The sequence below is a fragment of the Qiania dongpingensis genome (assembly GCF_014337195.1).
Lineage (GTDB): Bacteria > Bacillota > Clostridia > Lachnospirales > Lachnospiraceae > Lientehia > Lientehia dongpingensis.
Genome location: NZ_CP060634.1, coordinates 461,374 through 576,716, shown reverse-complemented (window position 1 = coordinate 576,716; position 115,343 = coordinate 461,374). Strand labels below are relative to the sequence as shown.

106 protein-coding genes, 8 tRNA genes, 1 other RNA gene, 1 riboswitch and 3 other annotated features (2 of these 119 only partly in view) are annotated in these 115,343 nt (G+C 47.2%); of the genes, 76 read left to right on the top strand and 39 right to left on the bottom strand.

Features of this window, described 5'->3' with window-relative positions:
- Window positions 1–292, top strand: the 3' portion of a protein-coding gene (locus tag H9Q78_RS02805; RefSeq protein ID WP_249303484.1) for an NUDIX hydrolase. It extends 278 nt beyond the left edge of the window; only the last 292 of its 570 coding nucleotides appear in the window; its start codon lies off the left edge, out of view; the stop codon is at window positions 290–292.
- 132 nt (window positions 293–424) lie between these two features.
- Window positions 425–673, top strand: a complete 249-nt coding sequence (locus H9Q78_RS02800; RefSeq protein WP_147596662.1) for a hypothetical protein — start codon at window positions 425–427, stop codon at window positions 671–673.
- A 260-nt stretch (window positions 674–933) separates the two neighbouring features.
- On the opposite strand, the gene H9Q78_RS02795 is transcribed toward H9Q78_RS02800, so the two are convergent.
- Together H9Q78_RS02795 and H9Q78_RS02790 are read right to left on the bottom strand one after the other, a co-directional pair.
- The gene (locus H9Q78_RS02795; protein ID WP_249303481.1) at window positions 934–1,197 is read right to left on the bottom strand and encodes a helix-turn-helix transcriptional regulator; all 264 of its coding nucleotides are present in this window, start codon (window positions 1,195–1,197) and stop codon (window positions 934–936) included.
- A gap of 166 nt (window positions 1,198–1,363) precedes the next feature.
- Window positions 1,364–1,448 (bottom strand) — tRNA-Leu (locus H9Q78_RS02790).
- 208 nt (window positions 1,449–1,656) lie between these two features.
- On the opposite strand from H9Q78_RS02790, the gene H9Q78_RS02785 reads away from it, so the two are divergent.
- From H9Q78_RS02785 to H9Q78_RS02750, 9 genes are all read left to right on the top strand, one after another.
- Window positions 1,657–1,741 (top strand) — tRNA-Leu (locus tag H9Q78_RS02785).
- Between the two features lie 219 nt (window positions 1,742–1,960).
- The gene (locus H9Q78_RS02780) at window positions 1,961–2,332 is read left to right on the top strand and encodes a CidA/LrgA family protein (protein WP_249304709.1); all 372 of its coding nucleotides are present in this window, start codon (window positions 1,961–1,963) and stop codon (window positions 2,330–2,332) included.
- On the top strand, window positions 2,325–3,020 hold the full coding sequence (locus tag H9Q78_RS02775; protein ID WP_249303480.1) for an LrgB family protein: 696 nt from the start codon (window positions 2,325–2,327) through the stop codon (window positions 3,018–3,020). Before H9Q78_RS02780 ends, H9Q78_RS02775 begins: the two co-directional genes overlap by 8 nt.
- Before the next feature lie 132 nt (window positions 3,021–3,152).
- Window positions 3,153–3,887: an ABC transporter ATP-binding protein gene (locus tag H9Q78_RS02770; protein WP_249303478.1), complete on the top strand. Its 735-nt coding sequence runs from the start codon at window positions 3,153–3,155 to the stop codon at window positions 3,885–3,887.
- Window positions 3,887–4,804: a SufB/SufD family protein gene (locus tag H9Q78_RS02765; protein WP_231062349.1), complete on the top strand. Its 918-nt coding sequence runs from the start codon at window positions 3,887–3,889 to the stop codon at window positions 4,802–4,804. The genes H9Q78_RS02770 and H9Q78_RS02765 overlap by 1 nt, the downstream gene beginning before the upstream one ends.
- Before the next feature lie 149 nt (window positions 4,805–4,953).
- Window positions 4,954–6,021 carry a sporulation integral membrane protein YtvI gene (gene ytvI / locus H9Q78_RS02760; protein ID WP_249303477.1) on the top strand — a complete coding sequence of 356 codons (1,068 nt, stop codon included), beginning with the start codon at window positions 4,954–4,956 and terminating at the stop codon, window positions 6,019–6,021.
- Window positions 6,022–6,324: 303 nt separating this feature from the next.
- Complete coding sequence (locus H9Q78_RS02755; RefSeq protein ID WP_231062351.1) at window positions 6,325–7,461, top strand: sodium ion-translocating decarboxylase subunit beta; 1,137 nt, start codon at window positions 6,325–6,327, stop codon at window positions 7,459–7,461.
- 37 nt (window positions 7,462–7,498) lie between these two features.
- The gene (locus H9Q78_RS14465; protein WP_283245075.1) at window positions 7,499–7,627 is read left to right on the top strand and encodes a hypothetical protein; all 129 of its coding nucleotides are present in this window, start codon (window positions 7,499–7,501) and stop codon (window positions 7,625–7,627) included.
- Between the two features lie 193 nt (window positions 7,628–7,820).
- Window positions 7,821–8,492, top strand: coding sequence for an LbetaH domain-containing protein (locus tag H9Q78_RS02750; protein WP_249303476.1), 672 nt, complete (start codon window positions 7,821–7,823; stop codon window positions 8,490–8,492).
- A 93-nt stretch (window positions 8,493–8,585) separates the two neighbouring features.
- On the opposite strand, the gene H9Q78_RS02745 is transcribed toward H9Q78_RS02750, so the two are convergent.
- Window positions 8,586–9,470: a YihY/virulence factor BrkB family protein gene (locus H9Q78_RS02745; RefSeq protein WP_249303475.1), complete on the bottom strand. Its 885-nt coding sequence runs from the start codon at window positions 9,468–9,470 to the stop codon at window positions 8,586–8,588.
- A 173-nt stretch (window positions 9,471–9,643) separates the two neighbouring features.
- Window positions 9,644–9,874, top strand: a binding site (T-box leader).
- A 65-nt stretch (window positions 9,875–9,939) separates the two neighbouring features.
- Between H9Q78_RS02745 and pheS the strand changes: the two genes are divergently transcribed.
- Together pheS and pheT are read left to right on the top strand one after the other, a co-directional pair.
- Window positions 9,940–10,959, top strand: coding sequence for a phenylalanine--tRNA ligase subunit alpha (gene pheS / locus H9Q78_RS02740; protein ID WP_249303473.1), 1,020 nt, complete (start codon window positions 9,940–9,942; stop codon window positions 10,957–10,959).
- A 23-nt stretch (window positions 10,960–10,982) separates the two neighbouring features.
- Window positions 10,983–13,409, top strand: a complete 2,427-nt coding sequence (gene pheT / locus H9Q78_RS02735; RefSeq protein ID WP_249303472.1) for a phenylalanine--tRNA ligase subunit beta — start codon at window positions 10,983–10,985, stop codon at window positions 13,407–13,409.
- A 318-nt stretch (window positions 13,410–13,727) separates the two neighbouring features.
- Here pheT and H9Q78_RS02730 read toward each other — a convergent pair whose 3' ends face one another.
- Window positions 13,728–13,949, bottom strand: coding sequence for a hypothetical protein (locus tag H9Q78_RS02730; RefSeq protein WP_249303469.1), 222 nt, complete (start codon window positions 13,947–13,949; stop codon window positions 13,728–13,730).
- A gap of 471 nt (window positions 13,950–14,420) precedes the next feature.
- On the opposite strand from H9Q78_RS02730, the gene eno reads away from it, so the two are divergent.
- The 6 genes from eno (at window position 14,421) to ssrA (ending at window position 19,738) form a co-directional block, all read left to right on the top strand.
- Window positions 14,421–15,725, top strand: a complete 1,305-nt coding sequence (eno, locus tag H9Q78_RS02725) for a phosphopyruvate hydratase (RefSeq protein WP_249303468.1) — start codon at window positions 14,421–14,423, stop codon at window positions 15,723–15,725.
- 65 nt (window positions 15,726–15,790) lie between these two features.
- The gene (gene secG / locus H9Q78_RS02720; protein ID WP_249303467.1) at window positions 15,791–16,027 is read left to right on the top strand and encodes a preprotein translocase subunit SecG; all 237 of its coding nucleotides are present in this window, start codon (window positions 15,791–15,793) and stop codon (window positions 16,025–16,027) included.
- 349 nt (window positions 16,028–16,376) lie between these two features.
- The gene (rnr, locus tag H9Q78_RS02715) at window positions 16,377–18,572 is read left to right on the top strand and encodes a ribonuclease R (protein ID WP_334298677.1); all 2,196 of its coding nucleotides are present in this window, start codon (window positions 16,377–16,379) and stop codon (window positions 18,570–18,572) included.
- Complete coding sequence (smpB, locus tag H9Q78_RS02710) at window positions 18,572–19,039, top strand: SsrA-binding protein SmpB (protein WP_147596648.1); 468 nt, start codon at window positions 18,572–18,574, stop codon at window positions 19,037–19,039. The genes rnr and smpB overlap by 1 nt, the downstream gene beginning before the upstream one ends.
- Window positions 19,040–19,052: 13 nt before the next feature.
- A complete protein-coding gene (locus H9Q78_RS02705) occupies window positions 19,053–19,334 on the top strand; it encodes a hypothetical protein (protein ID WP_249303466.1) in 282 nt (93 codons plus the stop codon).
- A 54-nt stretch (window positions 19,335–19,388) separates the two neighbouring features.
- Window positions 19,389–19,738, top strand: a transfer-messenger RNA (tmRNA) gene (gene ssrA / locus H9Q78_RS02700).
- Window positions 19,739–19,778: 40 nt separating this feature from the next.
- On the opposite strand, the gene H9Q78_RS02695 is transcribed toward ssrA, so the two are convergent.
- The 20 genes from H9Q78_RS02695 to H9Q78_RS02600 form a co-directional block, all read right to left on the bottom strand.
- Window positions 19,779–20,306, bottom strand: a complete 528-nt coding sequence (locus H9Q78_RS02695; protein ID WP_249303464.1) for a hypothetical protein — start codon at window positions 20,304–20,306, stop codon at window positions 19,779–19,781.
- Between the two features lie 33 nt (window positions 20,307–20,339).
- Complete coding sequence (locus H9Q78_RS02690; protein ID WP_249303462.1) at window positions 20,340–21,380, bottom strand: SH3 domain-containing protein; 1,041 nt, start codon at window positions 21,378–21,380, stop codon at window positions 20,340–20,342.
- Window positions 21,381–21,415: 35 nt separating this feature from the next.
- Entirely contained in the window at window positions 21,416–22,483 is a 1,068-nt protein-coding gene (locus H9Q78_RS02685) for a pectinesterase family protein (RefSeq protein ID WP_249303461.1), read from the bottom strand.
- Window positions 22,484–22,537: 54 nt separating this feature from the next.
- On the bottom strand, window positions 22,538–22,768 hold the full coding sequence (locus H9Q78_RS02680; RefSeq protein WP_249303459.1) for a hypothetical protein: 231 nt from the start codon (window positions 22,766–22,768) through the stop codon (window positions 22,538–22,540).
- Window positions 22,769–22,771: 3 nt separating this feature from the next.
- Window positions 22,772–25,822 (bottom strand): DUF859 family phage minor structural protein, encoded by a 3,051-nt coding sequence (locus tag H9Q78_RS02675; RefSeq protein WP_249303458.1) that lies wholly within the window; start codon window positions 25,820–25,822, stop codon window positions 22,772–22,774.
- A gap of 13 nt (window positions 25,823–25,835) precedes the next feature.
- Complete coding sequence (locus H9Q78_RS02670; protein ID WP_249303457.1) at window positions 25,836–29,702, bottom strand: hypothetical protein; 3,867 nt, start codon at window positions 29,700–29,702, stop codon at window positions 25,836–25,838.
- A gap of 13 nt (window positions 29,703–29,715) precedes the next feature.
- Window positions 29,716–30,492 carry a phage tail domain-containing protein gene (locus tag H9Q78_RS02665; RefSeq protein ID WP_249303456.1) on the bottom strand — a complete coding sequence of 259 codons (777 nt, stop codon included), beginning with the start codon at window positions 30,490–30,492 and terminating at the stop codon, window positions 29,716–29,718.
- An 83-nt stretch (window positions 30,493–30,575) separates the two neighbouring features.
- Entirely contained in the window at window positions 30,576–34,265 is a 3,690-nt protein-coding gene (locus H9Q78_RS02660; RefSeq protein WP_249303455.1) for a hypothetical protein, read from the bottom strand.
- 5 nt (window positions 34,266–34,270) lie between these two features.
- Window positions 34,271–35,038 carry a hypothetical protein gene (locus tag H9Q78_RS02655; RefSeq protein ID WP_249303453.1) on the bottom strand — a complete coding sequence of 256 codons (768 nt, stop codon included), beginning with the start codon at window positions 35,036–35,038 and terminating at the stop codon, window positions 34,271–34,273.
- A gap of 770 nt (window positions 35,039–35,808) precedes the next feature.
- Window positions 35,809–36,168 carry a hypothetical protein gene (locus H9Q78_RS02650; RefSeq protein WP_249303452.1) on the bottom strand — a complete coding sequence of 120 codons (360 nt, stop codon included), beginning with the start codon at window positions 36,166–36,168 and terminating at the stop codon, window positions 35,809–35,811.
- Between the two features lie 26 nt (window positions 36,169–36,194).
- Window positions 36,195–36,848, bottom strand: a complete 654-nt coding sequence (locus tag H9Q78_RS02645; RefSeq protein WP_249303451.1) for a hypothetical protein — start codon at window positions 36,846–36,848, stop codon at window positions 36,195–36,197.
- Window positions 36,849–36,963: 115 nt separating this feature from the next.
- Window positions 36,964–37,158, bottom strand: a complete 195-nt coding sequence (locus tag H9Q78_RS02640) for a helix-turn-helix transcriptional regulator (RefSeq protein WP_249303450.1) — start codon at window positions 37,156–37,158, stop codon at window positions 36,964–36,966.
- Between the two features lie 172 nt (window positions 37,159–37,330).
- Window positions 37,331–37,576, bottom strand: coding sequence for a hypothetical protein (locus H9Q78_RS02635; RefSeq protein ID WP_249303449.1), 246 nt, complete (start codon window positions 37,574–37,576; stop codon window positions 37,331–37,333).
- Window positions 37,577–38,066: 490 nt separating this feature from the next.
- Window positions 38,067–38,876 (bottom strand): hypothetical protein, encoded by an 810-nt coding sequence (locus H9Q78_RS02630; protein ID WP_249303448.1) that lies wholly within the window; start codon window positions 38,874–38,876, stop codon window positions 38,067–38,069.
- 52 nt (window positions 38,877–38,928) lie between these two features.
- Complete coding sequence (locus tag H9Q78_RS02625; RefSeq protein WP_249303447.1) at window positions 38,929–39,720, bottom strand: hypothetical protein; 792 nt, start codon at window positions 39,718–39,720, stop codon at window positions 38,929–38,931.
- On the bottom strand, window positions 39,717–40,211 hold the full coding sequence (locus H9Q78_RS02620) for a hypothetical protein (protein ID WP_249303446.1): 495 nt from the start codon (window positions 40,209–40,211) through the stop codon (window positions 39,717–39,719). The genes H9Q78_RS02625 and H9Q78_RS02620 overlap by 4 nt, the downstream gene beginning before the upstream one ends.
- Window position 40,212: 1 nt before the next feature.
- Window positions 40,213–40,488: a phage holin family protein gene (locus tag H9Q78_RS02615; protein WP_249303445.1), complete on the bottom strand. Its 276-nt coding sequence runs from the start codon at window positions 40,486–40,488 to the stop codon at window positions 40,213–40,215.
- A gap of 211 nt (window positions 40,489–40,699) precedes the next feature.
- Complete coding sequence (locus H9Q78_RS02610; protein WP_249303444.1) at window positions 40,700–41,044, bottom strand: hypothetical protein; 345 nt, start codon at window positions 41,042–41,044, stop codon at window positions 40,700–40,702.
- Window positions 41,045–41,211: 167 nt separating this feature from the next.
- Window positions 41,212–43,938: a hypothetical protein gene (locus H9Q78_RS02605; RefSeq protein ID WP_249303442.1), complete on the bottom strand. Its 2,727-nt coding sequence runs from the start codon at window positions 43,936–43,938 to the stop codon at window positions 41,212–41,214.
- Window positions 43,939–43,941: 3 nt separating this feature from the next.
- Complete coding sequence (locus H9Q78_RS02600; protein ID WP_249303441.1) at window positions 43,942–44,295, bottom strand: hypothetical protein; 354 nt, start codon at window positions 44,293–44,295, stop codon at window positions 43,942–43,944.
- 581 nt (window positions 44,296–44,876) lie between these two features.
- Here H9Q78_RS02600 and H9Q78_RS02595 point away from each other — a divergent pair.
- The 8 genes from H9Q78_RS02595 to H9Q78_RS02560 all read left to right on the top strand — a co-directional run bounded on the left by H9Q78_RS02595 (window position 44,877) and on the right by H9Q78_RS02560 (window position 51,405).
- Window positions 44,877–45,833, top strand: a complete 957-nt coding sequence (locus H9Q78_RS02595; RefSeq protein WP_249303440.1) for a phage lytic cycle repressor MrpR family protein — start codon at window positions 44,877–44,879, stop codon at window positions 45,831–45,833.
- A 66-nt stretch (window positions 45,834–45,899) separates the two neighbouring features.
- Complete coding sequence (locus H9Q78_RS02590) at window positions 45,900–46,178, top strand: DoxX family protein (RefSeq protein WP_249303439.1); 279 nt, start codon at window positions 45,900–45,902, stop codon at window positions 46,176–46,178.
- A gap of 10 nt (window positions 46,179–46,188) precedes the next feature.
- Window positions 46,189–46,260: transfer RNA gene (locus tag H9Q78_RS02585), tRNA-Gln, on the top strand.
- A 317-nt stretch (window positions 46,261–46,577) separates the two neighbouring features.
- A complete protein-coding gene (locus tag H9Q78_RS02580; protein ID WP_249303438.1) occupies window positions 46,578–47,051 on the top strand; it encodes a dCTP deaminase/dUTPase family protein in 474 nt (157 codons plus the stop codon).
- Between the two features lie 240 nt (window positions 47,052–47,291).
- On the top strand, window positions 47,292–48,362 hold the full coding sequence (gene recA, locus H9Q78_RS02575) for a recombinase RecA (RefSeq protein WP_249303436.1): 1,071 nt from the start codon (window positions 47,292–47,294) through the stop codon (window positions 48,360–48,362).
- Window positions 48,363–48,523: 161 nt separating this feature from the next.
- Window positions 48,524–50,071 (top strand): ribonuclease Y, encoded by a 1,548-nt coding sequence (rny, locus tag H9Q78_RS02570; protein WP_147596621.1) that lies wholly within the window; start codon window positions 48,524–48,526, stop codon window positions 50,069–50,071.
- 111 nt (window positions 50,072–50,182) lie between these two features.
- Window positions 50,183–50,716: an NUDIX hydrolase gene (locus H9Q78_RS02565; RefSeq protein ID WP_249303435.1), complete on the top strand. Its 534-nt coding sequence runs from the start codon at window positions 50,183–50,185 to the stop codon at window positions 50,714–50,716.
- Between the two features lie 110 nt (window positions 50,717–50,826).
- Window positions 50,827–51,405, top strand: a complete 579-nt coding sequence (locus H9Q78_RS02560; protein ID WP_249303434.1) for a stage II sporulation protein M — start codon at window positions 50,827–50,829, stop codon at window positions 51,403–51,405.
- A gap of 63 nt (window positions 51,406–51,468) precedes the next feature.
- Here H9Q78_RS02560 and H9Q78_RS02555 read toward each other — a convergent pair whose 3' ends face one another.
- The gene (locus tag H9Q78_RS02555) at window positions 51,469–52,497 is read right to left on the bottom strand and encodes a 3-deoxy-7-phosphoheptulonate synthase (RefSeq protein ID WP_147596618.1); all 1,029 of its coding nucleotides are present in this window, start codon (window positions 52,495–52,497) and stop codon (window positions 51,469–51,471) included.
- A gap of 18 nt (window positions 52,498–52,515) precedes the next feature.
- Complete coding sequence (locus tag H9Q78_RS02550; RefSeq protein WP_249303433.1) at window positions 52,516–53,400, bottom strand: DUF368 domain-containing protein; 885 nt, start codon at window positions 53,398–53,400, stop codon at window positions 52,516–52,518.
- Window positions 53,401–53,615: 215 nt separating this feature from the next.
- Here H9Q78_RS02550 and H9Q78_RS02545 point away from each other — a divergent pair, with 215 nt between their 5' ends.
- From H9Q78_RS02545 to H9Q78_RS02500, 10 genes are all read left to right on the top strand, one after another.
- On the top strand, window positions 53,616–55,703 hold the full coding sequence (locus H9Q78_RS02545) for a sulfatase-like hydrolase/transferase (protein WP_249303432.1): 2,088 nt from the start codon (window positions 53,616–53,618) through the stop codon (window positions 55,701–55,703).
- A gap of 76 nt (window positions 55,704–55,779) precedes the next feature.
- Window positions 55,780–55,967: riboswitch (cobalamin riboswitch) on the top strand.
- Window positions 55,968–56,266: 299 nt separating this feature from the next.
- Complete coding sequence (gene galE, locus H9Q78_RS02540) at window positions 56,267–57,307, top strand: UDP-glucose 4-epimerase GalE (RefSeq protein WP_249303431.1); 1,041 nt, start codon at window positions 56,267–56,269, stop codon at window positions 57,305–57,307.
- Between the two features lie 55 nt (window positions 57,308–57,362).
- Entirely contained in the window at window positions 57,363–58,832 is a 1,470-nt protein-coding gene (locus tag H9Q78_RS02535; protein ID WP_249303430.1) for a D-alanyl-D-alanine carboxypeptidase family protein, read from the top strand.
- Between the two features lie 183 nt (window positions 58,833–59,015).
- Entirely contained in the window at window positions 59,016–59,960 is a 945-nt protein-coding gene (gene pstC, locus H9Q78_RS02530; RefSeq protein WP_249303428.1) for a phosphate ABC transporter permease subunit PstC, read from the top strand.
- Window positions 59,941–60,867: a phosphate ABC transporter permease PstA gene (gene pstA, locus H9Q78_RS02525; protein WP_249303427.1), complete on the top strand. Its 927-nt coding sequence runs from the start codon at window positions 59,941–59,943 to the stop codon at window positions 60,865–60,867. Before pstC ends, pstA begins: the two co-directional genes overlap by 20 nt.
- A 21-nt stretch (window positions 60,868–60,888) precedes the next feature.
- The gene (gene pstB / locus H9Q78_RS02520; RefSeq protein WP_249303426.1) at window positions 60,889–61,647 is read left to right on the top strand and encodes a phosphate ABC transporter ATP-binding protein PstB; all 759 of its coding nucleotides are present in this window, start codon (window positions 60,889–60,891) and stop codon (window positions 61,645–61,647) included.
- A 45-nt stretch (window positions 61,648–61,692) separates the two neighbouring features.
- Window positions 61,693–62,358: a phosphate signaling complex protein PhoU gene (phoU, locus tag H9Q78_RS02515; RefSeq protein ID WP_249303425.1), complete on the top strand. Its 666-nt coding sequence runs from the start codon at window positions 61,693–61,695 to the stop codon at window positions 62,356–62,358.
- Between the two features lie 146 nt (window positions 62,359–62,504).
- Window positions 62,505–63,434 (top strand): phosphate ABC transporter substrate-binding protein, encoded by a 930-nt coding sequence (locus tag H9Q78_RS02510; RefSeq protein WP_249303424.1) that lies wholly within the window; start codon window positions 62,505–62,507, stop codon window positions 63,432–63,434.
- 166 nt (window positions 63,435–63,600) lie between these two features.
- The gene (locus H9Q78_RS02505) at window positions 63,601–64,299 is read left to right on the top strand and encodes a response regulator transcription factor (RefSeq protein WP_249303422.1); all 699 of its coding nucleotides are present in this window, start codon (window positions 63,601–63,603) and stop codon (window positions 64,297–64,299) included.
- Window positions 64,296–65,699, top strand: coding sequence for a sensor histidine kinase (locus H9Q78_RS02500; protein ID WP_249303421.1), 1,404 nt, complete (start codon window positions 64,296–64,298; stop codon window positions 65,697–65,699). The genes H9Q78_RS02505 and H9Q78_RS02500 overlap by 4 nt, the downstream gene beginning before the upstream one ends.
- An 8-nt stretch (window positions 65,700–65,707) precedes the next feature.
- Here the strand turns inward: H9Q78_RS02500 and H9Q78_RS02495 are convergent, their stop codons facing one another.
- Together H9Q78_RS02495 and H9Q78_RS02490 are read right to left on the bottom strand one after the other, a co-directional pair.
- Window positions 65,708–66,322, bottom strand: a complete 615-nt coding sequence (locus H9Q78_RS02495) for an ImmA/IrrE family metallo-endopeptidase (protein ID WP_249303420.1) — start codon at window positions 66,320–66,322, stop codon at window positions 65,708–65,710.
- A gap of 17 nt (window positions 66,323–66,339) precedes the next feature.
- On the bottom strand, window positions 66,340–66,663 hold the full coding sequence (locus tag H9Q78_RS02490; protein WP_249303419.1) for a helix-turn-helix domain-containing protein: 324 nt from the start codon (window positions 66,661–66,663) through the stop codon (window positions 66,340–66,342).
- 157 nt (window positions 66,664–66,820) lie between these two features.
- On the opposite strand from H9Q78_RS02490, the gene H9Q78_RS02485 reads away from it, so the two are divergent.
- On the top strand, window positions 66,821–67,021 hold the full coding sequence (locus tag H9Q78_RS02485; protein ID WP_249303418.1) for a hypothetical protein: 201 nt from the start codon (window positions 66,821–66,823) through the stop codon (window positions 67,019–67,021).
- A gap of 120 nt (window positions 67,022–67,141) precedes the next feature.
- Window positions 67,142–67,294 carry a hypothetical protein gene (locus tag H9Q78_RS02480; RefSeq protein ID WP_249303417.1) on the top strand — a complete coding sequence of 51 codons (153 nt, stop codon included), beginning with the start codon at window positions 67,142–67,144 and terminating at the stop codon, window positions 67,292–67,294.
- Window positions 67,295–67,661: 367 nt separating this feature from the next.
- Here the strand turns inward: H9Q78_RS02480 and H9Q78_RS02475 are convergent.
- Window positions 67,662–67,734, bottom strand: a tRNA-Ala gene (locus tag H9Q78_RS02475).
- Window positions 67,735–67,811: 77 nt separating this feature from the next.
- Here H9Q78_RS02475 and H9Q78_RS02470 point away from each other — a divergent pair.
- The 3 genes from H9Q78_RS02470 to H9Q78_RS02460 all read left to right on the top strand — a co-directional run bounded on the left by H9Q78_RS02470 (window position 67,812) and on the right by H9Q78_RS02460 (window position 69,636).
- The gene (locus tag H9Q78_RS02470) at window positions 67,812–68,138 is read left to right on the top strand and encodes a hypothetical protein (protein WP_249303416.1); all 327 of its coding nucleotides are present in this window, start codon (window positions 67,812–67,814) and stop codon (window positions 68,136–68,138) included.
- Between the two features lie 113 nt (window positions 68,139–68,251).
- Window positions 68,252–68,587, top strand: a complete 336-nt coding sequence (locus H9Q78_RS02465) for a phage holin family protein (protein WP_330595219.1) — start codon at window positions 68,252–68,254, stop codon at window positions 68,585–68,587.
- A 17-nt stretch (window positions 68,588–68,604) separates the two neighbouring features.
- Window positions 68,605–69,636, top strand: coding sequence for an SH3 domain-containing protein (locus H9Q78_RS02460; RefSeq protein ID WP_249303415.1), 1,032 nt, complete (start codon window positions 68,605–68,607; stop codon window positions 69,634–69,636).
- Window positions 69,637–69,711: 75 nt separating this feature from the next.
- Here H9Q78_RS02460 and H9Q78_RS02455 read toward each other — a convergent pair whose 3' ends face one another.
- Window positions 69,712–70,956 carry a peptidoglycan-binding protein gene (locus H9Q78_RS02455; protein ID WP_249304705.1) on the bottom strand — a complete coding sequence of 415 codons (1,245 nt, stop codon included), beginning with the start codon at window positions 70,954–70,956 and terminating at the stop codon, window positions 69,712–69,714.
- Between the two features lie 217 nt (window positions 70,957–71,173).
- Here H9Q78_RS02455 and H9Q78_RS02450 point away from each other — a divergent pair, with 217 nt between their 5' ends.
- Genes H9Q78_RS02450 through H9Q78_RS02440 form a run of 3 tightly spaced genes read left to right on the top strand, consistent with a single transcriptional unit; the run spans window position 71,174 to window position 76,377 of the window.
- Window positions 71,174–72,247, top strand: a complete 1,074-nt coding sequence (locus tag H9Q78_RS02450; protein ID WP_249303413.1) for a carbamoyl phosphate synthase small subunit — start codon at window positions 71,174–71,176, stop codon at window positions 72,245–72,247.
- A complete protein-coding gene (gene carB / locus H9Q78_RS02445) occupies window positions 72,247–75,459 on the top strand; it encodes a carbamoyl-phosphate synthase large subunit (protein WP_249303411.1) in 3,213 nt (1,070 codons plus the stop codon). Before H9Q78_RS02450 ends, carB begins: the two co-directional genes overlap by 1 nt.
- 3 nt (window positions 75,460–75,462) lie before the next feature.
- Complete coding sequence (locus H9Q78_RS02440; protein ID WP_249303410.1) at window positions 75,463–76,377, top strand: CPBP family intramembrane glutamic endopeptidase; 915 nt, start codon at window positions 75,463–75,465, stop codon at window positions 76,375–76,377.
- A gap of 90 nt (window positions 76,378–76,467) precedes the next feature.
- Here H9Q78_RS02440 and H9Q78_RS02435 read toward each other — a convergent pair whose 3' ends face one another.
- On the bottom strand, window positions 76,468–77,175 hold the full coding sequence (locus H9Q78_RS02435; RefSeq protein WP_147596589.1) for a phosphatase PAP2 family protein: 708 nt from the start codon (window positions 77,173–77,175) through the stop codon (window positions 76,468–76,470).
- A 138-nt stretch (window positions 77,176–77,313) separates the two neighbouring features.
- The gene (locus tag H9Q78_RS02430) at window positions 77,314–78,249 is read right to left on the bottom strand and encodes a diacylglycerol/lipid kinase family protein (RefSeq protein ID WP_249303409.1); all 936 of its coding nucleotides are present in this window, start codon (window positions 78,247–78,249) and stop codon (window positions 77,314–77,316) included.
- A gap of 191 nt (window positions 78,250–78,440) precedes the next feature.
- On the opposite strand from H9Q78_RS02430, the gene H9Q78_RS02425 reads away from it, so the two are divergent.
- From H9Q78_RS02425 to H9Q78_RS02415, 3 genes are all read left to right on the top strand, one after another.
- Window positions 78,441–78,513, top strand: a tRNA-Val gene (locus tag H9Q78_RS02425).
- A 4-nt stretch (window positions 78,514–78,517) separates the two neighbouring features.
- A tRNA-Met gene (locus tag H9Q78_RS02420) sits at window positions 78,518–78,591 on the top strand.
- A gap of 156 nt (window positions 78,592–78,747) precedes the next feature.
- Window positions 78,748–79,158, top strand: coding sequence for a zinc-ribbon domain-containing protein (locus H9Q78_RS02415; RefSeq protein ID WP_249303408.1), 411 nt, complete (start codon window positions 78,748–78,750; stop codon window positions 79,156–79,158).
- A 96-nt stretch (window positions 79,159–79,254) separates the two neighbouring features.
- Here H9Q78_RS02415 and H9Q78_RS02410 read toward each other — a convergent pair whose 3' ends face one another.
- The gene (locus H9Q78_RS02410; RefSeq protein ID WP_249303407.1) at window positions 79,255–79,845 is read right to left on the bottom strand and encodes a hypothetical protein; all 591 of its coding nucleotides are present in this window, start codon (window positions 79,843–79,845) and stop codon (window positions 79,255–79,257) included.
- Window positions 79,846–79,958: 113 nt separating this feature from the next.
- Window positions 79,959–80,603, bottom strand: coding sequence for a DUF3298 and DUF4163 domain-containing protein (locus H9Q78_RS02405; protein ID WP_249303406.1), 645 nt, complete (start codon window positions 80,601–80,603; stop codon window positions 79,959–79,961).
- A 510-nt stretch (window positions 80,604–81,113) separates the two neighbouring features.
- Here H9Q78_RS02405 and H9Q78_RS02400 point away from each other — a divergent pair.
- The 4 genes from H9Q78_RS02400 (at window position 81,114) to H9Q78_RS02385 (ending at window position 83,561) form a co-directional block, all read left to right on the top strand.
- Entirely contained in the window at window positions 81,114–81,749 is a 636-nt protein-coding gene (locus tag H9Q78_RS02400; RefSeq protein ID WP_249303404.1) for a GNAT family N-acetyltransferase, read from the top strand.
- 19 nt (window positions 81,750–81,768) lie between these two features.
- Window positions 81,769–82,194 (top strand): VOC family protein, encoded by a 426-nt coding sequence (locus tag H9Q78_RS02395; RefSeq protein WP_249303403.1) that lies wholly within the window; start codon window positions 81,769–81,771, stop codon window positions 82,192–82,194.
- Window positions 82,195–82,268: 74 nt separating this feature from the next.
- A complete protein-coding gene (locus H9Q78_RS02390; protein WP_249304857.1) occupies window positions 82,269–82,925 on the top strand; it encodes a hypothetical protein in 657 nt (218 codons plus the stop codon).
- Window positions 82,926–82,964: 39 nt separating this feature from the next.
- Window positions 82,965–83,561 carry a hypothetical protein gene (locus H9Q78_RS02385; RefSeq protein WP_249303402.1) on the top strand — a complete coding sequence of 199 codons (597 nt, stop codon included), beginning with the start codon at window positions 82,965–82,967 and terminating at the stop codon, window positions 83,559–83,561.
- 146 nt (window positions 83,562–83,707) lie between these two features.
- Here H9Q78_RS02385 and H9Q78_RS02380 read toward each other — a convergent pair.
- The 3 genes from H9Q78_RS02380 to H9Q78_RS02370 form a co-directional block, all read right to left on the bottom strand.
- Window positions 83,708–83,778: transfer RNA gene (locus tag H9Q78_RS02380), tRNA-Gly, on the bottom strand.
- Window positions 83,779–83,860: 82 nt separating this feature from the next.
- Window positions 83,861–85,438, bottom strand: coding sequence for an ABC transporter permease/substrate-binding protein (locus H9Q78_RS02375; protein WP_249303401.1), 1,578 nt, complete (start codon window positions 85,436–85,438; stop codon window positions 83,861–83,863).
- Window positions 85,435–86,568 carry an ABC transporter ATP-binding protein gene (locus H9Q78_RS02370; RefSeq protein ID WP_249303400.1) on the bottom strand — a complete coding sequence of 378 codons (1,134 nt, stop codon included), beginning with the start codon at window positions 86,566–86,568 and terminating at the stop codon, window positions 85,435–85,437. The genes H9Q78_RS02375 and H9Q78_RS02370 overlap by 4 nt, the downstream gene beginning before the upstream one ends.
- Before the next feature lie 410 nt (window positions 86,569–86,978).
- On the opposite strand from H9Q78_RS02370, the gene ispF reads away from it, so the two are divergent.
- From ispF to H9Q78_RS02340, 6 genes are all read left to right on the top strand, one after another.
- Window positions 86,979–87,557: a 2-C-methyl-D-erythritol 2,4-cyclodiphosphate synthase gene (gene ispF / locus H9Q78_RS02365; protein ID WP_249303399.1), complete on the top strand. Its 579-nt coding sequence runs from the start codon at window positions 86,979–86,981 to the stop codon at window positions 87,555–87,557.
- 73 nt (window positions 87,558–87,630) lie between these two features.
- Window positions 87,631–87,861: a binding site (T-box leader), on the top strand.
- An 83-nt stretch (window positions 87,862–87,944) separates the two neighbouring features.
- Window positions 87,945–88,655: a serine O-acetyltransferase EpsC gene (gene epsC / locus H9Q78_RS02360; RefSeq protein ID WP_249303398.1), complete on the top strand. Its 711-nt coding sequence runs from the start codon at window positions 87,945–87,947 to the stop codon at window positions 88,653–88,655.
- 77 nt (window positions 88,656–88,732) lie between these two features.
- A complete protein-coding gene (cysS, locus tag H9Q78_RS02355) occupies window positions 88,733–90,136 on the top strand; it encodes a cysteine--tRNA ligase (RefSeq protein WP_249303397.1) in 1,404 nt (467 codons plus the stop codon).
- Window positions 90,121–90,585: a Mini-ribonuclease 3 gene (locus H9Q78_RS02350; RefSeq protein ID WP_330595216.1), complete on the top strand. Its 465-nt coding sequence runs from the start codon at window positions 90,121–90,123 to the stop codon at window positions 90,583–90,585. Before cysS ends, H9Q78_RS02350 begins: the two co-directional genes overlap by 16 nt.
- The gene (rlmB, locus tag H9Q78_RS02345) at window positions 90,586–91,329 is read left to right on the top strand and encodes a 23S rRNA (guanosine(2251)-2'-O)-methyltransferase RlmB (protein WP_249303396.1); all 744 of its coding nucleotides are present in this window, start codon (window positions 90,586–90,588) and stop codon (window positions 91,327–91,329) included.
- A 257-nt stretch (window positions 91,330–91,586) separates the two neighbouring features.
- Complete coding sequence (locus tag H9Q78_RS02340) at window positions 91,587–92,912, top strand: hemolysin family protein (protein ID WP_249303395.1); 1,326 nt, start codon at window positions 91,587–91,589, stop codon at window positions 92,910–92,912.
- A 58-nt stretch (window positions 92,913–92,970) separates the two neighbouring features.
- Here H9Q78_RS02340 and H9Q78_RS02335 read toward each other — a convergent pair.
- Window positions 92,971–93,043: transfer RNA gene (locus H9Q78_RS02335), tRNA-Thr, on the bottom strand.
- A 267-nt stretch (window positions 93,044–93,310) separates the two neighbouring features.
- On the opposite strand from H9Q78_RS02335, the gene H9Q78_RS02330 reads away from it, so the two are divergent.
- From H9Q78_RS02330 to H9Q78_RS02320, 3 genes are all read left to right on the top strand, one after another.
- Window positions 93,311–94,594, top strand: a complete 1,284-nt coding sequence (locus H9Q78_RS02330) for a galactokinase (RefSeq protein WP_249303393.1) — start codon at window positions 93,311–93,313, stop codon at window positions 94,592–94,594.
- 96 nt (window positions 94,595–94,690) lie between these two features.
- Window positions 94,691–94,926 (top strand) — a binding site (T-box leader).
- A 52-nt stretch (window positions 94,927–94,978) separates the two neighbouring features.
- On the top strand, window positions 94,979–97,396 hold the full coding sequence (gene leuS / locus H9Q78_RS02325; RefSeq protein ID WP_249303392.1) for a leucine--tRNA ligase: 2,418 nt from the start codon (window positions 94,979–94,981) through the stop codon (window positions 97,394–97,396).
- 205 nt (window positions 97,397–97,601) lie between these two features.
- Window positions 97,602–99,299, top strand: a complete 1,698-nt coding sequence (locus H9Q78_RS02320; protein WP_249303391.1) for a phosphoenolpyruvate carboxykinase (ATP) — start codon at window positions 97,602–97,604, stop codon at window positions 99,297–99,299.
- A gap of 108 nt (window positions 99,300–99,407) precedes the next feature.
- Here H9Q78_RS02320 and H9Q78_RS02315 read toward each other — a convergent pair whose 3' ends face one another.
- Window positions 99,408–100,295, bottom strand: a complete 888-nt coding sequence (locus H9Q78_RS02315; protein WP_249303390.1) for a LysR family transcriptional regulator — start codon at window positions 100,293–100,295, stop codon at window positions 99,408–99,410.
- Window positions 100,296–100,465: 170 nt separating this feature from the next.
- Between H9Q78_RS02315 and H9Q78_RS02310 the strand changes: the two genes are divergently transcribed.
- The 15 genes from H9Q78_RS02310 to H9Q78_RS02240 form a co-directional block, all read left to right on the top strand.
- Window positions 100,466–101,725: a cation:proton antiporter gene (locus H9Q78_RS02310; RefSeq protein WP_249303389.1), complete on the top strand. Its 1,260-nt coding sequence runs from the start codon at window positions 100,466–100,468 to the stop codon at window positions 101,723–101,725.
- A 410-nt stretch (window positions 101,726–102,135) separates the two neighbouring features.
- Window positions 102,136–103,290 carry a 2-oxoacid:acceptor oxidoreductase subunit alpha gene (locus H9Q78_RS02305; RefSeq protein WP_249303388.1) on the top strand — a complete coding sequence of 385 codons (1,155 nt, stop codon included), beginning with the start codon at window positions 102,136–102,138 and terminating at the stop codon, window positions 103,288–103,290.
- 1 nt (window position 103,291) lies between these two features.
- Window positions 103,292–104,101 (top strand): thiamine pyrophosphate-dependent enzyme, encoded by an 810-nt coding sequence (locus H9Q78_RS02300; protein WP_147596568.1) that lies wholly within the window; start codon window positions 103,292–103,294, stop codon window positions 104,099–104,101.
- A 12-nt stretch (window positions 104,102–104,113) separates the two neighbouring features.
- Complete coding sequence (locus tag H9Q78_RS02295) at window positions 104,114–104,671, top strand: 2-oxoacid:acceptor oxidoreductase family protein (protein ID WP_249303386.1); 558 nt, start codon at window positions 104,114–104,116, stop codon at window positions 104,669–104,671.
- Window positions 104,672–104,680: 9 nt separating this feature from the next.
- Window positions 104,681–105,802: an ATP-grasp domain-containing protein gene (locus tag H9Q78_RS02290; RefSeq protein ID WP_249303385.1), complete on the top strand. Its 1,122-nt coding sequence runs from the start codon at window positions 104,681–104,683 to the stop codon at window positions 105,800–105,802.
- Between the two features lie 3 nt (window positions 105,803–105,805).
- Window positions 105,806–106,687 (top strand): succinate--CoA ligase subunit alpha, encoded by an 882-nt coding sequence (gene sucD / locus H9Q78_RS02285; protein WP_147596565.1) that lies wholly within the window; start codon window positions 105,806–105,808, stop codon window positions 106,685–106,687.
- A gap of 40 nt (window positions 106,688–106,727) precedes the next feature.
- Complete coding sequence (locus H9Q78_RS02280; RefSeq protein ID WP_147596564.1) at window positions 106,728–106,937, top strand: 4Fe-4S dicluster domain-containing protein; 210 nt, start codon at window positions 106,728–106,730, stop codon at window positions 106,935–106,937.
- Window positions 106,938–106,994: 57 nt separating this feature from the next.
- Window positions 106,995–107,705 carry a cysteate racemase gene (gene cuyB, locus H9Q78_RS02275; protein WP_249303383.1) on the top strand — a complete coding sequence of 237 codons (711 nt, stop codon included), beginning with the start codon at window positions 106,995–106,997 and terminating at the stop codon, window positions 107,703–107,705.
- Between the two features lie 26 nt (window positions 107,706–107,731).
- Entirely contained in the window at window positions 107,732–108,916 is a 1,185-nt protein-coding gene (locus H9Q78_RS02270) for a pyridoxal phosphate-dependent aminotransferase (protein ID WP_249303382.1), read from the top strand.
- Window positions 108,917–108,919: 3 nt separating this feature from the next.
- Complete coding sequence (locus tag H9Q78_RS02265; protein WP_249303381.1) at window positions 108,920–110,035, top strand: M20/M25/M40 family metallo-hydrolase; 1,116 nt, start codon at window positions 108,920–108,922, stop codon at window positions 110,033–110,035.
- A 435-nt stretch (window positions 110,036–110,470) separates the two neighbouring features.
- Window positions 110,471–111,151 carry a GntR family transcriptional regulator gene (locus H9Q78_RS02260; protein WP_249303380.1) on the top strand — a complete coding sequence of 227 codons (681 nt, stop codon included), beginning with the start codon at window positions 110,471–110,473 and terminating at the stop codon, window positions 111,149–111,151.
- A gap of 323 nt (window positions 111,152–111,474) precedes the next feature.
- Window positions 111,475–112,719 (top strand): Nramp family divalent metal transporter, encoded by a 1,245-nt coding sequence (locus H9Q78_RS02255; RefSeq protein ID WP_249303379.1) that lies wholly within the window; start codon window positions 111,475–111,477, stop codon window positions 112,717–112,719.
- Window positions 112,720–112,791: 72 nt separating this feature from the next.
- Window positions 112,792–113,943, top strand: a complete 1,152-nt coding sequence (locus H9Q78_RS02250) for a M20 family metallopeptidase (protein ID WP_249303378.1) — start codon at window positions 112,792–112,794, stop codon at window positions 113,941–113,943.
- A gap of 69 nt (window positions 113,944–114,012) precedes the next feature.
- On the top strand, window positions 114,013–115,122 hold the full coding sequence (locus tag H9Q78_RS02245) for an aminotransferase class I/II-fold pyridoxal phosphate-dependent enzyme (protein ID WP_249303377.1): 1,110 nt from the start codon (window positions 114,013–114,015) through the stop codon (window positions 115,120–115,122).
- Between the two features lie 2 nt (window positions 115,123–115,124).
- Window positions 115,125–115,343: the 5' portion of an aminopeptidase gene (locus H9Q78_RS02240; protein ID WP_249303376.1), read on the top strand. 741 nt of this gene lie beyond the right edge of the window; 219 of the gene's 960 nt are visible here — the first part of the coding sequence; the start codon lies at window positions 115,125–115,127; the stop codon falls past the right edge of the window.

The following is a 115,343-nucleotide window of genomic DNA, read 5'->3' as shown; positions in this document are numbered from 1 at the left end:
AATGGGGATATCCCTGGAATCTGGAGAGCTGCAGTTTTTGTTTTGTCTCAAGTCGGAAAGCAGCTGGGAATATCAGGGAATCAGCCATATAGACCGGGAGTTCCACTATGTGTTTTTAGCAGAGAAGGATGCCGGTATTTCCTCATTCTGCCTTCAGAAAGAAGAGGTGGCAGAGGTGCGCTGGATGGATGCCAAAGAGCTGTATCACAGGCTTAAGGACGGAAGTATCCCGTCCTGTATCCACTGGGAAGAATATGAAAAGCTGTACGCTGTTCTGGCGGAGAAGAAATAAGTGGCAACCCTGAGAAACTTGGAAGACATCGGAAAAAGGTAAGTTTAGGGTTGCAATTTGACGGAATTGCATTTAGAATAGAACCCGTAACCGGAAAAGGGTGTCCGGTTTTCTGAAAGGGCGAATGAATTGATGAAATACGGGTTTGAGGTGGAAGCCATCCAGGCGAAGAAAGGAAAGCTTCCGAGAGAAGAGAGAAACGATATAGCAGCATATATTACCACCGTGGTCGTGGAAGCAGAAGAGGGAAGGAAGGCTTTCAGGAGGCTGGCCAGCCAGGTGAACGGCAGGCTTTCCAGGGACTGTACGGATAAGTCGGCCACCATAACTCTTCCCGATTACAGCAGCTGCCAGGTCATGGTGCGTCTTAAATCGTGCTGACGCGGATACATGGATACATAAAAAGGACTACTGAAAGGCCGGAGGGCCGCAGTAGTCCTTTGTTGTTTTGTACCCAAGGGCACCCCTTAATTCATGCCCTCTGGGCAGGCGCACTTCGTGCGGCAAGGTATGATACAAAATACTTTTTGGAATCATTTTTCGTTAGCTCCAACCAGAATCCAGACTGACACCAGCAGAAGTTCCGGGCCGTCACGATTTCGGTTCGCTGGCGATGCAGGTAGTAATGTTCTTAGACATGGTCACGGAAGCGGCAGAAACAACTGGACCGGTTCGATCTTCAAAGCATGGCAGATTTTAAAGACGGTGTCGAGAGAGCATTTCTGAAAAGCGTTGGGAGCTTCGATATGGCTCAGATAAGAACGGGATATTCCCACTCTTTTTGCAAGCTGCTCCTGAGTGAGCTTGGCCTTTTTCCGGTAATAGGAAATATGGTTGCCAAGGTCCAGATAATAATCAACGTTTTCAAATTGTACATAATAATCAGTCGGATGTTTTTCTCCCATGTAATCACCTCTACTCAGCACAAGTATACGATATAGCATTACTCTGTGCCTAGAAGTGCGCTTTTATACAACGTCTATGCGCTTATAAAAAGCGCGTTATTATCTCATAAAGCGAAAAAGAGAAAAATAAAAACAGCCATTTCTTATGAAATGACTGTAAGAATCGTGCAGTTGGAGGGACTTGAACCCTCACGAGCGTAATGCTCACATGAACCTGAATCATGCGCGTATGCCAATTCCGCCACAACTGCATATTTAGTTTTGTCTGGTCCTCATCGCCTCAAATGCTGGCTTTTATTTCCGAACGCTAGTGTAGTATAACCCAAATTTTCTCATATGTCAACACAATTGGATAAAAAAAATTGTAAAAAAATTTGAGCAATTTTTTCACCTAAAAACCATTGACTTTTTGGTGCCGCAATGCTATCATAATATTCGCGTCAGTTAAACTGACGGCACGCAGTTGTGGCGGAATTGGCATACGCGCTAGACTAAGGATCTAGTGAGCATTGCGCTCGTGCGGGTTCAAGTCCCGCCAACTGCATCGACAGGCCTTTCTGAAAAGAAAGGCCTGTTTTTGTATCAAGGATAATTTATTTCACTTTGTTTTTCAAGAAGAGTCCCTTTGAGACAAAAGCACTTGCAACTCAGGCAAAAAAGCCGTATAATTTATAGCGGTGTACGGGGATGAGGTATATCTGGGCAACTATAGCAGAGACTTGATATTAAAGATATACGACTAGGAGTGATGATTTTGAATTATATGAAATATGTAAAGCAGCTGTCTGTTATCATGGCAGTCTCCTTTGCCGGTGAATTTCTGAACCGCGTCCTGCCCCTGCCGGTCCCGGCCAGCGTGTATGGCCTGGTCCTCCTGTTTCTGCTCCTGATGACAAAGGTCGTCAAATTGGAGCAGGTGGAAGAGACCGGAAGCTTTTTGGTGAAGATCATGCCGGTCCTGTTTATCGGTCCCTGTGTCAGTCTGATGACGGTCATGGGAAGCGTGGCGGACAAGCTGGTATCGATTCTTGCGGTCATCGGTATCAGCACGGTAGTAGTTATGGCTGTGACAGGAATCGTAGCTCAGGCCATCCTTGACAAAAAAGCGGACAAGGAGGAAAAAGCCCATGAATGACCTGTTCAGAGAAAGCGTTTATTTCGGCTTTTTCCTTGCGCTTGCGGCGTACTGGATCGGTCTTAGGATTCAAAAGAGATTTCCGTATACGATATGCAATCCGCTGCTTCTGTGCACGATTCTGATCGTGATCGTGCTGACGGCGTTTCATATTGATTACGATACTTTTGATCAAGGCGCCAAGTATATCACCTACTTTTTAACGCCGTCGACGGTCTGCCTGGCGATTCCCATGTATAAGCAGATACTGGTCCTGAAGAAAAATCTGGCGGCTATCCTCATCAGTCTGGTGAGCGGCTGTATTGCGGCGGCATTTACCATTTGGGCGCTCTGCGCGGTTTTTGGACTGGATGCTATGATCTACCATTCCCTTCAGCCCAAATCCATTACCACGGCCATTGCCATGGGAGTATCGGAGGAGCTGGGAGGGAATCCCACTCTGACAGTGGCGGCCGTTATCATCACCGGCCTTTTTGGGGGAATCGCAGCAAAGACAGTGTGCAGGCTGTTTCGGATCACCAATCCTATCGCAGTCGGGCTGGCCTGCGGCAATTCGGCGCATGCCATCGGCACCAGCAAGGCGTTGGAATTCGGTGAGGTAGAAGGAGCCATGTCCAGTCTGGCGGTCGTGACGGCCGGAGTGATAACCGTGGTCCTGGCACCTATGTTCTCGGGACTTATATCGTAAGAGAACAGGATTGGAAGCGATTGGAAGAAATATAGAACCGATGTCTTGAGGCATACAGGTGATTTTGGAATACCCAGGAAAAATCCGGGGAAAATGAAAATACCCGTGAGGAAGAAAGAGAGGGCAAAGCCTATGCTGGAATTACAGAATATCTCCTTTCAGGTGGAGGAAGAAAACAGCCAGAAGGAGATTTTGAGAAATGTGAATTTGAAGATCGAGGATGATCAGTTCATCGCGATCACGGGGCCGAACGGCGGTGGCAAATCTACTTTGGCCCGTGTGATCGCAGGGATAGAGAAGCCCGTGGAAGGGCGTATTTTGTTTGATGGTGTGGATGTCACCCATAAGAGCATCACAGAACGGGCTAACATGGGGATCAGTTATGCGTTTCAGCAGCCCGTGCGCTTCAAGGGCGTGACGGTGTTAGATTTGATCCGTCTGGCGGCGGGTGAAAAGATCAGCACCGCCGGAGCATGTGATTATCTTTCGGAAGTAGGGCTTTGCGCCAGGGATTATATCAACAGAGAAGTAAATGCCAGCCTTTCCGGCGGCGAGCTAAAAAGGATTGAGATTGCCACGATCATCGCCAGGGGTACGAAAATGTCGGTATTTGACGAGCCGGAGGCCGGAATTGATCTTTGGAGCTTTAACAACCTGATCAAGGTCTTTGAAAAAATGCATGAGCGGATCGCGGGAGCTTCCATCCTGATCATTTCCCATCAAGAGCGAATCTTGAACATAGCGGACAGGATCATCGTGATTGCCGACGGCCGCGTGACGGCGGAGGGGAAGAAAGAAGACATCCTTCCCGGCCTTTTGAACGACGAGAATGATATGAACTGCAGATTTTATAAGGAGGGATATTGATGGACGCAATCGAACAGACATTGCTGGAGCAGATCGCGGGGCTTCATGAGATACCCACGGGCGCATATAATATCAGGGCTAACGGGCAGACTGAGAGCAGAAATACCACGGCCAACATCGATATCATTTCCAAGCCGGACGGAACCGGAATAGATATCAGGATAAAGCCGGGAACGAAGCATGAGAGCGTGCATATTCCCGTGATCTTAAGCCAGACGGGCCTTCAGGAGGTGGTCTACAACGACTTTTACGTGGGAGAGGGCGCGGATGTGGTGATCGTCGCAGGCTGCGGCATCCATAACAGCGGGTGCGATACATCAAAGCATGACGGCATCCACCGGTTTTTCCTGGAAAAGGGAGCCAGGGTCCGGTATGTGGAAAAGCATTATGGAGAGGGCGACGGAAACGGAAAGCGCATCATGAATCCAAAGACTGTCGTGGAGCTGGGGCAGGACGCCTATATGGAAATGGACAGCGTTCAGATCAAAGGTGTGGATTCTACCATCCGGACGACGGAGGCAGTGCTGGCGGACGGAGCCAGGTTCGTGGTTACGGAAAAGCTGATGACCCATGGGTCGCAGGACGCTAAGAGTGAGTTTGTCGTAGATTTGGACGGGAAGGGTTCCAGCGCCAATGTGGTATCCCGCTCTGTGGCCAGAGAGGATTCCCGTCAGCTTTTTGTTTCCAAAATCCATGGGAACAACAAATGCAGCGGCCATTCTGAGTGTGATTCCATTATCATGGACGATGCCAAGATCAGCGCGGTACCGGAAATAACGGCGAATCATCCGGACGCAGCTCTGATCCATGAGGCCGCCATCGGCAAGATAGCCGGGGAACAGATCACAAAGCTGATGACACTTGGGCTCACGGAGCAGGAAGCGGAAGAGCAGATCGTGAATGGTTTCCTGAAATGACAGCATAAACGGTGTTTCCGTTAAAACTTTGTAAAAGTTGTCTTCATATGCTTGAGCCCCATGAAATAATATGATAGAGTAAAGACAAGCGGCAGGCTTAGGCCTGCCGCAAAGTGTATACAACAATCGGCGTTTTGCGGGGGATAGCCATGAATGGGAAGCTGGAAAAAAGAAAAGCATTTATCATAAATTTTCTGTATTTTATCATTGTGGTCGGCGTTCTCTATTTTATCTTGAAAAAGCTGTTTCCCATCTTCCTTCCGTTTGTGATCGGCCTTTTGGTGGCTGTCATCCTGAATCCCGTGATCCGGTTTCTGTCGAAAAAAATCAGACTTGACCGGAAATACTTCGCCCCAGTTGCGGTAGTCCTGTTTTATGTACTGCTTGGGGTGTTGATCTACTTCTTTGGCGCGCGGATCTTTGCTTTCATCCAGGAGATGGCCAAAAAGCTTCCGGCGTATTATGAAACTCATATTGAACCTCAGCTCAGTATGCTGATGGATAAGATCGCGGGGAGCTTCCCCGGAAACCAGGATCGTGTGATGGCTGTAGCGGATTCTCTGGAAAATACGATGCAGGAGGTCGTCCTGAAAGCTTCCGGCAGCATCATAAGTCTGGGGGCTTCCTATGTGGTCGCGTTTCCCGGCCTTTTGATTCAGCTTTTGTTTGCCGTGATCTCCTCTTTTTTCTTTACGGCGGATCTGGAAAATGTCAAAAATTTTGTGTTGCGCCAAATGCCGGACAAAAAACGGGACATGATCGTGGATGTGGCGAAGAATGCTAAGGTGATGGTGGGCAAGATTCTGAAGGTCTATCTGTTTTTGATGTGTGTGACCTTTGTGGAGCTGTATGTGGGCTTCCTGATTCTTAGGGTGGATATGCCGCTTCTGTATGCCTTCCTGATAGCGATTGTAGATATCCTTCCGGTGCTCGGCACGGGGACGGTCTTGATTCCATGGGGTCTGGTTTCCTGCGTTCTGGGAAATATGGGTTTTGGAGTGGGAATTTTAATCCTGTATTTATTCATTACGATGGTGCGCCAGATCCTGGAGCCGAAGATCATCGGACAGCAGGTGGGACTTCATCCGATCGTTACGCTGATCTGTATTTTTGCCGGAGCCAAGGTGATGGGGATATGGGGGATCTTCCTGTTTCCGATCACGGCTACGGTGCTGAAAAAGATGAATGACGAAGGGACGATCCATCTGTGGAGATAGAGGGTAAAACGTCATATTTTTGAAAAATCCAGGAAATAGCTCTGTACAAACTGGAAAAAATATGTATAATAAAAGAGGTATCAATAAAGGGGAGTAGCCGGCATGATTATGGATTCTTCGGCGTCAGTACGATTGTAAAATCCGCTGGGAATTGAAATGGCGAGACTTTTATTGCAGCTTGTGTTAGTTGCGATAGGAGTCTCTTTTTGATTTATGATATCCGGATGTCAGAGCTTGACCGTAATCTGGAATAAAAACCGCACTTACAGGCAACTGTTATATAATGTGATAAGGAGAATGAATATGGACTTTTTATTGGAAGGAATCACATCAATAACCTGGCAGCAGGCTGTCATGTACTTGGTCGGCATCGCCCTCATCTGGCTGGCGGTCAAGAAAAAGTATGAGCCGGCCCTGCTTCTTCCCATGGGATTTGGAGCAATCCTGGTGAATCTCCCGATGAGCGGAGTCATCAACCAGGTATTATCCGGGGTGGGGGAAACCAACGGAATTATCCAGTGGCTGTTTGAGGTAGGGATTGAAGCATCAGAGGCTTTGCCTATTCTGCTGTTCATCGGCATTGGAGCCATGATCGATTTTGGGCCTCTGCTTCAGAAGCCGGTGATGTTTTTCTTTGGAGCTGCTGCCCAGTTCGGCATCTTTTTTGCTCTGTCGGCGGCTTGCCTGATGGGATTCCCTCTTCAGGACGCGGCATCCATCGGTATCATCGGCGCGGCGGACGGACCGACCTCAATCCTGGTGTCGCAGATCCTGCATTCCAATTATATCGGTCCCATTGCGGTGGCCGCTTATTCCTATATGGCGCTGGTGCCCATTGTCCAGCCTTTTGCCATTAAGCTGGTCACGACCAAAAAGGAACGTCAGATCACGATGGATTATCAGCCGAATTCCGTTTCAAAAAGCATGAGGATTGTCTTCCCCATTGCTGTTACTTTCATTGTTGGCCTGCTGGCGCCTTCCGCAGTGGCTCTTGTCGGATTCCTGATGTTCGGCAACCTGCTCCGTGAATGCGGCGTACTTGGAAATCTTTCTGAGACGGCCCAGACAACTTTGGCCAACCTGATCACGCTGCTGCTCGGCATCACCATTTCCTTTAGTATGAGGGCAAACGCGTTTGTGAATGTAAATACGCTGATGATCATGGGAATCGGCCTGCTGGCGTTTGTGTTTGATACGATCGGCGGGGTCTTGTTTGCGAAATTCATCAATCTGTTCTTAAAGAAAAAGATCAATCCGATGATCGGGGCGGCGGGAATCTCAGCATTCCCCATGTCCTCCCGAGTCGTACAGAAGCTGGCCATGGAGGAAAAGCCGGGCAATGTTCTGATCATGCAGGCGGCAGGCGCCAACGTTTCCGGCCAGATCGCATCGGTTATCGCCGGAGGCCTGGTGGTAAGCCTTGTGACACAGTTCCTGTAAAGACACAGTTTCACGGAAGTGGAAAGGAGATATGGATATGTGGGAAAATTTTTTGATTTCTCTTGAAATCATGGGAAAAGGAATGGGCGGTATCTTCGTTGCGATCCTGATAATCGTTGCACTGGTCTGGATCATGAACCGGTTCGGAAAGGAAAAGGATAAATGATACCCGGCCCTTTCCGATAAAAGTTAAAACAAGTACAGGCAGAACAGGCGGCCCCGATGAGGAGCCGCTTGTTTTGTTTTCTTGCGCCGAACATAAAAAGATGGATAGATTTTTACTCTGATGAAAAAATACTGGTAATGAAAAGCATCCGCTGTTATAATAAAAGCAACAAAATATGAGGAGCATTAATGACATGAAAGAATTAGAGATCACGGAATTGTTTGATTTGAACCACACTCTGGCGGCACCGTATTTATCAGGCTTTACGTATCCCTGGGAAGCGCTGGGGGGCCTGAGTGATTTTATCATAGAGCTGGGGAGGAGCCTTCCCAAGGAAGAATACGAGGAAATTGGAGAGATGATCTGGGCGGCGAAGTCGGCGGTGATCGCTCCTACGGCGTCCTTGACGGGACCTGCTGTCATCGGTAAAAATTCGCAGGTCCGCCACTGCGCGTTCCTGAGAGGAAGCATTCTGGTGGGAGAGAATGTGGTGGTGGGAAATTCCACAGAACTTAAGAATGTGATTCTTTTTGATAATGTGCAGGTTCCCCATTACAATTATGTGGGAGATTCGATTTTAGGCTACCGTTCTCATATGGGAGCAGGTTCGATCACTTCCAATGTGAAATCCGATAAAAAACTGGTGGTCATTAAAGCGGGAGAAGTGCGGATAGAAACAGGAAGGAAAAAAGTAGGCGGAATGCTGGGAGATTTCGTGGAAGTAGGATGCGGCACTGTCATCAATCCAGGATCTGTCATCGGGCGGAATACCAGTATATATCCGCTTTCCATGATCAGGGGATATGTACCTGCCGGTTCTGTTTACAAAAGACAAGGCGAGGTGGCCGAGAAGTCAGAAGATTGAAAGTATCCCTTGGATATTCATGGCATATAGGCCGTTGGAAAAAAGTGATCCGGGGAAACATGCCGGGCTCAAAGAACAGGAAATAAAGCCGTTTCAGCGGTCCGGCTTTGCTGTGGTGGAATGGGGCGGCTGCGAGGACGAATCTAACTGACGTCTGCTGGAGCGGTCTTCCAGCATTTTGTTGAGCTCCGCTCCCAAAAGCACGATATTCATGCAGATATAGAGCCACAGCATCAGCAGGATGATGGCCGTCAGGCTTCCGTAAATATAGGAGAAATTCGCCACATGGTCGATATATAACGAATAGACATAGGAAAATATCAGCCATCCGAAAGTGGTGAACGCGGCTCCCGGGATCTGCTTCCAGAAAGAGAGCTTTTTATTTGGCAGTATCGTATAGATCAGCACGAAGAACAGCATGAAAAGCGTAATGGAAAGACCGGTCCGGAATAAGATGATCACGCTGGAAAAATAAGCCAGCGACGGAATCCAGGATTCCAGGAGGAGCTGAAGCTTGTTGCCGAAGAGCAGTACGCCCAGTGTGAAGATCAGTACGAAAATAAATCCCAGGGTGTAGACAATGGATAACAGTCTCTGAATGACGATGTTCCTTGTCTCTTTTGTGTATGCAATACTGTTGAGGCCCTGCTGGAGGGAATAAATGCCTTTGGAGGCGGCCCAGAGAGTCGTGATGGCGGAGACGGAGATGATCGTGCTGGCAGAATTTGTATAAACGTCGTTTAACAGGCTGGTGACAAAGCGCTGCGTCTCTTCAGAACTGGGCAGCACGGCCAGGATTGCCTTTGTGACGGTGTCCTGAGAAAGAGGAATCAAAAACTGTATGAGAGGGATCAAGAGCATAACAAGCGGTATCGCGGATATGATCACAAAAAAAGAAACCTGCGCCGCATATACGGAAACTCTATCGTCCAGCATATAGTCGATGAGCTTTCCCAAAAATAACTTGATGTGTTTCATCTATAAACTCCTATTGAGGAAAACAATTCCTGAACGCATTTAATGTCTTTGAAATCATAGCATGATACGAATGAGAATTCAAGAGAGGAATCGGGGGCGCGGCAAAATAAACCTTGACAAGAGAAGGTTTTATGTTAAAATATGTCATAGGTTATCAATTAATATGATACTTTGAAAAGGCGTAGAAGGTGTCAGTAGACGCTTGTTTTCTTTCAGAGAGAGGAGGCCACCGGCTGAAAGCCCCCTTAGGTTCAGACAAGTGTTGAGTTTCCCACCGGAGCCGCGTTTCCCAATTACAGGTTTTTTCCTGTATAGTAGGAGATGACGTGACCGCGCGTTAGGCGGAAAATGAGAGCCTGTGTGATGCAGGAATCAGGGTGGTACCGCGAGAATTCGTCCCTTTGCCGTAGTGGCAAGAGGGATTTTTTTTCATTTACAGATAATCGCAGGCAAAGCAAAGGAGATAATTATGAAAGAAAAGCTGGAAAAGATCAGACAGGCAGCATTGGAAAAGATTGCCGGATCTGACGCATTGGAGACTCTCAACGAGATCCGGGTAGCTTATCTGGGGAAAAAGGGCGAGCTGACCAGTGTCTTGAAAGGAATGAAAGATGTGAGCGCCGAAGAGCGCCCGAGGGTGGGTCAGATGGTGAATGAGACCCGCGCCGTCATCGAAGCGAAGCTGGAGGAGACCAGGGCTGCTCTGGCAAAAAAGGCCAGAGAGGAAAAATTAAGGAAAGAGGTCATTGACGTAACCCTTCCGGCTAAAAAGAATAACGTCGGGCACAAGCATCCGAATATGATCGCGTTGGAAGAAGTAGAGCGTATTTTCGTCGGCATGGGTTATGAAGTCGTAGAAGGACCCGAAGTGGAATACGATTACTATAATTTTGAAGCGCTCAATATCCCAAAGGGACATCCGGCCAGAGACGAACAGGACACCTTTTATATCAATGATAAGATCGTCCTCAGGAGCCAGACTTCTCCTGTACAGGTTCGTACCATGGAAAAAGGAAAGCTGCCGATCCGCGTGATCGCACCGGGAAGGGTGTTCCGTTCCGATGAAGTGGATGCCACTCATTCTCCGTCCTTCCATCAAATAGAAGGGCTTGTGATTGACAAGGGAATCACATTTGCCGACCTTAAGGGAACCTTGGCTGAATTTGCCAGGGAATTGTTTGGAGAGGATACCAAGGTGAAATTCCGTCCGCATCATTTTCCATTCACAGAGCCCAGCGCCGAAGTGGACGTCACCTGCTTCAAATGCCATGGAGAGGGCTGCCGTTTCTGTAAAGGGAGCGGATGGATAGAAATTCTGGGCTGCGGTATGGTGCATCCCAATGTACTGCGTATGAGCGGCATTGATCCGGAGGAGTATTCTGGCTTCGCGTTTGGCGTCGGCCTGGAACGTATTGCCCTTCTGAAATATGAGATAGATGACATGCGCCTTTTATATGAAAATGATATCCGTTTCCTGAAGCAATTCTAATATAATAAGAAAGGACAACAATTATGAATACAGCATTATCCTGGATCAAAGCCTATGTTCCTGACCTTGATGTGACGGCTCAGGAATATACGGACGCCATGACTCTTTCCGGTACGAAGGTGGAGGGATACGAGTGCCTGGACAAGAACCTGGAGAAAATCGTCGTGGGCCAGATATTATCCATAGAAAAGCATCCGGATGCCGACAAGCTGATCATCTGTCAGGTAGACATCGGGACAAAGACCATACAGATCGTGACGGGCGCCCCCAATGTAAAGACAGGGGATAAAGTGCCGGTTGTTTTAGACGGCGGCAAGGTGGCAGGCGGCCATGACGGAGGTCCGATGCCGGAGAATGGGATTCGGATTAAAAAGGGAAAACTGAGGGGAGTGGAATCCGATGGCATGATGTGTTCCATCGAAGAGCTCGGCTCCTCCAGAGACATGTATCCGGATGCGCCGGAGTCGGGAATATACATTTTGAAAGAGGATGCGCCTGTCGGCGCCGATGCCATAGAGCTTTTAGGACTCCACGATATCATATTTGAATATGAGATCACCTCGAACCGTGTGGACTGCTACAGCGTCCTGGGAATCGCGAGGGAAGCGGCCGCTACCTTCCGGAAGAAGTTTGAAGCTCCGGTTCCGGAAGCTAAAGGAAACGGAGAGGATGTCCATGATTATGCGTCTGTGGAAGTGGAGGACAGTGACCTGTGTTCGAGATACTGCGGCCGGGTGGTGAAAAATATTAAGATCGGCCCTTCTCCAGAGTGGATGCAGAGACGTCTTGCCGCCAGCGGCATCCGTCCCATTAACAATCTGGTGGATATCACCAATTACGTCATGGAGGAATATGGACAGCCGATGCACGCGTTTGATCTGGATACCATTGCCGGACATAAGATTATCGTAAAGCGTGCAAAGGATGGAGATGAGTTCCAGACCCTGGACGGACAGATGAGAAAGCTGGATAACAATATTCTCATGATCAATGACGCGGAAAAGGAAATTGGCATAGCCGGAATCATGGGCGGTGAAAATTCCAAGATTACCGATGAAGTGAAAACGGTGCTTTTCGAGTCCGCCTGTTTTAACGGCACGAATATCCGGCTGTCCGCGAAGCGTCTTGGGCTTCGAACCGATGCGTCAGGAAAGTATGAAAAAGGACTGGATCCCAATAACGCAGAGGCGGCTATCAATCGTGCCTGCCAGCTGATCGAAGAGCTCGGATGCGGCGAGGTGGTCGGCGGAATGATCGATGTCTGTGCAGGAAAGCCGGAACCCAGGCGCATACCCTTTGATCCCGATAAGATCAACCGGCTTCTGGGGACGGATATTTCCAGAGAGGATATGATTTCTTATTTCGGACCGCTGGAGCTTTTGGTGGATGAGGCGGCCGGAGAGATCGTCGCGCCGACCTTCCGCCAGGATCTGGTATGTGAGGCGGACATTGCGGAAGAGGTGGCCAGATTTTTTGGATATGACAACATACCGACTTCTCTTCCGGCCGGAGAGGCGACCACAGGGAAGCTGTCCTTTAAGCTTCGGGTGGAAGAGGCAGTCAGAGAAGTGGCGGAATTCTGCGGGTTCAGCCAGGGCATGACCTATTCCTTTGAGAGCCCGAAGGTATTTGACAAGCTTCTCCTTCCAGCAGATTCCCCTCTCCGGAGTACGGTGGATATTTCGAATCCCCTCGGCGAGGATTTCAGTATCATGAGGACCATATCTTTAAATGGGATGCTCACTTCACTGGCTTTTAACTATAACAGGAGAAATAAAGATGTAAAGCTCTATGAGCTGGGAAATATCTATCTGCCGAAGGCGCTGCCCCTTACGGAGCTGCCGGATGAGAGGATGCAGATGACCCTTGGATTTTACGGGGACGGGGATTTCTTTACACTCAAGGGAGTCATAGAGGAAATATTTGACAGGCTGGGAATGAGAGATAAGATAACCTACAGTCCGGAGGCCGGAAAACCGTTCCTCCATCCCGGGCGCCAGGCAGTGATTTCCTATCATCAGAAGGTAATGGGATATCTGGGAGAGATTCATCCTGAGGTCCTGGACAATTATGATATCGGAGACCGGGCTTATGTGGCTGTCCTGGATATGCCGGTGGTGACAGAATGTGCCTCCTTTGACCGGAAATACGAGGGAATTGCGAAGTTCCCGGCAGTGACCAGAGACATCAGCATGGTAATGGACAAGGACATTCTGGTTGGACAGGTGGAAGAGGCCATTGAAAGGAAAGGCGGCCGGCTTCTGGAAACCTATCATATGTTTGATCTGTACGAAGGCAGCCAGATCGCGGAAGGTTATAAATCCGTGGCTTATTCCATTACTTTCCGGGCGAAGGACAGGACGCTGGAGGATAAAGATGTAAATGAGATTATGGAAAAAATCCTGAAAGAATTAAAAGGAATGGGAATTGAGCTTCGAGGTATGAAATAACAGCAGCTTAAAGAAAAGGAAACTGCGGCAGAGAAGTCTGCTGCAGTTTCTTTTTTTATACTTTGTCGTACGAAGTGCGCCTGCCCGGAGGGCATGTATTAAGGGGTGCCCTTGGGTATACTTTGCCGCACGAGGTGCGCCTGCCCGGAGGGCATGTATTAAGGGATGCCCTTGGGTATGATACAAAATACTTTTTGGAATCATTTTTAGTAAGCTCCGATTAGTTTCCAGTTTAGCACCGGCAGAAGTTCCGGGCCGTCACGATTTCGGTTCGCTGGCGATGCAGGGGCCGCTTTATCCCCGCTCCGGCAGTACCGCTCACATGTCGACGGAAAATCCGGATGATTTTCCGTCTCCGGTTCGCTCAGAAACGGAATCGGTATATTTCGTTTCTGCCTCCCTCCGCCTGGGGAACACCGGCCTATGCCCTGCGGCGCTCACCTTTAGGCCGGCCCGGAATCTTTCTGCCGGTGTCCTGCCCTCCGCACCTTTTCGGATAATCTCGGTTCCCTTGATTCCAGAAAAGAATCGGATATCCACATGGCCCGCGCGCCTTATGGCAGCGGGCCGCGGTGGACTGCCCCAATGGCTTTTGAGGCAAATGAGTGCTTATTTCGGTGCGGAAGAAAGAGCAAGAGGAAGGATCCGATTCCATCGTAAGGCGAGCACCGCAAAGGCGTTAGCAGAATCTTCCCGGCCGCAGGGAGGTAAAAACCGAATCTCATGCAGGTTTTTATTGGAATCTGACATGGAAAAATATCGATTTATCCATGTCAGTTGGAAAGGACCGACTGGAGGCCGCAAAGATGCTGGTTACGGCTGCCAGCGAGCCGCCTGGATGGAAGCGGATTTCTTCTTGCCTTGCAAATCAGACAAAAAACTTGTTTGAAAGGTATTCAAAGGTATACTTGAAAAATTCTGAGATTTTATAAATTTTACGGAGATTTACGAATAGGAATGTACGGATTTCTTATACTAATTCATAAAGATTATGGAAAAAAGGAGAATGAAATGGATAAATTTTTAAAGATCGTGGGCGTCAAGGGAAGAGAAATCCTGGATTCCCGGGGGAATCCTACCGTAGAAGCAGAAATTACTTTAGAAGGCGGGGTCAAGGGGCGGGCCAGCGTTCCTTCAGGCGCATCAACGGGAAAATTTGAAGCAGTCGAACTCCGGGACGGCGGGGAACGTTACTCCGGCCTGGGAGTTAAAAAAGCGGTAGATCATATTGATACAGTACTGGCTCATGCCATCCTTTCTGAAAACGCCATGTGCCAGGGGCGGATCGACAAGCTTCTGACAGATGCCGACGGCACAGAGAATAAGGGGAATTTGGGAGCAAACGCGATTCTTGGTGTGTCCATGGCTGCGGCGAGGGCTTCTGCCGCCGCGCTCGGCATGCCCCTTTATTCCTATTTGGGAGGGATTTACACGAGGAATCTTCCGGTTCCGATGATGAATGTACTGAATGGCGGAAAACATGCAGATAATACAGTGGACCTGCAGGAATTCATGATCATGCCGGTGGGCGCATCCGATTTTTCTTCCGGCCTGCAGTCCTGCGTGGAGGTATATCACACCCTGAAAGGGATTTTGAAAGGAAAGGGCCTGTCCACAGCCGTTGGAGATGAGGGCGGGTTTGCGCCGGACCTTCCCGATACGGAAGCGGTGCTGTCCCTTTTGGTGGAGGCGATTGAAAAATGCCGGCTGAGACCGGGCGTGGATATGGGAATCGCCATTGACGCGGCGTCCAGTGAACTTTATGATCCGGACAGAGACGTGTACTATTTCCCCGGCGAAAGCAGGATGGGAGGAAAAGAGATCCTGAGACTGCGGGAAGAAATGGTGGATTATTACGAAAATCTGGTGAACCGTTATCCCATCGTATCCATTGAGGATGGGCTGAATGAAGAGGACTGGTGCGGCTGGAAGCTTCTCACAAGCCGTTTGGGAGATAAGATCCAGCTTGTGGGAGACGATCTGTTTGTGACGAATACGGAACGGCTGAAGCGCGGAATCGAACAGAAGATTGCCAATTCCATTCTGGTCAAGGTAAATCAGATTGGAACGTTGACAGAAGCGTTTGCGGCCATTGAAATGGCACAGAAGGCCGGTTATCATGCCGTTATTTCCCACCGTTCCGGGGAAACAGAGGACGCGATTATCGCGGATATAGCTGTGGCGGTCAATGCGGGCCAGATCAAGACGGGAGCGCCCTGCCGTTCGGACCGGAACGCCAAATACAATCAGCTTCTGCGGATTGAAGAGTCTTTGGGAAGCCAGGCCGTATATGAACATCCTTTTGCCGCGTTTTAAAAAATAGTTGCCAATCCTGTCCTTTTATGGTAAGATAACTATGTTTGACCATAGGAGGTGTGAAGATGACTGTTTTGAAAGTGATTTTAACCGTGGTTTTCTTGATGGTGTGTTTGGCATTGGTTGTGATAGTATTGCTGCAGGAAGGAAAATCAGCAGGACTGACCGGCTCCATAAGCGGCGCTGCCGAGACTTTCTGGGGAAAGAATAAAGGTCGTTCGATCGAGGGAAAGCTGGAAAAGGTTACGAAGTATGCGGCGATTTTATTTCTGCTGCTTGCCCTTGTGCTGAACATACTTTAAGCGGGACCTGTATAGCGGAGAAGATGGGATTCATTGCTTGCCAAGGCATTCACGACACGCCTTTGGCGGGATGAATCCCTTTTTGTTATGATACAAGGAAATTTTCCGTCATGGTTGCAGCATTCCGGCGTGCAGGACAAAAAACAGAAGCCGGATGAATAGGAGAGAAATGGATAACGGAAATGAAAAAAGGAGCGGCGGAAGAGAAAATCAGCCCGGAATAGGCGGAACGTATAAAAAGAAAAAAGAGAAAAAGTGGGAAACCGGAGGAACACGAAAAGGAAAAGGGCGCGGCCGGCGGGAGGAGTTTCGGAAAGAATATGAAAGAACCGTGCAGTCAAAGCCTAAAATGAAAGCAGAGGAATCCTTTTCCGATGACAGGCCGGCGGCCGAAAGGATGGAAGAACGAAAAGAGCGGCTTTTAAAGCTTTTTGGCCATAAAAATTATGTCCCTCTTAAGATCAAGGAGCTGGCGATCCTGCTGGGAATATCCAAAGAAGAGCGTCCGGAACTTCAAGAGGTTTTGGATGCCCTTCTTTCAGAGGGAAAGATAGGTCTCTCAAAGAGAGGGAAGTATGCTTTGGCGGAGAATTTTCTGATCACCGGCACATTTTTGGGGAACCGAAAAGGATTTGGTTTTGTCGTTGTGGAAAAAGCAGAAGGAGAGGAGCCGGAACCGGATATTTTTATCTCAGAGGATGAAGTGGGAAATGCCATGGACGGAGATACAGTCCAGGTAGCACTTTGCAGCGGAAAGAAAAGCGGAAGAAGAAAGAACCCGGAGGGCCGTGTGGTCAAGGTACTTGTAAGGGCCCATGAAGAAATCATCGCCACTTATGAAAAATGCAAGAATTTCGGATTTGCCGTACCGGTGAACCAGAAGCTCTGCAGTGATGTGTTCATTCCTGAAGAACACTCCATGGAAGCATCCACCGGCGAACGCGTCGCAGTGAAGATCACAGATTATGGAAACGGCAGGAAAAATCCGGAGGGCCGTGTTACGGAGATCCTGGGCCGGGTGGGAGATCCCGGAGTGGATATCCTTTCCATTGCCAAGGCCTACGGATTTGAAAGTGAATTTCCCGACGAGGTTTTGGCTGAAGTGAAGCGGATTCCTGCTTCAGTCCTTCCGGAAGAACTGGAAGGCAGGAAGGATTTCCGGAGTCTCCAGACAGTGACCATAGACGGAGAAGACGCAAAGGATCTGGACGATGCGATCTCCATTTCCATGGAAGATGGAATTTATAAGCTGGGAGTCCATATTGCCGATGTATCCCACTATGTAAAGGAAGGGAGCGCGCTGGACAGAGAAGCGCTTAAGCGCGGCACCAGTGTTTATCTGACGGACCGCGTCATTCCCATGCTCCCGAAGGAGCTCAGCAATGGTATTTGTTCATTGAACGCGGGGGTTGACCGGCTGGCATTCAGCTGTATAATGGAAATTGACGGAAAGGGCCGCGTGCTCGGACACGAAATCATGAAGTCTGTGATCTGCGTGGACAGGAGGATGACCTATACTGCTGTGAAGGGAATCCTGGAAGACCGTGATGAAAAACTGCGCCGGGAATATGAAGAGCTTGTGCCTATGTTCCGGCTGATGGCAGATTTATCTTCCATCCTTCGGGCGAAGAGAAAAAAGCGCGGGTCCATTGACTTCGATTTCCCGGAAAGTAAGATACTTCTGGATGAAGAAGGAAGACCGGTGGAAATAAAGCCTTATGACAGAAATGTGGCTACGATGCTCATAGAGGATTTTATGCTGCTGGCGAATGAGACGGTAGCGGAGGATTATTATTGGCAGGGGCAGCCGTTTGTTTACAGGACCCATGAAAATCCGGATCCGGATAAGATTCGGGAGCTGGCGCTCCTCATCAGCAACTTTGGATTTCATCTGAGGATGGGACAGGAGGAGGTACACCCCAAGGAGCTTCAGAAGCTTTTGGCGGGCATCCAGGATTCACCGGAGGAAGCGCTCATAAGCAGACTGACCCTGCGTTCCATGAAGCGGGCCAAGTATCAGCCGGAATGTATCGGGCATTTTGGTCTGGCGGCGAAATACTACTGCCATTTCACCTCGCCGATCAGGCGGTATCCAGATCTGCAGATACACAGGATAATGGGCGAATGTCTGTCAGGAAAGATGACGGAGAAGCGTAAGGAGCACTACGCCGGAATCCTGCCTGAGGTATGCGCCGGATGCTCTTCCATGGAAAGAAAAGCGGATGACGCGGAAAGAGAAGCGGAAAAACTCAAGAAATGCCAGTATATGGCGGGTCACATCGGAGAAGTGTTTGACGGAGTGATATCAGGCGTTACAGGATGGGGAATGTATGTGGAGCTTCCCAATACCGTGGAGGGGATGATTTCCCTGTCGGCTCTTGACGGGGATTATTATCAATTTGATGAAGCGCAGTACCGGCTGGTAGGGACCGCCACAGAACAGGTCTATAAGCTGGGCCAGAGAATCCGCGTGCGAGTGGCCGCAGTGGATAAAGTGGGAGGTACCATCGACTTTGTGCCGGAGCGCTCCTGGGAGGAAGAATAGTGTCAAAGGATAGCTATAAGCTGGTCGCGAATAATAAAAAGGCATATCACGATTATTTTATTGATGATACGTATGAAGCGGGGATTTCCCTGTCGGGAACAGAAGTCAAGTCCATTCGGATGGGAAAATGCAGCATCAAAGAATCTTTTGTGAAGATTGAACGGGGAGAAGTCTACATCTTTGGAATGCATGTCAGCCCGTATGAAAAGGGTAATATTTTCAATAAAGATCCTTTGAGGGTGAGGAAGCTGCTGCTTCACGGCTATGAGATCAATAAGCTGGTGGGAAAAATCCAGCAGAAGGGTTTTACGGTCGTACCTCTTAAGGTATATTTCAAGGGAAGCCTGGTCAAGGTGGAAATCGGACTGGCCAGAGGAAAGAAGCTGTATGACAAACGGCAGGATATAGCCAAGAAGGACCAGAAAAGAGAAGCGGAAAAAGAATTTAAGATCCGAAATCTGGGTTGAGGAGGAGCTTTAAATGAAGCCGGATACGAGAGAAGAGTTGCGCCGTCTGGTGACGGGCGTTACGCTGGAGACCTATGAAGAGCTGGCGCCGCAGCTTGTCATGATGCTGGATCAGCTGAAAAAGCGGGAGGATCTGAGCCAGGACCAGATGAATGATGAGATTCTGCTCAACATGATGGGATATATAAAATCCTGTACCAATGAGATCATGATTCAGGTGCTGGGCGAGATACTGGAGCTCCCAGCGGAAGAGCGTCATGACCATGACCACGATCATATGCATGACGAGACTTGACAACCGCCGTTTTTGGGCATATAATAGCACTACACTGAGAGTCATATGTAACCAGGGCTTGTACTGGTTTCGACGGGGGTTTAGAAGTTTGGGAAGCCATCCGCAGACCGTGACTGCGTCATCAACATGGAAAACCTAAATATAAACGCAGACGATCAGTTAGCGTACGCTGCTTAATTGCAGCTGTCGACCCTAGGCCGCTCACAGCTTAGGACCTCGGCATCGTGAAAGTGGGGAACTTCGTCTCTTAAGCTTTGCGGAGATGGAAGAAACGATGAAGCTACTAAGCACATAAGCCTGTCTTTGGGCGTTTGTGTAAGGGAATGTTAAAACAAGGACTATGATGGAAGAAACCTGGATGGAAGGGCTTTCGGACAGGGGTTCGATTCCCCTCAGGTCCATAAGAGGAGCGCCGTGTTACGGCGCTCTTTTATTTTGGGAAGTTTAGTCGGTCAGTTCCCAGGTGTAGGATTCCGGTACACACTTTTCGTGTACGAAGCTGTTTTCTCCTCCGTGCAGCTCATAATCTTTCACCAGATCGTAAAACGCTTCTTTTTCCATCCGGTTCCATTCCTTGAGAGTGTGATAATACCGGTATGACTGACCAATCCGGTCTTTCAGCTCCGCCCGTTTATTGGCATCGTTTTTCCTTTGAATCTCCAGATGGAACAGCCGGTTTTCATGATCGTTTTTTTCAATCAGCTCTCTTAATTCCTTCATTCTGGATGTGAGGCAATTGATTTCCTCGTTGGTCTTTTGAAGGCCCGAAGATATACCTGTCAGCATCTTATCATGCTCGGTCAGCATCTGAGCCTGAGATTTTTCTTTCAGGGACCACTTTGTTTCTATTCCGAAGCGTCCGGCTGTCCAGTCCGCCAGTTTCAGAATTTCCTGGACGGCAAACAGGAGAGCGAAGATCAGAATGACAGTGTGCGTGATTCCATTATCGATTAAAGCCGTGATATACGACATTCAAAGAGCACCATTCCTTTCATAAAGGAGGGCTTACGCCCTCCGAATATAATCTTTTGATACCCAGCCCGTATATTTGCCGGCGATTTTTGCCTGATACCAGCCGCCGGATTCTCCTAAAATATCCACCAGATTTCCGTCGCCCAGCTTAGGCCAGGCACCCAGTTTATCAAAGGATGTGCCGGGACCGGTACGGACGTTTAAACCTGCGCCGCCGGTTCCGGTGACTTTTCCGACCCACACGGTGTCAGACTGAACGGCGGAATGGTCTGTCTGCCTGCCGGAGATCTTCAGATATCCAGCATACACGAATCCTTCTTGTCCTACAATGTTTATTTTCGCCCAACCGTTGGCATAAAGTGCGGCCACATCCACTTCATTTCCATTTCCCAGCCGGCGGATGACTTGATAGGATGTGCCGGGGCCGGTACGGACATTTAGATACGGGTCTGATTTTGTCAGGTTACATATTTTCTCATAAGCCCATGGTTCATAGACTTCTGTAATTGTGGGAAACAGCGTATCCAGAGTAGAATCAGAGGAGGTGGCCCCTCCGGATATCCTCTCCTGTACTTCTGCCCGAAAATCGGACATGCTTTTGCCGAAGCGGCGGAAATATGGCTCCGGATCGCTGTGATTCGAAGCGATTCCTTTTTTATATGCCTCATAATGGCCTAGAATCTGGCCGGCATCCAGGTTAAAGCGCTTGCATAGTCCGGCATAGTGAGAGACGGCATTTGTCCAGACCTTCCGGAATTCCGCCGCTGTTTCCAGTTCACATAATTCGTAGCCGATGCAATGGGCGTTTCCCCATCCGTTTCCTATGTGCCAGCAGGACATGGAAAGGGGAGCGAGCTCATAAACCCCGGTGTCGTCGATGAAGCCGTGGACCAGCTTTTCCACTCCCGGCTTGTTCCAGCGCTTGAACCAGCCGCCTCCCGCGCCGGACTGCGCCCGGATGATGACGGGATAGACGGCAGGAGAGTGGACGATCAAAAAAGAAACGCCCGAGAGGGGCGTTCCTTCTTTATAGCAGTCATTTTTGGTACAGTGAGTTTGGAGTGCATTTGCCATAGATTCCTCCTAAGTTATAAAAATTGGCGGAAATATTACCCTTTGAGTGATGCTGTATATGCTATCTCCATGCCAAAGTTGGTCCCATTGGGATTTGTGTCTTTGATAACAAATCCATTAGCGCTTGTGGAATGGATACTGCAGTCAGAAAGTATGCTGGCTAAACCGGGAATATTTACTGCTGTTAAGGTAATATTATATTTGTCTGCATTTTCCATGGGGACAGAATATAAGTAATAACTGGCATTGTATACGGGTTGTTCAGACTTGATCACATAGGCCTGTCCGTTTTTCCAGCCTTCGTTATAATTTAATGCCCGGGTGGTATTTCCAGTATTGGAAGGATTCAAGGTAATGTTCTTATTCGAAACAGGAATATATGGATAGCGGGTAGTATCTGATTCCCGGAAAATAACTTTTGTACTGCTGATCATCCGGTTGTTGGAAAAACGTAACTGTGCAGTGCTGTTGGCAACTCCATAAAATTTAGCAGCGTCGTCGATCAAGACCGATTCATTGGAAGAGGAGTTCTTTCCGTATAAAACGCAATCAAACATTTCAAAAACCTGATTCGGTGAGTTGGCATATGCCGCATTATGCAGATATAAAGGAGCGCCTCCGCCAGTTCCCTGAAGGACACAACTAGAAAGGGACAGAGTAGAATTGGCGCCTAGCCCGCATCCAATGGCATTGTGGGGAGAGGAAAACTTACAATTCCGGAAAACAGTCGTCCCTGAAATCCTGGTACTACCGTTTTCATAGTGTAGGCCATAGGAATTGCTTCCTGAAGCGGCTGAAAAAGTAAGCCCGCTGAAATATCCCTGTCCGGTGGTGTAGATTGGCGCGTTGGGATAAGTGCTGGGATATGAGAGTATTGTCGTATCCATGCCTTCCCCGATTAAATCAATACCTGGATTGTTGCATAGATCCACCTGTTCGTTGTAGGTGCCGGATGCGATTTTAATGACGACACGGTTAGTCTTGCTGCAATACTGTCTGGCGTGGGTGACAGCGGCATTTATTGTATTAAAATCGTAAAGTGACGCGTTCTTTCCAACTGTTAAGATGGATGATTGGGATACCGTTGAATTTGTATTTGACATAAGATTACCTCCTAAATTTAAATAATGACATAAATGGTTATAGATTATTTTTAGTTATGGGCGTATTTCATTGCAGGTATCGGTACTTTCTTTGTTCTCAGTGGATGATTCTTTGGCATACTGCTCTTCTTCCTGCCGTTCAAATGCTTTGGCCTGAGAGTCGATATCAATGTAGATGTCTTTCATGACAAAACGGATAATCGTCGGATTTAATCCGGATGTATTGATACTATCGAATACTTTCTCACGCAGTTCTGAAATTACCATGGATATGGGTTTTTGCATAGGTTACCTCTCTTTTCTAGTTTCAATTGCTTTTTTGATTGCTGTGTTTTCATCCAAAAGATATTTTAATACGTTGATGATATCTGACTCAAACTCTTCGTAACGTAAAGCGTATGTATAGTCTTTTACAATGTCTGTGGGCTGTTCTACTCCGTTTTCATCCTTTATGGTTTCATATACCGGAGATTTAATGAGACCGGCAAAATCCATGGATGTAAGGCCGAGCTCGGAAAGACTGTTTTCCACGTCCTGTGCGATTAATCCTTTATGTGTCCTGCCAGAATCGCCGTCTATATATTTATAGGAAGCCGGGGCTAGGGAACGGATAAAGGCGATGGATTTTTCATAGGGAGTGTAGACAATATCCTTTTTTTCGCGTCGGTCAGAAGATACATTTACCGATGTAGCGCTGTAAATATTGCGCCATCTATAGGTGGGCGTACCTAAATGTACATGTCCGGCGACGCCATTCTTTATCGAAGGACGCAGCCCGTAAGAATCGTTCCCGTCAGATCCGCTTATACCAATTACAATATCATAGACGTTGGAATTCCATGGACCAAGCGCCAGCATATTGCTGGTACCATATATATGAGGGAAATTGGCGTCACTTGGCGCGGCGGTCATATGAAGGCCCCGGCCGGAAGAAATTTCCACGGTACTGGCGTTTATTGCGCATTTTCCAGTGGAGTTGTTGATGCTGAGTGGCCTTAATCCGTTAAAGCCGCCATAAGCGTCGCCAGAGTTGGTCACTAGAAAATGTGTGTTTCCTCCGTCGTTCCGGATAATAAAACCATAATTACCATAGACAGCGCGAAATTGAGCCACTTGGCTTCCCAGATGGGAGATAATTCCCTGATTGGAAAAAATACAGTCAGGACGTATTTCAATCCTTGATGCCCCGCCGGACCGAAAAATATGATAATTGGCGGCTGCGACATCATAGTATATGTTGTTCCATGAATTATTTCCGATCATCAAGGAACTGCTGGATGAATAGAGAGATGTAATCTCGCTGCTTGACGAGGCAGACTTTATTTTGATGCCGCTCCTTGCAGAAAGACTGCCGGAAAATGTGGAGGAACCAGTAAAGGAACTTGTACCGGCCACGGAAATATTACTTTTAAACGTGCCGACGCCGTTGAAGGTACTGCCCTGTCCGACGGATAAAGTCCCCTCGATACCGAGACTGCTTTTGGCCGTGATTTGATTTTCCACAAAGACATTTCCGCTGAAATGGCTGTTTCCGTTTACTGCAAACATATTTTCCTCGGCAGGATAACAATTTACACCGACTGCTCCATCCTCGCACATGGAAAGAAGCGGAGTTGCGGCGGGGATGGAATAGGTCCTGGTGATCGTAGTTCCTACTTTATCTGACAATGTGACAAGAATCTCATAGGAATCAGTCAGGGAAAAGATATCGGAAACCATCTGACTGACTGTAAAATAACCATCTGTGTCCATGGAAGAAGGTGAAACGGTGATACTTGTATAGGAAGTGTCTGAAAGACGCTTGTATTGAATGGACAGTGTATAAGTATTGTAAAAAGTACTGTTAATATATAAGGGAGAGACATTGCATTTCCCGTCTATGATGATATTTTTGGAATAACCGTTTCGGTTGATCACCAGCGAGATTACAGGGGACTCATATTTAACAGATGTTAAAGTCGCTAAAGTAGTGTTCGCGGAATGGCCCCTTGAGTCGATTACCTCAATTTTAAAAGGATTTTGTCCAACAATAGTGCTGTAGGATGTATAGGATGTAGCAGAAGCAGACAAAAGGTTTTCTGTAGTCTGATTCCAGCTGATTCTATAGCCTCTTATGGAGGCGCCGCCTTTAAGGGTGATATGGGACGCATTCCATGAGGCGCGGACTTTGGCATCCTGGCTGGTGATTGTATATCCATCTACAAAGTTACTCAGAATCCCGTCCGGCAGGCTTCTGGTGAATGTCGCAAAACCACTACCAATCACCGGATTGAGATTGACGGATGAAAAGTCTACATTAAGAGAGTAACGGTTTTCACCCATATATTTGTTTTCATCCTTTGAATAGGTGACAACTCGTACGCTGATTTTTCCGCTGGTGGAGCTGGGATAGTATGGATAGAAGCAGGTAGCCCATAATGACGCACTTGCCGTTCTTGAAGTTTCAGAATGCCGGTTGGAGCCGTCCTCCAGAATTTGGTAGGCCGCGGGGGCGTCCATGTTGTCAGTACGGACACTCATACTGTATGTTGTCCCTGAGTCTGGTATAGATATTCCAAATGTCATGTTATTGTTCGGTACAACGGACGAAGAAGCCAGAGCTGCCAGTGCGGGAACTGCTGTGGAAGCGCCGACGGGAGTGACGCTGCCGCTTCCGGTATACTGATTGGCGTCAGTGGTCACTAGGCATCGGAATTTATATGCGGAAGCATAATGCAGGTTGGAGTAGGTATGAGTATAGCTTTTCGTGGACTGTATATTGTATATTTTTGCGGCGCCACTTATCGCGCCGGAGTCATTTTCGGCATACCAGTGAGTTCCGTTATCTGGGCTATACTGGAAATTGAAGACTTTGCATGGCAGCGATGTATTTGCGGTGACTGAAATACTGTTTTTTGTTATTCCTCCTACGGTAAGAGATACCGCTGCATAGCGGTTTATTTTGTCCAGAGTGAATGTGGTGCTGATGATATAGTCGCAGTCAGAGCGTTGGCTCTGGTAAAATCTGGCATATACAGGTATTGTTTTGGTACCGTCTGCATTGTGAGCGACTGTAATATTTCCTGAAGCGAGCTGAACGACTCCTCCGGCTGGAAGACCGCTGATATCAATACGTCCATAATCAGCAGTGGAAATAATGCTGTTTCCATTCAGTGTAAGATACAGATGATTTCCGTGGGAATAAGCATAGCTGCCGTTTATGGTAGGCTTGCACCAATTTAAAGTATAGTTTACGGTGGACGAGTTGGCGGCGGCTCCATTGCCGGATGAGGAAAGGATCAGCTGAAGCAGCATGCCTGCGGCATAACTGGATGTCGCATAAAAAGATTCTTGGGCCATGAAAGCACCTCCTTTATGGTTTGATAAAGACTAAGACCTTTTTGATATTTCCGCCTCGGGTCATATTCTGTACTTCTGTTTTGAAGGAAGGGGAAGAATCATTCATAGAGGCCTTGAAATTTATAATGCCTGTATCGACGGTGGCTTCTTTTTGACTGGAGCCGGTATCGGTCAGATAAAAGATTTTTGTTTCCGCGTCGGAAATTCTTGCATATCCGGTCAGCCCGTTTTCATCCAGTACGGTTCTGCTGATGATGGAATCGGAACTGTCGCTTCTATAGACCGTCAGCCCGTTTTCAGAGAATCGGATTCCCGTTGTATCAGGAGAGAAATGGCGGGTGTACATGAAAGACGTCATTTCTGCGGTATGCGAGATGTCAGAACGTATGGTGTCCAAGTCTTCTGATTTCACAAAACTAGCCGTCAATTGTTCGGCAGTTCGGGTTACAAAGCTTTCAAAGGTGCCTGACAACGCCGTCCCATTACTGAGAACATTCTCGAAAAAGGCAGTCATTCTTGAGGTTTCTTCCCTTGCAGTCTGCTTATAGTCATTAAAGAATTCTTGAACTGTCATGGGTTCATCTTCCGTATTTTTAATCACAGTAGAATCTTTTATTAAAGTCTCAAGATATTCGGCAGTAGCCGCAGTCTGATTGTTCAGCTCCTGGATGCTGGTCTGCACGCCGTCCATTGAGACCGTCGTTTTGGAAATCTGAGAACGGGTTTCTTCTACCCTTTGTATGGTATGATTAACAGCGTCTATGATGGTCTTATTGACGTCCTCGGTACTCTGATCTCCTTCTTCATTTTTAACATCTTGTTTTACGGTGATAATTTGTGATTTTGAGACTTTTTGTTCGATGGATTTTGTATTCTGATCCACAGTCAGGGAAACATTGTCAATGGTACTGGTAATCTCTGAAAACCGGGAGTCTGTATCTTCTGGAGCCGGAGTCCAGTCTGTAGGATGATTACCCCGCTCCAGTTTCAGGCCTTTAATGGATTCTGAGGAGGTACTGGTTATAGTATCGGCTGTTAAATCCGCATTAATATATAAGCGGATTTGAGAAGTCCCTTCTTTTATCGGAGAAGTTACGTATAAGCGACCTTCTTGATTCTGCAGAAAGCTTTTACTGAAGGCAGAAGATTTATTGTCCGGACCGTTACTAAATTCAATCTCTGCTCTTAGTTTTTTGCCGCTTACTGATTTAGCATAAAAAGAAAATGTAATTTCTTCCTTAGGTGCCAGGTCCATGTCAGAAATCGCTAATGGAGGATAGAGAGAACCGCGGTTTTTATCTACGGCTATATTGCCATAAATATCTGAAGTTTCTTTTAGCAGGTTTCTTCCGCCGATGCCGATATCCGATATCAGGTCTGTTATTTTGTCTTCCATGGTGGTGAACTTTACGTCTAGTCCCTTACCATCCGCAATAATGTTTGAAATATCGACTTTACCGTTTTCATCTGTATCCACAGTATTGAAATTAAGCTTGTCCTTGGTAATCCGGCCGCCAAGCATTTCGTTTTTTATTAAGCCATCCTGGATAGCAGACTCTTTAATACCGGTGGAGTCAATTAGAATACCAGTTCCGGATTCATCATATAAGACGAAAGAAAAACTTCCCGCTTTGTCCCGGCCAATCTGTACCCGGACTTTTCCATTATCGTCGTAGAATTGCTGAGTGCCGTTTTTAAAGGCAATCAATGGGTTGTTGTTTTCGTCGGATATCAGAACAATCTCATTGGAAGAAGAAGTATGAGCGACCAGATCGCCGACGGAAATTTTGGATGAAATTAAATCTTTTATGAAAGCATCGTCAATGGATACGTTGTCAGCAGTCAGATGGATGGTCTGAATCAGACCGCTCCCCACACTGCCCGACAAGAGGGTGTCGATGTTGGCTGCCTGACTTTCCAGAACCTTGATATCTGCGTTTTCGGATACAATTCGGTCTATGTCTGCATATCCGGAACTGATTATGGAAGAAGTCAGTCTGCCAATGGTCCCTTCATCTGCTTCTATGATTTTGGTCACAAGATAGCTTCCTTCCAGAGTATCAAATTGGCCGTTGACCAAGGCATTCAGGTAACCCAGTTCCTGAGATGAAAAGGATGCTCCGCTGGAGCTGCCAATGGACAAATTGAACAGCTGAGTTTTCAATTCTTCATGGGTGACATATTCATCAGAATCCTTCGAACCGCTTCCTCCTTTGCCGGAATGGGAAGCACCGCTCCTGCGTGAAGAACCGGAGGAATTATCCAGCAGATAGGCAAGATCAGAAATACCATTCCGGCTGCGTTTCATATTGCTGTATTCCACAGAGACGGTTGAAATATCGTCAAAGTCCAGTGAAAAAGAGAGAAGCCGGACAGGGATATTTATAAATTCGTTGAACATAATGGTGATGAGATGCCCTAAGCTGATTTTATTCAAGATGGAGGCATAAGCCGGCAGCTCTGCCAGATTCACCAAATCGGTATCTATCGTATATTGCGGCTGTGACATCTCAGAAAGACGTTCCTCTGCATATTTTTTTAACTCCCATTTTTTCTGAATGGTCTGCTCATAAGTGAAGATATCAGTTGTCAGAAACGTATCATCCTCGAAATCCCCTTCACGTATATACGAGGACAGAAGGGAAATCTGTTCTGGGGTAAAATTATTCTCCCAGTTGACATCGGCGGCAATGGTTTCCAGATTCGCCAGGTTTTCTTCCACCATTTTTTCCAGCCGCTGATATTCTGCTTCCTTTCTGGAAATCTCCGCTTGCAGAGCATTCTTTTTTTCCACGTATATAAGATAGTCCTGATAATACTCACTGTTAATGTCATGGAATCCCATATTAATATAGTTTTCAATGGTTTGGTTTGTATTGCCGAGCAGCGAGGTCAATGCGGTTATGCCATATTCGGTCCAATCCTCGCTGCTGGCTTGGGCAGGAAGGAGATTCTGAAGAAGCCCGCCGGATTCTTTGGATTTGGTATAGCTTACGATGGCTTCCCGATAGTCTTTGATACGGCCATTGAACTTAGTCTGATAGGATTTCCAGGAGGATACCAGGTCGGACGGCATTTTGTCATAAAAATAGGTCAGATCATACAGATAATCAAAGCCGCAGTTAACTTCACGGATACTTAGGCCGTCTGCGCCGCTGACCGCCAGAGCGGTAATCAGATCATCCTCGTCCACAGGAGAACAGCGCAGAGATTTTATCAGTGAGTCATGGGAAAGGTACACATCGAAAGTTTCTCCAAACTGAGACAAAGGATAAGCACTGATGGTAAAATCCATGATATCGAATAGAAACAGACATTCTGCGGCCTTAGAGAGATTATCTGTGAGGAAGCTGTACACGTCTTGTGAATCTACAGAAAAGGAACCAATGGCTTTTTTGTTTGCCAGCAGGGGATGGACGTAACCGATTGACCACCCCGGATATTTTTCCAGTACCAGATGAAGGGCGCTTTTATCAGGAGCCTCAGCATTATAAAATTCTACAAATCCGTTTTCCATATTGCCGATGGAACCTGCATCATTGGTGTTAAGATAAAAGCTCCGGAGCATCCGGTGAGTCAGCTCATGTTCGGCAGAGTACATCTGGCATGATTTTGTCTGCGAGGCGCCGTCCAGGGAAACGGTAGGCTCATCCAGTATGAACCAGCCAATATCTTCTATGAAAACCTTTTGCATTTTAGTGATTTGGTCATAGATAAGATTGTTTTCTTCGGTTTTACGGACAGAAAAAGAGATTTCGCTGTAAGGAGTCAGTTTAAATGTCCCCTTTTTATCTTGAGGGTCTGGAATGACTCCTAGAATTGTTTTATCAGGGGATGCCAGATAAAAAGTTTTTTTATGAAGCTCTTTTAATAATGTCATATCGCATAGCATATCAGTACCCTACCTTTCTCGGAAGGCTGGCGGATATGGTCAGAGACGGGATGCCTGAAAAGGAGATTGTATTCTCTCCTGGGACGAGATCGATCCATTCCCGATTAAATGCCGCGTAGAAATTCCTTTCCGGTATATCAGAAAGCAGCAAATAATGTTTTGTATCAATGGTACAAGTTTCTTCTTTTAAGACACTGGACAAAATCATACATTTTCCAGTAGTAGTATTTACCAATGTTACATCTCCTGGTTTCGATACAGCGAAGTGGAAAACCGGTTTTACGGGATTTAGGATGTCGTCGCTGGTATTGTTGAAAATACAAGGAGATTTTGTATAGTTATACGTCACATCTTCCCAGCCGTAAGGAGAATCGCAGGTTGCTTCGAAATAAATACCGACCGGCAGACCATTGTATTCATACATTTTAATATCTGACACGATACAATTGAAATAGATTCCCCGGCATTTATCGTTGTCAATTTCCATTTTCATATAATTTTTTGTGGTAAGCCATCGAACGACGGTCCTGAATTCTTCCATGGTTAAACAGTGGCCGTCTTCGTATACCATTGTCGTTTGGAATACGAGTGAATCTTCATAAGAAACATCATATAAATAATTTACCGGATTGGAACCGACTTTTTCTGTTTTTAGGTTTTTTTTCAGTCCGATGTCTATGGCGTCAATGGACGGGGAGTCTAAGGTTGCGGTTATAAAACCAAAATCAGACATATGCAGTCCATTGAAAAAGAAGTCCGTACAAATCAGCGAGGCCATAATATATTCTCCTCCTTTGATCATATATGAGCCCTTTAGCTCGAAAAACGGCGGTACGTTTTGTACCGCCGAAAGATAACAGGTTATCGATAATAATTTACTGCGTTCCCAAGCAGCCTGAGTTCTTGCTTTAAATTTTGCTTTACAGCAGGAACTGCATTTTTGACCAGCTCGGATATGGTAGGGATCGTGTCTTCAATCACATCGCCGTTTACCGTTATCAGGCTGTCATAATGTACAGAAACGGCATTGGATGGGTTGACCTTCGGGAATCGGACCGGATACAGTTGCTTTTGCAGATATGCGGCCGGCTTGCTCGCAAACTGATAAAGTACATCAGTTGCATTACGGTTAAATACGGCTTCCCCGCCGGAAAATGGAGTGAGGAGGCCGTCTTTGGTCATGATTGCTTCCAGACCAGATTCGTTTGTCAGATGAAGCCCCTTTTTGGCGTATCTGGTACCGGAAGCATAGTTCCTGCCTTTGAAGGTATCCAGTATGATCTGAACGATTTCTTCCATAGATGATGAACCAGACTGTACGGTGGCGATCTTATGCTGCAGTTCTTTCCATCGCTGATCCTCTGAAAAAGAACCTACGGAACCAGGCGCATTACTGTAATTGCTGGTTATGATAGACTTAAGATAGTCGGGCGAATGCATGGAACCAGTCGCCACATTTCCTATTCCGATTCCCATGGAATTCAGGATTAACAGGTACTCCTGCATGGCTGTTACAGCACTTTCCCATGGAGCAGTCAGGGCACTGCTTATCTCCATGCCATAGTTTCCTGCAAGGGCTTTTATACTTGCCAGTACGGCTTCGGAATCAGTTTCCGCCTCAGATAAAATTGCCGCGATAGCAGCGTTTTGATAATCCAGATCTTGTTCGACCATGTTGGATCGCTCTTCCTGCATCTTTTTAAAATTTTCGGTATCTTTGTCCAGGTATTCCAATTGATTGTCATATGCACGGTCTTCCTGCAGCTCAGTCAGTTCCTTTTTTGCATCTGCAATCTCCTGCATCAGCTGTTCACGCTTAGCCTGAGCTTCCCTGCCATTTACTCCTGTCAACGAAGCGTATTCTGCTTCCAGTTTTGAGATGACACCGGACTGTTCAGAGACCTTTTTGTTATAGTCGTCTAAATCCTTTTGTGTTCGGAGCGCTTCCTTCTTTGCATCGTTTAGTTTGGAATAAGCGTCTGTTTCCTTCTCAATGCCTTCAGTGATCAGCTTCACTATGGAGTCTCTGTATTTTTTTATATCGCCTGCGGCATCACGCTGCAGCTGGGAATATTCTTTTACCGTTTTATTATATTCGTTTTGCGAAATATTCCCATTTTTCAAATCCTTGCGCAGGGCGGTCAGAGCGTCGGCGTATTGTCGGGACTTCAGAGCAGCCAGTTCAATCTGCTGCCCATATAAGCCGATTATCGTTTTTCCTTCCGCTGTGGCTCCGCCATTATCATCAAAGAGCAGAGAGTTGTCGTATAGGTCGATTAGATCGGACAATTCACTTTCAGCGTCTTTGAGGACATCAATACCCCGGTCGAATTTTTCCCATCTTAATTCATACAGTTCATTTTTTAATTTCTCTACAGAAGTCTCGGTCTTGGTGATAGCTGTTTCCGTATCATAAATCTTAGACATCCAGTCATGCCATTCAGTGGAATATTTTTGGATGACACCCTGGTTCATGAGACTTTGCAGCTGGTTCTTGAGATTATCCAGCTCCGCGTTAAGCTTGCCGTTAATGGTGACCTGACGGTCGATCATGTAATTATACTGAGATTCTGTATTGTCGATACCTTTTGTATCGGCCAGATCCATGTAAGCCTTCATTCGGTCGGAGAGGGACTCCTGATAATCAATTCTTGCATCAGCCCATTTTACAACGGTGTCCAGTTTTTGAAGCTGCAGTTTCTTTATTTCATTGTTCAGGTTGCGGACAGTATCATAGCAGTCGGTTGCTTTGTTATACCATGTTTGATATTCGGAAATCTGTTCCTTCAGGTTTTTATCTGTGATCGTCTGGATATCCATGGTGCCATTTTTGATCTTGTTAACATAGTCAGAAGACAGGCCGAGAGAATCGGCGTAACTTTGATAGGAAACCGCGGCATTATTCAGAACGGAAATGTATTCTTTTGCACTTTGAACTGCGTCATTGAGCTCATTTATGGTTTGTTCTGCGGAGAGATTGCTTGCCGTATCATCGATGATCTTGGATATTTGGTCATAGATATCCTTCACTTTTTTCAGACGTGTTTCCATCCAGTCGATCTGAGTGTTAAAGTCCTCTGCGGATTCCGATGCTTTCGCCATGCTGCCCGAAAGTGCAGCAGCTTGAGAAAGGCCAGCGAGGTCTCTTATAATATTTTTGCCGGAAGCGACAGAAGAGACTGACGAACCATCTGCCAGCGCTGTTCCATCTGCCAGCGCTGTTCCTTGTGCCAGCGCCATTCCGCGCCCGTTTATTCTTCCCTGTTCTAACAGTGCCTCAGATTGCAGGTGGTTAAATACGATTGCTCCGGCGGGAAGATAAGCGAATTCGGCGCCTGCGTTTCCGACGGTGTGCCACCTCCCGGAGCTGGGATCGACGACAATTTCCGGGCCCAGTTCCCCGACCAGCACCGTGCCGCCTGATTTGATCCCCCAGCTTCCGCCTGCCACGGAGCCGCCGGAGGAACCCTTTGAGTTTAATGGAATACTCGGAAGGGGTAATCCCAGAGCATGGTATTGGACATATCGGTGAATCATAGGAAATTGTTTGGGAAGCAAGCCAACATTGGGCTTATACATAATGCTGCGTATTAAAGGAGGGAGAACAGGATTCAGGAGTGACTGACTGGTATCTGCCTGATAACCTAATTGAACTGATACATGTGGATTAGAATTCTGGAGCTGGGCTGCGATTGCCTCCGGCGAGGAAGTATCTGTGATTCCAAAGCTAGCCAGAATAGTGGGATGAAGCTGTTGAATCTGTTCATAATATCCTGAAACACTTCCTTCCGCGGAGGAGGTATCTGCGCTGACGTCAGTTTGGATATTTATGTTGCCGTAATTTTCTTGGAAAGCGTATAATAATCCGGCGGTCTGTTCCATTTCTCCGTTTACAAAGGAAGTATCTACAGACATCACAGTTGGATCATCCAACTGACTGAGACAATTGCTGATAGCCATATTGGCATTTTCAACAGATGAAGCATCGACATCAAAAGCTTTAGAAGTGACGGCGTTCTCCATTTGGTCATTTAAATAATTAAGACTTTCTTCCGCATCTGTGACCTGAGAGCTGTCCAGCTCAATTCCCATGTTACCTTCATTCTCAATTGCATTTATAAGGTCAGATAAGGTTTTAATAGAACCGTCATCATCATTCATGATAATATCATAGGCTATACCTATTTGTGTTTCTGTCAAAGCACCGCTTAATGAATCTTTTGAAATACCTGTCATGGTTTCAATTTGATTTAAAAGGTTATCAGCTTGAAATTCATCACCTTCTCCATCTGCACTTTCCAATGTGATTCCGTATTTTAGACGAAAATTAATTTTTTCTTGTTCATTGTCTGCGTCGCTTCCTAGTATTTCTTCTGTGAGCTTATCGATTTTATCCTTGTAGTCATCAAAAGTAAGCTCATTTGGATTCAAGGAAAGTAATTCTTTATAAGCGGATTTTTTTTCCTCGGAGCTTGTAATATTTTTGATTTCATCGGCTACTAGCTGTTGTAATTCCTCCGGGCTGCCATAATCAAAATTAGAAAAATCCATATTACTTATGGCCGCTTTAATAATGTTTTGGGTATCAGGGGAAGAATCCAGATATTCATTACTTTTAGTGAAATCGGATAACAGAGCAGAGGCAAGATAGCTATTAGCTGTTCTTTTTTTGTTTCTTCTTCTTGTATTTTGGATTGAATATCTTCAATAGAATCACCATATATTAGCGCATATTCATTTGCAAAATTAACACATTGTTTTTTAAATTCCTCTATAAAGTTATCTTGTTCTTCTTTAGTTAGATTCATTAGGTTTGCCGTAGCTGTATTACCATCATCAAAAAAAGAATACTCAATATCGCTTTGAAGTCCAGAGGCCATTGCTGCATCTTCAAAAATGTTTCTAAAATGTTCTGAATTTTTACCACTTTTCATGTTAATATTAGCAGAACCCATTTCATCAAAAGCAAACTCTTGATTTCCCATTTTTTGAATTTGTTGAATGATTTTGTTTGCTTCTTTATATTGCTCTAGTTTATCTTTAGATTTATTAAAAACTTGTTGAGATTCATCATATACTTTTGGTATGTTTTCCTTTATTTCAAGTTGTGTAGCTTGGCGTTCTTCTTCTAAAAAATCGGACAGTTTTTTTTTGGATAAATCAGCATTTTGTCCTAATTCTAAAATTTTATTGCCTGCTGTGTCATAATGATATGATAGGTCAGGGTAAAGGTCGGCTAATTCGTTGTTTAAATTTAGAAATTCTTTATATTCTTTTGTAGAAAGTTTATTTGTTTTGTTTCCGTTTAAATCGACACCTTCCAAAAGCTGGTCGTACCTAGCTGCTTTTTTTTGAGCGGCAGGATAAGAGGAATTAAATTCTTGGTCTATCTCTTTGATATTTTCTCGGGCTTCTCCCCCTTCAATTTTTGTTGCCTTTTTTTTATTTAGTTCCTTTTTTAGATTTTCTATCCCTATATCTAAGAGAATATCTAAAATGAGCGGTTCGAGAAAAGCGATAATCCCTGCAGTAGCAGTAGCGGATGTTTGTGCTATGGGACTATTATCAGCATTTGGATAGTATAAAGTATTTGATGCAATTACTGGATTATTATTGTTATTTTTATAAATCGGAGCTATACTGCGTTGCGCGGTTAAAAATTTAACACATAGGTATATTGTAAATTATACCGATATTTCAGGTGATGTGTTCACCTTAGCTCGTGACTATTCCTTTCTGAAACTGTTTTAGTGAGTTCCAGATTCCCATTATAGTCGATGAACGTTCCTCTTTAGGACACAGAGGCTTCGCTGCAGATTTCTCATACCTTGGACTTGTTACTATACACAATCCCTTTCAGGTTGTCCGCCATGAAATCTATAAATGTCCTGATTTTCCATGGTTTAGTATCCGAAGGATTAACGAGTTACCCTGTTCGCAATATCAGACGAAACACAATTTTTGCATGTGCCAGTTTCGGTTGTTTTCTGTGCAATCCCTTATCAGGTAAAATGATATCTTACGCAGATTCGTTCCGCATTACTGCCGGATTGCAGCGGGCATTTTTATTATAAACAGTCGGAGAGGAGCATTTTTAAAACCTCTCACCCGCATTTTGAAGCGAATTGTTCTGCTGAATCTGTTTGGGGACTTGACCTTCCAATACTATGGAGCTCCCACTGACTTTTTTTTGGAGTTTTCTTTTTACTTTTGATAGATTAAAAATATCATTGGCAGAGTCAGCGGATTGGAAGCCAGCAGAGTAGCTGTCATAAGCCTGCTGTCCAAGATTGTAAAAGGTTTTATTAAACTTGTTAAAGTCTATCCCCTTTGTATCGAAATCGAGTTTGATTTTGATTGATTGAGCAGAAAATTTGTCTAATTGTTGCTGTAATTTATCTATTTCTTTAATAGCATCTGATTCGGCAGTAATTCCCGTTCGATAATCACTCATGGTTTATCATACTCCTTTCTGAAAAGTTATGACAAATTGACTTGCCGGCTGTTTTTTATATCTACATCTGATTTTAAACCGTATTTTGTCATATGTTCCGCAAGTTTTTCTTGATCGAAATTGAGCTCACTCATTTTTTTTATGATATCAGCTTGCTCTTCGGGAGTGAACTTTGCTTCTACCTTATTGGAGTTTTCTACTTTTTCTGCCTGAGCTTTGGCCAGACGTTCCATTTCCCTGGCTGTTTTGCTTTCTGCCTTCAGTTTCTTGATTTCTTTTTTCAGATATTCGCAGATACTGGTTTCAATGGCAGGGAAGGAATGAATCCGTGTTTGCTTTTCATATTCAATGATTTCCCCGGCGTACATTTCAATGGAGGAGACATAGCTCCGGTTTTTTATAAAGAAGCTGTAAAGTTCAATGTTATCAATATAATCTGGATAGTCGGGAGTGTCTTCTTCGGCTTCTGGAATCAGAATCAGACCATCAACCAGTTTACTGTAGAACAGCCCGACAAGTGCCCTTTCCGCGTGGGTGGGCAGATAAATCTGCTGAAAGGTTTCAGGTGCATCCCCGGAAATAGAAACAAAGGCGTTTTGTGCGACGATTCTGGCATACATTTCGATTTCGGAAAATGTCAGATCCTTTTTCAGCGTTATTTTGTCGAAATTCACATTCATGATAAATCCTCCGAGATAAAATTTTAAGTTAATAAAAGAAAAAGACCGCCTGTTCCGGCGGCCTGGGTGAAGATATTCGGTTTTTTTGATTCCTTTACGGGCGGTCCTATCCTTTTTAGTCAAGCGCGAAGATATCTTCAATTGTCACATTTAAAGCTTTTGCCAGCTTCAGTGCAGTGACAATGGAAGGATTCGTAGTATGACCGTTTTCAATATTGCTGATAATACTGCGTTTGACACCGGATTTGATCGCGAGTTGCTGTTGACTTAAGTTACTGTCCCACCTCAATTGCTGTAATTTGTTTTTCATAGATTCATACACCGCTTTTATCTGATAGTAGTTGAAAGTAATAAAGTTTTATTTTAACTAATATTAGCATAGAAAGCTGTATGAATAGGGTACGACTTTTTGGAAAGACGGCTGTAATAAAGGGGGTGTGAAAACCGTTATATACTAATAGGGTACTTTTTAAACGTGATTTCTATTCGGACGTACAATCCGGAGGGGCAGAAAACCCTGTTTCCAGAGCCCTAAGAAGTTCTTCAATGGTTCTTCCTGACTTTTTCAGTTCTCTATTCAGTTTATTGAGATCTTCTTTTTCCTTTTCTTCTAAAAGTATTTCCAGCTGTCTTTTTATGTCGTTCAGTTCTCTTTCTTTTGAGAGGATGAGCTTTTGTGCGGCTTCTATTTTTTCATCCAGCGTATAATTCTTTTTTCCTCTTGGCATTTTTCTTACCTCCATTACTATAAGATATTCCGGCGTTGTCCAGTTTATCATTTATTTCAGAAAGAAGTGGGAGGAAAGAAGAAGTGCGTCATCGGATTTTCCATCCGGTATCGTACTCTCTCCATTTTTTGAAGAGAAGTACCGTATCCTTTTTTAAGAAGACAAAGACGATTCTTTCATCAAAGCCTGGTTCTACCCATAGGGGAAATACATCTTGAGACATATAATAATAGGCCTGTTTTGGATTGATGATTTTTATAGTTATTCTATCCTTGTATTTTTCTTTGATAAAAGCTTGTAAGTCAAATTCCTGATTGATTTTTTTCAGTCCCTTCTGTAGTTGTGTCAATTTCATTCAATCGTAAAAAATATGGTGTACAATTATTAAAATGAATTGTACACCATATCTTTACTCAATACAATTCATCTGTTTCACGGAGTGTATCTCTGTGACAATATTGGTTGTGGTCCGTAAGTGACGGAGCTATAATTAATACTTGATCATTTCGATCATGACAGGAGAGTCAGCTTCTCTCTGTACTTCACATTCAAAGGTCTGTACGGAGGGATCGCCCTCTGCAGCGAAGCTTAAAGTGAGGCCTGAGCTCCACTTGAGAGAAGGAATGACGATCTGGAAGGATTCGTCCTTACCAGTAGAAGCATTGCGGACAACAGTGTCGCCGACCAGTTTATAGGTGCCGGAGAAATTCTCACTGTCGATTACATAGGTCTCTGCGGTATCCGAACTCATGTAGCTGTAGTATACGATCACACGCTTACCTCCGGCAGCTGCGATTCCGCCTGATCCCAGAGTAAGTACTTTTTCACTTAAAGTTGCGCCTGTCATATCTACAGGAGTACCACAGTCATCATCAGCCAGGTAAACCAGAATATTGGCTACCTCTTCGTTAGGTTTAAATGCCAGGTTGATAGCACCGTCGGAAGAACAAGTCAGAAGATGACTTCCACCCTTGTCTTTTGCAATACCGTCTACGACATCCCATTCTGTTTTCTGGCACATCTGGATGGATTTTGTGCCTGTTTTTCTGGCGAGACCGGAAACCAGCTCCAGAGACTTGGGAGACAGGAGCGCATCCTCGATCTTCATGGTCGCTTCTTTGTTGACTTCCCATGTGAGCAGCTTAGAATTGCCTCTTCCGCCGCGGGCGTATACTTTTTCTGTCGTTACGGCGATTTCAGAGGTCTTTAAGGTATCGAACCGGATGACCGGTTTTCCTGTCGCCATATCATAGAGTACTGCGTCTAAAACTTCCTTTGCGCCAAATTTACCATTTGCCATTTGAATATCCTCCTTGAAATAGATGGAGGCCGGATGATACCGGCCTGTTAGATTATGGTTGCTTTATTTTTGTGAGCCAGTGCTGCATATGCAGCTCTTCGCTTTTCGCACCGGCCAGCAAAGCTTGTATATTTACGTGATAATCATCCATTATTTTCAGTCGGTTAAACTGATTATTGAACTGGTAGATGTCATATTTGTTATAGACATCTTGAAGAGGAAGGTGCTCCGCTTCCGCGAAGATGCTGATTAGATCTGCCATCGTAAGACCTTCATTCTCGTCACATCCTATATTGGATTTTAGTTTGCTGATTTTTTCTCTTAATTTTTTTCGTCTGTCCAGCAGGGATTTTGTCCTCGCGTCGGCGGGGTTTTCCTCATTCCAGTCTTCGGAATCGGTCAAACAGAACCGCTCCCGGATGATTTCACGAAAACTACCGTAATTGTGGCTCCCCAGGATGAAAGAATCATCCGGTTCATTGCCAATGATGAAGCCTGAGTCCAATTGAAAAATAACTTGTTTACGGAAAAGAAGCTCCAGAAAAATGGGAATAGAAATACACAGAGGAGTATCTTCAGCGTTTTCGGGCAGAATTCCCGTCTCCATATGTTTTTGTTCCCGGTATAAGTTAAATGCTACCGCCAGATAAGTGGACGGTGTTATATTTTCTGGCAGAAGTGTTTTTGTTTTTTCATCATCCATACACAAGATCCCTATGATGCTCTGGGCTTTCGAATATCCGAAATCCACCATTTCCCCCAGGGAAATTTTATATATCGGGTGGTTTTCAAAAAAAAGCTCACTTCCTCTTAGAAGCCGGTGTTCTAAATCCGTTTTGTTCAAACGCTCACCGCCTCATCTGTTTTCCATGTATCAAATTCTAGACATTTATAGGTCAGCTGTTTTCCGTAAAATCCTTCTGAAGGAGTAAAATAGGAAACGGATTCCAGCTTGAGTTTTCCAATTCCAAATTCGATGGAACCGTTTAAAAGGGTATCCGCCGCATCGGCGATCAGATCCGGAAGAGTGGCGGCCTGGTCTTTTCCGGCCCGGTCCATGATGCTTTGGGGGCAGTAAGCCCAGACCATGACCTTCATATCCTTATATACGAGATTTAGCGTCCGCGGGATATCTACCTCCACACATAAGTATGGCTTCGCTTCTGCGGCGGGGTCCGGAATGTGGAGGTAGGGAAATACATGGATGTAATTTAGATCCTCTTTTGCTGTTTCGGCATGGTAGCTGTCACCCAGCAGGTAACCGGCAATCATTTCTGACTGGAAGATTCCGGACAGAATTTTAGCTTTATAGAGGCTGATCTCATTCAAAGTCATATCAAACACCTCCATTTGCGGGGCCATTTTCAATCAGCTGCTTGAACATCTGATGAAGGCCGGTGGAAGCCAGACCGCTCACTGCGCCCGCCACGATGACAGAAAGACTGACCGTGTGGCTGACTGCACATGCCAGGACTGCCCCGATGATGCAGAGGATAGTAGGAATCCATTTGTTATCCACATCTTGAATCCATTTTTTCAGAATGTATCCGATGACCAGACATGCAAGAAGCACGAGCGGGATATACATATCTGTGATAAATGTCAAATCCATTTTAGTTCTCCTTACGATAAAGAAGGGATAGAGATCCCAGTGTTTTCCCGATAATTGCGAAGGGCTTTCAGAACGCAGCTCCGCTCCACGCAGTAGTAAGCCTTATGCTTGGTATAAGTGTGGCGGACATCATTGGAAAAACCCAGCTCACGGAGTTTCATAGCTTCTTTTTTTGTGATTCTCAGTATGTTTTATCACTCACTTTCCTTGTTTATTTACCGATTTTGCCGGAACCAGGGAGCTCATCGATTTTGGCAAGTTCATTCAGCTTTTGGTTAAAATACCGGCTGATGGATGCCTTTGCTTTGATTTTCGGAGAGCTTTTGAGACTCTGAAACATACCCTTGTTGATTACCTTTGCAGGAATATAGGTACATTCCAGGCTCAGGCCTTTAAATAGTTTAAGGGTCATATCCTGCTGCGGGTGTGTGGAAGATAAATATTCCACCACCAGCTGTTCCATGGAGTCAAAGATGCTCCGGACAGTCGCGATATCTCTGTGTTCCGTTTCCGCTATGCGGCGGATCAGCATTTCTTGTGTTATGGTCAATTTCATTCACCGCCTGTCATAAAATATAGATTCAGGCCGCTTATGGAAGCGCAGGAGTGTGCTTCCATAGTAGAGGCCATAATAAAATCCGAGGGTTACGGTTGTTTTTCTTTTCACTTGTCAATAAGAGGCCGAAGACGTCGGCCGATTTTATCTGAGGAAGAAGAGTGGAATCAAGGCCGTTTCTTTTTTCGTTCCCGGTCCCAGGCTTTCCGGTATTCTTTTCGGCAGGATTCACAGCGGCAGCTCTTGGAATGGATACCGGCTTCGAACCATTCACCGCAGTCCATACATTGGATGAGCTTTGTGTTTCCTGGACTTTGGTTCCGCTTCAGAGCATCCAGTATATAAGAGCCGTAACAAAACCAGAGAGCTTCTTTGGACTTGGATTCTTTGCCGTACAGATATTTTACCAGCATATCGGACAGCTCCTGATTCGTGTGGCCGAAGACGCTCAGCCGATTTCGCATATCCCGGGCCAGATATTCCAGGTTATGAATGTACTCATCCTGCATATTGATCTTGAAATGGTACTGCTGGTTTAATTTCGTATATAGTGCCGTTACTTCCGGATCGATTTCTATTTCCGGATCTGCCATGAGCCTGCGGTAATCCAGTTTGGGGATTCCGGCTTTTCGGAAATTCATCCTGGGGTTGGGGATGAGATTTTGGAGCTGGTTTACAAGGCTTCCGTTGCAGGCGGCTACCTGATCCTCTGTTTTGTCCTTAGCATAGAGAAAGAACGCGGGCAGTTTCGCCTGTGTATAGGCTTTTATCAGATGGTTCTTTTCATCTGGCCGTTTGGGCTTGTACAGGGTTTTCGCATAATCGATGACAAAATTATTTTCCATACAGAGAAGCTTAACGGCATCCACGGCATTCTGTTTTTCCTGTTTGGTTCCAGTGAGAAAGACCTCATGATTCCAGATTTTTGCTATGTTATTGCTGTAAATGCCGATATTTCCTCCGGTAAATGCCGCGTTCAGCCCTTGATAGATGCTTTCCTGATTTAAAAAACATGGAGCGGCTTTTTTCATGTTGTAATAAAGAGGGACGACCCCTTTCATATTCCGTTCGGCGACGGGGAGGAGATACTCGTCGGCAACTACGAGCGCCTTATCCCCATCCACGTCGAACTGGAGAAGCCGGCTGATCAGATCCTGGGAGCTGGTATACAGACCGTCGGTGACAAACCATTTTTTCAGGAGCTGCTTTTTGGAAGAGTGTGCTTTGGCAGCGGCATTATATCGGATGGCATGTTCTTTGTATAGATGAGGGCTTCTCAGACAATCTAATTTTTCAGCTCCGGGATACAGACGGCAATATACTTCCCCGTCATCCAAAAGGCCTGAGGGCCGGTCCACATGGCCGAACCAGTGTTCACACGCGGCATAAAGATCCGGGAGGATGAATGTGTATTTGCCGTCAATCTCCAGGCGCCCGGATTTATATTCCCGGACCATCCGGTCTTTCATGCCCCGGACTATGGATTTCAGATATGGATCGTCCAGCAGGGCAGGATATAATTTCACGGCGTTCTGCAAATTGGTCATATGGCTGTTATAAGGAGTGATGCCGAATATTTTCATGAGGCTTTCGACGGAGGAGCACATATGATCAAGCTTGTCCACGGATTTTTCCGCCAGAAGACGGACCTCATCCGGGGAGATATCCGTCAGGGTCTGGAGCATCTGATAGTTGATCTTTGCATTTTTAATGTGTTTTTCTTCTGGGTTGCAGAGCCCGGCGGTACAGTTGTACTGCTTATAGAAGCCTATGTATTCTTCCCAGGAGCTGTAGTAGCGGTGCATCTTGAACTGGCTCCGGGTAAAGATAATCTGGATGTCCTCGGATACCAGGTTGTGTTCCCGGCCATAAATATCCCGGACAATGGGGGAATATCCCTTTTCTTCTATGAAGGACCGGAAATCAAATACACAGAGCAGCCCTTTTATCCATGGAGCCCGGAACATGACATTGCGTTCCAGTATGGAAGGCAGCATCATTCCGGCGCCGTCTGTGTGGTTAATGCTGACCGTATCGTTTTTCCTGGTAATGGAATATGTTTCGTCATCAATGAAATCTAAAGTGCCGGATACCGGTGTCTCAAAATCGTCGATGACGATGGTCTTTTCAATATCGAAATCATCCCAGAGGTCTGTGGCAGAATTGGAGAGAGCCATATAAGCCAGGTGCTTGTTGACATTGTTTCCCCCCTTTAAATTGATTTTGTCGATGGTCAAGCCGCACATGATCGTCTTTTCATAGCGGTTCCAGGCGGACTCTTTTATAAAGACAGCTTTTTTCTTGCGGATCTGTCCGGCAGAAGAGGTGTAATAGCGGTATTTTTCATTGTGATGGAGAAAGCCGAAATACGATATATCTTTAAAAATGGAAAAGTAATATACCTGGACTACCATAATGTCATCGGTCAGTTCCCCCATTTTAATCCCCATCATGCGAGTCAGGGAGGAATCAAACAATGATATGACGCTGCTGTCATTCAGGCTGCCCTCCCGTATGCTCCGGGTATGGTCCCGTCCATGGGTGCGTTCATTTTGAAGAACCTTATTCGACAAGAGCAGAAGCAGTTTTTCTTTGGATTCTTTCGCTTTTTTTCTCTTGTGGACGATCCGGCGGTTCCAATTCAGATATTCATATAACAGATGGGAAGTACCCGGCAGGAGTTTCATTTTGCCGATATCTCCGGCACGGAGATTCTTTAAGTCCTCGGAATCGTATCCGTATCTGAAAAGAAGTTCCTCATATTGGGAAAGCATTAAAGTGGCAGAATTCCTTTCCTGTCGGTAACGGCAGTTCATACAGTGTAGGTATGCTTCCGTACTGCTGTAGAAATTTCCGGTGTCCACGGAATAAAGGCTGATCTGTGTGTCAAGCAAGTTTTATTTCCTCCTTTCCTTTTGGAGCCAAACCCCAAAATACGGATAGATTCCTTCATCGCGGATCAAACGAGTGTACAATCGGTCTCGTTCAAAGAGCAGCAGATCATATATCTGATAGGCAAAAAATACATATGCAGTATGACCGCGGCGTATCCAAGATAGGGTATCTTCTATAAAATCCCTGTAGCTTTGGTATTCGGCGTTCTGACAGGGCACTGTCTTTGATGAAACTATATGAGATTTTAAAAATTGAAACTCCAGCTGCCACTGGGGATCAGTTAAGTTGGGAGAGGGCTTGCCCATTCCGGCGAGCATATGCATTCGCCGCCGTTCGTTATCATCTGAAATCGTCACGTAAAATATACCTCCTTTCTGTCTGGCATCAATTTACCTTTTAACCTCTGGTCAGCAGTATAGTATAATTTCAGGAATGACGTATAAAGCAGAGAAAATAAAAGGTAGGATAAATAAGAGCATATCATTATATGGATTATACGTCAAGACGATTTTCAGGAATAATGTATAATGCAAGGATAATATTTATGTCCTTTATTCCTACCACTTTTCGACAATTTATTGACATCACTGTATTCCGGTGATACCTTGATACTCGAAGTGTAACAGCCGGATGGGCAAGGTACCGTTTACATTTGACAGAAGACATGGAACAAACATAAGTTCGAGATGGGTACAGAAAGAACGGCAAATACGGTATAATTTATATAACAGGACAGAAAAATCTGTATTCTTTAGGGATAGTACTTTGAAAAATGAATGGATAGGCTGTAAGGGTGTTCTTGAACTTTTGTTTATACGTTATTCCTGAGAAAACACTTGACATAGAATTGCCATCATGCTATGATGTGGATATTCGGGCAGAAAGTGATTTGCTTGTCCGTTTTCGGCATGAGTGAGATCGAGAAGGATGGTGCGGCATGTTTAACGAAAAGCAGAAGGAAGAATTTCTGGACTTTTATAGAAGTAATTTCCAGGATGCCACATATATGCGACTGAAGAACCTTTTTCATAAGACAGAGCCCTATGAAGAAGAAAAGGGGAAGGATCTGTGCGCCATGGATGGAGAGGAACTGATCCATTTCCTTATAACAAATTATGATAATCAGAAGACGCTGCTTGGAGAAAAATACAGGTTGTCCCGATATTTGGAATGGTGCCAGGTAAAGGGATACTGCAAGATCAATTACCTGGGAAAGAGCCTGTGTCCCAATGATTACCTTTTGTCCAAGATGGAATCCTATAAGACCAGGTACTATATTTCCGATGAAAGATATGAGGAATATGTGGAATTGGTCAGGCATTCCGGAGCCGGCGTGAATGACCTTCCCATCCTGATGTCCATCTACGAAGGAATAGCTGGAAAATGCTTTGAAAATCTGGTTTATCTTCAAAAGGATGACATTATAGAAGAGGGAGACGGCTACCGTATTTCACTGGCAGACGACACCTGCAAAAATATCAGCGGCAGGCTGGCCAGGGCGCTTCTCAGCTGTTACAAGCTGGAAGAGTATGTGGGAAACAAAAGACTGGTCCGTCTTAAATATTCGTTTCTTCCGGATTCCATCTGGAAGAGCCGTTCCAGGAAGGACAGCGAGGAAGGAATGATCCGGAATTTTCGGAATTCCTTTAAACGGATAAAAGAAGTGACAGGAGATGAAGCACTTAACTACAGCAGCCTTTTTACGTCAGGCAGATTTAACCTGGTAGTACGGGAGGCGAAAAAGGCCGGGTACCGGATTAAAGAAGATTTGGAGCGGCCCAGAATAGATGAGGATACGGTGAACCGGTATCAGACGATTTTCGACAGACTGCAGATGAATATAAGTTTTTCAATTTTCAAATATCGATATCAGGATTATACCCCTTATCTGTAAAGGGGTATAAATATAAGACAACTACGCGTCATTCCTGAAAATAAAGGCGCAGAAGGGGTGGGTACTGTGAAAACAATTAATTTAGTTACGCTTTTTGACATGCTGGCTGGCCGTGGTGTCTATCATTTTGCAAATCCTCCGGAATATGTGATCATAATTCCGGAGAGGTCAAAAATTATCCGTAAAAAATGGGAAGAGCTGGACGGATATCTGAAAGAGACTCAAACGGATATTCTCCAGATACGAACGGACGACAACGGAAGGCAGACGATTATCTGTGTGGATGTACATTACAGCGACAGACTGATAAGGCTGTTCCTTTACCGGGGGCAGTACACTGTATGATCATGAGATGAGCGGATTGGTGGACAGGAGGACACAGATGACTTTGAATCATCAGAAGAAGGTTCAATACCTTCATCCGCTGCTTCTTGCAGGTATGAGAGGAAAATCATCCCCGCGGAAACGTACGTCCGCGGAAAACCCTGCCGGCAGGACCCCATCCCCGGCAAAAAGGTGAAGAACCCGGAATGATAATCCAGGGAAGGTTTTTGTTCCAGTAAGTTTTAATTCAATAGTCCGCGGATTTAAGGCGGTGAGAATGAGGTCTTACGAATCAGAAACAGGCTGGCCATCCAACTTTTGGGCAGGCGATCCAGGCAGGATGTGCGGGGTTCGAATCCCCGGTGGCCAATCGGATATATGGGCGGCAGAATAAGAAGAGTCAGAAAGGAGAATGCCAATATGAAAAGGATAGGAAGATTTGATAAAATAGGGCTGGAACAGTTCCGAAATGATTGGGAGGAATTGTTTGCGGGGAGTGTCATGATGCGGAATATGGATATTGAAAGAATATATGCGTCCATCAGACTGCCGGAGAGAGAAAACGAGGACAGTGCGGGCTATGATTTCTTTTCACCCGTCGCATTTACATTGATGCCCGGAGAGTCGATCCGAATCCCTACGGGAATCCGGGCGGAAATCCGGAGCGGCTGGGCCCTGAGCCTTTATCCTGCCGACGTGCCGGGCCCGTGGAGCGGTATATGGCTGAGCGGGGCGGGAATCATAGACGGGAGCTATTCTCATTCCGAAAATGGAGGCCATATATGCGTGAAGCTTGTTAATGGGACGGAAGAAGCGCGGATGCGGAGCATAGAATGCGGCGGCCGGATCCTGAAAGGGATTTTCCTGAGACACGGCTTCACATATGACGACTGACCGTTCTTCATGCACTACACGTGAACAGTTTTTGAACAGGGGAAAACGCTTGCGGTTTTCCCCGAAATATGTTATTCTTCTTTTATCCTATTCTTTTATTCAGGGATTCCCCTGGATTTTCCCGATAGTTAAGCGGCAGGCTGCTTCAGAAAGAAAAACCAGTTGACTTTTACGTGAAACTATATTACTATTATTTACAGAAAAGAACGAACATCCGTTCTGATAATTGGAGGGTATACAATGGTAAAGGAAGAAAAGCAGAAAGCCCTGGACGCGGCTCTGATGCATATTGAGAAGGCATATGGGAAAGGGTCTATCATGAGGCTGGGGGATTCCACTGCCAATATGAATATTGAGACGATTCCCACCGGTTCGCTGAGCCTGGATATTGCGCTTGGACTGGGAGGTATTCCCCGGGGACGTGTCGTAGAGATTTATGGGCCGGAGTCCAGCGGCAAGACCACAGTTGCCCTCCATATGGTAGCTGAGGTACAGAGGCGGGACGGAATCGCCGGGTTTATTGATGCGGAGCATGCGCTGGATCCCTCTTATGCAAAGAAAATCGGCGTGGATATTGATAATCTGTATATTTCTCAGCCAGACAGCGGGGAACAGGCGCTGGAGATCACCGAGACCATGGTGCGCTCCGGGGCGGTGGATATCGTGATCGTGGACTCTGTGGCGGCGCTCGTGCCGAGGGCGGAGATAGACGGGGACATGGGGGACGCCCACGTAGGGCTTCAGGCCAGGCTGATGTCACAGGCGCTCCGGAAATTGACGGCGGTCATCGGCAAATCCAATTGTGTAGTCATCTTTATCAATCAGCTTCGTGAGAAGGTGGGCGTCATGTTCGGGAATCCAGAGACGACCACCGGAGGGCGCGCGTTAAAATTCTATTCTTCCGTACGCCTGGATGTGAGAAGGATTGAGACGCTCAAGCAGGGCGGAGAGATGATCGGAAACCGGGTCCGCGTAAAGGTAGTGAAGAATAAAGTGGCTCCTCCTTTTAAAGAGGCGGAATTTGATATCATGTTCGGAAAAGGGATTTCCAGGGAAGGCGATATCCTTGATCTGGCGGCTAAAGAGAATATAGTGGAGAAAAGCGGCGCGTGGTATGCCTATAACGGGGACAAGATTGGCCAAGGCCGTGAGAACGCAAAGCTCTTCCTGGCGAATAACCCGTCTGTAATGGAAGAAATCGAGAGAAAAGTACGAATCCACTACGGATTTGAAACAGGGGAAGAGGCAGACGCAAAGGGCGCAGAGACCGCTTCTAAAAAGGCAGGAAAAGAGCAGAAGACAGAAGTGTGATGAAAGGCTCTTCGATTTCTGACGTTTTTCGCACACCGTGTAATAATGCTTGACAGTAACCGGAAAAAAGTTTAGAATTGTATTGTTGTAGTACTTATGGTATGTCTGCCATTGCGTACGGTAAGTGATGTACAATGAAAACTAAATAAGGAGGTGCTCCTGTGGGAGGAACTATAATTGCTGTAATTATTACACTGTGTGTTGTAGCTCCTATTACTTGGTTTATTGCAATTGCATACCGCAAGAAGGTATACGAGAGCAAGATCGGCAAAGCGGAAGAAAAATCAAGAGAAATCATAGATGAAGCGTTAAAAGTTGCGGAAACCAAGAAGCGCGAAGCTCTCTTAGAGGCCAAAGAAGAATCCATGAAAACGAAGAATGACTTGGAAAAAGAGGTCCGTGAGAGAAGAGCGGAGATACAGCGATATGAACGAAGAGTATTGAGCAAGGAAGAGAATTTAGAGAAAAAGTCCGAGGCACTGGAGAAGAAAGAAGCCGGTTTATCTGCCAAAGAAGAGGCGTTGGTGAAAAAGAAAAAGGAAGCCGAGGAACTCTTTGAGAAAGAAGTGCAGGAGCTGGAGCGGATTTCAGGATTTACCTCCGAACAAGCAAAAGAATATCTTTTAAAAACTGTTGAAAATGATGTAAAGCATGATACTGCAAAGCTGGTTAAGGAACTGGAGACGAGAGCAAAGGAAGAAGCGGGCAAGAAAGCGAAAGAGTACGTGGTCACCGCCATTCAGAAATGTGCGGCGGATCATGTGGCGGAGTCAACGATTTCTGTTGTTCAGCTTCCCAATGATGAGATGAAGGGCCGTATCATCGGCCGGGAGGGGCGGAATATCCGTACCTTAGAGACGCTTACTGGTGTGGATCTGATTATTGACGATACGCCGGAAGCTGTGATTTTATCAGGGTTTGATCCAATCAGACGCGAAGTAGCCAGAATCGCTTTGGAAAAATTGATTTTAGATGGACGTATTCATCCGGCCAGAATTGAAGAAATGGTTGAAAAAGCCCAAAAAGAAGTAGATACTATGATTCGGGAAGAAGGAGAAGCCGCTGTTTTGGAGGTTGGCATCCACGGTATCCATCCCGAGCTGGTTCGGCTTCTGGGTAAGATGAAGTTCAGGACAAGTTATGGACAGAATGCTTTGAAACATTCGATTGAAGTTGCGCATTTGTCAGGACTCCTGGCTGCCGAAATCGGCGTAGATGTGCGTATGGCTAAGAGGGCTGGTTTGTTGCATGATATCGGCAAGGCAGTGGACCATGAAATGGAAGGCTCACATATTCAGCTGGGTGTTGAATTATGTAGGAAATACAAAGAATCAGCTATAGTGATCAATGCGGTAGAATCTCATCATGGCGATGTGGAACCGGAGACGCTGATCGCCTGTATCGTACAGGCCGCGGATACTATTTCCGCTGCACGTCCTGGTGCGCGCCGTGAGACAATCGAAACATATACCAACAGATTGAAGCAATTGGAAGATATTACGAATACCTTTAAAGGTGTGGACAAATCTTTTGCTGTTCAGGCAGGACGTGAAGTCCGTATCATGGTTGTGCCGGAGCAGGTGAGTGACGACGATATGGTCCTGATGGCAAGGAATATCTCGAAGCAGATTGAGTCGGAGCTTGAATATCCTGGTCAGATTAAGGTTAACGTTATTCGTGAGTCACGAGTTACGGATTACGCAAAATAATGGTTTGGGTTTAACAGGAGAGTACAGATGCCCCATCCTGAGTGAATCGTTTGATTCATTTAGGATGGGGTATCTTTATTACTATATTGTTTTCATAAAAGGAGTGGAAAAATGGAAGAGATCGTGCGAGTCAAACGGGAATTGGCTTATCAGGGAAAGATTCTTAATATTTATAAAGATTATATGGCGCTTCCCAACGGCCATACGGCAGTCTGGGACTTTGTGGAGCATAAAGGAGCGGCTGCGGTAGTCCCCGTGACAAGGGAAGGAAAGATTCTTATGGTACGGCAATACAGAAATGCTCTGGAGCGTTATACGCTGGAGATACCGGCTGGAGCCCTTAATTTTGCGGGAGAGCCTAAAGAAGTCTGTGCAGCCAGGGAATTGGAGGAAGAGACCGGATTTCGTGCGGGAAAGCTGGAATGGCTGATAAATGTCAATACGACGGTAGCCTTTTGTAATGAGATCATCGGGATTTATCTGGCTTCCGACTTGATTCCTTCTAAGCAGCACCTGGATGAGGATGAATTTCTGGATGTGGAAGAATATGGCCTGCAAGAGCTTCTTGATATGATATTCACAGGGAAGATAACGGACGGAAAGACCATCGCCGCATTGCTGGCGTATCAGGTCAAGCGGGCATAACCATGGTTTCCCCATCATATAGTATCTGTAGCTGTACCCAAGGGCATTCCTTAATACATGCCCTATGGGCAGACGCATTCCGTGCGTTAAGGTATAGGATGGAGGAAATCATGGAGAAGAACGGAAAACTTTGGAAAATGGCCTGTATCGTTTTTGCCGCGTCTCTGCTGCTGGGGACTCTGGCGGCTAACCTGACCGGTAAAAATGGACAGGGCAGTTGGGAGCTTTATTTCACACAGGTTGGAGACGCCCTGAAGCAGCAGGATTTTGCAAGGGAAAGTTATTTTTTTTATGTTTTACGGCTTCGCCTGATGGAAGTGGGAGCGATCTGGCTGCTGTCCATGACGGCTTTTGGAAGCGTATCTCTTTGGGCGTCGATGGGATGGCTTGGTTTCACGGCGGGAGTACGTATTTCCCTTGGGACCATGGTATTTGGACGGACCGGGATTCTCTATTTTTTATGCAGTATACTGCCGCAGGCTCTTTTCTATGTGCCGGCGCTTATACTCCTGTATGCCCGCGGATTCCAGATATATTCCTTTATGAGAAAGCAGAAGGACTGGGGACAGTACAGACGGATACGGATGCCAAAGGATATCCTGCTCCTGCTGATCACTTTGCTTTGCCTGCTGCCTGGTATCATCTGTGAGTGCTATATCAATCCGCTTTTGCTGAAGGTCTACTTTTAGGCAGGACAGCCGGCATAGCTTAAGACGGGGCTGGACAAGATGTATTTAATAGATTCTGTTTCTTTATGCCAATTCCGCGATATCGTATATCAGCTGCCTGGATTCTTCCCACCCGAGACAGGGATCTGTGATGGAGCAGCCGTATATATGGCCTCCTACCTTCTGGCTACCAGGTTCAATGTAGCTTTCTATCATGACTCCCTTGACCAGGCTGCGGATATCCAGGGAATGTTGTCTGCTGTGGAGAACCTCCTTTACGATCCGGATCTGTTCCTTGTACTGCTTATTGGAATTGGAATGGTTGGTATCCACGATACAGGCAGGATTCTGCAGATCCCGTTTTGCGTACATGTCGCAGAGCAGTCTCAGATCCTCATAGTGGTAATTGGGCTGACTCTGCCCGTGCTTGTTTACCGCGCCTCGCAGAATGGTATGAGCGTAAGGATTTCCGTCGGTATGGACTTCCCAGCCGCGGAAGATGAAGGTATGTCCATGCTGAGCGGCTATGACGGAATTCAGCATAACGGAAAAATCACCGCTTGTGGGATTCTTCATGCCAGCGCCCACATCCATGCCGCTGACGGTGAGACGGTGCTGCTGGTTTTCCACAGAACGGGCGCCCACGGCTACATAGGATAATAAATCTGAAAGATACCGGTAATTTTCCGGATAGAGCATCTCGTCCGCAGCGGACAGGCCGCTTTCTTGCAGAACCCTCATATGCAGCTTGCGGATGGCCAAAAGTCCCTCAAACAGATCGGGAGCCTTTTCCGGATTTGGCTGATGAAGGATGCCCTTGTAGCCTTCGCCGGTAGTGCGGGGCTTGTTGGTATAGACGCGGGGAACGATAAGCAGCCTGTCCTTCGTATCCTCCTGTATTTTCACCAAACGGGATACATAGTCACATACGGAATCCTCATTATCGGCAGAACAGGGCCCCACGATGACCAGAAACTTATCGCTGTTTCCGGTGAGAACGTCGCGGATCTCCTGATCGCGTCTGTGTTTTTCCTTGGTGAGCTGTTCCGACAAGGGGAATTGGTGGCGGATTTCGGCTGGAGTCGGCAGCTTACTGATGAATTCAAAGCTCATGATACGGCCTCCTTTTTATCAGGCATTTTTTTCTCCCATGATATAGGTAGCATAGCCGCCGGCGAACATGAGGATAAGTCCGATGATGAGGCCGGCCACGGAGAAGTGTGTCAGTGCGTTGGTATTATAAAAAATTCCGAAGGGTGAAGAGAGAATCAGGCCCAAAATCGCCGCATAGGTGGAAACGGTATGCTTTGCGAACAGATATTCGATCATCTTAGAAATCAGGAAAATGCCCAGGATAGCCCCTATACCGAAAGGCACAAGGATGGCGGCCTGGGACATGACGGCTGACCAGTTGCCTGCCTTTAATGCATCCACGAAGCTGGTGATAGAATTGATCACGCCGTAATAGTATCCGAGAACCATGAGGACCATAGAGCCGCTGACACCGGGGATCACCATGGTGGCAGAAGCGATGACGCCGAGGAAAAACAGCAGAACGATGGTACCGGGAGTAGCGGTAAGCGTTTTCAGGGTGTCCTCGCTGCCCTGCAGCAGAGGAAGGATAATCGCAAAGGCGAACAAGATTACAAACGCTGAGATGTTGAATACAGTTACACGGCCGCCGCGGTTTTTCCGGATTCCTTTCTTCATTTCCCGGACCAGCATAGGCACGCCGCCGAGGATAAGGCCGAGAAACGTAAGACAGGTGGGAAGGGGCTGATTGCCGAGAAGATATTTAATGGCGTACGTAAAACAGATGATTCCCACGGCGCATCCGAGCAAAATCGGAAACAAAGCTGCGATACTCTTTTTAAACTGCTTGAACAGATGGGTGATAGAAGAAATCAGCTTGTTGTAGATTCCCATGGATACGGCCATGGTTCCGCCGCTGACGCCGGGGATGACATTGGCAATGCCGATAACTGCGCCTTTTATGATATCCAAAACAAAGTTCATAGTTATTTCCTTTCACATTTAAAATAATAAAGTATACAGCAACCTATTATAAAAGGATTTCGGGGGGATGTCAAGAAAAGCAGATATATAGCGGCATAAAGATTTTCCAGAGAATTCTAAGAAATACCTAAGAAATTAGTAAAAATCACCTATAGGAATTGGGCGGAAAATCTGTTATAGTCATCTATAGAACAATCGGAAAAAAGGGTGGGAAAATGAAGGAATTTTTTGAGAATGTTCAAAAGAAGACGGCGCGGCATCCATTGCTCAGCTGTTTTCTTGCAGCCATATTGCTGAATCTTTTTGTAGAGCTGCTGTCCAGGAGGTCTTTTATCAGCCTGGCTGTTTTTGTCGGCACAAGGCCGCATATCTTTCTTTTTAACGCTTGTATCATATTCTGGAGCTTTTCACTCCTTCTTCTGGTCCGGAGAAAACTGTTTCTCTCAGCTGTCATCAGTGTCATCTGGCTGATTCTTGGGATTGTGAACTTTGTGCTCCTGGGATGCCGCGTCACGCCGTTTAACGGGGCGGATCTCCGCCTGACGAAGGATGCGATGGCAGTGGCCGGAAAATATCTTTCCTGGTGGCATTTGGTCCTTCTGGCTATAGCTGTCGCTGCGCTTATCGTGGCATTGGTTATTTTGTTCCGAAAGCTACCGCGTTCAGGGAAGAAGCCTTCCTATATTAAATCTCTGATATTTGTAGTATTCTCTTTTATGGCTCTTTTGGGAATCAACAGTGTGGGGAAGAGCACCGGGGTCCTGGCGAACCAGTTTGGCAATCTGGCTCAGGCATATCAGGATTATGGATTTTCCTATTGCTTTGCCAATAGCCTCATCAATACTGGGATCAGCAAACCGGGGGACTACAGTACGGAGGTGGTCAAGGAAATTAAAAAAGAGGAAATCGTTCCGGAGGAGCATGTGTCAGCTCCGCTCGTTGTGGAGAACAGGCCGGACGTGGTCAATGAGCAGGGAGTGGCGGTGACAGAAAAGACGCCGAATATTATCTTCCTGCAGCTGGAATCCTTCAGCGATCCGCTCAAGTATCTTCATATGGAATGCTCGGAAGACCCGATTCCCAATTTCCGAAAGCTGATGGAACAGTATTCCTCCGGGTATCTGTGGGTGCCTTCCGTTGGGGCGGGGACCGCCAACACGGAGTTTGAGGTAATCACCGGCATGAACCTGGATTTTTTTGGGCCTGGAGAATATCCTTATAAAACGGTACTGCAGAAGCAGGTTTCCGAAAGCATCTGTTTTGACCTGAAAGAGATAGGATATCATGCTCAGGCGATCCACAACAATTCCGGCACTTTTTATGACCGGTATACGGTGTTTTCCCAGTTGGGGTTTGATACGTTCACCTCTCTGGAGTACATGACAGGATATGATACCACTTATATGGGATGGGCGAAGGATGAGATTCTGACAGAACAGATCGCGAAGGTGCTGAATTCCACTTCCGGGGCGGATGTGATCTATACGATTTCCGTACAGGGGCATGGCTCTTATCCTCAGGAGAAGGTATTGGATTCTCCTGTCGTGCAGGTGACGGGGCTTCCCACAGAGGGGGAGACTAACGCTATGGAATATTATGTGGAACAGATTCATGAAATGGATACCTTTGTGGGAGAGCTGATCTCATATCTGGAAAGCCGGGATGAGGAAACTATCCTCGTTATGTACGGAGATCATCTGCCCAGCCTGAATCTGACGGAAGATAAGCTGGAGAATGGGGATTTATTCCAGACGGAATATGTCATCTGGGACAACATGGGTCTTGCGAGGACCAGCCGGAACGTAGAGGCATATCAGCTGGGAGCCTATGTGATGGATAAGGCGGGTCTTAAAAAGGGGACGATGTTCCGTTACCATCAGGCATACCTTCAGAAGACATCACATACCGCGGAGGAAGAAGAAACATATCTGAATGATATGAAGATACTGGAATATGATATCCTTTATGGAGATCAGGATGTGTTTGAAGGAGAGATGCCCTATGAGGCGACTAATCTGCACATGGGAGTACAGCCGATCAGCATCAACCGGGTGCTGCTCCAGAATAAGGGGCTCTATGTAACTGGATGGAACTATACAAAGAACAGTGTGATCTATGTGAATGGAAAGGCATGGGAGACCAACTGCGTTTCACAGAATCTTCTCTATGCGGCAGATGTAAAGCTCAAGGAAGGCGACAATGAGATTACAGTCGGCCAGGTGAGCGATGACAATATCGTACTGAGTGTCTCGGAGCCGTACGTTTTGAAGCAGGAGAAAAAGGATGGTTCCGGAGGTTCCTGAGCAAAAGCGGATAGGAGGAATATCGGTTTTTTCAGTTGCGTTTATGGACGAGATATGGTATAGTGAGGGTGTGCAAAGAAATATTGCCGTATCAAGTGCCTGTCCTTTGACAGGAAAAAGGGAATCAGGTCAGAATCCTGAGCGATCCGGTCACTGTATTCAGGGAGCGAAGCCTCGTCATCCATTGCAAACCCTATCATGCGAGAAGGAGAGGCTGAGCGGAGAACTGTAAGTCAGGAAACCTGCTTGATATGTGAGATGGGCTTCCGGGTAGAGCTACACATCCGACAGGGTATTTCCCTCATGGTGTCGGCTTATGGGTTAAGCGGACATACTTTTGTGAATCTCAAAGCAACAGCAATGCACAAATCTTTCGTTCAGAGAATGAGTCTGGGCTGGCGCAGTGCCGATCCTACTCGCCGGGCTGTGTGCCTGTGTACTGTGTTGTCAGGGCTGTGTGCACATTCGCAAGAACGGAACAAGGGCGTACCGTCTGGTACGCCTTTTTATATTTGTATTAAAGAGAAAATTTTATAGTGACACCAAAAAACAGGAGGAGAAAAATGGAAATATTGCTGACCGGAGGCGCCGGTTATATTGGAACTCATACGGCCATCGAAGTGGCGGAAAGCGGCCGTCAGGTCGTGATCGCGGATAATTTTGTCAACAGCTGTCCGGGGGCGGTGAAGCGTGCGGAAGAGCTTGCCGGCGCAGAATTCCCGGTCTATAACGTGGATGCAGCGGATGAGGCAGCGATGGAACAAATATTCAAAGAGCACCGGATTGAAGCTGTGATTCATTTTGCAGGTCTTAAGGCGGTGGGAGAATCCGTAGAGAAGCCGTTGGAATATTACCGGAATAATCTGGACAGCACCCTTACGCTGCTCAGGCTGATGAAAAAATATGGATGCAGGCAGATTGTCTTCAGCTCTTCGGCCACGGTATACGGGACGCCGGAAAAAGTACCTTTGACAGAAGAAATGCCGGTGGGCAGGAGCTGCACCAATCCTTACGGGTGGACGAAGGTCTTTATTGAACAGATCCTCAGGGATGCGGCCAGAGCGGATGAGGAATTGTCGGTGGTGCTCCTGCGGTATTTCAATCCCATAGGAGCCCATGAAAGCGGAAGGATAGGGGAAAATCCCAACGGGATTCCCAATAACCTGATGCCGTATATTTCTCAGGTAGCGGTGGGAAGGCTGCCGCGCCTGAGGATATTCGGAGATGATTATCCGACGCCCGACGGGACAGGAGTCCGGGATTATATTCATGTGGTCGATCTGGCGAAGGGGCATGTGGCGGCTTTGGACTATGCCGGAGGGCATAAGGGAGTTGAGACGGTCAATCTGGGAACCGGGATTGGATATAGTGTCCTGGATATCGTGAAGGCGTTTGAAAAAGTCAATGGAGTGAAGATCCCTTATGACATTGTGGAACGCCGGGCAGGCGATATAGCGGAATGTTATGCAGACGCATCTAAGGCGGAACAGATTCTTCACTGGCATGCGGAAAAGAATCTGGAGGATATGTGCAGAGATTCCTTTAGATGGCAGAAAAACAATCCCAATGGATATGAGGAAAAGGCCGGATCAGGGTTGTCATAGAATCTTGCCGGAGACAATAGAATAGAAGTAATGATAAGACCCTGGAGTCGGTTTTATGAAAAGATTGTATCGAATGACGGCTGCCCTTTGTCTGTCGCTTTGCATGATGGTATCACTTTGTATGCCCGTGTTCGCGTCCGATGAAGGACAGCCATCTGTGATTCCGGAGATAATGGAATCCGTAGAAGCCGGAGGCAGTTCCGGAGCAGCAGAGAAGCCAGTCTCCGGACAGCCGGAAGAAGGACAGAGTCAACAGGAGGATGTGCCGGGAGAGGCAGTAGAAACATCCGGAAAGGCACTGCCGGCTTCGGCAGAAACATCCGGGACAGAGGAAACTGGAGAGAGCGCCGCTCAGCCAGAGAGCAGCGTCCAGGGAGCGGAAGAAAGCCAGGGGGAAAATACCTCATCCCAGGGAAGCGGAGTTCAGGCGGACCTGGGAATAACCGCTCAGGCCGCTATTTTGATAGAAGCCTCCACAGGAACCGTGATCTATGAAAAAAATCCGGATGAGGCCCTGCGCCCCGCTAGTATTACGAAGATCATGACGCTGATTTTGATCTTTGATGCCATAAGGGACGGCAGGATTTCCCTGGATGATCAAGTCGCCACCAGCGCATATGCCAAATCCATGGGCGGTTCTCAGGTGTTTCTGGAAGAAGGAGAAGTTCAGACTGTGGAGACGCTCATAAAATGTATCGTGATCGCGTCGGGGAATGATGCGGCTGTGACCATGGCAGAGTACATAGCCGGAAGCGAGTCCGAATTTGTCCGCCAGATGAATGAAAGAGCGAAATCACTCGGCATGGAGAGTACAAATTTTGAGGACTGCTGCGGTCTGACGGATTCGGGCACCCATTTGACTTCTGCCAGAGATGTGGCTCTCATGAGCCGGGAGCTCATCACAAAATATCCGGAGATTGAAAATTACAGCACGATCTGGATGGAAAATATCACACATGTGACGAACAAGGGCACCAGTGAATTTTGCTTGTCTAATACCAATAAACTATTGAAAATGAGCAATTCATTCACGGTCACCGGCTTAAAGACGGGGAGCACCAGCCTGGCGAAATACTGCCTGTCGGCTACGGCCAAAAAGGATGGGGTGGAACTGATTGCGGTCATTATGGCTGCACCGGATTTTAAAGTACGGTTCAGTGAAGCGGCCAGCCTGTTAAACTATGGGTTTGCGGGCTGCAAGCTTTACACAGATTCGGATGAAAACCGGGAGGAGCTTCCGAAGCTTCCGGTAGCGATGGGAGTTGTACCGGAGGTATCCCTTCGCTACGGCGGAGAGTTTTCTTATCTCAGCACGAACGGAGAGGATTTCAGCGCCATAGAGCGTCAGATATCCATCCCGGAAAAGCTGGAGGCGCCGGTCCAGGAAGGGGATATAGTGGGCAGTCTCACCTATATGCTGGGCGGCAAGACTCTGGGAACTGTGGATATCCTGGCTGCAGAGTCTGTGGAAGCAGCCGGTTTCGGAGATTATCTGGGCTGGATGTGGCAGTCCTTGCTGATGTAATGACATGAATCAAAAAGAAGAAAAGAAAAAGCGCCTGTTTCCGGCTGCCCGTCGGAGACAGGCGCTTTTGGCGATTTACAGAAACTTTACGCAGTTTATACAGTACAGTGGTGTTGGCTGAAAGAAAAAAATGATATTTTCTATGGAGAAGCGAAGTGAGAAAAGAAAAAAGAGGGAATAGTTATGGATCAATCGACATTCAGCATTGTGGGAAACAGCAAAGCCAAGAATACGGCGGAAAAGATTGCGGGAATCCTGTTTCTTGCCTGTGGTTTTTTCGCAGTGGCCGCTGTTATCGTCATCACGGTGTATATGATTGCAAAAGGGACGCCGGCACTTCACAAAGTCGGCATCCTGGAGATTTTATTTGGGACAGTCTGGAGTCCTACAAGTGCGGAACCGAGCTTTGGTATCCTGTATATCATTCTGACATCTGTTATCGGGACAGGAATGGCAGTCCTCATAGGAGTCCCCATCGGTGTTCTGACTGCAGTATTCATGGCGGAGGTGGCTCCGCCGAAGCTGGCGAGGATGGTCAGGCCCGCGGTAGAGCTTCTTGCGGGGATTCCTTCCGTGGTATATGGGCTTGTCGGGCTTTTGATCCTGAACCCTCTCATGTATAAGCTGGAAATGTGGGTTTTCAAAGGTTCCTCCACGCATCAATGGACGGGAGGAGCAAATCTGCTCTGTGCGGTCCTTGTTCTGGCTGTTATGATTCTTCCCACAGTCATCAATATCAGTGAATCTGCCATCCGCGCCGTACCGAGAGATTATAAAATGACTTCACTGGCCCTGGGCGCTACACGGATCCAGACGATCTTTCGTGTCATCCTACCGTCGGCAAAATCCGGCATTGTGACAGCCATCGTGCTGGGCGTGGGGCGCGCCATAGGAGAAGCCATGGCAATCTGTATGGTGGCCGGAAACTCAGTCAACTTCCCGCTTCCGTTCAGCTCGGTCCGGTTCCTGACGACGGCAATGGTCAGTGAAATGGCTTACTCCCAGGGATTACATAAAGAAGTACTGTTTACCATCGGACTTGTGCTGTTTGTCTTTATCATGATCATCAATCTGGTGTTAAACCGGATAATGAAGAAAGGAGCAAAGGATGCGGACAAATGCCGTTAGTTTATATACGAAGCGCAGACGATTGTCGGACGGGATACTCACAGCTCTCATTTATTTGTGCGCGGCACTGGCAATCTGCCTGGTGGCAGGAATCGTGGGATATGTGGTCGTGAGAGGCGTGAGATCCGTCAACTGGACATTTCTGACCACGGTGCAGAGCAGCAAGAACAATACCTTCGGTATTGCGGGGAATCTGCTGAATACGCTGTATATCATTGTCATAACCCTGTTGATCGCGACGCCTCTCGGCATTGGGGCCGCAATCTATCTGAATGAATATGCAAAGCCGGGAAAGCTTGTCCGGATGATTGAATTTACGACGGAGACGTTGTCCGGAATTCCTTCCATCATCTTTGGTATGTTCGGCATGGTGTTTTTTGGAACAACACTTCATCTTGGATTTTCCATATTGACCGGAGCGCTGACCTTGACTCTGCTCATCCTTCCCCTGATCACGAGGAATACTCAGGAGGCTCTGCGGACCGTGCCGGACAACTACAGAAGCGGAGCTTTGGGAATCGGAGCTACGAAGTGGTATATGATACGCACGATTCTCCTGCCGTCTGCCATGCCGGGAATTATCACTGGCGTGATACTTGCCATCGGGCGCATTGTCGGAGAGTCGGCAGCCCTTATTTTTACCGCGGGAAGCGGCTATATTCTGCCCAAATCCCTTTTCGGCGCCTTTCATAAGATACTGGAGTCCGGAGGGACCCTTACCATCCAGATGTATCTTAGAATGACCAACGCGAAATACGACGACGCTTTCGGGATTGCTTTGGTTTTGCTGATCATCGTATTGGGAATCAACTGCCTGACCAAATTTTTGACGAAGCGCTTCGATGTGACGAGACTGGATGAACGCCGGGTGAAACGGAAGAGGGTAAAAACGAAAGCGTCTAAATAGGCCGATCACAGGAGGATATATATGCTGGCAAATAAGATTATCACAAAGGATCTAAATTTATATTATGGCGAGAACCATGCGCTGAAAACAGTGAATATGAATATCAAAGAAAAAGCGGTGACCGCTTTCATCGGACCTTCAGGCTGCGGGAAATCCACTTTTTTAAAGACACTGAACCGTATGAACGACTTGATACCCGGCGTCCGCATCGAGGGCACGGTGACCCTGGACGGAGAGGATATATACGGTCAGGGGGTGGATACTACTCTGCTGCGGAAGAAGATCGGCATGGTATTTCAGCAGCCGAATCCCTTTCCCATGAGCATTTATGACAATGTGGCATATGGCCCCAGGATTCATGGAATCAAACACAAAGCACAGTTGGATGAAATCGTAGAAAAGAGTCTCCGATCGGCGGCCATATTTGATGAGGTGAAGGACCGGATGAAAAAGTCGGCTCTGGGCCTTTCCGGCGGCCAGCAGCAGAGACTGTGCATAGCAAGGGCGCTGGCGGTGGAACCGGAGGTCCTGCTGATGGATGAGCCGACCTCGGCTCTGGATCCTATCTCCACGCTGAAGATTGAAGATTTAATGGCGGAGCTCAAATCTGAATATACGGTAGTCATCGTTACTCATAATATGCAGCAGGCGGCCCGTATTTCCGACTACACCGCATTCTTTTTAGTAGGCGAGATGGTGGAATTCAATACGACGGATGAGATATTTGCAAGGCCAAAGGATAAAAGAACGGAAGATTATATCACCGGACGGTTTGGGTGATAAGCCGGACGGAAAGGGTATTTTAAACAAACAGGAGGGTTTAATGTGACGACGAGAGTAAACTTTCAGCTGGAATTGGAAGCATTGGATGAGGCCTTGGAAGAAATGGCCGATATGGTGGAAAACAACATTGAAAAATCCCTTGCTTCTTTTGAAAAAAGAAATGTGGAGCTGGCCAGAGAAATTGTTCAGGGGGACCGGGCCGTAGACGATATGCAGCGTTCCATAGAAGCGCGCTGCCTGTCCTTGATGCTACACCAGCAGCCTGTGGTAGCCCGGGATCTGCGTATGGTATCTTCTGCTTTGAAGATCGTGACAGATTTGGAGCGGATAGGCGATCATGCACAGGATATCGCGGAACTGGTCTTACGGATCAGCGATGCCAATGTGATGGAAAACGTGGGGCATATCGTCGAGATGGCCTCGAAGGCCAAGCTGATGATGAAAAACGGCATACGTGCGTATACCACACGGAATACAGAGCTGGCATATCAGGTCATCGACGCGGATGATGAAGTAGATGACTTGTTTAATGAAGTGAAAGAGGAGATTTCAAAGCTCCTTCAGGAGAAAAGGGAACCGGTGGACGACTGCGTCGATATCCTGATGATCGCAAAATATCTGGAGAGGATTGCGGACCATGCGGTGAATATCTGTGAGTGGACAGAATTCAACGAGACGGGAACGGTGCAGAACATCCGGCTTTTGTGATTGCCAAAAACACAGACTTGTTTACAGAAACTTTACGGAAAATACGGAAAACCGTGATAGTCCATATGGAGAAGCGGTGTTAAACTGTGGTTGTTCCAAGAGGAAAGAAAAAGGAATGACAAAGAAGAAAAAGGAGAGTATTGAAGATGAGAAAGAAAATTTTTGCTGCTGTTATGGCAGGTATGATGCTGCTGTCTTTGGCAGCATGTGGAAGTGGAAAGGAAGAGACTACGAAAGCGGCGGATACGACTAAGACTGCCGAGACGACTAAGACTGCTGAGACGACCTCAAAAGAAGAAACGACCACGAAAAAGGAGACAACGGTAGCAGCGTCCAATCTGAGCGGTTCTATCTCCCTGAGCGGTTCTACTTCCATGGAGAAGCTTGTGACCGCTTTAGGCGAGGCGTTCATGGATGAAAATAAGAGTGTGACGGTGAATTCTGAATTCGTTGGTTCCGGAGCTGGTGTTGAAGCTGTGACGGCTGGTACTGTTGATATTGGAAATTCGTCCAGAGCACTCAAAGAGGAAGAAAAGGCAAACGGAGTAATAGAGAATATCGTGGCAATAGACGGGATCGCCATGGTAGTCGACCCGGAGAATGCGGTAACCGACCTGACAAAAGAACAGCTTATCCAGATATATGATGGGACAGTGACAAACTGGAAGGACCTGGGCGGAAGTGATATGCCTATCATCGTGATCGGAAGAGAGGCTGGTTCCGGTACAAGAGGAGCTTTTGAGGAAATCTTAAAGCTGGAAGACAAATGCCAGTATGCTTCAGAACTTGACAATACAGGCGCTGTTATGGCCAGAGTGGCTGCGACTCCCGGAGCGATTGGATACGTATCTCTGGATGTGGTGGATGATACTGTAAAAGCCGTGTCTTTGGACGGCGTAGAGCCTACGGAAGAGAATATCAAGGCAGGAAGCTATATCCTGAGCCGTCCTTTCGTTATGGCGACAAAGGGTGAGATTTCTGAGCAGAGTGAACTGGTCCAGGCGTGGTTTGCCTACATAAACTCAGATGCAGGCAAAGAAGTGATTCAGTCAGTGGGACTGATTCTTCCCGACTGATTGGGTTGATTCATCAAGGATAAGGGAAAGAAACGGGATATCGTTTACAAGAATCTGAAAATGATTTACACTAAAGGGTGAGCAGGTTTCCTGTTCACCCTAATGTGCGAACAGGCAGGATTAAAAGATGCCGGCGGGACTGAAAATCAGGAGGAAAGAATCACATATGGAGTTAATTTACGTCATTGAAGACGATGAAAATATCAGAGAGCTGATAAGAGCGGCTTTGGTCAGTTATGGCTATCGGGTGGAAGCGTTTGAGGCGGCAGAGCCAGCCCTTGGCAGTATCGTAAAAGACAGGCCGTCCTTGGCGATTTTTGACTTGATGCTCCCAGGTATGGACGGCCTGGAGGCTATTGAAGAAATCCGGAAGGATCCTCAGATTGGAGGCGTGCCCATTATCGTCCTGACAGCGAAGGATAAAGAATTTGACAAGGTCATAGGTCTGGACAGAGGAGCGGACGACTATATGACAAAGCCGTTCAGTGTCCTGGAGCTGGCCGCCAGGGTGCGCTCTCAGCTGCGCCGGGAAAGTGGAAAAGGGCCGCAGGCCGCAGGACGTCTAGAGGAAGGAAGCCTTCTTATATGCCCGGATACGAGGGAGGTATTTCTAAATGGGGAGATGCTGCACCTTACGTTAAAAGAGTATGAGCTCCTCAAATATCTGGCGGAGAATAAGACGAGGGTTGTGACGAGGGAACAGATTTTGAATCAAATTTGGGGATACGAATATGAAGGAGAATCCCGGACTCTGGATATGCATGTCCGAAGTCTGCGGCAGAAGTTGGGAGAAGGCGGGACGGAGATGATCCGGACGGTCAGAGGTGTGGGATACCGTTTTTACAGTCAGGAGAAGGAAGATTGAAGAAAGCCATTTTTAAAAAGTTTGTGTGGATGATCTTACTGGCGCTGGTCGTCAGCAGCACGGTCTTTTGTCTGGTGATGAGCAGTGAAAGCTTGAAACAGACGGAGGATAAACTTTTAGATACCCTGCATATGATGGACTATGCGATAAATTACAATGAGGACGTGGCAAAGCAGATAACGGATATCTGCGCCATAGACGGCAATCAGGACAGCCGGGCCACGATTCTTTCTATAGATGGGACTGTGCTGGCGGACAATGGCGTTACAGATATGGAGCAGCTGGAAAATCATCTGGACAGGAAAGAGGTAAAAGAGGCCATTGAAAATGGCCGCGGATATACGAAGCGTTATTCCAAAACCCTTCATAAGGAAATGCTGTACGCGGCAATCCTGTCGGGAAACGGCGGATATGTCCTGCGGCTTGCCGTGCCCTATGAGGGACTTTTCATGTATCTGAAGATTTTGATTCCGGCCGTATTTTTTGGAGTAGTGGTCGCTCTGGTGGCATCTTTCTTTTTGGCAGAACGATTTGCCCGTTCTGTAACGACACCGTTGAATGAGATTGCGGGAGAGCTGCGTAAAGTAGATAAAGGCGAGCCTGAGATTTTTATGAAGCACTATCAGTATGAAGAGCTGAATGTCATCATAGACGCGATGAATCAGATGTCAGCGGAAATCGGCACCTATGTGAAAAAGCTGGAATTGGAGAGGATTATCCGACAGGAGTTTTTTTCCAACGCGTCGCATGAACTGAAGACGCCAATCACTTCTATTAAGGGATATACGGAGCTTTTGGAAAGCGGATTGGTGACGAAGGAAGAGGTCCAGCAGGATTTCCTGTCCAGGATAGAAAAGGAAGCCGACCATATGACCAATCTGATAAATGATATTCTTATGATTTCCAGGCTGGAAACAAAGGATGTGGAAGTGGAAATGGCAGATTTGCAGATATATCCGCTGGTGGAGGAAATGCTTGCATCTCTTGGCCCCATGGCCTGTGACTATGGAGTGAAAGTGATCACAGAATGTAAACCGCTGACTATTGCGGCAAATGTACAGCAGATACGGGAACTCTTAAATAATCTGCTGGTAAATGCGATTAAATATAATAAGCCGGAAGGTATTGTCCGTCTGACAGTCACCTCCGATAAAAAGGACATGGTCCTGACCGTCAGCGATACCGGTGTGGGAATCCCGAAAGAAGCACAAAGACGGGTTTTTGAGCGGTTCTACCGGGTGGATAAAGGAAGAAGCAAGAAAATGGGGGGCACCGGACTGGGCCTTTCCATCGTCAAGCATATTGTCAATTATTACGGAGGAAGCATCCAGCTGGACAGCCAGGTTGACGTGGGGACCACGTTTACGGTCCGCCTTCCTGTAGTAAAGATAGAAAGATAACAAAGGCGTCATACGTCCTCACCCAGGACCATATGGTTTTCCAAAGAGAATTCTTCGCCCCAGGGAAAAGAAGAAGATCTGCGGCAGATAAATTTCTTTTTCTTCGTGTCATAAAAATGCTCGTACATGGCTTTGTCGTAAGCGCTCATTCTTCGGGCGGCAGTACGTATCCATGACTGATAATTCCGGTATGCATATCCGGCGGCTTCCAGGGAGATATCAAAAACGTTGGATACGTCTCTTGCATTTCGGCAGTGAGTATAGTGAATGGCCATGGCGGGGGCCAGGAAACGTCCGGCGAAACAATTTGCCTCCAGTTCCTGTTTTGGATTTTCACCCCGATGGTTTAAGACGCAGTGTGCGAATTCATGGGCGAGAGAAAAACGGATTCGCCTGTCGGGAACATCCTGGTTATAGAAGATACGTTTTTTAAAACGAAAGGCATCTTCCGAATACCTGAGAGCCATTTGATAAAGCTCCGGATTCTTTCGCCCCATGTCTTGATAGGAGCAGATCCGGAAGCCATATTTTTTCAGCACCTCAAAGCAGTCTATAGGGAAGCTGCAGATATTTAGGGTACGATAAGTTTCCAGGATTTTTTGTTCGATCAGATCATATTCCATATCATCATCCCAAATCTTTATTCCAATTCTGACAAAAGCTTGATCAGCTTTATTTTTTCCTCAGCAGACAGATTTTTTCCGTTCCGCGCGATCAGCTCCTCCATGTCTTCATAAGACGGAGCGGCTGGAGCAGAAGCAGAGGGGGTGCCGTTGCAGAAATATTCTGCGTCGACCTGCAGCTCCCGCGCAATTTTTATCAGCACTTCTATATCGGCCTTTTTGCTGTCTCTTTTTATCATGGAATAGATAGTCGTAGGCGCGACGCCGATTTTCTGAGCCAGTTCGTTTGCATTGGTGCCCCTGTGTCTCATCAATTCACTCAGTCTGGATCCGATTCCCATATTTTCACCCCCTTTCCTATCCAATTTTAACATAATCGGGCAGGAAAGTAAATGGGAAAAATATGCAATTGCGTAATAAAAGCCTTGACAATATACTTAGAAGAGTATATTATATGAGATATAAACAACGCAGTTGCGTAGAAGGGGGATGGTTTTTATGTCATATCCACATTTAAAAGCTGCCATGACAGAGAAGAACATATCCATAAAGGATATATCCGAATCCACGGGCATATCCCAAAAGAATCTGGCGTATAAAATCGACTGCGGCGGCTTCTCCATAGAAGAAGCCGAGCAGATCCAGAAGACATTCTTTCAGGATATGAAAATGGAATGTTTGTTCCGGTCTGAGCAATGATAATCGAACATATATTCGATATACTATTATTATAGACGATGAGCGGATTGCTGTCAATGGGATTTTCAGGAGATTAGCTGTATTGTATGGTTTTAAAGAATAAAAAAAGGAGCGGATAAGATGGAAATTAAAGAAGAGTTCTATAATATAATGACAGCTCATACAGCAGAGATTTTTTATGAGGTATTGGGTCTTGAGATTATATTATCTGATGGAGAAGTGGGAAAGGTAGAAGTCAGTCCGGATTCTGAAATGGACCTTCCTATCGTATAAAAAGGGGACCGGTGATCCGGTCCCTATATATCAGAGATCCCTGGGTTCCGGCCAGGGCGGCCTTACCGGACCAGGTCCCATGGGAGGCCTTCCAGGAGGCGGTCCCATAGGGGGTCTTCCGGGCGGCGGACCTACAGGAGGTCTTCCGGGCGGCGGGCAGGGCGGACAAGGTCTGCACGGAGGGCAGGGTCTGGGCGGAGGGCAAGGTCTGGACGGGGGGCAAGGTCTGCACGGAGGACAAGGCCTGCCGGGACGATTGGGCGGAGGAAAGAACATAATGATCATATCCTTTTTGTTTTAGGATATGACAGGGGGGAAAAATAGTGCAAAATAAAAATGCCATGGATATTCATCCATGACATAAAAATGGAGCATACGGGATTCGAACCCGTGGCCTCAACAATGCGAATGTTGCGCGCTCCCAGCTGCGCTAATGCCCCATGCAACTATTTCATTGTATCACAAACTAAAAAAAAGTAAAGAAGAAAATTGAAAAAAATGTCGGGAGGAAAAGACGATGAAATCATTAAGAGGCATGTCTTATGAAGATTATGGGATTTCAAAGGAACGATATCTGGAGCTGAAGCACTTTTGCCTTCAATATGAGGAAAAAAAGAAGAATGTCCGGCTGAAAAAACAAGCGGCACAAAAGGAGAACTCCATAAGAGACTGTGAGCTGATCGAGCAGGCGGCAAAGCAGACAGACGAAACGCTTTCCCCCTATATCTTAAAATGTGTAGCTACCGGCTGGCCATACGAATATCTGGGGAACGTTCCCGTGAGCCGAAACGATTTCTATGGATACAGAAGACTGTTTTTTCATCATCTGGATAAGGAGAGGTAAAGAGAAAAGGAAGGCTTCACACCTTTCCTCTGCCCCCGCATATTTTAGATAGACAGAGTTTTTTCTGTCAGTTTGCACTAAGGCTTAAAGAAATGAAGAAAGGAAGGAAAACCATGGATTTTGGGACAATTGGCAATGTGGTGGGAATCACGGTCATCTGCTATCTGGCAGCAATGGCAGTGAGGGCTACGACTCTTGACAATAAATGGATTCCAGTCATATGTGGTCTGACTGGCGGGATATTGGGAGCGGTCGGCATGCGTTTTATGCCGAACTATCCGGCGGACGACTATATTTCGGCGATTGCCGTAGGGATCGTCTCTGGACTGGCTGCGACGGGAAGCCATCAGATATATAAGCAAATGTCGAAAAAGCAGGACTGCGGAAAAAAGGATGATGTTTCCGGACAGATAACAGCGGAAGATGGCGGTTCGGATGCCGGCAAATAAAAAAGAGGTGAATGGTTATGAGCAATGTGACAAACAGCTATTGTGTCAGAAATGACTGTTATATAGAAGGAACCAGACTGGAAGGTGTGAAATATCTGATCGTTCACAGTCCTTCTGTCTACCCGGCTGTCATTCGGGCGGTAAATGGTTCCAATAACTGGTTCAAACGCTGGAACAAGCCAGGAGTGGAAAAATTGGTCCATGGATTCATCGATGATACGGGGGTCTATAATTTTGCGCCTTATTCTCTGGCCTGCTGGCAGATAGGGACTACTTGGGGCAACAGGAACTGTATCGGATATGAACTTTGTGAACTGGACAGTGCCGCGGAATTTCAGAAGGTCTGGAAGAATGCAGTCAATCATTATGCAGAGCTTTGCAGGACTTATGGTCTGACTCCGGATAAGATCGTGGGTCATTATGAAGCCCATGAAAAAGGCTTTGCTTCTGACCATGACGATCCGGCTCCTTATTTCAGACGTTTTGGAAAGACTATGGATGATTTCCGCTCCGATGTGCAGAAGAAACTGTCGGGCGGCGAAGACTCCGATCCGGTCTCAGGAGATGTGACTGTAGTAAAGACGTATGAGCCGTGGGCCCACGGACAGGTAACAAATCTGAAAGCGGGAGACACCTTGAATGTCCGTACAGGCCCGGGCGCAGAGTATCCGAAGCTGGCAGCCTGGCCGGAGCTGGCAGAGGGAAATGAAGTAGATGTTTTAGATAAGTATAGCAATGGATGGGTGAAAATCAACATCCAGGGTGCAAAGGGTTATGTCAATTCCTATTATCTCTTAATTACGGAACGTCAATCTTCCAATGGACAGAACGGTTATACCGTATGGGTGGGAAAAGCTTCGGGTCTTGGAAGCTCCCGTCTGAATGTGAGAACTGGTCCCGGCACCAGCTACGGGCTGCTGGAAGCCTGGCCGAAACTTGGAGAGGGAAATGAAGTGGAGGTTACAGGAGAAAACGGCGGCTGGTATCAGATCAGAATAGAGAACAAATATACGGGCTGGGTCAGCAAAGATTATATCAAGAAGGCCTAGAGAAAAATAAAAGGGAACAGCGAATGGGGGACGATATGAAATCGTCCCCTGTTTGTCTGTCCTTTTTAAATGTGGTCAGTTTAATTCCGCAATCCTTGAAATGCCCACATAGATTTCGGACACCTTATACCAGGTTCGGAAATCGACTACGCCCGTCTGGGGGAGCCCAAACACATTCTGAAACGCTTCTACGGCATTTTTTGTGGACTCTCCATAGATCCCGTCAGGAGTGATGGACGGAATCGCAGAGTAGATGCTGGCAATGCTGTTTAACTGCTCCTGAAGCTGCTGTACCTTAGGACCGGTAGATCCGATGGTAAGATCTGAACCGGGCCAGGATGAGGGAATCCCGGAGATCTGCTCCGCTGTATTGATGTACATATCCTGACCATAATAGTAGCGCAGGATCTCTATCGGTGAATAGCCTTGTTCACCGAGACTTCTGGAACCCCACTGTGACATCCATTCCGGACAGGTTACACGCTGGCCGTCGCAGTACTGAGTGAGGATTGGCTGCTTCACATCCGGCCTTGAGAGATAGTTGGTGAAGATGTCGTCAACAATGACAGAAATGCTCTCAAAATAATTCCGGCCATAGATCCATTTGTGGTCATAAGCAGTAGAAGATGTAATGGTGAAATCGTAACCTTTGTTACGGTACCATTCCGTATAGACCCGGTTCATGGTAAAGGACATGATGGCCAGGACGTTGGCTGTTATGGTGGATTCCGGCCAGTTGGCATAGATTTCGCTGGAAGCCACATTTTTGATATAATCTTTATAAGGTACATAATAGTTTGGAGCTGAGGTATTGCTTATGGTACCGTCGTGAACGACGATGGTCTCTGGAACTACTACACGGCTCAGGACGATGTTTCCGGTTTCTGCAATGGGTTTGACTTCCGGCTCCGCGATCTTTGGAGGATATTCCCCATAGAGCGTATGATCAGGAATGATGATAGGCGAAGGGACTCCTTCGTTATCAGAAAGAGGCCGGAGCCGTATCGTTTGAAGGGCTGTGCTCTCCGGAAGCACTTCTGTGCCGTCTACCACCTGGGGTTCATAACCGGGAGCGGAGACCGTTATGTTGAATTCGGAGTATGGACGAGGTCCGCCGGGCTCCATGCTGTAATCGATGGGAGGCGTTCTGAGTGTGATTTCCTCTGTCTGACCGGAGGTATCGGTATCCAGCTGCTCCAGGGGCTGGCCGTCTCCGCCGGTGACCGAGATGCTGACTGTGGCTCCGCTGATCGGGAAGTTATTGAGTGAAGAGTTGACACGGATGAGCAGCTGCCCGCTGTCCGGCGTATCATTCTGCATGGCTTTTATAATCAATGGAAATACCCCGCAGTTTTGTTTGTATTAATATATGATGGAAAAGTGAAATTAGTGATATTTTATGAAAAGAAAATTCCTTACCCAAAAAGGTTGAAATGTATGTCGCATTGTGGTAAAATCTTTACAATTTGAGCTGAAGTTAGATGAAATGCGCGGATTCCGCGCATTTTGCGGAACTACGAAAGGAAACGGTGGATAAATGAGAGCTTTTCTAATACTCGAAGACGGGACCGTCTTTTCCGGGACCAGTATTGGTTCGGCAAAGGAAGTCATCAGCGAGATCGTCTTCAACACATCAATGACTGGTTATCTGGAAGTTCTTACAGACCCCTCTTATGCCGGACAGGCAGTAGTTATGACATACCCCCTGATTGGAAACTATGGTATCTGCCACGAAGATATGGAATCCGTGAGGCCCTGGCCTGACGGTTATATTGTGCGGGAGCTCTCCAGGATGCCCAGTAATTTCAGAAGTGAGGACAGCATCCAGCATTTTTTAGAGAGTTATGATATCCCCGGTATTGCAGGAATCGATACAAGAGCTCTTACCAAGATCCTTCGTGAGAAGGGAACCATGAACGGCATGATTACCACCGACGAGGATTATAAATTGGAAGAAATCCTTCCGAAGATCAAGGCCTATTCCCCGTCTGGAGTCGTGAGGAAGGTTACATGTCAAGAAAAATATGTACTGCCGGGCGAGGGCCATAGAGTAGCGCTCATGGACTTTGGCGCGAAGCAGAATATTGCCCGTTCCCTGAATGAACGGGGCTGTCAGGTGACGGTATATCCGGCATACACGGCGGCAGAGGAGATCCTGGCGGATGCTCCCGACGGTATCATGCTCTCCAACGGTCCGGGAGATCCAAAGGAATGTACGGAGATCATCGCGGAGCTTAAAAAGCTTTACGAAACGGATGTCCCGATTTTTGCCATCTGCCTGGGCCATCAGCTTATGGCACTGGCTACCGGCGGAGATACTTATAAGATGAAATATGGGCACAGAGGCGGCAATCATCCGGTCAAGGACCTGGAGACTGGCCGTGTGTACATTTCTTCCCAGAACCATGGCTATGTGGTGGATACGGACTCCCTGGATGAAAAGATAGCAGTTCCCGCATTTGTGAACGTCAATGACAAGACAAATGAAGGACTCGCCTATACCGGGAAAAATATATTTACCGTACAGTTCCATCCAGAGGCGTGCCCCGGACCGAGAGATTCCTCGTACCTGTTTGACAGATTCCTTAAGATGATGGAGGTGGCCAGATAATGCCTAAAAATCCTGAGATAAAAAAAGTATTGGTGATCGGTTCCGGACCCATTGTCATCGGCCAGGCGGCAGAGTTTGATTATGCCGGCACTCAGGCATGCCGTTCTTTAAAGGAGGAAGGCATCGAAGTAGTTCTTGTAAATTCAAATCCGGCTACCATCATGACAGACAAGGATATCGCGGATAAAGTATATATAGAGCCTCTGACTGTGGAGGTTTTGGAACAGCTGATAGAAAAAGAAAAGCCCGACAGTGTGCTCCCGACCCTGGGCGGACAGGCAGCGCTCAATCTGGCCATGGAGCTGGATGAAGCAGGCTTTTTAAAAAGCCATAATGTGAAACTGATCGGCACTACGCCGGAAACCATTAAAAAGGCAGAAGACCGCCAGGAATTCAAGGATACCATGGAAAAGATAGGCGAGCCCTGCGCCCCTTCGACGGTAGTACATGATGTGGAAGCCGGCATTGCCTTCGCAGATCAGATTGGATATCCTGTAGTCCTGCGCCCGGCCTATACTCTGGGCGGAAGCGGCGGCGGCATCGCTTCCGACGAAGAGGAGCTGGTTGAGATTTTGTCCAATGGCCTCCGGCTGAGCCGTGTGGGAGAAGTGCTGGTAGAGCGCTGCATCGCGGGCTGGAAAGAAATTGAATATGAAGTGATGCGGGACGGAAATGGCAATGTGATCACAGTATGTAATATGGAAAACATTGATCCGGTGGGCGTTCATACGGGGGACAGCATCGTAGTGGCGCCTTCCCAGACATTGGGAGACAAGGAATACCAGATGCTTCGGAGCGCTTCCCTCAACATTATAGACGAGCTGAAAATTACAGGGGGCTGCAACGTGCAGTTTGCCCTTCATCCGGAGAGCTTTGAATACTGTGTGATCGAGGTGAATCCCCGTGTAAGCCGTTCGTCCGCGCTGGCATCAAAGGCCACCGGCTACCCTATCGCCAAAGTGGCTGCAAAGATCGCGCTCGGTTATACTCTGGATGAGATTCCCAACGCCATAACCGGAAAGACCTATGCCAGTTTTGAGCCCATGCTGGATTACTGTGTGGTGAAGCTGCCCCGCCTGCCTTTTGATAAGTTCATCAGTGCGAAAAGGACTCTTACTACGCAGATGAAGGCGACTGGAGAAGTCATGAGTATCTGCACAAATTTTGAAGGGGCTCTGATGAAAGCCATCCGCTCTCTGGAGCAGCATGTGGACTGTCTGATGAGTGAAGATTTCACGAAAGCGTCGGAGGAAGAGATCCTCGAATACCTCCACCGGGTGGACGACAGAAGGATTTATGTGATTGCGGAGGCTATCCGCAGAGGAATTTCTTATGACGTCATCCACGATATCACAAAGATAGATAACTGGTTCATAGATAAAATCGCGATTTTGGTGGAGATGGAGAACCGTCTGAAAACGGAGCCTCTTACAAAAGAGCTCCTTACAGAAGCAAAGCGGATCGAGTTCCCCGACACAGTGATCGGACGCCTTTCTGGAAAGACCGCAAAGGAGGTCAAGAGTCTCAGAAATGAATACGGCATCCGGGCCGCGTTTAAGATGGTAGATACCTGTGCAGCAGAATTTGCGGCTGCAACGCCTTATTATTATTCCTGCTTCGGAAGTGAAAATGAAGCGGACGGTGCGAGAAAAAAGAAAAAAGTGCTGGTGCTCGGGTCCGGCCCCATCCGGATCGGTCAGGGAATCGAATTTGATTTTTGCTCGGTACACAGTACCTGGGCCTTCAGCGAGGCAGGTTATGAGACGATCATCATAAACAATAACCCAGAGACGGTCAGTACGGATTTTGATATTGCGGATAAGCTCTATTTTGAACCTCTGACTCCGGAGGATGTGGAAAATGTGGTGGAACTGGAAAAACCGGACGGCGCTGTGGTGCAGTTCGGGGGCCAGACAGCCATAAAGCTGACAGAAGCTCTTATGAAAATGGGGGTTCCAATCCTCGGCACATCGGCGGCGGATGTGGATGCCGCAGAGGACAGAGAGCTGTTTGACCGGATTCTGGAGGACTGCTGTATTCCCAGGCCGGCTGGTCATACGGTCTTTACCTGTGAGGAAGCAATCCAGGCGGCAGAAAACCTAGGATATCCGGTCCTGGTACGTCCTTCCTATGTGCTGGGCGGGCAGGGTATGCAGATCGCCATAAACGACCAGGATATCGTCGAGTTTATCGGGGTCATCAACCGGATTGCCCAAGAGCATCCGATTCTCGTGGATAAATATCTTTTGGGCAAAGAAATTGAAGTGGATGCTGTATGCGACGGGGAAGAAGTGCTGATTCCCGGGATCATGGAACATATTGAACGGGCGGGCATCCATTCCGGCGACAGTATCTCTGTATATCCGGCGCAGAGTATCTCCGAAAAAACGAAGCGTGTAATAGAAGAGTATACCAGAAGGCTTGCAAAGGCGCTCCATGTCCGCGGGCTGATCAATATTCAGTTTATTGTGAGCAATGATGAGGTATATGTCATTGAGGTGAATCCCCGTTCCAGCCGTACGGTGCCGTATATCAGCAAGGTCACCGGCATACCTATCGTGAAGCTGGCTACTCAGGTCATCATTGGCAGCACGATCCGGGAGCTGGGCTATGAGCCGGGGCTTCAGCCGGAGGCCGATTATATTGCCATCAAGATGCCGGTGTTCTCATTTGAAAAGATCCGCGGCGCGGACATCGGCCTCGGGCCGGAAATGAAATCCACCGGTGAATGTCTGGGAATAGCGAAGACCTTTAATGAGGCGCTTTACAAAGCGTTTCTCGGGGCAGGAATCAATCTTCCCAGGACGAAGAAAATGATCATGACCGTCAAGGACGCGGATAAACTGGAGGCAGTGGACATTGGCAGAAGGTTTGCGGCTCTGGGGTATAAAATCTATGCTACCAGGAGTACGGCAAAGATTCTCAATGAGAATGGCGTGAAAGCGATCAAGATCAATAAGCTGGAACAGGAATCCCCGAATCTGCTGGATCTGATTCTGGAGCATGATATCGATCTGGTCATTGATACTCCAAACCAGGGAGCGGCCAGGAGCCATGATGGGTTCATTATCCGGAGAAACGCCATTGAGACGGGAGTGAATGTATTGACTGCCATTGATACGGCCAAGGCTCTGGTAGCCAGCCTGGAGAATCGGGAGGAAGGACTTACCCTGATTGACATTGCAACTGTGAAGAACAGGACAGGAGAATAGCGAATGGGACAGGAAAGCTGGGGGAGAAGAGTCTGGAGGCTTATTTATCCGGGACTGACGTATTTTGGCATCTGTTTCATTGTGGAAGCAATTGCGGCGGTGTTCATTGCCATGACGACGCTTCCGGGATATAATCCCAATAATTTGAACAATCAGATGGAGATCATTAACGAGATGATGAACAGGACGCTGTCTATCGCGTTAGAGCTGCAGGTGCTGGCCGCGGCCATATCACTTCCGGTCCTTCTGCTTTTTTACCGGATGGACAGAAAGGCCGACCTAAAGAAAGGAAAAGCCCGCCGCTTTACGGCGGTGCCGTCCTGGCAGTATATCCTGATTGTCGTTTTGGGAGTGGCCACCTGCCTGGCGGGTAATAATCTGATAACCGCCAGCGGTCTTTACAATGTCTCAGATACGTATGAGGCAATATCTGACATCATGTATGGAGGGAAATTAGCCCTGGAATTCATCGGACTGGGCATCATCATTCCCATTGTAGAGGAGCTGATTTTCCGGGGGCTTATATACAGACGTCTGAGAGAGTATCTGAATATCGGTCCGGCTGCGGTGCTCTGTTCTTTGATATTCGCGTTTTACCACGGGAATCTGGTACAGGGCGTATATGCGTTCTGTCTGGGACTTTTATTTATCTATACCTATGAGCGTTTTCATACCATGGTCGCTCCGATTCTTTTCCATATGGCGGCCAACCTTTTTTCAGTGGCCGTGTCGGAGCTGGGATTTCTCGACAATATGTACCGGTCGGCGGGGAAGTTTTGGGGAGGTACCGTTATTTCTTGTCTGGTGCTGATTCTGATGGTATATCTGATCGAGCGCCACGTCCATTCGGTGGAGATTGCTTCGGAAGGTTCCGCTGGTTCGGCAGCAGGAGACAACGGAGAAATGGGACAGGAATAGAATATTAAATTAGAAAAAAGGCGTCTGCAATTTGCAGACGCCTATCAATTTCTGATTTTGTTTTTGATGAAAATATCTCTTCCGCTGTGATCAAAGCTTATTCTTATAGCTGTACAGCTTCTTTGATTTGGTTTTCTCCTTCGCCGCCCTCGCGGAAGCTCTCGTCATCTCCGGCTGATATACGAAAAAATAAAGGATGATGGCAAGTACGATCGCTCCAAGTCCATCCAGCACAGAGTGCTGTTTCAGGAAAACGGTGGACAGACAAATGGAAATGGTGATCAGGGTGGTCACAGGACGAATCCACTTGTGTTTTTGAGAAACTGGACTGTTCCACCATGCCAGATTGATGCCGAGTGAGGCGAATACATGGATGCTTGGAAATACATTGGTTGATGTATCTGTTTTGTAGAGCATGACAATCAGTTTCGAAAACAGGTTTTTTTCCGGATTTACTGGAGGACGCATAGTCTGGCCGTTGGGAAATAGAGTACAGATGGCGAGACAGACAGTCATTCCAATGAAGAGAAAAGCGGTCATCCGGTAGAATTCTTTTTTCGGACGTTTCAGCAGGAAATAGGTCACAGAACCTGCCACGAAAATGAACCAGAATAAATATGGTATGATGAAATACTCATTAAACGGAATAAGGTCATCAAATGCTATATGAATATTGGTGAACTGGGTTCCTACGGTCACATGCTTTTCAAGCCAGAAAAACCATGGGAAATAGATAAATACGTAAAGGAGAACCCAGGACTGACGATATTTGCTGAAGAAATTCTTGATTGTTTTCACACGAATCGCCTTCCTTCCCCCCCTTGCAGGGCATACTGCTAGCCTTCAATAATTTTCATGTGATTATAACACGGTTTGCCGGGGATGGCAAGTGAATTCATAAAATCTTTAAGAACTATTCTGAATAATTACCGCAAATTAACACAAAAAACGTATTTTCTTTTCAACACAGCGGACAGATATATCCGTCTGACCATAACAGGACTCTCCGTCGGCATGAACTAACAGAGGCTCTTCCGTATGAATGGCCGCTTCCCGGCACGCGTAGGTCCGCACACCATTGCAGCAGACATGCCGGCCTGCCAGAGAAGCGAGCAGCAGGAGTGTCAGCCGCAGACGGGAAACGCCGGATACGACACAGAGATCCAGATAACCGTCACAGGGGTCGGCCTTGGGAGCGAAACGGAAGCCGCCGCCTTCAAACTTCTGAATGTGGGAAGAGATAAAACGGATCTTCTTCAGATTTATTTTTTTTACCCCGTCCAGAAGCAGATAACCATTGGTGCTTTTACAGAGGACGATACGCTTGATTCCGATGAATAAATAGATAAGCTTCCCCATATGAAGCTGGTTGAATGTCTTTTTTAGTTTGGTAGTAAACAGATTCTGACAGACATCTGCATCATAGCCGATGCCGCTGCTCACGATGAAACGCCTGTGAGCGGGATGATCGGACATATAGGATAAAATGCCATAGTCGAGATAACGGCAGTTTTCGGATTTTAGAAGCTGATCCATGGCTTTTTCCGGGTTCCTCGAGAGCCGCATTCCTCTGGAAAAATCGTTTCCTGATCCAGAGGGTATATATCCCAGTGTCACCGGAGAGGAGAGGGAGATGCCGTTCAGCACTTCGTTTAAGGTACCGTCGCCGCCGAGGGCGACAATGGTTTTAGGTGAAGAATCCTGATGTCTTGGCGATGTAAGTTCCGCCGCCAATTCTGTCGCGTGTCCCGTATGCTCAGTCAGATAAGCCTCGTAGGGAATTTTTTCTTTTTCCAGCCGTTCCTTCAGCTTATTCCAAATACTCAGCCCCCTGCCGGAGCGGGCGTTGGGATTTACGATAAAATAGTACATAACGATCCTCCTGGAGTCCGGCTGTTCCGGGCTGCCTTCCGAAATTACTTTCATTATAACATAAGGAGCAGAGGGGATACAAAGAAAAATTTTATAAATAAAAAGTGTGGAAAAAGTCTTGACAATTTGGACAATAAAAGGTATACTACCTAGGCAGTCAAAAATGAAGAATATGGTTTTTGCTGCGGTCGGGGATCTTAGCTCAGCTGGGAGAGCATCTGCCTTACAAGCAGAGGGTCATAGGTTCGAGCCCTATAGGTCCCATTATGGCGGAATAGCTCAGTTGGCTAGAGCACACGGTTCATACCCGTGGTGTCGAGAGTTCAAATCTCCCTTCCGCTACTATAAAAAATCCCTGGAAACCTAGTAAAATCAAGGCTTCCGGGGTTTTTGTTTTTTGCTGAAAAGTGTGTGCAGGTGCTTACTTAAGATAAATCGACCACAAATCGGTTTATTTTTTGGTATGATTGAATTATTAGACGTCGGGAGGGATTGAGTATGGCATTAATAAAGTGTCCGGAGTGTGGAAAAGAAGTAAGCGATAAAGCAGCGGCGTGTCCCAACTGTGGATTTCCTCTTGATTTATATGCGGAAGCGAAACGAGACAATAAGGCGGACAGCAATTGTCATGATAAATATGGCAGATTTTCAAACAAAGAAAGTAAGATTAAGGCTTCGAGAGAGAAATTGCAAGAAGCTTTAAATAAGCAAACACGATCTTATCATTCGCAGGCATCTTGTCCAAGATGCGGTTCAACAAGTATAACATATACGAATAAAAGACTTAGTATTGGCCGGGCGATGGCAGGCGGTGTATTAGCGGGACCCGCAGGAAGTGTAATGGGAGGTCTGAGCAGCAAGAAGGGCTATGCTGTTTGTTTAAGCTGTGGGAAGAAATGGAAAGTATAAAATAATACCAGATGGTTCTTGTATGACCCCTTATATTCGAAAGATAGGGCGATGCTGCTGAAAAGTGTCATCGCCCTATTTTGGTACATCCAGGTTCTAAAGAATTTGTATGCTATATGCCGTGGTCTGCGGAGGAATACTTGCAGTCTGGAAATTAGCATGGGTGATTCTGACCAGCTGTCCGGGGCGAAGAGCACTGAGCTGGACCGGCCGTCCGGCGCGGTTGGTTATGGGGGTGGAATTCGGTACTACAAATCTGGTCTGGCTGTTGATGTTCCAGGGGATTCCCGTCAATAGCATATTGTTGCGGACATCGGCAAAGATGACTCGGTCAGTCGTGGTCACGGAGGGAGCCTGAGGCATTCCCTGCACGATGATCAAAAAGGCATTTGACTGCGGCGGTATGCTTCTGGTCATACGTGCTGAAAATATAGCGCTCACCCACATTCCCGGCTGTATGCAGCATATGCACATGTTTTGGCCGAATGAGTCCAGGATGACGGTATTGCCAGTGAGGTTCAGTCTGATCGTCTGGATAGAAGTGATATTGTTTGCTTCTGGTACAGAGTAAGAGACCTCGATGCTGCCTCTGGAATTATCAAAACAAGAAGTATCTTCAACCAAAGCGTTATCTATACGCATAATATTTCCCTGCTGGACTATGGCTCCACGAGGATCGTCATTCATATGTTTTTCCATTACAATTGATTTGCTCTATATTATGCAGTTTGTATGAAAAAGTGAAAGCCGCCGAATAGATCAAAACATACAGGGTATCGATAAGAAGACAGTTCATGAGATCATATGGCGGAGGGAACGGAAAACTCCGGGGTACCAGTGGAATATGGGGCTATGTCATACTGCTGAAAATAAATCACGAGGCCGTCTGGCTGCAGATAAAAGCTGTTTGGATTAAATGTATTCTGAATAAGAGAACTGTAATTGTCAAAATAAGAGCTGGGGGTGATTTTTAAGCGCTCTTCGACCTGCTTTTCCAGATTCTTCTGCAGACTATGCAGAGTAACAAAGTTCAAAGGATAAAAATCGTTCAGTCTCAGTTTCATGCCGGTATTAAAGTTCCATGTGTCCGATGTTCTGGTCGTCTCTCCGTGTGCCCCGCCCATGAAAAGATAGGTGTCCATATAAAGGCTGGTCAGACAGCCAGTATTAAAAGTGACCTTATAAGAGACATCGAAGGTATAGCTGTTGAAAGGCGGCGAGTTGAAAGGAATATACTTTGCATTTTCGGCCGCCTGTTTATAAAGAACAGTCCGGCAGTGTTTTTCTGCTTTTTTTGCGGCTTGTGCGTAGTATTCATTTATGGCCCGAGCAGCAGCTTCATTACATGTGGTGACAAAAAAAGGGTAATGGATCTGATAAACGAATACAGGAATCTGTCCGAGATACATGGTATCCTCTAGGGTCCTTTGTTCTATGGTCTGCATAATAGCCCCTGACTGAAGAGTTATTATATTATATTCCCGCTTTACGGCAGTAGTCATTTTCATTTGGGCGGTTGAACGGGAAACCCTTCGATCGTCATGGGGCTGTGAATAGAAATATGAGGGCTATGCTTAAGGGCCTGATATAAAACATTTTTGGGAATCATTCTTAGTAAGCTCTGATCAAGCCCAAGTTAGACACCGGCCGCTGCCCTGCGGCGTTCACCTTTAGGCCGGCCCGGAATCTTTCTGCCGGAATCTTTTCTGCTGCAGCAAATCGCCTCAATAGCTTTCAAGGCAATCGGAAGATACTTTGGTGCGGCAGGAGGAAGGATTTTCTCCTGTCTCATCTGATTCATAAGTCAAGTTAGTCTTGAAAATATTCAAGGACTAAACGGTCTGTTTGACATTTGTACGATGAGAGATTAAAATGAAAGAATACTTAACGGTGCTGATTCGTTTTCGGGCGGTGAGAGGTATTTGACAGATATAAAGTTTATAGGAGTATATAGGATGATAACCATAAGAAATGAAAAAGAAGAGGATTACAATATTGTAGAGGGAATTACAAGGAAAGCATTTTATAATCTTTATGTCCCGGGATGTGTAGAGCATTATCTGGTCCATATCATGCGCGGACATGAGGATTTCATACCAGAGCTGGATTTTGTGATGGAACTTGACGGTCAGGTGATTGGAAATATCATGTATACAAAAGCCAAGCTGACAGATGAGTCCGGAGTTGAAAAGGAAATTCTCACCTTTGGCCCTGTTTGTGTTGTCCCGGAGCATCAGAGAAAGGGTTACGGGAAGATCCTTATGGAATATTCGTTTAAACAGGCGGTGTCGCTGGGCTATGATGTGATCGTCATATTTGGAAGTCCGGCAAATTATGTAAGCCGTGGATTTGTGAGCTGCAAAAAATACAATGTCTGTATGGAGAATGGAAAATATCCGGCGGCGATGATGGTAAAAGAGCTTGTTCCCGGCGCTCTGAACGGAAAAAAATGGTTTTATCATGACAGCCCTGTGATGGCGATTACTGAGGAAGAAGCACAGAAATACGATGATACTCTGGAAAGAATGGAGAAGAAGCATTTGCCGAGTCAGGAAGAATTCTATATTATGAGCCATTCATTTCTTGAGTGACTCGGGAGGTAATTGTATTATGGATGATGGATTAAAGATTAAAATGTATTCATTTACGATGGACTGCCTGGAGCCGCTCGAGCTGGCAAAATTTTATGCGGATTTACTCAAATGGGAAATACCATTTTATGATGAAGAATATGCATGTATAAGCGCTCCGGGCACGGCTCAGGGCGCATATCCAGGCATTACGTTTCAGAGGAATCCGGATTATATCCCGCCTGTATGGCCGGGAGATCCGGAAGCTCAGCAGCAGATGGCGCATCTGGATTTTGCAGTCAGCGATCTGGAAAAGGCAGTCCAATACGCGGTTCATTGCGGGGCGGTGATCGCAGATGCACAATTTTCCGATGGATGGAGGGTTATGTTTGACCCAGCCGGACATCCGTTCTGTTTGTGCCAGATGAAAACGATTATGGACAGCCCTCATTTCGCGCTGTTATAGCAGCTTATGAGCGGAAGGCTGACAGCAAATGGACAATGGATAAATAACAAACGACAAGGCAGGAAAAGGAACGCATGAAAAATAAAATAACCTCATTTGTAAAACTGCATTTGCCAGTTTTGCTTCCGGCAATCATTATTATAATATTAGTTAGTTCAATTTTGGGATATTCTGTATATCGCCTGGAAAACAATTCTGATTTTCTTAATGATGAGATTAGTTCTTTACAAGAAACGATTGAATCATTGCAAAAGGATGTTGACAAATATGTTTCAAATATTCAACCGTTAGAGTCACGGGCAGCAGAACTGGAGTCCGTCAACGACGACATAGCTCAAAGTTTCAGCATTGCGCAGGACACTTTAGATAAGAAACAGAAGGAGTTGGAATCCGCGGAAGCCAGAATAGACGAGTTATCCGTTTTAGAGAATCAGCAAAGCGAGATTGATGAACTGAATGGTCAGGCAGAGTCCCTGCAGCAAGAGAATGCCGAGCTAAGAGAACAAATAAGCAGTTTAGAGGCGTCTCAGACCTCAGCGCGCAGCTCCGGTTCCAATACTTCTTCACAAAAGGATGACGACACCCCTAGAGGAGCAATCGTATATTGGACGCCGGGAGGAAAAGTGTATCATTCTACACCGAATTGCTCCACGTTAAAGCGGTCAAAGACGATATACGAGGGAACCATTTCAGAAAGTGGCAAAAGCAGAGGCTGTAAGGTTTGTTATTAGCAGCTAAATAATTAGAGTTTTTTGTTTAAGGAGCTAAAGATGAACCATTTTTATATTATCAAAAATAAGAGAATCGTAATCAGCGGTATGGTTCTTCTGGTATTATTGCTCAGCGGTTGTACATTAAAAAATAATAAAACGGAAACAGCAAGTGATTCTATGTCAGAAGGAAACAAAGAATTTGATGATTGGTACGGTGAATATCACACTGAAAAATGGATACGCCCTTGTAAATTTTATGTGCCGACTCCAATGCTGGAAGAAAAATGGAAGATAGAGAAATCTAAAACCTATTCATTGGATGGTGATACCTTTGCCGTTTTTAATCCATTTTCTGACGATGACCCGGCGTACCAGGATCATAGATATGTAGGGACTCGAAATTATGAAACTGATATTTTGGATAAACCTCTCGTAGAAAAAATCCAAGAAGAACTGATCGGGAGTATAATTTGTCCTGATGAGGAATTGGCGTATTATGATAACTTGGATTTTGACCTGATGGACTATGTAGATAACAAAAGCTTGATCTTCCATTCAAGTGACGGAAAAATCAGTGAGTGTTGGGTAGATGCGGGTAATGACGAAATTATTGTAATCAATAAATTGATCATATCTTTGAGAAAGAAATCTTAAACAGCAACAAAATTAAGACGGGTCTTCAGACACATTGAAGGCTCGCCTTTTTATATAGCAGCTTTACAGGCAATTTTATTAGATGAACTTGTAGGCTTATTGATGTAGGCAATCAAAAAAACCCTTGATTTACAAGGGCTTTCAAGAGCGGATGACGGGAATCGAACCCGCCTATCCAGCTTGGGAAGCTGGTGTTCTACCAATGAACTACATCCGCACGCAAGAATATTATACCGGGTATGGCTTAAATAGTCAAGCGCTGAAACATAAAATTTCCTGTGGGCTCCATTCTTTCCGTTTTAATCCTGGCTGGCGAGTTCAGGGAGGTTTTCTTTCAAAAATTCGTGGGCCACGTCCTGTGCCGGACGGTCCTCTTCATCTACCAGATAGTTGAGACCGGCCATGATATCCGTGGATAATGCGCCGGCCAGCGTATCGGTGATCTCTGCCAGCTCGGGATATTTCTCCAAAGTCTCACTCCGGAATACGGGAACTGCATAATAGGGCGGGAACGCACCTTTGTCGTCTTCCAATATTTTCAGATCAAATTTCTTTATCAGGCCGTCAGTGGAATATGCGTCTATAATTTCCCCCTCGCCGTTCAGAAGCGCAGTATACCGGGGCGCTCCGTCTACTCCGATTTCTGAAGCGAATTTTAAACCGTACAGCTTTTTCACGCCCTCCAGTCCGTCGGCCCGGTTTAAAAAGGTGAGAGTAGAGATGACGCGGAGCTGACCGTTGACCCGGGCCAGGTCGCTGATGCTTTCCAGATGATATTTTTCTGCGATTTCCTTGGTTGTGGAAAGGGTATACGTATTGTTCACATTTAAGGAAGAGAGGAGTTCCAGGTCATATTTATCTTTCATCCCCTGCCTGGAGGTGTCATAGACCTCCTGTACGTCGGAAATGGCCTGTTTTCCGAGGATGCTCACATAGATAGTTCCGGTGTATTCTACGTAGCCGTCGATGTCGCCGCTTTGGATGGAGGTAAGGCAGATGGAAGAGCCGCCCAGATCGGGAGTAGTCTCCACGGATATGCCAAGCTTTGTTTCGACAGCCTCCGAGAGCATGTATGCCAGAATTTCATTTTCTGAAAAATCCATGCTGCCGATACGAATGGACGTTTCCTCAGTAGGACGGAATACATTTCCGATGAACAAGACTGCGAGCAGCACCGCCGCAACGATGGCGACAATGCGTTCCTTTTTTTTATGTTTCTTTTTCTTTTCCTTATTATCTCCAGGCATGAGACTGATGGGAGTGACAAGGGTTTCAACGGCGGAGAATATCCGGTCGACCAACAGCGCCAGGATACAGGCAGGAATCGCGCCTGCCAGAATCTTATAATTGTTGACGGTTCGAATTCCGGAAAAGACCAAAAACCCGAGACCACCGCCGCCGACAAAAGCCGCCAGTGTCATCAGGCCCACTGCCGATACGGCAGAAATACGCACACCGGTCATGATGACAGGCATGGCTAAGGGGAAACGGATTTTAAACAGTATCTGCCATTTTGTGAGCCCGATGCCCCTCGCGGCTTCCAGTGTCTGGGCGTTTATGTTCATCAGGCCGGCATAGGTATTCTTTATGATGGGCAGCAGGGAATAAATGACCACCAGGAAGATTGCCGGCTTCATGCCGATTCCCAAGACCGGGATGGTCAGGCCCAGGAGAGCCATGCTGGGGATTGCCTGTACCAGATTGGCAAAGGCCAGGACAGGCTTGCTCGCGGGTTTTAAATAAGAGATCAGGATGCCCAGGGGAACCCCGATGAGTATGGCGGCAGCCAGGGCCAGGGTGGTGAGCTGTATATGTTCCAGGAATAAAGAAAGGATCTCAGACCTTGCGGAAATAATATATTGAATGAATTCTGTCATGCTCTTTCCTCCTCTTCCTCTGAAATGAACTGGCGGCTGAGGGTGGTGACCAGTGTGCTTCTCGTGATCAGGCCTTCGATGATGCCCTGCTCATTGATCACCGGCAAAGTGGAGAGCTTCCTTTCGTTGAACAGATTCAGCAGATCTACGATGGAACTGTCCGGGCTGGCGGAAGTAAAGGATTTTTCCATTAAATCCTGTGCAGGGCGCTTAGTATCGTGAGTCCCGATCAGGGACTCCGCGAACAGCACGCCGAGCAGATGCTTTTTCGGATCCGTCACCATGAGCGTATCCACCTTTTTCTGGCTCATCAGTTCGATACATTTGAAAATAGGCATCCAGGGGAGGCAGCAGACCGGTTCCCGGATCATAATATCCTGAGTCTTTATAAGTTCCGGTGACATCCATATCCGGTTGGGCCCCACAAATTCCCGAACAAAGTCATTGGCAGGATGCTTCATGATCATTTCCGGATTGTCAAACTGAGTGATCTTTCCGCCTTCCATGATGCAGATACGGTCTGCTAATCTCACCGCTTCATCCATATCATGTGTTACAAATACAATGGTACGCTTTAACGCTCCCTGCATTTCCATCAGAGAGTTCTGGAGCTGTGTCCTGGTGAGCGGATCCAGGGCGGAAAACGGCTCATCCATGAGTATGATTTCCGGGTCGGACATGAAGGCCCGGACGACTCCTGCCCTTTGCTGCTGCCCGCCGGACATCTCCGAGGGGTAGACGTCCAGGTAAACGTCCGGATCCAGATTTACCATATCCATCAGATCTTTTGCGTCCTTTTCAATTTTTGCAGTGTCTTTGGAATTGAGCCGGGCAATGATCTCAATATTTTCCCGGATGGTCATATGGGGAAAAAGACCGGTCTGCTGGATAACATAACCCATCCGCCGTCGGAGAGGGATCGTTTCCAGCTGCGCGATATTGCTGCCGTTGATCTTTATGGTGCCGGAAGAGGGAAGAATCAATTTATTGATCATCCGGAGCGTTGTGGTCTTGCCGCAGCCGCTTTCACCCAGAAGGACCACAAATTCTCCGTCGTCGATCGTAAAGCTGATGTTGTCAATTACAGTATTACCCTGAAAAGTTTTTGAAACGTTTTGAAATTCTATCATATATGAATGATACCTCCTGTTATGTATGGCAAGCCTTGTGAAACGAATGAAGCGGTAATGACAGACAACAGCTCTGTATAGATTAACGGGCCGGAAAAGACAGATGTTTCATATGGCTTTGTAGACGGTGTTTTAAGAGGATGACAGATTGCTTTTCCAGATGCAGAAAAGCTTTAGAAGGATAAGGATGAACAATTGTTTGTTAATTATTCTATTATACATGTTTTATATGAAGTTTGGATAAAAAATATGGAATTTCATAAAAATTTAAGAGTCTGTTAAGGTTTTGGATATTTTATCCGTATATGCACCGGATAACTCTCAGGGAAGTATCGGCTTGTCTATTGGACAGAAGAGGGGTATAATTACAGTATATGCTGGATATGCTGAAAATATGACTAGGAGGAGCTATGAGAATTGGAATGGGTTATGATGTCCATCGCCTTATAGAAGGACGGGACTTGATAGTAGGAGGCGTGAGGATTCCCTTTGAAAAAGGGCTTCTCGGTCATTCAGATGCCGATGTCCTCCTGCATGCCGTTATGGATGCGCTTTTAGGAGCGGCCGCGCTCGGGGACATAGGAAAGCATTTTCCTGATACCGATGAAGCATACCGAGGAATTTCAAGCCTTAAGCTTCTGGAGAAGGTGGGAAAGCTTTTGGAAGAAAATCTATATATTATAGGAAATATAGACGCTTCTGTGATTGCCCAAAGGCCCAAGCTGGCTCCGTACCGGGAGAAAATGAGACAGAATATTGCGGATGCTCTCCATATATCCGTAAATCAGGTAAACGTGAAGGCGACTACGGAAGAGGGCCTTGGATTCACCGGCGCCGGGGAGGGGATATCCTCTCAGGCAGTAGTCCTGCTTGAGACTGTCGGGAATTACAGTTATGGTTACGATCCCATGGAAACAGGAACGGGCGGCATGCCGTCCGGAGCGGGCGGAAGCTGTGCGGGATGCGGGGGCTGCCGGGGAAATGACTGAAAAGGGGTTGACAAATCTTTCAAAACTGCATAGACTAGATTAAGAAGCAGGAACTTTTCCTGTTTATAAAATGAAAAAGGCTTTGAAGGAAAGAGTAGTACCGGCGTGAATAGCAGAGAGGGTCTGTCACCGGCTGAAAGCAGACCTTAGGATGGCGGGTATGAAGTGCATTCCGGAGCTGACAGGGCGATGGCATCGGCAGTAGTCCTGCACGTGTGGTTTACGTTACAGACCTCGAGTGAGAGACGCCTGCAGAGGTGTTTCTTATGAAGAGTGGGACCGCGGAGTGAACTTCGTCTCTTTTGAGACGGAGTTTTTTTATTCCATGCGAAATATTAAACTGATTTTTGAACGGATAATATTCTGTAAAGAAAAGGAGAGGATATTATGGGATTCATTCGTTATATTAAAGAAGAAATTGCGATCATCCGGGAGAGAGACCCGGCTATCAAAACACCGATGGAGGTTTTTCTGTATCCGAGTTTTAAGGCGATCCTGAGCTATCGGGTATCACATTGGCTGTTTCTCCGGAAGCATTATTTTTGGGCCAGATGGGTATCCCAGCGGGCAGCCAGGAAAACGGGAATTGAGATTCATCCCGGCGCCACCATCGGAAAAGGGCTGTTCATAGATCACGGCCACGGAGTGATCATCGGAGAGACTGCGATAGTCGGCGACAATGTGACCTTGTTTCAGGGGGTGACCCTGGGTGGAAACGGGAAGGAAAAAGGAAAGCGGCATCCGACCATCGAGGATAATGTGATGATCAGTGCGGGAGCTAAAGTATTGGGCTCTTTTACCATAGGAGAAAATTCTAAGATAGGAGCGGGCAGCGTGGTCCTGGGGCCGGTGGAGCCGAACTCTACAGTAGTCGGCGTACCCGGAAGAAGTGTAAAGAGAAATAACGTTCGCCTGCCCAGGATGGATATGGATCAGGTGACACTGCCGGATCCGGTGCTGGCAGATATCCGGCAGTTAAAGGAAGAAAATCAGGAGATAAAAAAAGAGCTGGAAAGGTTAAAGGAACTGCTCCGGGTGCAGGTTTGTCAAGACAGAGCCGGTAAAGCCCGAAGCACAGGAAGAGCCTGCAGCGCCTGATTCTTCTTTGGAGAAGGAGCTGAAGAGCAGAACAGAAACGATTCCATAACGGAGCAGAAAGCAGAAGGGAGAAACCGATGAAAATATTTAACACGCTGTCAAAGAAAAAAGAGGAATTTGTACCGCTGGAGCCTGGCAAGGTGAAAATGTATGTCTGCGGTCCGACGGTCTATAATTTTATCCATATCGGAAATGCTAGGCCTATGATCGTATTTGATACGGTCCGGCGGTATTTTGAGTATAAAGGCTATGATGTGAATTATGTTTCCAATTTTACGGATGTGGATGATAAGATCATCAATAAGGCCATTGAGGAAGGGGTGGAGGCTTCTGTCATCTCTGAACGCTATATCGCGGAATGTAAAAAAGATATGGAGGGCATGAATGTGAAGCCGGCCACCACTCATCCGCTGGCTACACAGGAAATATGCGGCATGATCTCCATGATCGAGACCCTGATAGAAAAGGGCTTTGCTTACCGGGCGGATGACGGCACCGTGTACTACAGGACAAAGAAGTTCAAAGACTATGGAAAGCTGTCCCATAAAAACCTGGAGGATTTGCAGGCCGGGCACAGAGAGATCAAAGTGGTGGGCGAAAAGGAAGACGAGTTGGATTTTGTGCTGTGGAAGCCTAAAAAGGATGGAGAACCTTATTGGGAAGCTCCCTGGTGCAACGGCCGTCCCGGATGGCATATTGAGTGTTCCGTTATGTCAAAGCATTATTTAGGGGATCAGATCGATATTCACGCCGGCGGTGAGGACCTGATTTTCCCCCACCATGAAAACGAGATCGCCCAGAGCGAAGCCGCCAACGGCAAGGAGTTTGCAAAATATTGGATGCACAATGCGTTCCTTAACATTGACAACCGGAAAATGTCCAAATCCTTGGGGAACTTTTTTACCGTAAGGGAGATCAGTGAAAAATATGACCTGCAGGTGCTCCGTTTCTTCATGCTGAGCGCCCACTACAGGAGCCCGCTGAATTTCAGTGCCGATCTCATGGAAGCTTCAAAAAACGGTCTTATGAGGATCCTGACTGCGGTAGAACGCCTGGATGAGCTTCTGGCTTCTGCATCCGGTGAGTCCATGACGGAGGAAGAAAAAGCTGTTGTGGCTCAGATCAAAGAATTGGTTGTCAAATATGAAGCCGCCATGGATGATGATTTCAATACGGCGGATGCCATTTCCGCTGTATTTGAGCTTGTTAAGCTGGCGAATACTTCTGTGACAGAAGCCAGTACAAGAGCTCTGGCGGAATACGCAAAGCAGACCATTGAAACCCTCTGCGGGGTCCTGGGCATCATTACAGAAAAAAAAGTGGAGCTTCTCGACGGAGAGATAGAGGCATTGATCGAGGAGCGGCAGCAGGCGAGAAAAAATAAGGATTTTGCCCGTGCCGATGAGATACGTGACACTTTGGCGGACAAAGGAATCCTTTTAAAGGACACCAGAGAGGGTGTAAAATGGACGAGAGCATAAAAGACTGTATTCCTGAGATGATGTCCCAGGAACAGAGGCTGGTCGGTGAAGACAGTCCGGATGTCCGGACGTATTCACCGCTTACGCTGGCCTTTATTGGAGATGCGGTATTCAGCCTTTATATCCGTACCATAGTTGTGGGACAGGGGAATATGGCGCCGGGCAGGCTTCATGAACGCTGCAGTGAACTGGTGAAAGCCAGCGCCCAATCCCATATGATACACGGTATTTTTGACACCCTGACCGATGAAGAAAAGAGCGTGTACAGAAGAGGCAGGAATGTCCAGGCAGGCAGCCGCGCCAAGAATGCCACGATGTCGGAATATCGCCATGCGACCGGTCTGGAGGCCTTGTTCGGCCATCTGTATCTGACCGGGCAGGGAGAGAGGATGACAGAGCTGGTGGAAAAATGCCTGGCTTATCATTCGGCGGAGCCGGAAAGGGAATAGATGAGATACGAAGAATTTACCATAGAGGGCCGCAACGCGGTATTGGAGGCTTTCCGTTCGGGAAAGACCATAGATAAAGTCTTTCTTCTGAAAGGTTGCCAGGACGGACCGGTGCTCAGTATCGCAAGAGAGGCGAGAAAACAGGATACGCTGGTACAATACGTGCCGAAGGAGCGGCTAGACCAGTTATCCTCCACAGGGAAGCACCAGGGAGTTCTGGCCTATGCGGCGGCCTACGAATATGCCAGTGTGGAGGATATGCTCGCACTGGCGGAGGAAAAGGGAGAGCCGCCTTTTTTGTTCCTGCTGGATGGAATTGAAGATCCTCATAATCTGGGGGCGATCATCCGGACCGCGAATCTGGCCGGCGCACACGGAGTCATTGTTCCCAAACGGCGCGCGGCGGGGCTGACTGCCGTAGTGGCGAAGACGTCAGCCGGAGCTTTAAATTATACGCCCGTGGCCAAGGTGACGAATCTGACGGCGGCGATGGAAGAGCTGAAAGCAAAAGGAATGTGGTTCGTGTGTGCTGATATGGACGGAACTGTCATGTATGATCTGGATCTGACCGGTCCTATGGGGATCGTCATTGGAAACGAAGGAGAGGGCGTCGGCCGCCTGTTAAAGGAACGGTGCGATATGACCGCGTCCATCCCGATGAAGGGAGATATCGATTCTCTGAACGCTTCAGTGGCGGCGGGGGTACTGGCTTATGAGGTAGTACGGCAGCGCCTGAAGAAATAGAAGAGACATCATCTGATTGACAGGTACGGAAAAATATGATAGGAATATAGTATAGCAGAGAAAGGATGTGAAGAATTGCGTGGACGACAGTGATGACAGCGACAGTGAATCCTGTGAGCAGAGAATAGTGGTTCCATGCAGTGAGATGATATGATAAGGGCGTGGTCTGTATCCGTAACAGCGGGTACGGGCTGTGCCTTTTTGTGTTCTGAAAACTGCAGGGCCGTGGCCCGAAATTACAGGATAAGGAGATTGCTATGATAGGACCGATTCTTTTACAAATTGTATTGATATTTTTAAATGCTACCTTTGCCAGTGCGGAGATAGCCGTTATCTCCATGAATGAGACAAAGCTTAAAAAGCTGGCGGATGAAGGGAATAAACGGGCGGGAAAGCTGGCGGCTCTGACGGAGCAGCCGGCCCGTTTCCTGGCTACGATACAGGTGGCGATCACTCTGGCGGGGCTTCTAGGCAGCGCCTTTGCGGCGGAAAATTTCGCGGGACCGCTGGTGACGGTTCTAATGGATATGGGAGTCACGGTACCGGAAAATGTTCTCAAATCCGTGTCCGTCTTTTTGATCACACTGGTTTTGGCGTACTTTAATCTGGTGTTCGGAGAACTGGTCCCTAAGCGGATCGCAATGAAAAAATCAGAGGAGACCGCTCTTGGCATGGCCGGGACTCTCAGCTTCGTATCTAAGGTCTTTGCTCCACTGGTGTTTCTTTTGACGGCCTCTACTAACGGGATACTCCGCCTTATGGGCATTGATCCGGACGAAGATGACGAGAAGGTGACAGAAGAGGAAATCCGGATGCTTTTGATGGCCGGGAATGAACAGGGGACGATCGATGCGGATGAAAATGAGATCATTCAGAACGTATTTAAGTTCGATGATATCACTGTGGGGCAGATCTGCACTCATCGTGTAGAGGTGACCTCTCTGCTGCTGGCGGACAGTATGGAAGAATGGGAACGGATCATCCATGAGAGCCGCCATACCCATTACCCAGTCTGCGGAGAAAGCCGGGATGACATATTGGGAGTTCTGGACACAAAAGATTATTTCCGCCTTCCGGAAAGAACGAAGGAAGCCGTGATGGAGAAGGCGGTCGACGGGGCGTATTTTATTCCGGAGGCCATGAAAGCGAATGTCCTTTTCCGGAATATGAAAAAGACCAGGACTTACTTTGCTGTGATTATTGATGAGTACGGAGGCATGGCGGGGATCATCACACTCCACGATCTGATGGAGGCATTGGTTGGTGATCTTTATGAGCTGGAAGAGCCGGAACAGCCGGAGGATATTCAGAATATCGGAGAAGGGCAGTGGCAGATACAAGGATGTGCGGATCTGGATGAAGTGGCAGAGACGCTCGGCGTCCGGCTGCCCACAGATGTATACGATACCTACAATGGATTTCTGTTCGGGGTGATCGGCCGCGTCCCGGGCGACGGAGAAACGTTTACATGCCGGTATGACAGGATGAAGATAGAGGTACATACTGTAGTGAATCACAGGATTTGTGATACGACAGTGACTCTTCTTCCGTCGGCTGAAGAAGCAGGAGAGCCGGGCGTTTAAATCCCCGGACCTGCTTTATTGCAACAAAAAAGAACCTGATGAATATCAGGTTCTTTTAAGCTGACGAGCGGACTCGAACCGCCGACCTCCTCATTACCAATGAGGTGCGCTACCGCCTGTGCCACGTCAGCACTTTTCCGCTTTTCTAAGCGGCAACATGAATAATATACTATAGAAGTTACGGCTTGTCAACTACCATTTTCGTCAAAATATTATTTCTTATATTCTTTGAGTAACTGAATTATTTTACACAGATTCTAAACAATTACCCCCACCGGAGTTGAATTGATTTTTGCCGAAACAAAAAATAATGGATGTATTTTAGAAAAGGATTTAGTAAAATAATGACAGCGGATATGGATTTCTGCCGCTGTTTGCACATGGATGGGAGGCTGAGCATGAAACAAATGGAAACACTTATGGAGGAGCTGCGAAAGGGCCTGTATGACGGGCGCCTGAAGGAAATTTACATGGATGACTCTGTACTTATATATCAAAGAGAACGGTATATAAGAGCGCTGAGAAATTATCAAAAGCTGTTTGACGGGGAACAGGCAGCGGTCTATAGTGTACCGGGCAGAAGTGAAGTGGGCGGAAATCATACGGACCATCAGTGCGGAGTCGTATTGGCGGCTTCTGTCAATCTGGATATCATAGCTGTGGCGGGACGAAGCTGTGACAGAAGAATTCGAATGGTTTCAGAGGGTTATGGCGAAATCAGGGTGGATTTATCGGACTTGTCCAAAAAAGAGGAAGAGGAAGGGACGCCGGCCGGCCTGATCCGCGGAGTGGTGTCAGGACTCAGATCAGGAGGGTTCCAGCTGGAGCAGGGATTTGACGCATACGTGACAAGCGATATTCCAATTGGAGCCGGTCTGTCATCTTCAGCAGCCTTTGGAGTGATGGCGGGCACGATCATTTCCGGTCTGTTCCATGACGAAAAGATCAGTTCTTTGGAAATCGCCAGAGCCGCCCAGTATGCGGAGAACACTTATTTTGGAAAACCCTGCGGCCTGATGGATCAGATGGCCTGTTCAGAAGGCGGATTGAGCCGGATTGATTTTAAAGATCCGATGTTGCCGGAAATGAGAAAAATACAAGAGGACTTTGAAACGCATCATTATCACATGTGTATTGTGGATACGAAAGGCTCTCATACCGATTTGACAGAGGAATATGCCCTGATTCCGGAGGAAATGAAATCAGTTTCTGAATACATGGGAAAAAAGGTGCTGCGAGAGGTTGATAAAGGGGAATTTTTCAGAAGGCTTCCAGAGATCCGAAAAGCGGCCGGGGACAGAGCAGTCCTTCGGGCTATTCATTTCTTTGGGGAAAATGAGCGCGCGGGAGCGGAGGCAGATGCTCTTTCGGAAGGGCGGTTTGCGGATTTTCTGGAGTTGGTGAAAGTATCTGGGAATTCATCTTATAAATATCTGCAGAATATCTATACGTGTAAAAGCCCGCGGGAACAGGGCCTGGCCATAGGCTTGGCAGTCAGCGAGGACATCCTCGGCTCCCGCGGCGTCAGCAGGGTGCATGGAGGCGGGTTTGCCGGAACCATCCAGGCTTTTGTTCCGGATGATCTTGTAAATCGATACAGGAAAGTCATGAACAGTATTTTTGGCGAGGGCTCCTGTCATGTTCTGAAGGTGCGGCTATATGGAGGCATTCGGGTATTATAAGGAAGGTGCTTTCGGATATTGCAGGGAGTTTGGCCCGGCCCGGGGTATGGGAGCTTGACAAAAGCCTTTCCTGCGGGTATAATATCCGATGATATGGAAAGAACGTAGAAGAGAGAGAGTAAGGCTCCATAAGGCTTCAGAGAGCCGCCGGATGGTGTGAGGCGGTGCCTGATGTGTCTGAACTGGTCTCGGAGTTCCGCAGCAGAACACTTATCTCATTGTGGGATAATGCAAGTAAGCGGCGGCGGGCCTTCCCGTTATAGAAGCGATGAGTGCACAGCAGTCTGGCTGTGAAGTAGAGTGGTACCGCGAACAGGCCCTTCGTCTCTATAGAGACGAGGGGCTTTTAATTATTAATAAAACGGAGAAAGGATGTATCATATCATGGCTGTCCCTTATAATCATAAGGAAATTGAAAAGAAGTGGACCAAAAAATGGGCGGAGGACCCGGTCAATGTAAATGACGGGAAGAAACCGAAATATTACTGTCTGGATATGTTCCCTTATCCTTCTGGGAACGGACTTCATGTGGGGCATTGGAGAGGCTATGTGATCTCTGATGTCTGGAGCCGGTATAAGATGCTGAAAGGATATTATATCATCCATCCCATGGGATGGGACGCGTTTGGGCTCCCGGCTGAAAACTATGCGATCAAGATGGGAGAGCATCCGGCGAAATCCACGGCTGACAATATCGATCACATCAGAGAACAGATCAAGCAGATCGCTGCTGTTTATGACTGGGACATGGAAGTGAACACCACGGATCCTTCCTTCTATAAATGGACTCAGTGGATTTTCGTCAAGATGTTCAAGGCGGGGCTTGCATATGAAAAAGAGATGCCGATCAATTGGTGTCCGTCCTGTAAGACCGGGCTTGCCAACGAAGAAGTAGTGAACGGATGCTGCGAACGGTGCGGCGCTCCGGTAACCAAGAAAAATCTGAAGCAGTGGATGCTCAAGATCACCGCTTATGCGGACAGACTGCTGGACGACCTTGACAAGCTGGACTGGCCGGAAAAGGTCAAGAAGATGCAGACAGACTGGATTGGAAAATCCTATGGCGCCGAGATCGATTTCCAGGTGGACGGAAAAGAGGAAAGCATCAAGGTATACACCACCCGTCCGGATACGTTATACGGAGCTACCTTCATGGTGCTGGCTCCGGAGCATGCCATGGCGGCCGGACTCGCAGCTCCTGAGAGAAAAAAAGAGGTGGAGGACTATATATACCAGGCTTCCATGAAATCCAATGTGGACCGTCTCCAGGATAAAGAAAAGACTGGTGTGTTTACAGGAAGCTATGCGGTGAACCCGATCAATGGGGCAAAGGTCCCCATTTGGCTGTCTGACTATGTACTGGCAGACTACGGGACCGGCGCTATCATGTGTGTGCCCGCCCATGATGACAGAGATTTTGAGTTCGCAAAGAAATTTGATATACCGATCATTCAGGTGATCTCACCGGACGGAAACGAAAATCCTGACCTTAAAGAGGCATATGTGAACCCCGGCGTCATGATCAATTCCGGAGAGTTCAATGGAATGAGCTCAGAAGAAGCCAAAGCGAAGGTTCCGGACATCATGGAAGAAAGGGGACTGGGTAAGAAGACCACTCAGTATAAACTGCGTGACTGGGTATTCTCCAGGCAGCGCTACTGGGGAGAGCCGATCCCCATCATTCACTGTGACCACTGCGGGTGCGTTCCTGTGCCGGAAGAGGAGCTTCCTCTGCTCCTGCCCGAGGTGGAATCCTATCAGCCTACCGGTACGGGAGAATCTCCTCTGGCGGCGATCGACGAATGGGTGAACACCACCTGTCCTGTCTGTGGACGGCCCGCCAAGAGAGAGACCAATACGATGCCCCAGTGGGCAGGGTCCTCCTGGTATTTCCTCCGCTACGTGGACAATAAGAACAGCGAGGAGCTTGTCTCCAGAGAGAAAGCAGATAAATATCTTCCGGTCGATATGTATATCGGCGGCGTAGAGCACGCGGTGCTCCACCTTCTGTACTCCAGATTTTATACGAAGTTTCTCCATGATATCGGCGCAGTGGACTTTGACGAGCCCTTTAAAAAGCTTTTCAACCAGGGCATGATCACCGGAAAGAACGGCATCAAGATGAGCAAGTCCAAGGGCAATGTGGTATCGCCGGATGACCTGGTGCGCGACTACGGATGTGATTCCCTGAGAATGTATGAGCTGTTTGTGGGGCCCCCGGAATTGGATTCGGAATGGGATGAGAGAGGAATCGACGGTGTGAACCGTTTCCTCAACCGTTTCTGGAACATGGTCATGGACAGCAAAGATTCTGGCATGGCGTCTACGAAGGAGACAGAAAAGCTCCGCCATAAAATGATATATGACATTACCAGCCGTTTGGAAAGCTTCAGTCTCAATACGGTCATAAGCGGTTTCATGGAATATAACAATAAGATGATCGAGATGGCCAAAAAGAACGGCGGCATGGATAAAGAGACCCTGGAAACGGCAGTCACGCTTTTAGCCCCCTTCGCCCCCCATATCTGTGAAGAGCTTTGGAGCCAGCTGGGACATGAGACCAGTGTCTTTGACAGCAGCAATACCTGGCCGGAATACGATGAAAGTAAAATGGCAGATGATGAAAAAGAAATTGCCGTGCAGCTGAACGGCAAGACAAGATGCGTCATCACCCTGCCGGTGGATATGGAAAAGGAAGCGGCTTTGGAAGCGGGACGGAAAGCCCTGGGAAATAAGCTGACAGGAAGTATCATTAAAGAGATTTATGTACCCGGAAGGATCATCAATATCGTGGCTAAGTGATGGAAAATTCTGTAACCTGTACCGTATGGGGAAGCGCCGTAGCGATGTGAGCGACAACGATTAGACGGTACTATAAAAATTCTTTATAAACAGGAAAGAATAAATTGATAAATAATCAACAGAAAATTCATTGACTTTTGTCAGATAAAATGAGATAATAAAGCAGATTTCGATTTTACTTAATTTTATAAAGGAGGAACAAGGAATGGCAACAAAAGCATATTATCCTATTTCTGAAATTGGCAAGGGTAAAGTTGGTTTTTCCAAAACCCGTGCTATCGTTGAAGCCGCATTTTACGGCAACAACGTAGTAAAGGTAAATACCCTGAAAGAGGCTTACAAGCTGGCTAAGAATTCACCTGGAACCATTGTGACAGACATGCCGGTATATAGAGCAGAAGAAATCGGCCTTGACAGTGACGCCAAAGTTCTTTTATTCAACGATGGCGCAATCACAGGGCGTTACGCAGCGGCACGCCGGATCGCAGGCGAGCCTGGAGTAGACTGTGAAGCACTTGATAAGGTGGCGATGGACGCTGTCTACGATTCCCGGTGGAAAAAAATGTACCATGCAGAGGTATATGTAGGACTCGATCCTGAATTCATGGTAAAAGCACATCTTCTGCTTCCCGAAGGAGAAGAGAACATCATGTATTCCTGGATGTTAAACTTCCAGTACATGTCAGATGAGTACGTAAAGATGTATAAGAACTCCAAAGCAGTAGGAGACGGAAAAGAAGCTGATATCTATATCTTCTCCGATCCCCAGTGGAGCCCCGTGGACCATCCCGGCGTAAACTTTGACTGCTTGAGCGATCCCGCAAAGAAAACTCTTTGCTACTTCAATACAGATACCAACTGTGCGTGCATCCTGGGTATGAGATACTTCGGCGAGCACAAGAAGGGTACTCTGACCATGGCATGGGCTATCGCGAACCGCAATGGATACGCTTCCTGCCACGGCGGACAGAAGGAATATACACTGGCGGACGGCAGCAAGTATGTAGCTTCTGTATTCGGCCTGTCAGGTTCCGGAAAATCCACTCTGACTCATGCAAAGCATGACGGAAAATACGGTGTTACCGTGCTTCATGACGATGCGTTCATCATCAATACCGATACCTGCGCGTCTGTAGCTCTGGAGCCCGCTTATTTTGACAAGACTGCTGATTATCCTACCGGCTGCCCTGACAATAAATATCTGCTGACAGTTCAGAACTGCTCCGCAACTCTGGATGAGGACGGCAAGATTCAGCTGGTGACAGAAGATATCCGTAACGGCAACGGACGTGCCATCAAGTCCAAACTGTGGTCTCCGAACCGTGTGGACAAGGTGGATTCTCCTGTGAATTCCATCTTCTGGATTATGAAAGATCCCACCATTCCGCCGGTAGTAAAGCTGAAAGGTTCCGCTCTGGCTTCCGTAATGGGCGCAACTCTGGCGACAAAGAGATCTTCTGCAGAGAGACTGGCTCCCGGCGTAGATCCCAACAAGCTGGTCGTAGTTCCTTATGCGAATCCCTTCAGGACCTATCCTCTGGTAAACGACTATGAGAAGTTCAAGAAGCTGGTTGAAGAGAAGAATGTAGACTGCTACATTATCAACACCGGTGATTTCATGGGCAAGAAAGTACAGCCCAAGGATACGATCGGCATTCTGGAGAAGATTGTAGAAGGCAAAGCAGAATTCAAGAAATGGGGACCTTTCTCTGATATTGAGATCATGGATTGGGAAGGCTTTGTTCCGGACCTGAATGATGCCGATTACCTGGCACAGTTGAAAGCGCGTATGCAGGATCGTGTAAACGAAGTTTCCGCATTTGCTACAGAGAAGGGCGGATACGACGCACTTCCTGAAGAAGCTCTGGAAGCTCTGAAGAAGGTAGTCAGCGAGCTTAACTGATTATATACCAGTTCGCTTTGAGTAAGATAGTGAAATGAACGCCGTCTGCGGCCATGCGGCTGCAGACGGCGTTTTTGTATTATAAAAATTTTTAAATGATTGTCCGGATTAGTATAATGTATTGTAGATGCGCTGAAAATCCTCCAGGATCTGCATATGAGAAAAGTCCGGCTGATATATCATATGGATTTCCCGGACCATGCTGCCGTTTTCAATGGGAAGGACTGCCAGGCGGCCCTGACGGATATCCTCGCGGCAGGCGGACCGGGCGATGATGGATACGCCGAAATTCTGAGCCACCAGTTCTTTAGTCATGGCCAGATTGTCCAATTCCATGACGATGTTGAAATTTTGGATGGACTCTCTTTGACTCCATAGAAAATTCTCAAAAAGCATCCTGGTCCCGGCAGTCTGGGGACGGAGGATCAGCTTCTCATCCTTGATTTCTTCCAATCGGATTTCCTGGCGCTTGGCAAACGGATGCTCCAGGGACACGGCCAAGCACAGATAATCGGTGTCCAGAAGGACAGAAGGAAATCGGTTGTTGGGCAGAATGCCTTCCACAAAGGCGAGATCCAGTTCATAGAGAGCCATTTTGCGATAAAGATTATTTATAGTGTCTGTATGAATTTTTATATGTGTTTCCGGATGATCGTCGCAGTACCGGGCTATTACCCGGGGCATCATATTCTCCCCGGCGGTCTGAGTGATGCCGATGGTGAGATGGGTGCTTTGTTTCCAGCTGTCTTCAATGGAACGGCGTACATCCTGATCGATGGCTGCCATGCGTTTGGCATATTTTAAAAGGATTTCTCCCTCCGCTGTCATGATCAGGGACTTTTTGTCCTTCTTGAAAATGGTGACCGTATAATCCTTCTCCAGTGTCCGGATGTGATGGCTGACAGCTGGCTGGGTCAGGGATAATTCCCTGGCGGCGGCCGTAAAACTTCCGGTTTCCGCTACTTTTAAAAGGGTATATACTTTAGAATCTAACATGCAATTACCTCCCCCGGTTACAAGTTATAAATAATATTTATGAATTGCAAGGAAAATATAATTTGATTATAGCAAAGTGCTATTTTATAATCAATATATCATAAAAATATTTTATAGACTGAAACGGAGGGGCCGAATAAAATAAATAAAAAATGACGGGGGTGATTGCAATGATGTTGCTCAGCATGATTGAAAATGATTCTGTGCGCGTGATTCTTTCTTTGGCGATTATGGTATCTGCGGGGTTGATATTCACAGCCGTTACAAGAAGGATCCATTTACCAGATGTGACCGGTTACATCCTGGCGGGGGTGGCGATCGGACCATATGCGCTCCATCTGATACCAGATGGGATTGCAGATCATATGGGATTCGTCGCAGATGTGGCACTGGCTTTTATCGCATTCGGGGTGGGACGGTATTTTAAGTGGTCGGTGCTGAAGAAAAACGGAAAAAAAGTGGTGATAATCACTGCGATGGAAGCGCTGATGGCGGGACTTGTCATTACGCTCGCCATGCTCTATATTTTTCATCTGTCTCTTCCTTTTTCTCTTCTCTTGGGGGCGATCGGATCGGCCACGGCTCCTGCTTCTACGATCATGACCATACGGCAGTATAAGGCAAAGGGAGAATTTGTGAATACGATACTCCAGGTGGTAGCGCTGGATGATGCGGTGGCTCTTTTGGCGTTCAGCGCATGTACGGCTGTTGTGAGTGCTTCGGAGGGGAACGGAGCGGGCGTATGGTTTGTACTGAAACCCATCCTGCTCAATATTGGGGCGTTGGCTCTGGGAGCATTTTTCGGTCTGGTCCTTCATTGGCTGGTGGACAGAGAGAAGAACCGGGAGCGGAGGATTATCCTGCTTATCGGTCTGGTGCTTATACTGACCGGCTTCTGTTCTTCCTTTGATATTTCGCCGCTTCTATCCTGTATGGTGATGGGAACGGTATATATCAATGTGGGCGGCTCAAAAAAGACTTTTACTCAGCTGAACCATTTCACTCCCGCGGTCTTCCTTTTGTTCTTTGTGAATTCGGGGATGCGGCTGAATGTGCCGATGTTAAAGACAGCCGGGATTATAGGAGTAAGCTATTTTTTCATCAGGATAGTCGGAAAGTACATAGGAGCGTATCTGGGAGCGCGGTTCACAGGGGCGGCGGCGGAGATCCGGCGTTATCTGGGGCTGGCCCTGATACCGCAGGCCGGGGTGTCCATCGGACTTTCTGTGCTGGCAGAACGTATGCTGCCTGAAAAGCTTGGGATGCTGTTATCTACGATTATTTTATCTTCCAGTATTCTTTATGAGCTGACGGGTCCGGCCTGTGCGAAAGCCAGTTTGTTCCTTGCGGGAGCGATACCGGGCAGGAGAAAAGGGACGGGCAGGGAAACGCTGCCGGATACTGAGGGTAAAAAAACAGAAGAGAAGTGAAGTTTTTTGGATTTATTTTTCTTGTCAAATGGGGTAAGATGTGATATATTAAGAAAAGCAGAAAGAGCAAAGGCGCAGCTTTTATGAAGTTGTGCCTTTTTGCGTTGGAGAAAAGCAGCGCTGGGATTCCACATTTTTAAAATTTTCAGTGCATGTACTAAGAAGCAGCCCACAAGAATATCATTAAGTAGAAAAAAGCTGTTTTTGTGAAATATCACATTGGGTTCAATTGTGCAATAATCCGATATTAGGTGAATGTGCATAATATTGAGAAGGGAGAGAGGGTTTTGTAAGACTTTTTTTAAAAGATATGGTAAAGTGCTTGACGACGCTTTGTCGACAATATATAATGGACAAAAAGGGAGCTATCGAAGGGGAACGTACCCGATAGCGTAGAAAGGAGAACAAATATGCCAATCGTAAAAGCATCAAAGGATCGTGTAAAAACCGGCGTGCATTTCATGCTGGGGAATTACGCACTTGTGGAAGGCGCCATCAGTGCCGGATGTAATTTCTTTGGCGGGTATCCCATCACACCTGCTAATGAAATCTCTGAGAGGATGTCACAGAGGCTGCCGGAAGTAGGAGGTAAGTTTGTACAAGGTGAAGATGAGCTTTTCTCTATCTTTGCGTGTACAGGTGCTTCTCTGGCAGGCGGCAAGGTCATGACCGCTACCGCAAGCGCAGGCTTCAACTACATGCAGGAGGGACTTGGGTATGCTTATACCATAGAAGCTCCTCTGGTGGTTGCGGACGTTCAGAGGTGCCGTGGTGAGAACTATGCCAGCCAGGCGGACGTATATCAGATGAGATACGGCGCCAGCGGCGATTATGAAGCCATCGTAGTATGTCCTTCTTCCGTTCAGGAGCTTTATGATTATACGATCTGGGCTTTCAACCTGGCAGAAGAGTACCGCAATCCGGTTGTAGTGATGTCCGAGACGACGATCGCTCTGATGAGAGAACGTCTCGATATTCCCGAAGCTTCTCAGATTGACTTATTTAATAGAAACTACACGACTCTTTCTCCGGAAGAATATCAGCCTTTTGCGGCTCCTGAATTTGGATGCCCTGATGCTGCGCCTTTAGGAAAAGGATATCAGACCATCTATTCCCTGAACCCTCATGATGAAAAGGGAAGCATCGATTGGGATCCTGATGTATTTGATAAGCTGTATAAGAGAATCTGCGGCAAGGTCCGTGAAAACGCGGATAAAATCTGCCGTACTGAGAGCTTCATGATGGACGACGCAGAATATGCGATCATTGCATATGGCAGTGAGGTACGTCCTTCTATCGAAGCTGCCGAGATGGCAAGAGAGAGCGGTATCAAAGTTGGCGTTCTTAAGCTCTGCAATGTATGGCCGGTTCCGGAAAAAGCTATCGCAGAAGTGTCAAAAAATGTATCAAAGATTTTTGCGGTCGAGATGAACATGGGCAAATATGTCAATGAGATCACACGGGTTGCAGCAGGCCGCTGTGAAGTGATTCCCGTAACCAAGAATTTGGGCTTGGTACATACCGGATACGAGATTCTCGAAGATATTAAGAAGGGGGTTAAATAAGATGAGTGAGCTGAAGATCAATCCCAGAAGAAAATATTTAAGACCGGAAAAGCTTCCGCACTTTTTCTGCTCCGGCTGCGGCTGCGGCCAGGCGCTGAATTATTATATGCAGGCTCTGGAAGAGCTGGATATGGACCCCCGGTACATGATACATATAGCAGGTGTCGGCTGTACGGCCAGAGTGCCCGTATATATTAAGACGGATATGTTCCATGGCGTTCATGGAAGGACTCTTGCATGGGCAACCGGCGTGAAGATGATGCAGCCGGATACTCCCGTGGTCATTTTCGCAGGCGACGGCGATATTGCGTCCATCGGCGGCAACCATCTGATCCATGCAGCCAGAAGAAACCTGGATGTGACTGTAGTGATGGTCAATAACATGAACTTTGCCATGACCGGCGGCCAGGTGGCTCCTACCACTCCGGAAAAGGCACGTACCATGACGACTCCTTATGGCAGCGCGGAACCCAGATTTGACGTATGCGCGCTTGCCCAGGCAGCAGGCGCCACCCATGTGGAACGCTGGACGACGGCACAGCCTGCCCAGTGTAAAAAAGCAATGGAACGCGCGCTGCAGCACAAAGGCTTCTCTTTGATCGAGATTGTTTCCCAGTGCCCGACCCACTTCGGCCGATACGCACTGAAGACCGGCGACCCCAATGCTGTCATCGCCTGGATCAAAGAGCATACCTATACTGATGCGCAGGCGAAGAAGATGTCTCCGGAGGAACTGGAAGGCAAGCTTCGCTGCGGCCAATATATCTGCGTTGAGAAGCCTATCTATGAAGGCACCAACGAATTAATGTAAGGAGGAGAAGAAATGGTTACATATCCGCAGAGAATTACCTTATGTGGCTTTGGTGGACAGGGAATCATTTTGTCCGCAGTTATTTTAGGGACGACCGCCGTGACAAAGGGCGATTTATATGCAGTACAGACTCAGTCCTATGGTTCTGAGGCCCGTGGCGGCCAGTGCCAGTCTGAGCTGATCATCGACAAGAAGGCCATCAATTCTCCTGTTGCAGAAAAGAAGAACCTTTTGGTTGCCATGTTCCAGACCGCGTATGAGAAATATATTCCTACTCTGGAGGATGACGGCGTTCTCGTGATCGATCCTGGCCTGGTGACAAAGATCACACGCCCTATTAAGACTACATTTGAAGTTCCCGCTACGCAGATCGCAGTGGATTTGGGAAATCGTATGGCGGCGAACATGGTCATGTTAGGATTCCTGAGTGAGTCATTGGGCATCATCAAGAGGGAAGACCTCCTGGATGTTGTGAAAGATACTGTAAACCCCAGATTTGTAGAGCTCAACTTCAAGGCAGTGGAAGCGGGCATCGCTTATGCCAAGGAGCACGATCTTTACCATAAATAAGGAGCGGTCATGAATTTATTCGAATATGAAGGCAAGCAGATGATGCGGGAATATGGGATTCCCGTGCCGGAAAGCCACCTGATTACCGCAGAGGATGCACCTGCTCCCATGGCTTATCCTTTCGTACTGAAGGCTCAGGTCATGACTGGCGGCAGAGGCAAGGCCGGCGGCGTAAAAGTCTGCGAGAACGAAGCGGATTATAAAAAATATGCCCATGATATCCTGAATATGGAGATTAAAGGACATAAGGTGCACGGCCTTTTGGCGGAACAGATGATGAAAGCCGAGAAAGAGCTTTATCTTTCCATCACCCTTCAGGGTGTAGCGAAGCCTACGCTGATCGCCAGCCGTATGGGCGGCATGGATATTGAGGCGGTCTCCAGGGATAATCCTGAGGAGATCGTGAAGATGGAGATTGACCCTTTTACAGGGCTTAAGGGCTATCAGCTCAAATATCTGGCAAAGAAGCTTCAGGTGGAGGACAAAAAAGATTTGTTCGCCATGGTGTCCAAGGTTCAGGATGCTTTTTTCAAGGCCGGCGCGATGCTGGTGGAGATCAATCCTCTGGGCCTGGTGGACGGCAAACTGGTAGCGATGGATTCAAAGTTTGTCATTGACGGCCATGCGCGCCATATGCAGGCAAAGATGGATGAGCTGGAAGCGGCAAGACAGGAACTCCATGCGTATGAGACTCCTTTTAAGGAGGAGACTACGATCACGTATGTTCCTCTTGACGGAGATCTGGGCCTGATTTCCGACGGAGCAGGCACAGGCATGCTGACACTGGATCTTCTGAACGACGCAGGCGGGCATGTGGCCAGCTTCTGTGAGCTGGGCGGCATGACCACCGAAGAAGTTATGTACCGCGCTATGGATCTGACTCTGACCGGACATCCGGAGATCAAAGGCGTGATCATCGTCCTGATCGGCGGATTCAACCGTATGGACAATATGGCCCTCGGAATCACGAAATATGTGAAAGAGCATAATGTGAAGATTCCTATTTATACGAGAATGTGCGGAACGATGGAAGAGGTGGGCCTTGAGACCATGAAGCAGGCAGGTATGCCTACTTATAATATCCTGACTGACACCGTTAAAGAATTTGTGCATGAAGTAGAGGGGGTGTAGGGAATGTCTATATTGATCAATAAGGATTCAAAGGTCCTGGTACAGGCAATTACGGGAAAATCCGGTTCCCTGCAGACCAAGGTCATGCTGGAGGCCGGAACGAATATCGTGGCCGGCGTTACTCCCGGAAAGAGCGGACAGGAGGTATATGGCGTTCCCGTATACGATTACATAGCGGAAGCGAAGGCAGAGCATGATTTTGATACGGTCATCAGCTTTGTTCCTCCTGCATTTGCAAAGGATTCCTGCTTTGAGGCAATTGACGCGGGCATAAAGGTGCTGGTTCTGACCACAGAGGAGATTGCTCTCCACGATGTGGTGGAGATCATCGCCTATGCAAAGGCCCATGATACCATCCTGGTGGGACCCGGCTGCGCCGGTGTGATCGCCCCGGGCGTATGTAAAGTGGGAGCTCATCCTATTCGGTTCTTTAAGAAAGGACATGTCGGCGTAGTATCTAAGAGCGGCGCTTTGTCTTATGAGATCGGAAAGACCCTTACGGATGCGGGAATCGGTCAGTCCAGCGTTGTCGCCATCGGCGGCGGCCCGATCTGGGGATTCACACAGGCGGATGCCGTGGCGCTGTATGACAAGGATCCGGATACGGATGTGATCGTGCTCTTAGGCGAGATCGGCGGCGGTTCTGAAGAGGATGCGGCCGCATATATCAAAGCGAACGTGAAGAAGCCTGTAGTATCTCTGATCGTGGGACGGAACGCCCCTCAGGGCAAGAGCCTTGGCCATGCCGGCGCTATTGTCAGCGGAAACGTTGGTACGGCAAAGACAAAGATCGCGGCTTTGGAAGATGCCGGCGTACATGTGGTGAAAAACCCTGTGGAAATGGTGGAGACCATTCGCTCATTGATGGATACAGAACGTATGTGATGCGGTTGTACAGGATTCTAAAAGAAAGAGAGGAATTACCATGGCGGTATATATTGATAAGGAGCTTTGCAAAAGCTGCAAGATCTGCATAAATATCTGTCCCAAGGATGTGTTTGAGATTACACATCATGTGAACAAAAAGGGATATAACTACGTGGAAGCTGCCAGAGAAGAGGCATGTATCCAGTGCGGCCAGTGCGAAACGTCCTGTCCGGATTTTGTCATCCATATTGAAAAGGATGAAAAATAATCTCAAAAAAGAGATCAGAATAAACAAAGATACTATTTGGGAAGGAAGGCGGCCGGTATGAAGAAGACCATTGGCATTGTAGGCGGCATGGGCCCTTTGGCTACATGCGACCTGTTTCGGAAAATCGTGGAGATTACCGACGCGGGCAGCGACCAGGAGCATGTACGTGTATGTATTGACAGCAATACAGAAATCTCTGACAGGACGGCGGCCATATTGAGCGGAGGAAAAAATCCTGTGCCCGAAATGGTGAAAAGTTCCGTCAGGCTTCAGGGAATGGGAGCGGATGTGCTCATCATGCCCTGTAATACGGCCCATTATTTTTACGATCAGATTACTCCTTATGTGGACGTACCGTTTCTCAATATGCTGGAGGAGACTGCCAGAGAGATCAAAAGACGGGGTATCCGGACGGTAGGGCTTTTAGCCACTGACGGCACCGTTCAGTCGGGGGTCTACAAAAAGGCGTTTGACGCCGAGGGGATTCGGATGCTGCTGCCTTCTCCCGAAAATCAGAAGCACGTCATGGATGTGATCTATAAAGGCGTAAAAGCCGGGAACATGTCCATTGATTTGACAGGTTTTTACGGAACCATGGAAGCGCTGTTTGAAAGCGGTGCGGAAGTGCTTGTCCTGGGCTGTACGGAGCTTCCGGTTGCCTTTGACCTGTTCCATATCGAGAAGCCCAACATTGACCCTACCCTTGTCCTGGCGGCGGCGGCGGTACGTTTCACTGGGGCGAAGGTAAAAGAAGAGATAGGATATTAAGAATCTGGAATAAGAGGAGGATTGTCATGTTAAGTAAAATTGCTCAGAATATCACCCCGTCCGCGACCTGTGAGCTGGAAGGCGTTGTATCCGATATGAAGGCGGCAGGTGTCGACGTCATCGGACTGAATGCCGGAGAGCCGGACTTTGATACTCCCGAAAATATCCGGGATGCCTGCAAAAAGGCGCTGGACGAAGGAAAGACAAGATATATCAACGTACCTGGTATCCCTGCCCTTAGAAAGGCGATTTGTGAGAAATTAAAAAGAGACAATGGCGTTGAGTACACTCCCGCCCAGATTTGTGTATCCACAGGTGCGAAACAGGCGCTTAATAATGCCATTATGGCCGTGGTGAACGCAGGCGACGAGGTAATCATTCCCATGCCCGGTTGGGTAAGCTATGTAGAAATCGTGAAACTGGTTGGAGCAGTTCCTGTGTGTGTAGACACAAAGGAAGATTTCCAGCTGGATTTAGATGCAATTGAAAAAGCAATCACCCCCAAAACAGCAGCTATCATGATCAATACGCCGAATAATCCCACAGGCGCTGTCTATACGAGAGAGAGCCTGGAGAAATTAGCGGAATTGGCCATTAAACACGATTTCTATATCGTTTCAGATGAGGTTTATGAGAAACTTATCTATAACGGGAAAAAGCATGAGTGTGTGGCTTCCTTCTCAGAAGGCGCATACAATCATACGGTCATCATCAACGGCATGTCCAAAGCGTTTGCAATGACTGGGTGGAGATGCGGATACACGGCGGCGCCGGCAGATATTGCGGCAGGCATCAGCGCGATCCAGGGCCATACGACCTCCAACAGCACCACCTTCGTACAGTGGGCTTCTCTGGAAGCTCTGGAAAAGAATGACGGGACCATCAAGGAAATGGTGGGAGAATATGCCAAGAGGAAGGATTACACCTATGGCAGGCTGACCGGCATGGAAGGAATCACCTGTGCAAATGTGGACGGCGCTTTCTATCTGCTTCCCGATGTAAGCTATTATTTCGGAAAGAAATATGACGGCAAGGAGATCAAGGATTCCTTTGACTTCTGCAGCTATATCCTGGAAAAAGCCCACGTGGCCATCGTGCCTGGCGGCGCTTTCAACGCGCCCAACTGTGTGAGGATCGCGTATACCAATTCTATGCCTAAGATTCAGGAGGGCCTTGACAGGCTGGAGAAAGCTTTGAAAGAACTGAATTAATTCATGGAACAGATTATAACAGAGTTTTTGGAGCTGGTAAAGCTGGGCGGCGCTTCACGGGATGAGAGAGCTGTTGCGGATTATATGGCTGAAAAGCTTGAAGCTTTGGGCTGCACTGTTACGGAAGACGATGCGGGAAAGAAAACAGGGGGCAATACAGGCAATCTGATTGCCCGCCTGCCCGGGGAGCTGCCGGGGTGCCTGATGCTGTCAGCTCATATGGACCGGGTGAGCAATGGATATCATATAAAACCGTCCATAACAGAAGAGGGAGAGATCGTATCGGATGGTACGACGATTCTGGGGGCCGATAATGTCTCTGGCTTAGTAGTCATCTTAGATGCCCTGAGAAGGCTTAAAAACAGCGGAAAAAAGCATTCGGAGCTGGAAATCGTATTATCTATTTGCGAGGAAGACGGAATCTTGGGTGCGCGGTTATTGGATCCTTCACTTTTGAAGTCTGATATGTGCTTTATCTTTGACAGCACTGGTCCCCTGGGACAGGTTGATACGAAACGTCCTTACAAGGCTATGATCGATATTGAGGTCATAGGGAAGCGTTCCCATGGCGGAAGCCCGGAAAAGGGTATCAATGCCATTAAGGCGGCATGCAATATGCTGGCCGGTATCCGGGAAGGCCGCCTGGATGAGGAGACTACATCTAACCTGGGCGTGTTCCACGGAGGCCCTAAGGAGCCGGGGACTGTCTGTAACTATGTCCAAGTACGGTGCGAGGCCAGAAGCGTCCAGAAACAGAAGCTTATGGATTATCTTGCGTATTTCGAGGACTACTGCAAAGAGCACATCAAGGGGAGCGGAGCGGAGCTTAAATTCCGGTACGAGATTCAGCATGGAAACTATTGCTATACCGAAGAGGATGAGATCGTCCGCATTGCTGTCGGCGAGCTGAAAGCCATGGATATAGAACCGAAGCTGTCTCTGACTATGGAAGGCTGCGATGGAAATATTTATTGTGCCCATGGGATTCCCTGCATCAGCTTTGGCATGGGGAATGCAAATGCCCATTCGCTGAATGAAAAGGCGGATGTGCAGGAACTCGTTCGTTCCGGTGAACTGGCGGAACGTCTGGTTCTGGCATATAGTGCTGAACATGCCTGATAAAGGCTAAAAAATCAATGATTAACGAGGATGCTGTTTTCTCAGGAGAACGGCGTCCTTGTTTATTTTAGAACAGACCGTCCTTGTGAAAAATGAAAAATAGGATATGAAAATATAAATATTTGTTTTATTTGTCTAAAACGCACAAATATGTTGACAAGTCGTTGGCATTTATATTAAAATTAGTAATAATAACAGTAGGCATGAGATACCGGAGGAGGATACTAAAAACCGGAAAGGGGATAGTATCTTTTTTATAAATTTCTAATTGTAGACAATTGACGATATACAATAAATAAGAAGGTAGCAGGGTTTTCAGGACCAGGCTGTCGGATAGAGTACCAAAGCGAGGCGCTTGGTTCGTTGGACGGGCTCCTTAAAAGGAAGCGTAGTGAGAAATTGTGCGGTACAAAATTCAAACTGGAGGTTGAACATATGGCAGCGTCTGATTTTGGCTCCAATCCGTCTTTAAAACAGTTAGTCTATGATAATTTAAAGGAGCGCATCATAAATGGAGATCTGAGGCCGGGAACCCGTCTGAGGGAAGAAGATCTGTCGGCGGAAATGAACATCAGCCGCGCTCCCATCCGGGAGGCACTGAATATGCTGGAACGGGATGGATTTACTACGATCGTGCCAAGGAAAGGAGCAATCGTGGCGGAGGTGATGAAGGAGGATATCCTGTATATTTGGGAGATGCGGGCGCTTTTGGAGCCTTATGCCGCTAAAATGTCCACGATGGATATTCCGGAAGAGAAGATCGCGGAGGCGAAACGGAGTCTATTCAAGGTCATGGACCATCCGGGCGACCTGGCTCAGTATGTCAATTCGGATTTGGAAGTGCACGAGATGATGGTGGATTACCTGTCCAACCGATTTTTAAAGAGTATCCTCCAGAATATGAAAGCTCATTCCCTCAGGCTCCGATGGGCGGCAGAATATGATAATGAGGAGACTCAGGAGTCCATAGTGGAGGATGCCACCAGGGAGCATTTGGATATTATTTATGCTTTTGAAAAACGGGATGAGAATCTGGTATACCGCACTGTGCAGAAGCATGTGGAGAACAGCGCGGAGCGCTTGCTCGGCGCCAAGTACGTAAATTACAGGAACTAGGCGGAAGAGACAGGAGGTTTGGAAAAATAAGGCAGAATTCCTCTGGATATACTTGACAAATTCTGTGAATTATCTTAAAATGACTGTAATATCAGTAGGTCCGATTTTTACAACTAAATATATGCATGGTAAAGGAGCCATTCGCAAATCAGTCGAGCGGGGTATGTTGATTTGTAATGGCTTTTTTTATAAAAGAGGGGAATTGTATACAATCTTCAATATACAACCTGTTTTTTCCGGCGCAGATATTTGGGAAAATCAGTAATGGGAAGCTGAGAAAACGGTCAGGCTGGTAAGTATGCCAAAATTAAGGAGGAAGTAGTATGAATGAAAAGAAACTGACGTTCAAAGACTATGCAAAAGCCCTGGGGCCCGGTGCAATCATGTCTGCCGCCATTATCGGCCCGGGCACGGTGACGACCGCGTCCACTCAGGGGGCGAATTATGGCTATACGGCACTTTGGATTTTGCTGTTGGCCTGCCTTATCGCTTATTTTTTCCAGGAACCTGCGACAAGGATCTCCATCGGCTGTAAAGAATCCGTGATGGTAGGCGTGAGAGAGTACATAAGCCCCGGAGTGGCAAAATTCCTGTGGGTTGTGCTTTTTGTAGGCAGCATTGCTTTCCAGGCAGGGAACTTAAGCGGCGCTTCCATGGCCCTTACGTATTTCTTCCCCGGGACCACCAATCTGCTTTGGGCGATCATCATGTCTGTGCTGGCACTGGTGATTGTACTTTTGAACCGTTACAAAATTATTGAGGGCGTAAACCAGATTCTAATTATTTTGATGGTCCTGGCTTTCGTGCTCACCGCATGTACCTCCGGACCGAATATCGGAGATATGTTCACAGAAGGGTTTTCCTTTAAGATTCCCGGCGGCAATGCGATATTGGCGGTGTCTTTGCTGGCTACCACCGTTACCCCGAACCTGGTCCTTGGATATTCTTCTTTCCTGAGAAAGAAATATCCCGATTCCAAATCACCGAAAAATGATATCAAGCTGGCTAAGGCTGACTTAGGCCTTAATATGTTTATTACGTTCCTGATCACCGGCGCGATCATCGTTTGTGCTGGAACCCTGCTTCATCCCAAGGGAATCCAGATTTCTTCTGCAGCCGATATGGCACAGCAGCTGACTCCTCTGCTCGGAAGATTTGCAGGCATCTTTTTCTCATTGGGCCTGTGGGCGGCCGCTATCTCTTCCGTGCTCTATCAAATTTCAATCCACAATATGCTGTTCCCGCCTGCATTTGAGCTGGATGAAAATCCGAAGGCAAAGCATAATGTCATCATCACTTGTTTGGTAGTGTTGATTCCCATTATCCTGATCGTGATCTTCGGCTCTTCCCCGGTACAGCTGATCATCGCCGCTCAGGCGCTGAATGGTATTGCCCTTCCCATGGTGTGTATCATCAGCTGGATATTGTGCAACAAGAAATCGCTGCTTGGAGATTTTGTGAATAATCTGAGACAGAACATCATCATGGGTATCGTGACAGCGCTGACTCTGCTGTTTGCGATCAACGCGCTTTACAGTGTTATACAGAAAGTGATCGCGATGTTCTGATGACTGCGTGCGGCATTTAGAGACTTGGATAGAATGAAATTGAAGAATGATTTGATGTGAAGGGAGATATATATGTATCAGAAGATTTTGGACATTGTAAAATCTCACGAAGACGAGATGATCGATCTGCTCGCCCAGATGGTCAAAATACCCAGCGTGAGCGGAAATGAGGCGGAACTGGCAAAATTCATCACCGAATACTGCGGCAAGCTTGGATTTGAAAGCGAGATCGACCGTCATGGCAACGTACTGGTCCTGGTGAAGGGCAGCAAGCCTGGAAAGAGGATTGCTTACAACAACCATCTGGACACAGTTCCGGTGGGAGAAGGCTGGACGAAGGACCCTTTCGGAGCGGAGATCATAGACGGTAAAATGTATGGACGCGGCTCTACAGACTGCAAATGCGGGATGGCAGCTCAGATTACGGCGGCCAGAGCGCTGGTGGAGTCCGGCATTGAATTCGCTGGTGAGATCGCGCTGATGTATGCGGTTGATGAAGAAGTGCAGGATATTAGCCGCAAAGGTACCCTTAAGATGCTGAAGGACGGCTTCACTGCGGATATGTGTATCAATGGAGAGGATGTTGACCTCCACTGCTGTCTGGTATGCGAGGGCATGCTGGAAGTTAAGATCACCACGATGGGCGTGGGCGCCCATGGCGCTACCGCGTTCAAGGGTGTGAATGCGATTGGCATGATGTGCAGAATCTATGATGAGATCATGAAAATCGTTCCCGGAGAGAATAAATATGTAAAGGGTTCCATAAACCCTGGCGTGATTTCCGGAGGAGAGCGATCCAGTGTTGTGCCTGACCGGTGCGAGATGAAGGTTTCCAGGTTTACGGTTCCCGGTGAGACAGGCGCCATGTTCCTTGGACAGGTAAATGATATCATTGCCAAGCTTAAGGCAGAGGATCCCACCTTTGATGCAGTGGCGGAGCTGACCTATGACAGCAATCCTTCTGAGGTTTCCGAAGAAGCTGAGGTTGTGCAGGCTGTTGTAAAGGCTCATGAGATGCTGGGGAAAGAGTGCCCGTTCTATGGGACCCCTCAGCATGATGACGCCGATTTCATGACCAACTACTCCGGTATTCCCACGGTGCTTTACGGGCCGGGTACGGGCCTGAAAGCACATATGCCCGATGAATATGTGATCCTGGATGAAGTGAGAGAAGCCGCGCAGGTCTATGCGCTGGTGAATTACAACGTATTGGCAGAAAAATAAAGTCGCAGGTACTAACGGGGAAGCCGGCCGGCTTCCCCTCCTGTGCTTTGAAAAGTAAGGAGGGAGACCATGTTAATCGGTGGATTTTACCACGTGGATCCGGAGCTTTTACAAAAAGAGCCGGAGAAGGAAGATTTGGAGCTCCGGTGTGATACGGAAGGGAAATATAACAGAAAGATTTATACGGGAAACGGGCGCACGGCGTCTTCTTATATATTTTTAAACGCCCTGCATCTTACAGAAGAGGATGTGATTCTTCTGCCGGATTATCTTTGTGTATCCGTCATCAATTCTCTGGAAGTGTGTAAAGCGCAGTTCCGCTTTTACCGGGTGAAGAAGGATCTGACGGCGGACATGGAGGACTTGCGGAGTAAGGTGGATGAAAAGGTAAAAGTTCTGTATGTAATCCATTATTTCGGAGTGCCGCAGCCCAAAGCGGTTGTGGATGAAATGCTCCGCATCAGCGAAGAAAATCATCTGGTGATCGTGGAGGATCTGACCCAGACACTTTATACAAAGGAGGCGGGCCGGATTGGGTTCGGAGATTACCTGGTGGCCAGCACGAGGAAATGGATGCCGGTTACAGACGGCGGCATCTTGGCGGTAAAGGACGGAGTGGAATGTCCCATGGTGCCGCTTGAGAACGCTTATGACGAAGCGGTATATAAACAGCTGCTGATTTCCATTATGCGGGATTATTATGATAACCATCCAGGTAAAGATATCTCTTATTACCTGCAGCTGGAAAAAGAAGCAAACAAAGCCCGTTACCTGGATTTTACACCCAGGGGGATGACAGAGCTCACCAGCCGCATCCTGTTCAACATGGATCACAAAAAATCCATGAGGAAGCGCAGGGAAAACTATATGTATCTTTATCATCAGCTGAAGGATGTGGAAGGCCTTAAACTGGCCGGAGAACCTTTGGATGAAGAAGGAAAGTATGTTCCTTTTGGGTTTGTCGTGCTGGTGGAGAAACGGCAGGAATTCTATCGGTATCTGGCGGACAACGGAATCATCGGAGAGATTCAGTGGATTCTTCCGGAGGAGTATTACGTTCCGGGAGAAGACGCTAAATATCTATCGGACCACAACGTCATGCTTCAATGTGACCAGCGTTACGGCGAAGAAGAAATGGCGTTTGTAGTAAATACAATAAAAAAATATTTTAGGAGGTAGAGATGAGCGAGAAGGCAATGAAGGGCTGTGAGATTCTGCTCCATACCTGTGGGGCAGTGAAAAAGGGAGAAAGAGTTCTTGTGATCACCGACGATACCAGTAAAGAGATTGGAGAGGCCATGTATAAATGTGCGTCCGCGTTTACGGATACCACGATGGTATGCATGCCTGACCGTTCTACTCACGGAGAAGCTCCTACTGACGCAATCGCTGCGGCTATG

Coding starts and splice junctions, on each gene's coding strand:
- H9Q78_RS02665 (WP_249303456.1), bottom strand. CDS start 30,492: ATGGCCTCGCTGATTTGTACGGACTTCTTTTTCAATGGACTGCATATG.
- pheS (WP_249303473.1), top strand. CDS start 9,940: ATGAAAGAAAAGCTGGAAAAGATCAGACAGGCAGCATTGGAAAAGATT.
- H9Q78_RS02670 (WP_249303457.1), bottom strand. CDS start 29,702: ATGACATTATTAAAAGAGCTTCATAAAAAAACTTTTTATCTGGCATCC.
- H9Q78_RS02650 (WP_249303452.1), bottom strand. CDS start 36,168: ATGAGTGATTATCGAACGGGAATTACTGCCGAATCAGATGCTATTAAA.
- H9Q78_RS02800 (WP_147596662.1), top strand. CDS start 425: ATGAAATACGGGTTTGAGGTGGAAGCCATCCAGGCGAAGAAAGGAAAG.
- H9Q78_RS02430 (WP_249303409.1), bottom strand. CDS start 78,249: ATGTACTATTTTATCGTAAATCCCAACGCCCGCTCCGGCAGGGGGCTG.
- pstC (WP_249303428.1), top strand. CDS start 59,016: ATGGATCAATCGACATTCAGCATTGTGGGAAACAGCAAAGCCAAGAAT.
- pheT (WP_249303472.1), top strand. CDS start 10,983: ATGAATACAGCATTATCCTGGATCAAAGCCTATGTTCCTGACCTTGAT.
- H9Q78_RS02695 (WP_249303464.1), bottom strand. CDS start 20,306: ATGTCGTATATCACGGCTTTAATCGATAATGGAATCACGCACACTGTC.
- H9Q78_RS02350 (WP_330595216.1), top strand. CDS start 90,121: ATGGACGAGAGCATAAAAGACTGTATTCCTGAGATGATGTCCCAGGAA.
- H9Q78_RS02610 (WP_249303444.1), bottom strand. CDS start 41,044: ATGAAATTGACCATAACACAAGAAATGCTGATCCGCCGCATAGCGGAA.
- H9Q78_RS02485 (WP_249303418.1), top strand. CDS start 66,821: ATGTCATATCCACATTTAAAAGCTGCCATGACAGAGAAGAACATATCC.
- H9Q78_RS02320 (WP_249303391.1), top strand. CDS start 97,602: ATGGCAACAAAAGCATATTATCCTATTTCTGAAATTGGCAAGGGTAAA.
- H9Q78_RS02395 (WP_249303403.1), top strand. CDS start 81,769: ATGGATGATGGATTAAAGATTAAAATGTATTCATTTACGATGGACTGC.
- H9Q78_RS02405 (WP_249303406.1), bottom strand. CDS start 80,603: ATGCAGACCATAGAACAAAGGACCCTAGAGGATACCATGTATCTCGGA.
- H9Q78_RS02390 (WP_249304857.1), top strand. CDS start 82,269: ATGAAAAATAAAATAACCTCATTTGTAAAACTGCATTTGCCAGTTTTG.
- H9Q78_RS02535 (WP_249303430.1), top strand. CDS start 57,363: ATGAAAAGATTGTATCGAATGACGGCTGCCCTTTGTCTGTCGCTTTGC.
- H9Q78_RS02545 (WP_249303432.1), top strand. CDS start 53,616: ATGAAGGAATTTTTTGAGAATGTTCAAAAGAAGACGGCGCGGCATCCA.
- H9Q78_RS02775 (WP_249303480.1), top strand. CDS start 2,325: ATGAATGACCTGTTCAGAGAAAGCGTTTATTTCGGCTTTTTCCTTGCG.
- H9Q78_RS02560 (WP_249303434.1), top strand. CDS start 50,827: ATGGAGAAGAACGGAAAACTTTGGAAAATGGCCTGTATCGTTTTTGCC.
- H9Q78_RS02595 (WP_249303440.1), top strand. CDS start 44,877: ATGTTTAACGAAAAGCAGAAGGAAGAATTTCTGGACTTTTATAGAAGT.
- ytvI (WP_249303477.1), top strand. CDS start 4,954: ATGAATGGGAAGCTGGAAAAAAGAAAAGCATTTATCATAAATTTTCTG.
- pstA (WP_249303427.1), top strand. CDS start 59,941: ATGCGGACAAATGCCGTTAGTTTATATACGAAGCGCAGACGATTGTCG.
- H9Q78_RS02370 (WP_249303400.1), bottom strand. CDS start 86,568: ATGATAGAATTTCAAAACGTTTCAAAAACTTTTCAGGGTAATACTGTA.
- H9Q78_RS02615 (WP_249303445.1), bottom strand. CDS start 40,488: ATGGATTTGACATTTATCACAGATATGTATATCCCGCTCGTGCTTCTT.
- epsC (WP_249303398.1), top strand. CDS start 87,945: ATGGGATTCATTCGTTATATTAAAGAAGAAATTGCGATCATCCGGGAG.
- H9Q78_RS02410 (WP_249303407.1), bottom strand. CDS start 79,845: ATGAATGACGATCCTCGTGGAGCCATAGTCCAGCAGGGAAATATTATG.
- sucD (WP_147596565.1), top strand. CDS start 105,806: ATGTCTATATTGATCAATAAGGATTCAAAGGTCCTGGTACAGGCAATT.
- H9Q78_RS02460 (WP_249303415.1), top strand. CDS start 68,605: ATGAGCAATGTGACAAACAGCTATTGTGTCAGAAATGACTGTTATATA.
- pstB (WP_249303426.1), top strand. CDS start 60,889: ATGCTGGCAAATAAGATTATCACAAAGGATCTAAATTTATATTATGGC.
- recA (WP_249303436.1), top strand. CDS start 47,292: ATGGTAAAGGAAGAAAAGCAGAAAGCCCTGGACGCGGCTCTGATGCAT.
- H9Q78_RS02780 (WP_249304709.1), top strand. CDS start 1,961: ATGAAATATGTAAAGCAGCTGTCTGTTATCATGGCAGTCTCCTTTGCC.
- eno (WP_249303468.1), top strand. CDS start 14,421: ATGGATAAATTTTTAAAGATCGTGGGCGTCAAGGGAAGAGAAATCCTG.
- secG (WP_249303467.1), top strand. CDS start 15,791: ATGACTGTTTTGAAAGTGATTTTAACCGTGGTTTTCTTGATGGTGTGT.
- carB (WP_249303411.1), top strand. CDS start 72,247: ATGCCTAAAAATCCTGAGATAAAAAAAGTATTGGTGATCGGTTCCGGA.
- H9Q78_RS02265 (WP_249303381.1), top strand. CDS start 108,920: ATGGAACAGATTATAACAGAGTTTTTGGAGCTGGTAAAGCTGGGCGGC.
- H9Q78_RS02250 (WP_249303378.1), top strand. CDS start 112,792: ATGTATCAGAAGATTTTGGACATTGTAAAATCTCACGAAGACGAGATG.
- H9Q78_RS02455 (WP_249304705.1), bottom strand. CDS start 70,956: ATGCAGAATGATACGCCGGACAGCGGGCAGCTGCTCATCCGTGTCAAC.
- H9Q78_RS02305 (WP_249303388.1), top strand. CDS start 102,136: ATGCCAATCGTAAAAGCATCAAAGGATCGTGTAAAAACCGGCGTGCAT.
- leuS (WP_249303392.1), top strand. CDS start 94,979: ATGGCTGTCCCTTATAATCATAAGGAAATTGAAAAGAAGTGGACCAAA.
- H9Q78_RS02245 (WP_249303377.1), top strand. CDS start 114,013: ATGTTAATCGGTGGATTTTACCACGTGGATCCGGAGCTTTTACAAAAA.
- H9Q78_RS02770 (WP_249303478.1), top strand. CDS start 3,153: ATGCTGGAATTACAGAATATCTCCTTTCAGGTGGAGGAAGAAAACAGC.
- H9Q78_RS02680 (WP_249303459.1), bottom strand. CDS start 22,768: ATGCAAAAACCCATATCCATGGTAATTTCAGAACTGCGTGAGAAAGTA.
- H9Q78_RS02280 (WP_147596564.1), top strand. CDS start 106,728: ATGGCGGTATATATTGATAAGGAGCTTTGCAAAAGCTGCAAGATCTGC.
- H9Q78_RS02470 (WP_249303416.1), top strand. CDS start 67,812: ATGAAATCATTAAGAGGCATGTCTTATGAAGATTATGGGATTTCAAAG.
- H9Q78_RS02555 (WP_147596618.1), bottom strand. CDS start 52,497: ATGAGCTTTGAATTCATCAGTAAGCTGCCGACTCCAGCCGAAATCCGC.
- H9Q78_RS02290 (WP_249303385.1), top strand. CDS start 104,681: ATGAATTTATTCGAATATGAAGGCAAGCAGATGATGCGGGAATATGGG.
- H9Q78_RS02750 (WP_249303476.1), top strand. CDS start 7,821: ATGAAAGAATTAGAGATCACGGAATTGTTTGATTTGAACCACACTCTG.
- H9Q78_RS02375 (WP_249303401.1), bottom strand. CDS start 85,438: ATGACAGAATTCATTCAATATATTATTTCCGCAAGGTCTGAGATCCTT.
- H9Q78_RS02495 (WP_249303420.1), bottom strand. CDS start 66,322: ATGGAATATGATCTGATCGAACAAAAAATCCTGGAAACTTATCGTACC.
- H9Q78_RS02795 (WP_249303481.1), bottom strand. CDS start 1,197: ATGGGAGAAAAACATCCGACTGATTATTATGTACAATTTGAAAACGTT.
- H9Q78_RS02490 (WP_249303419.1), bottom strand. CDS start 66,663: ATGGGAATCGGATCCAGACTGAGTGAATTGATGAGACACAGGGGCACC.
- H9Q78_RS02620 (WP_249303446.1), bottom strand. CDS start 40,211: ATGACTTTGAATGAGATCAGCCTCTATAAAGCTAAAATTCTGTCCGGA.
- H9Q78_RS02550 (WP_249303433.1), bottom strand. CDS start 53,400: ATGAACTTTGTTTTGGATATCATAAAAGGCGCAGTTATCGGCATTGCC.
- H9Q78_RS02705 (WP_249303466.1), top strand. CDS start 19,053: ATGAAGCCGGATACGAGAGAAGAGTTGCGCCGTCTGGTGACGGGCGTT.
- H9Q78_RS02400 (WP_249303404.1), top strand. CDS start 81,114: ATGATAACCATAAGAAATGAAAAAGAAGAGGATTACAATATTGTAGAG.
- H9Q78_RS02385 (WP_249303402.1), top strand. CDS start 82,965: ATGAACCATTTTTATATTATCAAAAATAAGAGAATCGTAATCAGCGGT.
- H9Q78_RS02255 (WP_249303379.1), top strand. CDS start 111,475: ATGAATGAAAAGAAACTGACGTTCAAAGACTATGCAAAAGCCCTGGGG.
- H9Q78_RS02340 (WP_249303395.1), top strand. CDS start 91,587: ATGATAGGACCGATTCTTTTACAAATTGTATTGATATTTTTAAATGCT.
- H9Q78_RS02755 (WP_231062351.1), top strand. CDS start 6,325: ATGGACTTTTTATTGGAAGGAATCACATCAATAACCTGGCAGCAGGCT.
- H9Q78_RS02745 (WP_249303475.1), bottom strand. CDS start 9,470: ATGAAACACATCAAGTTATTTTTGGGAAAGCTCATCGACTATATGCTG.
- H9Q78_RS02465 (WP_330595219.1), top strand. CDS start 68,252: ATGGATTTTGGGACAATTGGCAATGTGGTGGGAATCACGGTCATCTGC.
- H9Q78_RS02660 (WP_249303455.1), bottom strand. CDS start 34,265: ATGGATTTTTCTAATTTTGATTATGGCAGCCCGGAGGAATTACAACAG.
- H9Q78_RS02765 (WP_231062349.1), top strand. CDS start 3,887: ATGGACGCAATCGAACAGACATTGCTGGAGCAGATCGCGGGGCTTCAT.
- rnr (WP_334298677.1), top strand. CDS start 16,377: ATGAAAGCAGAGGAATCCTTTTCCGATGACAGGCCGGCGGCCGAAAGG.
- H9Q78_RS02315 (WP_249303390.1), bottom strand. CDS start 100,295: ATGTTAGATTCTAAAGTATATACCCTTTTAAAAGTAGCGGAAACCGGA.
- rlmB (WP_249303396.1), top strand. CDS start 90,586: ATGAGATACGAAGAATTTACCATAGAGGGCCGCAACGCGGTATTGGAG.
- H9Q78_RS02685 (WP_249303461.1), bottom strand. CDS start 22,483: ATGTCAAATACAAATTCAACGGTATCCCAATCATCCATCTTAACAGTT.
- H9Q78_RS02690 (WP_249303462.1), bottom strand. CDS start 21,380: ATGGCAAATGCACTCCAAACTCACTGTACCAAAAATGACTGCTATAAA.
- H9Q78_RS02450 (WP_249303413.1), top strand. CDS start 71,174: ATGAGAGCTTTTCTAATACTCGAAGACGGGACCGTCTTTTCCGGGACC.
- H9Q78_RS02270 (WP_249303382.1), top strand. CDS start 107,732: ATGTTAAGTAAAATTGCTCAGAATATCACCCCGTCCGCGACCTGTGAG.
- cysS (WP_249303397.1), top strand. CDS start 88,733: ATGAAAATATTTAACACGCTGTCAAAGAAAAAAGAGGAATTTGTACCG.
- H9Q78_RS02675 (WP_249303458.1), bottom strand. CDS start 25,822: ATGGCCCAAGAATCTTTTTATGCGACATCCAGTTATGCCGCAGGCATG.
- cuyB (WP_249303383.1), top strand. CDS start 106,995: ATGAAGAAGACCATTGGCATTGTAGGCGGCATGGGCCCTTTGGCTACA.
- H9Q78_RS02635 (WP_249303449.1), bottom strand. CDS start 37,576: ATGCCAAGAGGAAAAAAGAATTATACGCTGGATGAAAAAATAGAAGCC.
- H9Q78_RS02295 (WP_249303386.1), top strand. CDS start 104,114: ATGGTTACATATCCGCAGAGAATTACCTTATGTGGCTTTGGTGGACAG.
- galE (WP_249303431.1), top strand. CDS start 56,267: ATGGAAATATTGCTGACCGGAGGCGCCGGTTATATTGGAACTCATACG.
- H9Q78_RS02330 (WP_249303393.1), top strand. CDS start 93,311: ATGAAACAAATGGAAACACTTATGGAGGAGCTGCGAAAGGGCCTGTAT.
- H9Q78_RS02415 (WP_249303408.1), top strand. CDS start 78,748: ATGGCATTAATAAAGTGTCCGGAGTGTGGAAAAGAAGTAAGCGATAAA.
- H9Q78_RS02510 (WP_249303424.1), top strand. CDS start 62,505: ATGAGAAAGAAAATTTTTGCTGCTGTTATGGCAGGTATGATGCTGCTG.
- H9Q78_RS02580 (WP_249303438.1), top strand. CDS start 46,578: ATGAAAAGGATAGGAAGATTTGATAAAATAGGGCTGGAACAGTTCCGA.
- H9Q78_RS02300 (WP_147596568.1), top strand. CDS start 103,292: ATGAGTGAGCTGAAGATCAATCCCAGAAGAAAATATTTAAGACCGGAA.
- H9Q78_RS02440 (WP_249303410.1), top strand. CDS start 75,463: ATGGGACAGGAAAGCTGGGGGAGAAGAGTCTGGAGGCTTATTTATCCG.
- ispF (WP_249303399.1), top strand. CDS start 86,979: ATGAGAATTGGAATGGGTTATGATGTCCATCGCCTTATAGAAGGACGG.
- H9Q78_RS02310 (WP_249303389.1), top strand. CDS start 100,466: ATGATGTTGCTCAGCATGATTGAAAATGATTCTGTGCGCGTGATTCTT.
- H9Q78_RS02565 (WP_249303435.1), top strand. CDS start 50,183: ATGGAAGAGATCGTGCGAGTCAAACGGGAATTGGCTTATCAGGGAAAG.
- H9Q78_RS02260 (WP_249303380.1), top strand. CDS start 110,471: ATGGCAGCGTCTGATTTTGGCTCCAATCCGTCTTTAAAACAGTTAGTC.
- H9Q78_RS02645 (WP_249303451.1), bottom strand. CDS start 36,848: ATGAATGTGAATTTCGACAAAATAACGCTGAAAAAGGATCTGACATTT.
- H9Q78_RS02480 (WP_249303417.1), top strand. CDS start 67,142: ATGGAAATTAAAGAAGAGTTCTATAATATAATGACAGCTCATACAGCA.
- H9Q78_RS02505 (WP_249303422.1), top strand. CDS start 63,601: ATGGAGTTAATTTACGTCATTGAAGACGATGAAAATATCAGAGAGCTG.
- H9Q78_RS02630 (WP_249303448.1), bottom strand. CDS start 38,876: ATGGCAAATGGTAAATTTGGCGCAAAGGAAGTTTTAGACGCAGTACTC.
- H9Q78_RS14465 (WP_283245075.1), top strand. CDS start 7,499: ATGTGGGAAAATTTTTTGATTTCTCTTGAAATCATGGGAAAAGGAATG.
- H9Q78_RS02640 (WP_249303450.1), bottom strand. CDS start 37,158: ATGAAAAACAAATTACAGCAATTGAGGTGGGACAGTAACTTAAGTCAA.